We start from the raw sequence: 115,343 nt of genomic DNA on the forward strand, positions 1-115,343 counted from the left end.
TGCGGCGGACACTGTGGTTGAAAGCCCTAACGCCAGTGTAAGGCATTTTAGCCCCCTTGTGGGAATCATTTTAGCACTCAGCGATAGCGCGGATTAGCTTATGCGCACTACAGCCGCTCAAGATACTCATGTAGAATGCCTGCATGGAAAAGGGCCTTTCTGGTCTGCGCGAGCAGATGCAGTAGAGTCCAGACATTGATGAGATGACAAACAGTTAAGCTATGGCGAAGAATAAAACAGCATATGTGTGCAGCGAATGTGGTCAGGACTTTCCCCGCTGGCAGGGGCAGTGTAATGCCTGCGGCGAATGGAACACCATCTCTGAGGTGAGGCTGGCGCCGGCTAAGTCAAGCGTGGGTTCGGTGGCCGGTTATGCGGGGGCCGTCGGTGGCGGCTCGAAGAAGCTTAGCGAGGTGGAGGAGTTTGAGGCCAAGAAGCTGCTTACCGGCATTGGCGAGCTGGATCGGGTGCTCTGCGGCGGGCTCACCACGGGCTCGGTTAACATTATCTCGGGGGATCCCGGCGCCGGTAAGACGACCATTTTGTCGGATCTGGTGTCGCGTATGTCTCAACTGATGCCCTCGCTTTACTGCACCGCCGAAGAGTCGCTGTCGCAGTTTAAGAACCGGGTCAATCGCCTCAGGCTCGACTGCAACGAGGAAAACCTCTACCTGATGGCCGAGACCAATGTGGAGGCGATCATCGCCGAGCTGGAGGCCAAGCAGGTCAAGTTTGCGGTGATCGACTCGATTCAGGCCGTTGTGACGGACTTGGCCAACGGCAGCCCGGGGTCGCCATCTCAGGTCAAGGGCAGTGCCCAGGCACTGACCCAATACTGTAAGCAGAACAATGTCACCATGTTTTTGGTCGCCCACGTGAACAAAAACAACGAGACGGCAGGCCCGCAGACCCTGATCCATATCGTCGACTGCCTGACGCATCTCGAGTGTAACGACGGTCAGGTGCGTACCCTGAGGGCCAACAAGAACCGTTTCGGCGACGTGGATACCGTAGGCATCTTCAGGATGACGGAGCGGGGCATGATAAGTGTCGATAACCCCAGCGAGATCTTCCTCTCAGGCTCCACTACCGAGTCTCCCGGGGCGGCCATCACCTGTATCCGCAAGGGCAATCGCAACCTGCTGTTGGAGATCCAGTGCCTGACCACAGAGGCTGAGGGGGAGTTTCCCCAGCGGGTCTGTGTCGGCCTGAACATGAACCGCATCAAGATGCTGACGGGAATTTTGCGTAAACATACCCGCACCAAGATCTATCACGACACCTATTTCAATCTGGTGGGCGGACTCAAGATAGACGAGTCTGAGACCTGTATCGATCTGGCGCTGGTGGCCGCGCTGCTGAGCAGCCTCAACGAGTTTGTGGTGCCGCGCACCACCTGCATCATGGGCGAGCTGAGTCTCAACGGTGATGTGCGCCCCATCGACAGCGGCGTGCCCAGGGTGAAAGAGGCGGTGCAGCATGGCTTTACCGAGATCTTTATTCCCTATCGCAACTATCATAAGTCGATGGAGGGGTTGGGGGCCAAGATTAACCCCATCAAGACGATCCACGAGCTATTAGAGCTGATCTGTTAAGGTTTACTGTCAGCGAGAGGAAACCCATGCATATACGCAGTGAAGCCCCCGGCGATAGTGCAGACATAGCAGAGATCACCAGGGCAGCCTTTCTCGAGGCGCCTCACACAGACCATACCGAGCATCTTATCGTCAATGCCCTGCGAGATGCAGGCGCGCTGGCGATATCATTAGTGGCCGAGGTGCAGGGAAAACTAGTGGGGCATGTTGCCTTGTCCCGGGTGAGCATCTCTGATGGGAGTCCAGACTGGTATGGACTCGGCCCCATCTCGGTATTGCCCGGGCTTCAGGGAGAGGGGATCGGCAGCGCCTTGATGCGCGCCGCACTGGAGGCGCTCGATAACGCCGGTGCCCATGGCTGCGTCTTACTGGGAGAGCCTGAGTTTTATCGGCGTTTTGGCTTTGCGTCCAATGCCGGACTTACTCTACCCGGCGTGCCAGAGGCTTATTTTCTTGCGCGTAAACTGGGCGGCGAATGGCCTCAAGGAGTGGTGAGCTATCACGCTGCCTTTCAGGTAAAGGCTAACTAGATTGAACATTTTCTTGTTGTAAAAGATTAAAAAGCCTCCGGATATGGAGGCTTTTTGGCACTTAAGGCTGTTTAGCTACACTTGCCAAAAGTGGGGGTTGAATTGCCATCTTGGGATTCAACGGTCAGGTTTGAACAGACTGGCTGGTCACCGACTTTCACATCGGTGAAGTTAAACTTCACCTGTTGGCCTTCATGCAGGTTTGAATAAACGGTATCGCCGTTTTTCAGGTTGTACTGCACTGTAAAGAAGGTGGGGAACACGCCGCCTTCGTTAAGGATCTGTGGGCCATCGACCGTTGGCGCCATAACAGATTGTGGGATGGCTACCGCGCTGTGGAAGGCCAGTAGTTGCGCCGCCATGGTCTGCTGGTAGCTCATGTCTTTGAAGTCCTGGCTCTCTGCATGGTGCAGGCCGCGTACATAACGAGACAGTGATGAGTAATCCGCAGGCAGTTTAGTGCCCAGTGCACTGCGATCTACCGTCTTAGAGAACTTTTGGTGGTCTTGGAACAGAGGCTCGTTGGTGACGAAGCGCAGCTCGTCGTTGGTGCTGCCACGCCATACCTTCAGCTTGCCACCTGCGTTAAGTTGGATTAGAGCCACGTTACCCTCATTATCACGCAGGTTAAAATGCGCAGGTACTAAGTGATCCATGTCCATCAGGGGATCAGAGAAGGCTGGCTGCCATTCGCCTTTGTCCAGGCCGTCGATAGCCTCGGCAACGGTTTTGTAGTTTGAGGTGATGTAGGTCGCCAGCAGTCCGTTGTTGACCGCAGGTGCACCATCGTCATTGTCTTTATGCATCGCTAGAAACGGCGCGCTAGCTTCCTGGTATTGACCGTGGACAGACAGGCCTTGGTCGTTGATGGCGTCGTAGGCGGTGCCATGGAAGATAGGGTTATCAGACAGTGACATTGTCTTGTACTTGGTGGTCCAGGTGGCCTGAGTCTTGTAGCTAGGCGCATTGGAGCTCACTTCTATGCCAGCTGGAATGATCTTGGCGCGGGCTTCGACTGCGACTCCCCAATCTAGCGAGCGGGCGACTAGTGTGCCATAGTCTGTGGTGGCCGATACGCTAGAGCAAGCTGAAGCGGTTTGTACTGCACCTATAGTCATAAGAGCGGCGATGCTGGCTGCGACGATTGATGTTTTCATGGTGACTACCTCGTTTGGTTGAACCTAAAATGGGTTTATTTCACGGCTTAATTTTGCCTATGGAGCTAGAATAGGCTTAAAACCTAATAGTTAATAACTAATAACTATTCGATAATCGAATATATTGGGTTGCACTAGAGCCGAGCTTTTAGGTGAACTTGTAGGCAAACATTTAAATGAGTATTTAAGTGAGTTGTTAGGTGGGGCTTGAGGCGTGCTTGCGGTGCATGAGATAGGAAAACGTAGAGCGTTAACCTGTGACGCCGGCATCAGGAGTTAGCCCGATCGACCAGCGTTAGCGGCAGCGCCAGATCGAAAAAGAGGACCCTAGGTCCCCTTTGTGTTGCATTCATTGCTGCTCAGCTAACTCTAGCAAAGTCCATGGCTGGCAGGAGGGCGCATCACCCTTGATCATGCACCTCGATAAACATCTTGAGTTCACGGTCGAGCAATGAGGCATCGCCTATGTTGAGCTCTAGCATGCGCCTCAAGTGGCTGATGCTGTCGATATCGATATGCAGGCATTCGAGGCCGAGTTGGCCGTCTTGACGGTGGATCACCTGGGTCTCCATGGTGACCTCTACATCCGAGCCTTCCAGGGTGAAGCTCAGGAGTATTGGAGCCGGGCCTGGTGCAAACTCTTGGGGCAGCTCGACCAGGGCACCATTCAGGCTAAGATCGTGCAGCTTGGTCGACCACACCTTATCCTCTTGGGTGAGCGTCGCATCGACATCGAAGAAGATGCGCGAAAATTGCCGCCTTTCATTCATAACCTGTCCTAGCCTCAAGTGTGAGCGTAATGTTAATAAGGTAAGCATAAGCTAACATGACCCGGGTGTAAAAATCTTGATTTATATTTAGCTTTAGTGACTTGAGCCAAAATCTATTTGCATCGAACGCAAGATCTGATAGGCAGCATAGGCCTAAACAACACGGGCGCCCTAGCGGCTAAAAACCGCGCCAGATCTCATAATTGAGATAAAGCTGATATGCAATTATGAAAAATTGTGAATAATAGCCTTAACCTTTATTTAACGCGTCTGGGAGCGGGGTCATGGCCCTAACTTCATTACAACCTTGTGTTCTTGTGGTCGATGATGAGGCGGTGATCCGTGCTCGCCTGAAGGGCTATTTCGAGAAAGAGGGTTATCGTGTACTCGAAGCCGCCGATGGTGAAGAGATGTGGCAGCAGTTCAGCCAGCAGCATATCGATCTCGTGATGTTGGACATCAACCTACCCGGCGTCGATGGCCTCAGCCTGACTCGCGAACTGCGCAGCCGCTCCGAGGTAGGCATCATATTGGTAACCGGGCGTGACGAGGCGATCGATAAGATCATCGGCCTGGAGATGGGCGCCGACGATTATGTGACCAAGCCCTTCGAGCTGCGTGAACTCCTGGTGCGGGTGAAGAATCTGCTCTGGCGTATCTCTTTAGTGAAGAAGGCGCAGCAGCAGGCGATTGCCGAGCTGGAGCGCTGTGACGATCTCATCGAATTTGAAGATTACAGCCTGGCCCTCAACAGCCGCAAGCTCTCTCAGGGCGAGGCGGTGATCAAACTCACCAAGGCGGAGTTTGAGCTGCTTAGCGCCTTTGTGCTGCACCCACAGCAGGTGCTGAGCCGTGAACGCCTGATGCAGCTGACCAGCCATCGCAATCAAGACGTCAACGACAGAACCATAGATGTGATCATCCGCCGTCTGCGCAACAAGCTACATGCCGAGCTCTTCGTTACCGTCCACGGCGAGGGCTATCTGTTCTCGGCCAAAGTGGAAGACTAGTTGAGAGCATTAGCAGAGAGGTTTAGGGTAGAAGGCTAGGGTTGAGGAGTCGGCTTAGGCGCCTCGACCCGGTAGATGGGGTAAAAATCCGCCGGCGCCAGGCTGTCGGCTAGCTGCTTCATCTGAATATTATCTGGGGTGAGTCCCTTTATCCCGGGGCCGATATCGCCAAAGGGGGCGGCGCCCTCGAGTTCCCGCACCACCACATCTATCGCTAACTTACCCTGCAGCACCACCTGATCGTCACTACTAAAGGCCACCCTATGGCGGTACAGGCCGCGCAGGGTGGCGGGCGAGAGATAGCTGCTCACCAAGGCTATGTCTTGTGCCGTGTCCTGCTGCGCCAGGGCGCCGATGGCGGCCTCGATGGCCACGGCGCTGCCCAGTATATAGTCGGGCCTATGGTCTTTGAGTAGATGATGTAACTGATCCCGATAAAGATCGCGATTGTTATCGGCGTGGCGGTTGGAGGAGATGGTCACACTGCTGCCCTCAAGCGCAGCCATGATCCCTTGCTCAACCCAGGTGCTGCCGCCAAGTTTCTCGGGGCCGAGCAGCAGTGCCAGTTGCACAGCCTGGCCGGTATTAGTCTGGTCGGTGTTAGCCTGGCTTGTGTTAGCCTTGCCAGGCTGTTTGGCTGTGGTGCGATGAATATAATCGCCGGCATGCCAGCCCATCTGATACCAGTTGACGCCTATGCGTGTGCTCACCAGGGGGCTGTCCAAGCGGTTGACCAGGGCCAACATGGGCTTGCTTATCTGCCCCTGATACTGTTTGAGTAGCTCAGGATCTACAGTGCCCAGCAAGATGGCGTCGAAATCGGATTTCATGCAGTGTTCTAGCTGCTCGAGCTGCTTCACCTTGCCATAGTAACTACCAGCCTCAAACAGCTCCAGGGCGACCCCCAAAGTTTGCGCCCGGGTCACCAAGCCATAGTCTATGCCAATCCAGTAGGCGTCTTTGAGGTGGGGCACCAGGGCGCAGAGTCGCCAGGGCCGTTTCGCCGTACTCAAGGGGCGATAGCTGAGTGTCTCGACCTGCTGGAGCTTGGCGTTATAGGGAGTGCGCCGCTCAAGTGACCAGGTCTCACTGGCATTGGCCGTCACCGATATCGAGAAACCGGCGGCGATTGCCAGTCCATGGAGGCAAGCCCAGAGAGAAAAGGCGCGGAAAAAGGGAGATTTATTATGCTTCACCACAGGGCACTCAGTATAATGTAACCAGACGCATGTCATTGATTCATTGTAACAGTTAAACGGGAGCCATGTGGGCGCTTTATCACTCTCGGGGAAAAGTTTAGTCGGCCGTCTCATGCTGGCCTTTAGCCTGCTGGCGCTGCTCCTGCTCACGCTGGTAAGCCTGGGTAGCGTTTCCCTCTATTGGGTGAAGGCCGCCGACAAATACCTCTATGAGGAGGCACTACCCGCCTCAGAAGCCGCGCGCCAGTTGATGCAGTCGGTCAGCGCCCTGCAAGAAAACGCCCAGGCCTTAGAGCGGGCGCAGGAGGAGGCGGAGCGCGCCTTTCTCGGGCGCAAGCTATCCATCGAGAGCAGCAACCTGCTCGGCGCCATCGCCCGTCTTAAATCGCTTAACCTTCAGGGCGATAGCCACCTAGGTCCCAGAGCGGCGGAGATCATCCACGACCTGACTCTGCTAGGCCATCAGGTGGGTGAGCGTTTGGCCCTCGCCAAGCAACTCAGGGGCGATGGCCAGGCTTTGGTGGACGCCTCAGGACGGGCTATCGAGCTGCTAGAGGCCGAGCTGGCGGTCGTCGATTCCGCCGTGCTGGCCAAGCTGAGCCTGGCCTATCCCGAGGTTGCCGGCACCGCCCAGAGCGGCTATCTGCTCGATACCATCATAGAGAAAGATCTCGATATTCAGGCGCGTCTCAATCGCGCCCTGGCCCTGATCCATCACCTGGCGCTGGTGGGTCAACTGCTGCAATCGCCCGAGCAACATCTGGGGCTCAGTAAGGTGCTGGTGAGCATGTCGCGGGTGCTGGCCGAGCAGGGCGGCGGCGAGTATCGATTGCAGCCAACTGAGGCCCAGGGCGGCATGCCCGGCAATGAGCCAGCCAGTGCCACGAGCAATGTTATCTTTGACATCAATCAGCCTAATCTTATGCCATTAGAGCTACTCAAGGGGGTGGTGCGAGACCCTGTGAGAGCCACAGAGCTGACCCATGAGCTGGCGATACTGCGCGGCGTCGGCGATAAACTCACGCTGCAGCGCCGCTATGCCAGGGTGCTCGCTTCCCAGACGGCGCAGCTCCAGACACTGAGTGACAAGCTTAGCCAGCTTAATACTCAGGTTGATGGGGCCATGACGGCCCAGCAAACCCAGGCGGAGCAGGCCAGGGGAGATTTTCTACGTCAGCTCTTCTGGGCCAAGGCGGGGCTTTGGGGCACGGGGTTATTGATGCTGGTGTTGATCCTGATTGTGGTTTACCGGGTGATCTACAAGGGGATAGCACTTAGACTCCATGAGGCGACCGACGCCCTGTCACGGCTTAGCCGAGGGGATACTCAGGTGGCGCTGGACCCCCACGGGGATGATGAGCTGACCGCCATGGCCTCGGCCATCGATGCCTTCAAGCAGAAGACAGATCACAATCAGCGTCTGCAAACTGCGCTTCAGGAGACAGCCTCCGAGTTGTCGGCCCACAAGGCGTCGCTGGAGACGACGGTGCAGGAACGTACCCAGGAACTGGCTCAAACCAATCGCCGTCTCGATGCTGAGGTGCAGGGCCATGCCCAGGCGAGACTGATGGCCGAGGCGGCCGACAGGGCCAAGTCGCTATTTTTGGCGACCATGAGTCATGAGATCCGCACCCCCCTCAACGGTCTGCTCGGCACCCTGACCCTACTGGGGGAATCTGAGCTGCCCTCGGCCCAGAAGCAGATGCTGGCCCTGTCTCAGTACAGCGGCGCCCTGCTGCAGACTGTGCTGAACGACATCTTAGACTTCTCGCGCCTGGAGCAGGGCAAACTCAGCAATGAGCCGCGCCCTGTGGCCATCAATGAGCTGCTCGACGAGGTAGTCTCCATAATGCTTGCGGGGGCGGGCAACGCAGGTCTTTCGCTGCGCCTGGAGCGAGAGCGTCTCCCCGAGTGGATCAATATCGATGGCCCTAAGCTGCGCCAGGTGCTGTTTAACCTGCTAGGCAATGCCATCAAATTTACCCCGGCGGGGGAGATCTGTCTGCGGGTGAGCCAAGCAGGGGCGCGCCTTAAGTTTATCGTGAGCGATACTGGCCTTGGGATCCCCGAGGATGCCAAGGCGCGATTGTTTATCGCCTACAGCGCCCAGCCCAACCAGGGTCGCAGCCGTGGCACTGGCCTAGGGCTGGCGATCAGTAAGGAGCTGGTCACCCTGATGGGGGCTGGCGATGAGGGGCTCTGGGTCGAGACCGAAGTGAACAAGGGCAGCACCTTCGGCTTTAGCCTGCCCTTGGAGCCTTGTGAAGCGCCCATACTAAACACCACAGATATCATCCCTCAGGTCGCACCAAAGAGAGTGCTGGTGGTGGAAGATAATCAGGTCAATGCCATGGTGGCCCAGGGCTTCCTGGCGCATCTTGGCCACGAGGCAGTATTGGTGCCAAGCTGCGCCGAGGCCATAGCGGCTTTCGAGGGTAAAGACGCGGGGTTCGATGCCGTGATGTTGGATATTCAGCTCAGCGATGGTTCTGGCATAGACCTCCTGAGTCAGCTTAGGGAGCGCGCCGTGAGCGATCTGGTGTTTGCCGCCTTCACCGCCCAGCTACAGCCACAGGATCTCGAGGTCTATCGAGCGGTAGGATTCGATGAGATCTTGGCCAAGCCGCTCAACATGCAGGCCCTGATGCGCTGGTTGGGGCGGGCGTCAAAAACTTCGGCTCCAGTCGCCGAAGAAACAGAAGAGACTGAAGCAGTGGAACTTGTGGGATCTGATGAAACGTCGGCGGTGGATTTAGCGGAGGAAGATCCTCTACCGGATGCTCCTCTGCTGAATGCCTCTCTGCTGGATAGCGCTCAGTTTCAGGGGGATCTCGACTGTCTCGGCGAGGCGGCGATGGCGCAGATGTTGAGCCTCTATCTCTCCTCCAGCGAGGCGCAGCTGACCCAGTTGGAGCAGCTTGTCGAATCCACGCCTGAACAGAAAGCCGAACGGAAAGTCGAGCAGGCCGCCGAAGATAAGAATGAGGCGTGTCATAAGCTACTCCACGGCCTCAAGGGCAGCAGCGCCAACATGGGCATGGTCAGGCTGACAAGGCGCTGCCAGCAACTGGAACAGAGTGCGTTGCAGACGGAGAATATTCGTGAGCTCAGGCAGCTGTGGCGTGACTCGGTCGCCGCCTTCGAGGCACAGCTAGCATCAACGCAGTAGTGCAGCTAGCATCAACGCAATAGTGCAGCTAGCATCAATGCAATAGCGGAGCTAGCAAAGCGGCGCATTAGGCGTCTGAATCTGCTAGAGCCATGGGCGAAATCTGCTACACTTGCGCCCCATTGTTAACCATCTACTCACAACAGCAACTAAAGCGGGATCTTCACCTATGTTATTTTCTCAATTGTCTCTGCCTGCGCCGCTGCAACAGGCGCTGGAAGCCTTGGCATTTCGCGAGGCGACTCAGATCCAGGCCGAGGCGATCCCCTTGGTGCGAAGCGGTGTCGATCTCATGGCCTCGGCCCAGACGGGCACGGGCAAGACGGCCGCCTTCGCCCTGCCTATCCTGGCTAACTTGATGGGCCAGGCGCAGGTCGAGGTCTCAGATAAACAGCCAAGAGCCCTGGTGTTGGTGCCCACCCGCGAGCTGGCGCTGCAGGTTCATCAGGGGATCTCAGATCTCGCCCGCTTCACCTGTCTGTCGGCGGGGCTGGTCTATGGCGGCGTCAGCATCGAGGCACAGTGCCAGCAGCTTGCCGCAGGCGTCGACCTGATCGTCGCGACCCCGGGTCGCCTGCTGGACCTGCACAGACGCGGCGCCGCCAAGCTAGATGGCGTGGCGCACCTGGTGTTCGACGAGGCCGATCGCATGTTGGACATGGGCTTTGCCGACGAGATAGCCGAGCTGATGGCGCTGTTACCCAGCGAGCGTCAGACCCTGCTGTTTTCAGCAACCCTGGATGACAAGGTGCTTGCACTGAGCCATCGCTGGTTAAAGCAGCCCAAACGCATCGCCGTCAGCACGCAGAACAGCGCCAGCCAGGATGTCGAGCAGCGGGTCTATGCGGTGGACAGCGAGCGCAAGTTTGCCCTCTTGTCTCATCTGATCAACAAGGGGGATTGGCAGCGGGTATTGGTGTTTAGCCGTAAAAAGGTGGCCGCCGACAAGCTGGCCGCCCGCCTATGTGAGCAAGGCATCCAGGCCAAGGCGTTTCACGGGGATCTGGGCCAGGGCGCGCGTGAGCAGGTGCTGGCCGATTTCCGCCGTGGAGAGATAAAGGTGCTGGTGGCTACGGATGTGGCGGCGCGGGGGATAGATATCGAGTCTCTGGACTATGTGGTTAACTATGAGCTGCCCTATGTGGCCCAGGATTATGTGCATCGCATCGGCCGCACCGGCCGTGCGGGTAAGCAGGGCGTCGCCGTGACCCTTTACTGCGAGGAGGATGCACTGCTACTGGAGGAGGTCGAGGCGCTGCTGGATAAGCGTCTGCCCCAGCAGTGGTTGCCCGGTTTCGAGCCGGATCTCACCAAGGCTGACCCCAATCCCCGTCGCAATGGCAAGGCGGCGCAGAAACGCCGCGCCAAACGGCGCGGTCAGGGCGGTCGGCGTTAGCCCTGTTGGTAGTAGAGCATCTGCCCCTTAAAGCTGGAGGACATCTCGGCGGTCGGAGCGATTTTTTCCTGGTGGTGACGATAGCCCAGGCTGCACATCTTCTTGCTAAAGGCGGCATGGTTGCCACGGCCTGGGTCGACTAAGATCACCTCGCAGGCGGGCGCCGCATGGCGATGGATAAAGGCCGATAACAGCTCGATATGCTCTCGTTCGTAGAGCAAGTCTGCACCTATGATCAGGTCAAATAACCCTAGGCCATCGCTGTGGGAGTCCCAGCTGGTGCGCAGAAAGGGAATAGTCTCGCCTTGGTTAAGACGCACATTTTCCCGTAAGAAGTTGCCTGCCTCTGGGTGGTAATCTGTGGCGGTGATGTCAGCTTGACGGCTATTGAGCAACAGGCTGGCCAGTGCCATGCCACAACCCACCTCTAAGATGCGCTTGTTGTCGATATCGAAACTTACCATCTGATCTGCCAGCGCCTTACCCGAATCCCATAGCACGCCAAATAGTGACCACTGGGCGGATGAGATCCCTAACGCCTCGGCCTCGCCCAGAGGATCTGAGTATTCCTGTCTGTCTCTGAGACTGCGGATATGTATATCTGTGTGAGGGTATTCCAGGGTCTGGTAGCGGACACGTGGGGCGCTCATGGCGGTTAAACTCCTTGCGTTAACAGTAAACGCAACAAGCCTAGATCGATATCGATTCGCTACGTGTGGTGGGCCACTATAAGGGGGATCGGCGCAAATAGCTATCGGCATAAAAAAACGCCGACATTGAGCGGCGCTTTTACTGTGGTGATTGTTATTCAATCATATTGATACTTATTGATTTTTTTACGAATGCTCGCAAAGTGCCTCACAATCTAGACTGACCCAGGTCTGTGTGAGCCTGGCGAGGGCCTGGTAGAATCGGCCAGGGTCTCTGTCACTCACGCGTTTGGCAAACTCGGCTAGCCAGGTATCCAGATACTTGGTGATAAAGCGCTGCTGCGCCTTATCATCCAGGCTGGTGGCCTGCTGGGCGACATAGGCCAAGATCACCGAGATGTGATCGGCCGGCTCGGGAAAATCGCTCTGCACCCCCAGCTTGCTCTGCTTGAGCAGGGCAAGCATCTCCTGATGCTGAGGGCCGAAGAGCAGCGGCTGCTCCTCATCGCCTTCAGGCGTCAGATAGAGGCCTGCATAGGGATTGGCGCTCTGCTTGCCGCCTACCAGGAACAGGCCGCAATAATCTGCGGCCAGATTCAGCAGGGAGGGCTCGTCGCCCAGCCCTGCCAACACCGCCTGGATGGTGTTCACCTCAGGCGCCAGCCTAGGCTCGCCGGCCAGCAGGTCAAAGAAGGCCAGCGCCTCGCTGCTTTGCAGGCTTTGTAGGCGCTGATGATCTATCTCTTTGGCAAACAGATCCGACAGCAGACGGTAGACCCTGGCTCGCGCCTGGTTGGCTGGTGTTTGATAAATCGATGGCTTATTCATCTTAATTCTCCTTTGACCGCTAGCTTATTTTAGCGGCTGATCTCTATGGGGCCGCTGAAGGCGCTGACTTCTGGGACCTTACCGCTGAACTTCTCGAACTCCACCAGACAGGTGTAGGCGGCGCAGGCCTGTGCCAGCTTAGAGCTGCCGATATCCTGAGTCAGGGTGTTGGGGTCGCCGTAGCTGCACAGGGCGCCTATCTCGTTGCCGCCTTGCTTGCTGCCATCCTTGCCCACTGGACCATACCAGGCACCCTCGTGGATACGGATCACGCCCTGAGGGAAGCGGTTCGATACCCGGGCGCCCGCCAGTAGCTGGCCCCTGTCGTTGAACACCCGCACCAGATCGCCATCCTTGATGCCGCGAGCCTTAGCGTCCAGCGGATTGAGGTAGACAGGCTCGCGTCCCTGGACGGTATAGGTCTCGCGGTACTCCTGGGATTCACACATCTGTGAGTGCAGACGCTGATCCGGGTGGCAGGACTGCATCCAGATGGGGTACTTGTCTGAGCCAGGGCCGCCGTGGCTGCGCTCGCTCTTCTCCATCCAAGTTGGATGGCCGGGGCAATCGTCGTAGTTAAACTGGGCGATCTTACGGCTAAAGATCTCGATAAGGCCTGATGGCGTGCCCAGCGGGTTGATCTCAGGGTCATCCCTAAAATCGCTGTGGCGTGTCCAATTCTCTCCTTCACCGAAGTGCACATAGCCCTGCTGCCAGAAGGTGTCGAAATCTGGCATCTCGAACTTACCTGCGTTAGCGGCCTTACACTCGTCGTAGAGCTTTCTTAGCCAATCCATCTCGGTTAGGCCGCGGGTGTATTGCTTCTCTTTACCCATGAGCGCCGCAAAGCGAGTGAAGATCTCAAAGTCCGACAGACTCTCGTACAGGGGCTCGACCATCTTCTGCATCGCCAACACGCCGCGGTTGGCATAGCTGCCGTAGACGTCTATGTCGTTGCGCTCGAAGGTGGTACAGGCGGGCAGCACTATGTCTGAGAAGCGACAGGTGGCGGTCCAGTTCACGTCTATGGTGACCACACATTCCAGCTTGTGGAAGGCGCGCTTCATCTTGTTTCTGTCCTGGTGATGGTTCCAGGGGTTGTTGCCCGAGAACACCATCATCTTGATGTCGGGGTAGGTGACCTTGCTGCCGTTGGCATCTATCGTCTTGCCCGGCTCCAGGATGGCATCTATCCAGCGCGCCACTGGTATGGTGCTGCTGGCACCCTTGAAGTCTGTGCTGTCAAATAGTGGCTTTTGGCCCTCATCCAGGTTACGTGGGAAGGCGCCCGGCGCCGCTGCTCCCGACGATGGTACGCCTATGCTGGAGTAGTGGTGGCCGTAGCTGATGCCGCCGCCCGGCAGGCCGATTTGGCCTATCATGGTGGCCAGTACCGCCACCATCCAGTAAGGCTGCTCGCCATGTTGCTGACGCTGGATACACCAGCCCATCATGATCTGGGTGCGGCCCTTGGTCATTACCTTGGCCAGATCTTTAATGATCTCGACGCTCACGCCAGTGATCTGGCTGGCCCATTCTGGGGTCTTGGCGACGCCATCCTTCTCCCCAAGCAGGTAGGGGAGAAACTCCTCGAAGCCCAGGCTGTAGCCGTCGATGAAGGCTTTGTCGTGCAGATTCTGGCTCACCATCTCATGGGCGATACCCAGCATCAGGGCCACGTCTGTCTGTGGGTTGATGTAGAGCTGCTCGCAGCCCAGGTACTTTTGGGTCTTGGTGACCACGGGATCTATGCTGATCACCCGGATCTTGCCCTGGGCCACCTTCTCCTTGAGCTGCGCCAGATAGGCGTAAGACTCGTGAGTCTCGGCGTTCCAGCCCACCTGCAGGTTTTTATAGGGGTCGTTTGACCAGAGCACTATGGTGTCGCTGTGCTCTAAGATCAGCGGCCAGGAGGTGCCCTGGGCGTAGACCTCGGTGGAGCCGAGCACGTAGGGAAGAATCGTCTGTCCGGCGCCGGTGGAGTAGTCGCCGACCTTCTTGACGAAGTTGCCGTGCATTCCTACCGCGCGCTGCATATGGCTGGTGGAGGAGTGTAGCTGACCCGTGGCGCGCCAGCCGGTTTGGCCCGCATGCAGCCCCGAGGGGCCATACTTGGTCTGGATCTCATCGAGTGAGTCCTTAAACAGCGACAGTGCCTTGTCCCAGGTGACGCGTACGAAACGGTAGTCACCGCGCTCTAAGGTATTGCTCTTGTGCCCTTTGAGCAGGAAGTCGAGGCGCACCATAGGGTAGCGCACGCGGGATGGGTTATAGACCAGTCCCTTGACCCCATTGATCATATCGGTGGGGTATTTATCCAGGTCGAAGGGGATCACCTTATCGATGACGCCGTTCTTGCGAGTCATCTTAAAGGCGCCGAAGTGGGAGCCCGTGGTTTTCCACACTTCATCTGTCCCTGCGCTGGCCAGGGCGTTGAGCGGTGCCAACAGCGATGAGCCGCTTAGGGTGACATAGGAGCTGGCGGCGAGGCCTTTTAGAAAATCTCTTCTGTTCATGATGCTATCCTGTTAGTGCGCTGAGGTGGCAAAAGTCGATGAATGTTCTTGCAGGTATTTCTGTACCAGTGCCTGGGTGTCCTGATCCATGTTGACGAAGGCGATCATTCCCTGAAACATGCCGGGCCAGGTGTTGGCGTCGAAATGCGCCTCATCGGGCTGGGTATGACAGACGCTACAGCTACTGGAATAGGTGTCGCGGGCGTAGTCCCAGAGTGGTTGCAGGTCTTTCACCAGATAGTCGCCATCCACCCAGATCTGCGCCTCGACGCGCTGCCAGATCAGGCCGGTGAGTGGGTCTTGCTGCTCTTCGAACACTTGCATTACGCCAGGCTCCAGGGCGGCATCTTTCGACAGTTGTGCCGAGAGGATATTCATGCCGAAATCGAAGTAGATCACTCGGCCTGCGCCTATCTTCTTGCGCCAGCCGTCGATACCTACCTTGGCGCGTTGACCCTTGACCTCAAGCACCTTCACCTTAGTGGCGATGTTGAGTGTGCCCGCCTCGACGTCTGTCTTCTCGTTGAAGAACAGTGGCTTGGTCAGGGCGCTGAAGTAGCTTTCACCGACTAACAGACTGCTCTCGCCAGAACCCACCTGGGCGATAAGCTCAGGAGCGCGTGAGGTGCCCATGTCTGGCAACTTGTGGGCGATCCCCTTGTGGCAGTCGATGCAGCTTTGATCTAACTCGGCGGCGCGCTTCATCTGCTTCTGGGCCAGCTTTGACATCTCGTCCCACTTCATCGAGTCATAGTTGTGGCAGTTCTTACAGGCGAGTGAGTTGTCGCGATCGAATCGTTTCCACTCGCGGCTCGCCATCTCCAGACGTTTGGCCTCGAACTTCTCTTCGGTGTTGACGGTTTGTAGCAGCCAGCCCCACATGTCATGTGACGCCTCTATCTTGCGGCCTATCTTACGGCTCCAGTTGTGGGGCACGTGACAGTCGGGGCAGGTGGCCCGCACGCCTGAGTGATTCGACCAATGCACTGTGCTTTGCAGCTCCTGGTAGGGTTTACTCTCCATGCTGTGGCAGCTGATGCAGAAGGCTTCGGTGTTGGTCGCCTCCAGGGCGGTGTTGAAGCCACCCCAAAAGATGATGCCCATCAGGAAGGCTGATAGGCTAATGGCGCCAAGGGTGAGGGTTTTGGCGGGTTTGTTGAGGGTACGCCAAAGGGTGATAAACCACTTCATAGCAACATCCTTTCTCAAGTTGGTAATGGGGTTAATGGGCGACGACGCCGCCGAAGGCCTGGATCATCCAGATGATGAAGCCATAGGCGCTGATGCCTGTGACGGTCAGCATCGGGAAGAGCAGCACTATGATGAAGCCGAGGGCTTTGAGCTCTTTGGATTTATCCTGATCTCGTGTTTCGCTTATTGGGTGTGATGGCATGACAGACTCTCTTAGTTGATCTTTGTCCATGGCTGCATGGTAGAGGAGGGATGTGAATGGGGGTGCTGCCTGGCATGAACCAAGGGTGACAAGTTATGAAAAAATATGAATAAAACTGAGCCTGACGACTTGATGGCGAAGAATTTATTTATAACTGGCTGATATTTAATGAGTTAACTGAGTTTTCTCTTGAGTGGATGTCCCATGGTTGTCGCGGTATCTCAGGCTAAAAAGGCCTTCGCGCGAAAGTTGAACAAAAGTTTGGCGAATTGTTAGCTTGCTCTAGTTTATGTCACAGTCTTTGCTGTAGAATGCGCCGCCAACAAAGGCTGTGTTATGGGTAAGTGTTTGCTTACCTTAAAAGGTCGGTATCTCCTCGGTTACCGATCTGCAGGTCACGTAAGGTACACCAATAAGTACTCAGTGGATCTCTCACCCACAGACATCTGTCGTGGGGCTCTAACTTGCCACAGCCTTCCAAATTAAGAGATCAAAAAAGGTAACTACTATGAAGTCTGAACAGACTCTCGCTGCACCCGCTGTACCTGCAAGCTCCCTGCTTGACCGTTATTTTGCCATCACCGCTCGCGGCAGCACGCTGCGCCAAGAGGTGATTGCCGGCTTAACCACCTTCCTCGCCATGGTTTATTCGGTGATCGTGGTGCCAAACATGCTGGGCGCCGCCGGTTTCGATCCCGGCGCCGTCTTCGTGGCCACCTGTCTGATTGCCTCCTTCGGCTCGCTGCTGATGGGGCTGTGGGCTAATCTACCGATGGCGATTGGCTGCGCCATCTCACTGACCGCCTTCACCGCCTTTAGCATGGTGCTGGGCCAGGGGATCTCGATTCCCGTGACCCTGGGCGCCATCTTCCTTATGGGCGTGGTCTTCACCCTGGTGAGTGTCACAGGCGTGCGTCAGTGGGTACTGACCAACCTGCCTAAGGGGATCGCTCACGGTACCGGCATAGGCATAGGCCTGTTCCTGCTGTTGATCGCCACCAATAGTGTGCATCTGATCGTCGCCAACGACGCTGGCCTGCCGGTGAAGCTTGGCGATATTCATAGCCTGCCTGTCATCGCAACAGTGATTGGCCTGGCGGCCACCATAGGCCTGGAGCGCCGCGGCGTACCCGGCGGCATTCTGCTGGTGATCATCGCCCTGTCGGTATTTGGCCTGGCATTCGACCCGAGCGTGACCTACCAAGGCTTATTCGCCCTGCCTGATTTGATGTCAGACAAGTCGCTTATCGGTCAGCTGGATATCATGGGCGCCCTCAACCCTGTGGTGCTGCCTATTGTGCTGGCGCTGGTGATGACGGCGATCTTCGATGCCACAGGTACCATTCGCGCGGTGGCCGGTCAGGCCGAACTTTTGGATGAGAAAGACAATATCGTTGGCGGCGGTAAGGCGCTGACCTCAGATTCCATGAGCAGCATCTTCGCAGGCGCCGTGGGCGGCGCGCCGGCGGCCGTGTACATCGAGTCGGCGGCGGGTACCGCGGCCGGTGGTAAGACGGGCCTGACGGCGACAATCGTCGGCGTGCTCTTCCTGCTGATGGTATTCCTGGCGCCGCTTAGCTACCTGGTGCCGGCCTACGCCACGGCGCCGGCGCTCATGTATGTGGGCCTCTTGATGCTGAGCAACGTGACCAAGCTGAACTTCGACGACAAGGTCGATGCCATGGCGGGTCTGACTTGCGCCGTGTTCATCATCCTCAGCTGTAATATCGTTACCGGTATCATGCTGGGCTTCGTGACCCTAGTGGTTGGCCGTCTGGCCAGCGGTGAATGGCGCGCCCTGAAACCCGGTGTGTTAGCCATCACTATCGGCCTGGTGGTCTTCTATATGGGCGGCTGGGCTATCTAGAACGTATCGAATCAGCAGCTCAAATAACACAAACCCAGGTCAATTGACCTGGGTTTGTCGTTTAAGGCTGTCGATCGAGGCTGATAAGCAAGGCAATTGAGTAACTCATTTTTCAATACTTGTGAGCACTAGTCCTGTTCGGGGCACAGCTCATCATGGCAGAAGGCACCTAGCAGATCTTTCCAGGTGATGATGCCCACTATCTTGCTAAATGCCATCACGGGCAGGCAGCCGATGTCGTGGGCCAGCATGAGTTGCCCGGCAGTTTTGATGTCGGCCTCGGGGGCTATGGTGATGGGATCCCGGCTCATTACCTGATGGGCGCGGCGCTGCAGGGTGTCGCTATCACGCTCGGTCTCGCCTATGCTGCCGATATGGGGGCTGAGGGTGCGCAGATAGTCGCGTTCGGATAGTACGCCTTGCAAGCTGTCGTTCTCGATCACCAGCAGATGATGAAAGGGGGCGCTGTCAAAGATCTCTTTGACTATGGTAAGCCTGTCGTCCATCTCTATGGTGACGACCCTGGTGCTCATGATCTCCGATACCCGTGTTGCCATGGCAGACTCCTGAGACTTAGGGGGAGGTTAACTGAGTTTTGTAAGGTTCTCAGTGACTTTGGTGAATGTTCACCCTGTTTCCAGTTATAACAGATAAATGAATGTTCAACAAATGACCATCTAAATTTCACATAAATGTCATGGGTTTGCCCTTTAATGATTGGGTTTATCTTAGTATCAGGGCAAAAAGATGAAATCCATGCCATTGGCATCCCAGACCAGCCAGTCCGACCCTTTCTATGTTGATTCCAGTCATTTTCAGCTCTCACAAGGCAGGCATCATCAAGGCGAGCTAAGCCAGGAAGAGCTACGCCGGGAAGAGCTAAGCCTGGAAGATCTTAGCCAGCACAAGGCGGTGCGTTACTGCCGTGAGCTGATGCGCCGCCCGTCTATCACCCCGGAAGATGCCGGTTGCCAGCGGTGGCTGGGGGAAAGGCTTGCGGCAATAGGTTTTGACGTCAGTCACTATCAGGATCAAGGGGTGAGCAACCTGCTGGCCTCCTTCGATGAGCGCCCGGCGCAGCTGGCGCTGGCGGGGCATACGGATGTGGTGCCGCCCGGGGAACTGAGCCGCTGGCAGACGCCGCCGTTTGCCGCCACCTTAGTGGATGGCATGCTGATTGGCCGCGGCGCTGTGGACATGAAATCAGGCCTGGCGGTGATGCTGGCGGCGGTCGAGGATCATATTGCCTGTCATGGTCTGCCTAAGGCCAACTGGCAGTTTATCGTCACCAGCGACGAAGAGGGCGAGGCGGAACATGGAACCCGCATCTTGGTGGAGCGCCTTAAGGCTCAGGGCCGTCTGCCCAAGTACTGTGTGGTGGCCGAGCCGACCGCCGATAAGCAGGCGGGCGATGTGATTAAGATTGGCCGTCGCGGCGCCATCTCGGCCCGGCTAACGCTCAAAGGCAAGCAAGGGCATGTGGCCTATCCCAAGAACGCCGTCAACGCCCTGCATATGGCGGCGCGGGTGATGCAGGCGCTAGAAGCCCTTAGTTGGGATGAGGGCAGCGACGACTTTCCCGGCACCAGCCTGCAGGTGACCCATGTGGATTCGGGGGCGTTTACCGACAATATCGTCCCGGGTAGCTGTGAAATTTGCTTCAACATACGCTACAGCTATCGTTACAGCGAGGCGGGGATCATGGCGCGGATCCAGGCCTGTCTCGACGGGCTTTCTCTGGGGGAGGATGCCATCAGTCTGCGCTGGGAGCGTGGCTGTCAGCCCTATCATACCCAGGAAAACGATGGCCAGAGCCTGATCGCCCAGGTGGAGGCGGCGATCTTCGAGGTCACCGCCAGCTTTCCGCGCCTCTCCACCTCGGGGGGCACCTCAGACGGACGTTTTTTGTCATCAATCCAAACTCAGGTGATCGAGCTGGGGCTTCCCAATCGCACCATACATCAGGTCAACGAGCGGGTGGAGCTGGCGCAGATAGTGCGCTTGTATCGCATCTATCGCGCCCTGCTGACGCGCTTTCATGACTAGATAAATAGTTAAGTTTGGTGGCTTGGGCTGATGTTAATTGAGAGTCCGCCAAAGCTATTGGTAAAACTAACTCACCAGCCTTTGTCGCAAAACAAATTCACAAAAGCTTGTCGCAAAACCAATCCACAAAAGCTTGCAATAAAAAAGACGCTCTGGGGCGTCTTTTTATTGCTTGAAGATAGCCGCTAGCGCTATTACTAGTGCCATTGCTATTTCTATTTTAACGGGCTGTCTTCGCCGCCCGTGTTGAGCTCGGGCAGGTGGCAGTCTATGTAGCGGGCGCGCTTCTTGGCCTTGAGTTTGTGGGTGTCCACCAGCACCAGGCCATCGATGCAGTCGCCAAACTCGGCATCTATGCCGAAGTCGAGGAAACTCACCCCTAAACCGTCGCACAGCTCGCCATATTGTTTGTACAGGGCGGGCACGGCCGCGCCCATGCTGGCAAGCGCCTGCTTGAGCAACTTAAATTCCGCCTGATAGTCTTCCCCGGGGAAGAGGCTATCTAACTGTTCGTGCTGCTCTGGGGTGAAGCTGTAGCGGCTGTTGGCGTGCGCCAGCTCCTGCACCGGGCAGAAGTGGGTCTGGTAGAAGTAGACCAACATCGCCTTGGCCTGCTCCGGCAGGGCGTCGCTGATGGAGACGGGACCGAACAGGTAACGATATTGTGGGTGTTTGGCGAGGAAGGCGCCTATGCCGAACCAGAGGTAATCCAGGCTGCGTTTGCCCCAATACTTAGGCTGCACGAAGCTGCGCCCCAGCTCCAGCCCCTGCTCGAAGTAGGGGGAAAATTCGTCGCGGTACTGAAACAGCGACTGGCTGTAGAGGCCCTTGTGCTCATCCTGGTAGAGGCTCTTGGCGCTGGCGAAACGGTAGGCGCCGACTAATTCCAGCGCCTTGTGATCCCAGAGCACCAGATGCAGGTAGTCGGCGTCGTACTTGTCTGTGTCGCGGCGCTTGCCGCTGCCTTCACCCACGGCGCGAAAGGCGATCTCTCTCAGTCTGCCTATCTCACGCATGATGGGATTGCTCTGCTTGTGGCGGTAGAGATAGATGAGTTTCTCGTCATGGGTCTGGCCCAGCAGCTCGCACTGGGACAGGGCCTCGATCAGATCGCTGCGCGACTCAGGGTGGGCGATGGCATTCTGGGTCTTAAACAGGGGGCTGCGGTTCCTGCCGATGCGATAGAGATGATTCTTCAGCAGTTTCACCTGGGTCTTGAGCGGGAAGTCGCTGCTGGCCACCACCTCCTTGGGGATCAGCTGACCTATGCGCAGGGGCATGGTGCGCTTGGCCTGCTTGAACATCTCCTTGACCAGCAGCAGGCTGGCAAGGGGCTTGTAGATCATCGAGGCACCGTAGAAGGTGGCCGAATTCTTGGCATCGGCAAACATGGGCAGCAACGGTGCCTGACAGGCCTTGGCGATCTTCAGAAAACCGCTGTGCCAGTGCAGATCCCGCACGCCGTTGGGGCGCAGGCGTGACACCTCGCCGGAGGGGAAGATCAGCACGGCACCTTCGCTCTTGAGGTGCTGGTGGATCTTCTCAAGATGCTGTTTGGGGGTGCCGCCCGTCATGTTACGCACCGGCAGCAGGATGGAGTGCAGCGGCTCCAGGGCCATCAGCAGCTCGTTGGCCACCACCTTGATGTCCGGGCGCACCTTGCTGATCAGCTTGATCATCGCCAGGGCGTCCAGTGAGCCGATAGGGTGGTTGGCATAGATCACCACCCGGCCCTCGCTGGGGATATTCTCCACCTCTGTGCTGGGCACGCTGTAGGTGAAGTTGAAGCTGGCCAGGACCTGCTCGATAAAGTCTACCCCCTCCAGGTAATCGAACTCCTGGGTGATGGCATGGCACTCCTTTTCCATCAGGAAATAGCGCAGCAGCGCCTTGGTGGGGGTCGCCAGCCAGGGGCTCTGATTGAGCTTGGGCAGGTTGTTGGCAACCACATCGTCTACGGTGAAAATCATCTTTTGCATGGGGTCTGCTCGCTGTGTAAGGGATGGTGCCCGTGATGGAGACACCCTATCCATAGCGCCAGAGTAAGAGGGGAGTTTGACTAAGAGATGAACAAATTATTGCAGCCAGATGACGCCTAGCGGACGATCAGGCTGTCGGGCAAATGTATGATGAAGGTGCTGCCGCGCCCCTCCTGGGAGTCTATGCTGATCTCGCCCTTGAGGACCTGAGTGACTATGTTGGAGACGATGTTCATCCCCAGGCCGCTGCCGCCCTTGCCGCGCTTGGTGGTGAAGAAGGGCTGGAACACCTGGGCCTGAACCTCCTGGGACATGCCGCAACCATCGTCCTGATAGGTGATGCAGATCCCCTGGTCGGTTCGAGCGACGTCCAGGCTGAGCTTACCAGATTTGCCATCTGGGTAGGCGTGGATCACCGAGTTGTTGAACAGGTTGCTGACGATCTGGTAGAAAGCCCCCGGGGTGCTCTGGATGATCAGCTTCTCCGGACATTGATAGCTGTACTCATGGGGCGTGCGTGACAGCATGGGGTTGAGAGAGATGAAGATCTCATCCAGATAGGTATGCAGGTCGAACTCGCGTACATCCTCGTGGGACTGATCCACAGAGACCTGCTTGAAGCTGGCGATAAGCTTTGAGGCGCGTTCCAGATTGGCCAGGATCAGTCGGCAGCACTCGGCCACTTCATTCTGATACTGTTCGAAATCCTCTTCGGTGATCTCGCCGCGGCGATAGAGCTGATCGAAGTGTTTGACGCTCTCCTGCAGGTGGGAGGCGGCGGTGACGCTGATCCCTATGGGAGTATTGACCTCGTGGGTGATACTGGCCACCAGGCCGCCCAGCGCTGCCATCTTCTCCTTGTCCATCAGCTCGCCCTGGGTATGTTCCAGCTCGTCCAGGGTGTGTTTCAGCTCGTCGTTGCGTTGTTGCAGCTCAAGGGTGCGCTCGTTGACGCGCTGCTCCAGACGCTGATTGAGCTCGCGCAGGGCGTGCTCCGTCTCTTTTTGCTGCTGAATGTTCTTGATGGTTCCCGCGATACGTACCGCCTTGCCCGCCTCGTCACGCTCTACCACCTGACCACGATTGAGCACCCAGAGCCACTCGCCGTCGGGCGCCAGGCCGCGATAGGTGAGGGAGAACTTGTCTATCTGGTCGTTGATGCACTCCTTGGCGACCCGCGACACCTTGGGGATGTCGTCCGGGTGGACGCAGGTGGCTATGGTCTTCTTAAGCTCCTCTTCCTGCTCGGGATACTTGAGGAAGGTGTTGGTACGGGTGGCGTTGCCATGAACGATATTCCAGTCCCAAAACTCATCGCCGCTGCCCCACAGGGCTAGCTGCAGGCGCTGCTCGCTCTGGGCCACCTCGTGCAGCAGGGCAGCCTGTTGCTGATACTGGGACCACTTGCGATAAAAAATAAAGCTTACCAGCATCAGGGTCAGGGTGAAGTATAAGGTGTAGGCGAAGGGGGATTGCCATGGCGCGGGCTCCAGCATGATCTTGAGGCGCCTGATGGGGCTGTATTGCTGGTTGATATCCTTGGCGCGGATCTCAAACAGATAGTTGCCCGGGTTGAGGCCGGTGAAGTAGGCGACCTGCTCCGGCGAGCCAGCGATCCAGGTGTCGTTGAGCCCAAGCAGGCGGTACTGATAGCTGAGCCGGGAGGCATTGTGCAGATCCGGGCTGTGGTAGTGCAGCGAGAAGATATCGGCGGTATGGGGCAGCGCCAGCGAAGGGGGCAGTCTTGGCGTGCCCTTGTCCATGTCGGGTAGCCCTTGGGCCTGACCCAGCACAAAGAGATCTGTGATCACCGGTAGGGTCGGCGGCTGACGGCGGGGCAGCTGGGCCGGATTAAAGTGGTTAAAGCCGTTGACGCCGCCAAGATAGAGGGTGTTGTTACGCCCAAGCGCCGCGGCGCCGAAGTTGAACTCGTTATCCTGTATGCCGTCGATATCAGTGTAGTTGGTGGTCTTCAGGCTGCCCGGGTCGAGCTGAGTTAACCCCTTGGTGGTGCCTAGCCAGAGGTGACGGCGCTGATCGGCAAACAGTAGGTAGATGGTGTCGTCGATCAGGCCATCCGCCGTGGTAAGCAGTCGGCTGCTGAAGTCCTGGGTGTTGAAGTGCAGTAACCCCTCGTTACTGGCGATCCACAGGCTGTGGTTATCATCGGCGATAATGGAGAAGAGGTGTTGCTTGGGCAAGGCATGAGGTGTGTGGCTGGCGAAGTGAGTGATATCGCCATTGGCCGCGAGCCTCAGCAGGCCGTCGCTGGAGGAGGTGAGCCAGTAGTTGCCGTCGTCGTCTTGCAGCATGTCGGTGACCGTCTTGATGGGCAGGGGCACGGCAATGAAGCCTGTGGCTATGCCGGCGTATCTGGCGATGCCGCCATCGCTGCTGGTGATCCAGGGGGTCCCCTGCCTGTCGAAATAGAGCGAATAGAGCTGATTGCTGAGCAGGCTGTTGGGGCTCTTGGCATCGGCCAGATAGTGAATGTAGCTCTGCTTGTCTGCGGTATAGATGAAGAGGCCATCGCCCCGGGTGCCTATCCACAGCTGACCTAGCGCATCCTCCTTGATAAAGCTGATGAAGGCCTGACTCAGGCTGGGGTTTTGCACATGAAAGGGGGTGAAGCCCGTTAGCTCGCCCCTGGAATTTTTCAGCCCCTGGTAGACGCCGCTGGCGGTGCCGACCCAGAGGGTGCCTTGGCTGTCTTCCAGCAGGCTGCGAATATCCACGTTGAGCAGGTTGTTGTCGTTGAAGCTAAAACCATGGATATGGCCGAAATATTGGGCGTCGAGAAAGGTCTTACTCAGGCCGCCGCCCTTGCTGCCGATCCACAGCTGCTGCTCGTTGTCTATCCACAGCGAGGTGATGACTGGGCTGTTGATGCTGTAGCGGTTCTCTGCTGAGGCGTTGAGCCTGTGGATCTCGTTGCGGCTGGGGTTGTATCTGGCCAGCCCCTGGGCGCGAAAGCCTATCCAGAGGCTGCCGAACTTATCCCGCCTGAGGGCTGAGATGGAGAAGGCGGGACTGGCGGGCACGGCGGCGATCGCCATGGCCTGAGCATTGGTGATATCCAGCAGGAACAGGCCGCGGGTCTGGGTGCCGACCCAGAGGGTGTTGCTCTTACCCGCCTCGATGGCAGAGACGCCGCGCAGCACCTCTGGTGCGTATTGGGTGACGCTAATCTCATCTTCAGTCTGCTTGAGGCTGGCGAGCCCGTTGAGGGTGCCTATCCAGAGCCTCTCCTGTCGGTCACGATACAGGGTGTTGATGCGCCCGCTGGGTAGTCCCTGGGTCGTGCTGCTGTCCAGGGTCGCCAGCAGCTTGTTGCTGGCGGGGGAGAAGTAGAGCAGGCGATTGTCGGCGGTGGCGATCCACAGGTTACCCTGAGCGTCTTCATCGAGGTCTACGATATCATCGGGCAGCGGGCTGTTACTGGCGTTGAAGGGCTCGAAGATGCCGCTGTCGGCATGATAGCGGTTGATCCCTTCGTTGCGGGTGATGAGCCAAAGGGTGCTGCGGCTGAAATGCAGCTTCTTGATATATTTGGCCGAGGGGCCGCGGTTATCCCCCCGGGTGTCGAAGATCTTGAAACGCTTGCCATCGTAGCGGTTGAGCCCGGCCTGGGTGGCGATCCACAGATGTCCCTCCTTATCGTTGACGATATCTGTGACCGTATTCATCGACAGCCCCTCCTTGGCGCCGAAGGAATCAAACTGCGGCTGATAGCTGAAGGCTAGGCTGGGCTGGCTCACCAGTAGCAATAGCATGAGTGAGAGAATGAGTGTTCTCATCTAGGCGCGCCAACTCGTGTGTTTGCAAGTCATAACTTGGCCCTTGTGATCTAGGGGGCGATTTGGCGCTCAGTTTTTGGGGATGGGGGGCGAAAAACAGCCGCGTAAATCCCGATACAATGAGCGCTGCTTGAGTGTTTAAGTTTAGAAGTCTTTGGGGAAATTGCGAGTTGAATGAATAAGATAATGTGCCATTGCGGCCATAAGAAAGGGCAGCCTGAGCTGCCCTTTTTTAGCTAACGCCTCAGCCTTAGAAGATAAGGTGGGCAACACCTGCAATCACTGGCAGGGTGACCAGGGTTCTTAGGATAAAGATGACAAACAGCTCGACGATATTGACCGGGATTTTGCTGCCGATCAGCAGGGCGCCCACTTCACTCATGTAGATCAGCTGGGTCACCGACATGGCGGCGATGATGAAGCGGGTCATGTCAGACTCGATGGAGCTGGCCAGGATCGACGGGATGAACATGTCGGCAAAGCCCACCACTATGGTCTTTGAGGCCTCGGCGGCTTCCGGCACCTGCAGCAGCTCAAGCAGCGGAATGAATGGCATGCCGAGATAGTTAAAGATAGGCGTGTATTCCGCGATCATCAGGGCGACAGTACCTATGGCCATGACCACAGGGATCACGCCGAAGATCATGTCGATCACGTTCTTCAGGCCATCTTTCAGGGTATGACCCATGCCATCGGCCTTGGCCGCCTTGGTCAGCGCCTGCTCCAGGCCCCAGGCGAAGACGCCCTTACCATGTGGGATCACCTCGTCGTCGGGATGACGCGGGGTTTCGTCTATGTAGTGATCTTTCTTCCAAGAGAGCGGGGGCAGCTTAGGCACAACGATGGCCGCGACCACACCGGCCAGACAGACGGTCAGATAGAAGGGCACGAACAGGTGCTCGAGCTTAACCTGAGAGATCACCACCAGCGAGAAGGTGATAGAGACTGCCGAGAAGGTGGTGCCGATCACCGCCGCTTCTCTCTGGGTGTAGAAACGGGATTCATATTGCTTACTGGTCATCAGAATGCCGACGCTGCCATCGCCCAGCCAGGAGGCCATACAGTCGATGGCGCTGCGTCCCGGCAGGTTGAACACTGGGCGCATTACCTTGGTCAGCAGGGTGCCGAACAGCTCCAGCAGGCCGAAGTTAAGCAGCAGCGGCAGCAGCATGCCAGCAAAGATAAACACGCAAAATAGCACGGGCAGCAGGTCGTTGAGCACCAGTGCGCCTGTATTGCCCGAGTGAATCGCCTCGGGCCCAGTGCCGGTAAAGGTCAGTACGATGAAGATGGCACCCAGCACGCGCACCAGGGTCCACATGGGGCTGACATCGAGCAGGGCACGAAAGAAGGGATAGCGATTGAGTATCGCGGGTTTTGCCGCCTTGCTGATGAGAGTTGCGACAGCGGTGAGCACCACAATGGCGGTGACTATGGCGACAATGCTATCGCCCAATAGATTTTGCAGCCCCTTAGATACGATGGCGATGGGGATCGTGATGGCATCTTGATAGCTAATGGGGGTCATGAAGAGCAACAGTCCGATAATGGAAGGGACTAGAAACGTCAGCACGGTTTTAATGTTATGGGTTTGTTTTTCAGCCACTTTATTTAGCCTTTATTCTTTGCTTCCCAAGCATGGGTAGCCATCTACTCAAAGATCCGTTAATCAATACACTCTGAATATCCATTCATGAGATAAGCGGGGAAGGTTACCCCCTAAGTCCAGTGATGTAAAACGATTATAATGCTTGGTGAACCGTTTCACCGCCGCAGCATAGTTATTAGCACTTTATGACTATTTATATTGTACCTAAATTAACAAGGTCTAGGCTAGGTAAATATTGGTTAAACTCCTTTGAAAACAAGGTTGTGCAATTGTTGCTTGGGTGTTGCGTGGCGGCGCGCCGTTTAGTCTGAGAGATACCCCTTTAGTGAAGGTGAGCTATGATTCTCATGTATGATTTTTGTTGAGATTTTATTCAGTCCGTGTCAGAAATATGCGCTAGACCTCTGCAAAAAATTCTGATTCCATATATGGTTAATCGATGAGTGTGTTAAACGATAAAGGGCCTATGACTTCAAAAGAGCAGAAACTGTCTAAATTAGCATTTAGGTTTGGCTTGCTTGGACTTGTAGGACATCTTATCGGCTTGGTGGCGGCCAGCTTAGGGTTCAGCGATTACAGCGGCCAAGGCTTTAGCTTCTACAACTTCTCCCTGAGTGAGTTGGGTCAGTATGGCCACTCCGAGCTGGCGGTGGTGTTTAACGGCGGCCTCTTCTTCGGTAGCTTGAGTCTGGTGTTATTTGCCCTTTTTGCCCTGCAAAACAGCGACGGCCCCTGGGTGTTGACCAGCTTCTCTGTGTTGGTGGTATCGCTTCTGGCGCTGGCCTGTGTCGGCCTGTTTCCGGTTAACGTCTATCACCTGCATATCTTAGGCATAGAATATTTCTTCTACTTCGCGGCGATGAGCGTGGTGGCGTATCTTGTCTACCTGTTGAGTCGTAGAGACAGGCCCAAGCGCTTTGCCCTGCGCGGTAGTCTGTTGATCTCTGGCCTGACGCTGGGCTTGCTGTTGGTGTTTATCCTGATGGCTCATACGGATGATGGCGTGGTGGCGAGCGGAACCTGGTTTTATCATGATCTCGTGATGGTGGAGCCCAGACCTGATATTCGCTGCCCTGTGATCATGGAGTGGGCGGCGCTGTTCAGCTTTATGGGTTGGCTACTCTCGCTGGTGTGGACCCAGCGAGAGACGCGTCGACACGATTAACCTTCCTTGTTATCTAAGTCGACGTTTTATCTGCTTTTTTAAATTCCCTAATGAGTCCTGCTTTTTTCATCTAGCCTAGCTAAGGGTTAAACCCGGCAGCTGATGCCAGTAGCCATTACACTGCCGGTCGTGGCTGGCCGACTTGGCCGGTAACTCATCGGCCAGGGCGATGGATGCCAGGGACGAGGGCGAGATGCGGAAATAGTCGACCCCCAGAGCCTGCATCTGAGTCTGCTGGTCGCACAGATCCATATAGTTGGCCGACTGTGTCTGAATGCCGTTGAGGCGCAGCAGCGGCTGATCTTCCTGGGTCTGCACCAGTAATCCCTCGGGATTTTCGATACAGATGGTCTGGCACTTATCCTTGGTGAGTCCCTTATGGCGGGCGGTGAAGCAGCGGGCCGAATGGGCCAGCGGCATGAAGCCATGGCCAAACACCTCAACCTCGACCTGGCGCGGGGCGAGATCTTCAAGTACCTGGGTGAGCCAGGCCTTGGACAGCTCCAGCGGCATCACGAAACGTTGCATGCCCCAACTGGCAAACTTCTTTAGGGTCGCGGCATTATAGCTGTTGATGCTGGGCCCGCAGACGAAGGGTATCCCTTGCTCCTTGGCCAGATAGATGGCGCCGACATCGTTGGCCTCTATGGTGAACTCGCCGTTTTCCACCTGCTTCTTGAGTTCAGCAAATTCCGACTGTGCCTCGATAAGCGTCAGGGTGGAGAGTACCACCTCCTTGCCAGCGGCCTTTAGCATCTGGGCTAGGGCGAGGTAGTCGCTGAACTTAAGCTCCCGGCGGCGGCTACAGACGGTCTCGCCCAGATAGACCAGGGGCACGCTGCTCTGAGCCACGGTTTCATAAAATTCGACCACCTTCTCTTTGGGCCAGCAATATTGAATCGGTCCTAATGAGGTTTTCATCTTGTTATCCTTTTGTCTTTATTGCTTTGCTGTTATTGCCAGGTGCGCTCATAGGCGCCCAGTGTGGTGACCTGTCCCTCTGAGACCTTGGCCAGGGCTTGATCCCACTGGGCCTGAGTGGTGTAGGCCGCTGGATCGCTTAGGTAGGTGTCGATCGCCTGACGCCAGACCCGGGTTACCTGCTCCACATAGGCCGGGCTGCGTTGACGCCCTTCAATCTTGAGGGAGACCACGCGAGCCTTGGCGAGCTCTGGCAGCAGGCTGAGGGTGTTGAGGCTGGTGGGAGACTCCAGCAGGTGCGAGGCCTCCTGGCTGTCGCTGGTGGTGTAACGCCCCTTACAGACTACGGGATAACCCATCTGCTCATCCTTACCGGATTGGTCGATCAACACGTCGTTGAGGCGGGTCTGCTGGCTGTCGCCCACATCTTGCCAGCGCACATGCTTGGCCGGCGAGCAGGAGCCGCCCGTATTGGGGGACTGGCCCGTCACATAGGAGGAGAGGTGGCAGCGTCCCTCGGCCATGATGCAGAGGCTTCCGAAGGCGAACACCTCCAGATCCACTGGGGTCACCTTGGAGAGATCTCTCACCTGTTTCATCGACAACACTCGGGGGAGCACCACACGGTCGATGTTGAACTCTTGCTTATAGAGGCTGAGGGCCCCCAGGTTAGTGGCGCTGGCCTGCACCGACAGGTGCAGCGGCAGGTGAGGGTAACGGCTGTGGGCATAGTCCAGCAGGGAGAGGTCGGCCATGATTAGTGCATCGACCCCAGTGTCGGCGGCTAGGTCGATCGCCTGGTACCAGCGTTGCTCTTCACCGGGTTTGGGGAAGGTATTGATGGTCAGAAAAATCTTCTTTCCCGCCTGCTGGGTCAGCTTGACCGCCTGGGCCAATTTTTCCGGCGTAAAGTTAAGCCCGGCGAAGGAGCGGGCGTTGGTATCGTTTTTCAACCCAAGGTAGACGGCGTCGGCACCGGCGTTTAAGGCGACCTTGAGGGAGGCGAGGTTACCCGCCGGACAAAGAAGTTCCATGTGCTGTTCTCCCTTAAAAAGTGTGAAGTGTAAAAGGGAATGGCTGAACAATTCTTGATGTAAAACAGGTTTGTGATCATAAAATCTGGTTAAAATTGATTTCCTTATCACTCTCGACAGCGGTTGTCGGGAACCTCACTAAACATTGATCGAAGTCACGATTTCGGTCCTCCAATTTGGTAGGAGAACGTCAGTCATGCAGCGAAGTGTGTTGGCAAACATGGCCAAACATCTATTGCAATATGGGCCTAAAGTCATAGCTAAACCATTAAACCTAGTGCCTTTTTCAATTAAGGCTCAGCTTATTGAGCGTATTTTAAATCTGCTGATGGCGGCGCAGATCAAAGATGGCGAGCTGGATTTTTTGCAGGCTCGCTGGGTGAAGATTAGCGTGACCGATCTCGAGTTAAGCTTCGAGGTTAGCTTCGATGAGCGCCTCATCGTCCGTGAAAGCGGCGAGGCGGAGGTGAGCTTTAGCGGCTGTAGTCAGGCGCTGCTTTTGATCGCCGCCGGTAAGGAAGACCCAGATACCCTGTTTTTCCAGCGCCGTCTGGCGATTGAGGGGGATACAGAGTTGGGGCTAGAGGTGAAAAATCTGCTGCTCAGCATAGAGTTCGACACCATGCCGGTATTTATGCGCCAAAGCATTACTCAGGCCGCCGCCATGCTGACTCAGTTGCAGCGCCAAGCGAACATGCCATGGGCCTGAAATAGCCCATTAAGCTCACTCATCATGAGTCATCAAAAAGCGAAGCTAAGGCTTCGCTTTTTGCTTATTTATTTGGAGACGGTTAACGCTTGTTGGTCACTTAATCGATCGGCTTGCCGGTGATCAGGTGATACTTAACCAAAAGTTCATCCTGGGACTCCACATGGGCAGGGTCCGGGTCGATACAGTCGATGGGACAGACGGAGACGCAGGTAGGCTTGTCGTAGTGGCCGACGCATTCGGTGCACAGGTTAGGATCTATCTCATAGATCTCTTCCCCCATGGTGATCGCTTGGTTGGGACACTCAGGTTCACACATGTCACAGTTAATACAGCTGTCGTCGATCAGTAATGCCATTTTGTTTGTAAAACCTTTTTTTCTGCTTTTAATAACAATCACTTACATATGCGACGGATTGTTGTGGATACTTTACGATAGGCCGTATAAGGGCCCTTGTTTCACTTTGATTCTCCATTTTCAGTAACACAAAATAGCAACACAAACTTGGCCGAGTTTAATGTGATTCTTCTAAATCCAAATGAAGAATATTGCTACTTATTTAGTGGAGAAAATGGCTTGAAACCTATTGTATCACAGCGTTCGGACAGACCTAGCTTATCAGATTATAAATTAGCATTGGCCAAGTAGGAGTGACTAAAATTAGTCAGTTACATTAGGCGCGATTCAAATCACGATGGAATGGTCAAGTTCAATGTAAACTTATGGTGTTATGACTTAAGAAACTGGTGCCAAGCACGAGTTTCTTAAGTCATAGACATTTGTTTTGGGATTTTCTTGATGCTTATTTATATTAGCCAGTCGAATGAACGAGCTAAAAACTTACCTGTATTTTCTTTGACGATTTCACCGTGAGACATAATCAAAATGTCAGGCTCCCATGCTAAGACGCGCTTGATATGTTTACGAGCATGAGTTTTGCCGAACATAAAGCTTAAACGCCAGTCTAAAGGCATTTTTCCGTTTGGCGCTAGAATACCAACGCCTTTTGCGACGAGCCTTTGCCAATAGTTAAAGTTTCGACCAGAAAAGTTTTCAACTAAGTCGGTCACAATGAGAGTGTTAGAACCTTTATGATAAAACACACACTCTTCCATGAGAGGAGAACCCGTGAACATTTCTTGTTCAATATCAGCTCTCCAAGGCCAATCTTGCTGCTCATTAAACGAAGCATCAAAGGTAATGTCATTGCGTTTTTTGATCACCTCACTGGTGCCATATACTTCAGCACTAGGATAAGCGGCAATCCATTCAGGTAGGAATAGGTGGTGAAGATGATTAGGCGCTATCAAATATTTTACCTGACCTAGGGTGCCAATTTGCTCCTTGATGGTGTCTGATAGCTTGATCGGACTATGAACCCATAGGTCACCATTTGACAGGCGAACTAGCGTCATCCGCGTTGAAAAAGGGAGCCCCAAGAACTGCACAGGGTTCCCGTTAAATATCCATATCTCGTGCGCCAATTTTTCCATGTTTCCCCCAATCAAATAACGCCGCGTTAAGCAGAAAGCAAGGCCTCCATCTAACCGCTATCGGTACGCCATAAGTACAAGCCAACCTTGATCAAAAATGCTGAGCTTTGGAGCTCTGCGTTGTTATGCGCCTTTTTCCATAAACATTTGCTTGTAGGATTTAGTCTGCAATGCAGCTTCTGTTAAGCCAAATCTTAGCGCTAACGCTTCCAGTTGGTCCTTATAAACGGATAACTTCGACTCATCGTCGGTCATGATGGCAAACTCCGCAAAATCACCGATACCCTCTAATGAGTCAACCGTGATATGAAACTCTTCGACAAAGTAGATGCTACGGGTTTTCTGTGCTTTTAGGATAACTTCGAAGCCCATCGTTTTTAACATACTCATGGCGTTTGCAGCATCGGTAATGTTAGTGGCTTCACACCTGTCAGGTTCCGGTCCTTTTACTATCCATAACTTGATGCCAGACGGCTCCATTGTGCGGATGCAAACACTTTTATGTTCAGCTTCTAGCGTCTTGCCCGGACGATCAAAATACCAGTCATTTTCAGTGTTATTCTCAAGCATGACTTCATGAGGAATACGACTTAGTGTAGTGAGGAACTCTGATTTTGAGTGTAAGCAGAACTTGAGTTCCACTTCATATTTCCCTTGGAAGTGCTTGTGAGTCATATGCTATTTCAACTTAAAAACAATATATTATCACAGGTAACTTGCTGCAGAACATGAACTAGCGCATAACACTGGATACAGGGGGGAGAGTGGGATAGACAACTCTCATAATCGAGCATTAACTGCAGATTAAACCGTCTGCTGGCTGTTTATCAATAAAATACAAATTGACCGATTGTAGATACCAATCATCAAAATACTGAGAAGAACTTTGGAAAAGGGAGCCCGCAAATTATGCCGGCGTTACCATGATGATTGAGCAACAGAAGTATCTCTGCTGGTTGTCGTTTTAGGTCAGAGAGGGTAAAAAAGAGCCGATTACAAACGAACCGACTCTGGTTGCCAAAAACGCTAATTGCAGGGAGCTTATTTGGCTAACGCGTTGTCCGCTGCATTCTTACCTGCAATGCGACCGAAAATGACTGTATCGGCTACAGCGTTACCACCAAGTCGGTTGTAACCATGTACGCCACCAGTGACTTCGCCTGCTGCATACAGGCCTTTAATTGGCCAGCTTTGCAGGTTAAGCACTTCGCCTTTTTCATCAATGGCAACCCCGCCCATAGTATGGTGAATGCCTGGGGCGACTTTTACGGCATAGTAAGGTGCCTGAGTAAGATCAAGCGGCATATCTTCACGATTGAATTCGCTGTCTTTACCTGCTTTGAAAGAGTGGTTGTAACTCTTGATTGTTTGTTCCAGGGTTTTAGGCTGCATGCCTGTCAGCTTAGCTAAGTCTGCCACATTATCTGCTTTTTTCAGCATCTTGAGATGATCATAGCCGCGCACCATTTTGGCCTTTTTGTACAGTTGGTTGTCAAATACCAACCATGCAAATCGCTCAGGCTGTTTAAGAATGGCGTCTGAAGCTCGGTCACGGGTAGTCAGCTCATTGATGAAGCGTTTGCCATCCTTGTTGACCATGATTGCACCGACTCCGCGTACAGTTTCAGAGATCAAAATTCGGCTGTCTTTACCAATGGTTGGATGTGCCTGGATCCAGTCAATGTCTGTCATACTGGCACCAATGGACTTGGCCATTTCTATGCCATCACCAGTTGCCGTGATGTTGTTAGAGCTTGTCATGCCTTTAAAGGTAGGACGATAGTAGGCAATCATCTCTTTATTCATGCCGTAACCGCCGGTGGCTAGTACAACAGATTTGGCACCTAACATATTGTAACCTGAGTGCTTGCCGTGTACGACGACGCCGATGATACGCTGCTCATCGTCTACAACTAGTTTCACCGCCCGTGAATTGAGACGGGTGTCAACTTGGTTCTTTTCTGCGGCTTTGCGCAGTACGTCTATGATATGTGGGCCCACGCTCAAACCGCCAGATGGTCTGTGGGTTCTGTCTACCCGAGCACCGCCTGAGCGTTTCAGATCGTCCATATTGGCGCCGAGAGATTCTAGCCATTTGATGCCATCTGCTGACTGTTCAGCTAATATTTTTACTAGCTTGGGATCGTTGGCGTAGCGGCCGCCTTTCATTGTGTCTTCTATGTACCAGTCGACTTTGTCGTCAACCTTGTGAGCGGTTTGTTGCTTGGTGCCTACAGCATTATAACCGCCGGCAGCTAGCATAGAGTTACCGCCAGAGAAGGGGGCTTTTTCAAGCAAAATCACCTTGGCACCGGCGAGTTTTGCACTGATGGCGGCATTGTAGCCAGCACTACCTGCTCCGATAACTATCACATCAGTGCTTTCTTTAGGGCCTTTGGCGATGGCTTGTTTAATTTTTTCCTGATCCCATTCTTTATCCCAAGCCGGTTTGGCTTTTACATCGGCAAAAGGCATTGGCTCGTGGTCAAAAGAGTGACATTCGTTGCAGTAGAACTTAGGTTCTTCATGCCCTTTGTGGCAGCTGGTACAGGCAATGTCTCCTAGGTGAGAACCATGCGGATCAATTTCCAGAGCGGCATTTTTTAGCTCGTTGTAGTCACCGTGACAGCTGCGACATTGTTGATTTTCATGGCTTTCACTGTCGTCAATTTTTTTAGGTGACACGTGGCAGGTTTTGCAGCCGTCAAAGCTGTCACTGTGGAATTTACCGAGATCTTGTGTTGCTGCCTGCACTCCGGCTGTGCCGAAAAGACAGCAGGCTAGCAGGCCGCTTAAATAAGTGAGTTTCATATTGCTCCCAAAAATATTCGTTGTTGGTTTCACTTATTAGCATGCGTAAATAATTTTTAAAAAAAGGTGACAGGATTCAAGTTTGACACTTTGTTTTTAATTGTTTAAATGGCTTTAAATTTTTCTTAATTTACTGTTTCACCTTCCCTTAATTATCTTTCAAATTTATTTAAAATGGTGGTTTTGTTATAGCTGTGTGATCTGCCTAATACTCAAGCTTATAAAAAGGTTCTTATCATGATTGGGTGTTAAACCATTTTTCACTTAATAACATAAAGAGACGAGATGATGAATTTAAGCAAAATGATTATTGCCGGTGGGATTTGCACCCTCTTCCCCATGGTCTGCCAGGCTTCCCCCGAGTTCTATGGCCGAGCTTGGCTGGGCATGAGCCATTCAGATACGGGTGTGTTGTCGGATCGGAAAGATAACGGTGCGAACATTGAAAATTATGCATCATTTATCGGCATTAAGGGGAAAGAAAAGCTCAGCGGTGATATTAATATTATTTATGTGGTGGAGTTTGGTAATAACGGTGGTTATTTTAATTCTTCTTCGCTTTTTAAACCCCGAAATACGTACTTAGGTGTTGAAAGTCAATTTGGTACTTTAGTCGTTGGTCGAAATGATACTGTATTTAAAAAGACTGAAGGTAAAATCGATTTGTTTAATATCACTTCAAGCGACATGGCAAAACTTATCGCTGGGAATGATCGTCTGGGTGATACGGCAACCTATTATTCGCCAAAATGGTCAGGGGTACAGCTGGGCGTAAGTTATCAGTTTGCTGACAATCTGCCTGCTAAAAATGACTCAGCCGGTAATTATGCACTGAGTTTGACTGCCGGTGATGCCAAATTGAAACAGCAAGCCTGGTATCTAGCGTTGGCATATGCCGATAATCTCAATGCATTAGATGCGGTTAGAGCCGTTGTTGGTGCTCGCGTTGCTGGTGCTAAGTTGGGATTTATGTATCAGCACTCCGAGTCGCAAAAATATCAAAATCTCAAAGGCAACAGTATGCTCGCTAGTATGGAGATTCCTTGGCAGCAATACAGTTTTAAGGCGCAGTATCTATTTGACCAATCGGGTAATGGTAAGGTGGTCTCTAACTTAGCCAATAAGGCAAGTGTGACAGACACCTCTAGTTGGCAAGCGTCTTTAGGCTTTGATTTTAGAGCTTCCAAACAGACCACATTTAGCTTGATTACCACTTATCTGAATGGCGATTTCACCGATGCCGCCGGTTACACTGAGTATGACGATCAGCTAGTGACTCTGGCGATGAAACACTTATTCTAAATCACAGTATTTACGCCTGATACCCGAGTCTCAAGTAGACTCGGTTTGATCAAGTTTTTTCAGAAACAGGGTTGCTACAATAGAGCAATTCCATTCGAAGTGATTCCCTGATGAAGATAACTCTTAAACAATTGCAGGTATTCAAGAATATCCATGCCGAAGGGCAGATCTCTCGTGCGGCCAAAAAACTTCATATGTCGGTGCCTGCGGCCAGTATGGCACTCAAAGAGTTGGAGTCTGCGCTGGGGGGGCGTTTGTTTGAACGTAGTGCAAATGGCTTACAGCTCAATCCTCAGGGGGAGTTGTTGCTACCTTATGCCAATGGGATGTTGGCTTCTGAACAGCAGATAGAGCAGTTATTTCGAGCCAGCGCGAATGGGGTATGCGGCACCTTAACTGTTGGGGCAAGTAAAACAGCGGGAAACTATGTGTTGTCGCGGCGTTTACCCGTATTTCATCAGTGTTTTCCTGCCACTGGAATTCGCTTAATGATAAAAGACTCTAGCCACCTAGAAAGGATGGTATCGGAGCGTGAGCTGGATCTGGCTTTTGTTGATGCTAAGCCGTCGTCGGTTAATCTGCATTGCGAGCCATGGCTAAGAGATAGAATTTGCATTGTTTGTGGTGCCGACAATCCATTGGCAAGGGAGTTAGTTGATACTGAGCGCTTATCTCGAGAGGTCTGGTATTTGGATGAGAGTGCCACGGTTTCCAGAGTTAGGGCTATGCAGTTACTCAACAGCTCAGGTATTGTGCCCTCACAAACTATCACTATGGGAACCTTAGGGGCTATCAAAAGAGCGACTGCCACAGGGTACGGAGTGAGTATCTTGCCCTATATGGCGATCGATGCCGAATTAAGCCGTGGAGATTTAGTGGAGCTGGATCTGCAAGGTTGGGAGTTTGAGCGTAATTACTGGGTTATTCGTCGTGTCGAGGAGGCGCTTGCGCCGCTGCCTGCTAATTTCCTTGAGTTCATGCTGAATCAAAGTGAGCTCGGTGAGTAGCTGTCTATATGATTCAAACTGACTTTCAGCTATTTGGTATTTTGTGTCTTATCCTCGGGGTTATTTTCTATACCAGTGGTTTGCCCAGTCCTTTCTGGCGGCGTTGTTATAAGATTGTGCCCGTGATGGTGGCTTGTTATTTCGTTCCCTCCCTTCTTAACAGCTTAGACTTGATCGCGGTTGAAAATTCTCAGCTACCTAAGTTTGCCATCGATTATCTTATGCCTATGTGTCTGGTGTTGCTGCTGCTTGGATTAGATATTGGCAGCATTTGGCGCTGCGGCGGTAAGTTGCTGTTACTTTTCTTTATTGGCAGCTTAGGGATCTTTGTGGGTGGGCCATTCGCACTGTGGTTGGTAGGATATATGCAGCCTGAACTTTTGCTTACGCAGGGAGAGGATAGTCTTTGGCGTGGCATGGCGACCTTGGCTGGCAATTGGGTAGGTGGCACAGCCAATCAGATGGCAATGAAAGAGCTATTTAACGCCGGTGACGGAATTTTTGCGGTTTTCGTTACCGTGAATGTGGTGTTGTCGGGAATTTGGATGGCAGTGCTGTTGGCTCTGGCTCCCCATGAAGCGACGCTCAATCGCTGGCTTCGAAGTCGAGAACCGCAAGTGACTTTATTGACAAATTCCCTGCCAGAGAGACAGTTAGCACAAGGATATCACTGGACGTTAATCTTTTGCCTGCCACTAATACTCGGTGGCTTAGCTCACTGGGGGGCAGACTGGACCGCGCAGCAGATTGTCCATTACTGGCCTATGGCTAGTTCTTATCACCTACATACTCCGTTTATCTGGCTAGTTGTTTGGTTGACAACGGCTAGCGTTGTCTTGTCGCTTACACCTGCGCGTCGTTTAGCAGCCTATGGCGCTGACAGAGTTGGCAATGCCAGTCTCTATCTTATGCTGGCCATCATGGGGCTGAAGATGGATATTGGCATGCTTTGGTCATTGCCATGGTTTTTTGTTATTGGCGCGATTTGGTTGTTGGTACATGTCCTCTTGTTATTGCTGGCAACAAGAGTTATGAGATTACCCTTTGGTTATTTAGCCATTGCTAGTCAGTGTAATTTGGGCGGGGCGGCTTCGGCGCCAGTGGTGACCAGTGCCTATCGTCAGGCATTAGTGCCTTTGGCTGTGTTGATTGCTGTATTTGGGTACGCTTGGGCTAACTTTATTGCTTGGGCCTGTGGCCAGTGGTTGAAACAGATTTGATTTCGACGAATGCATCTCTATGGGCTGTGCAGTTATGAATACAGACGTGGCTGGAGATTGGATAAAACTGAAAGGTGTCTAGGAAATGGGTGGCGATTCATTTGGCTGTCAGACTCAGGCACACACCTCTTCTCCCTAAGGACCAGAGCCTCGACGGGAGTGTCTCTCCTTGCTTGGAGCTATCCTAATTGCGACAAACTAGCGTTTTGGGTTGTGTAAGGCCTTGTTTCGATAATTGCCCGGCGTGATGCCTATGACTTTCTTGAACTCTCGTATGAAGTGAGCCTGGTCGTAGAAGCCGGCGTGATAGCCGATGTCGGTAAGTGACTTGCCGGTGTCATGCCTGAGTAGCTCCTTGGCATAGGCGGTGCGCTGTATGATGCTGTAATTTTTCGGCGTCATGCCTACATCTTGCAGGAATAGACGCTCCAGCTGGCGCTGGCCGATATCTAGCTCGCTTAATAAGTGGCGCAGCTCTCCCTGGCCTTTCTGTCTGGTGATCCAGTTTAAGGCGTGCCTCATCCTAGATTCACTGGCATCAATCATTGACTCTCTGGCTACCAGATAGTGCAGCAATCTGTTTTCTAGCAGGGCAATTCGCGTCGGCGCCGTTGGCAGCGCGGCCAGGCGCTCGGTCAACTCATCGCCCAGTAGCGCAAGGGATAGATCGGCTGGCGTCAGGTTTTGCCCTAGCATCTCCGACAGGGGGGCATTTAGGAAGGCGCGTCCGCTACCGGGCCAGAAGCGCACCCCTAAGGCATCTACCTTGCCCGACAGTTCCAGTTTGGTGCTTTGCCTCGTGGGCCCCGTCACCAGGCAGTGGGCACCGTGTTGCTTGCCATCGAGGTGAATCGGCGCGCCGAAGTTGAAGATGATGCCACTACCGCCCTCAGGATGCATAAACTCTGTCGACAGCGACTCAGGTCCCGCAGCCCTAACAATGTGCCAGTAACACTGGATATAGGGCTGAAGCGCAACGCAGGGGAGAAAGCGCTGAAAACCAAGGTGTGCCAAGGTTGGCATATTAATCTGCTCCATTAACCTTTCTGTCCAGTTTATCTGTGCATGGATGGCGGTAAAAGCGAGTCGTTCCCTTCGAATCTTAATGAAATGTCGAAATTTTACAATTCGCATTTCCCAGATTTACATAAGATGCCTTTAGCCGCGATATCTGCCAAATCAACTTGAACTTGTGATCTTGTCAGGTTTAACCCTTTGGCCTGCGGCTTTCATTTAGCATCATCGAATATGGGAACCCAGCATGAAACTCCAAACAATTAACCCCTTCAAGTGGCTAACCGTCAGCCTGTCCACCCTGCTGCTGTCCACGGCGTTTTTGGGGCAGGCGTTGGCAGAAGATGATTATGCCGCCGAAGGGGAGAGAAGGGCCAAGCTTGCCGGCAGCGAACTGCTTGGTACGCCCGCGCCACGGCGCCAGCTGACCACCTTAGCCGGGGACAAGATTAACCTTGGCGAGCTGTATGGCAACAAGCCTGTATACATCAAGTTTTGGGCGACCTGGTGCGTCCCTTGCCGCCAGCAGATGCCCGGATTTGAAAAGATCTATCAAGAATATGGCGACAAGCTGCAGGTGATTGCCGTAAATACAGGGATCAGTGACGACAGTAATTCAGTCGGTGCCTTTGTAAAGAAGACAGGCCTCAAGATGCCGGTGACCATAGATGACGGCTCCCTGGCGCGGGCCTTTAAGTTACGGGTGACGCCGCAGCATTTCTTGATCGATAAGAATGGCCGCATCGCCTACGTTGGACATCAGGATGACGAGGCGTTTCATCAGGCATTGGAGCAGGTTATCGCCGGGACTCCTTCCAGTGGTTCTGCTGTCGCAGGAGAACTCGCAGAGCCAACCTCGGTTTCTGAGCCTGCATCCGGTTACGAGCTAGGTGCAGAGGTGACCTCTATGACATTGAGGGCGCTCGATAACAGTGACTACCCTTTGCCGTCGCCGGTGCGCCACGGCAAGGCAACCGGACTCGTGTTCTTCGCCCCTTGGTGTGAGTGGTACCTGGCAGAGTCCGAGCCCAAGACGGCCAAGTCTTGCCAGTTGGTGCGGGAGCGGGTCGAGCAGTTTACCGCCGATCTGGCTGCCGATGATACCACAGCAGAGAACGCCACAGCAGACAACGCCGTCCAGTGGCTGCATCTCTCCAGCAACCTCTGGTCCACCCAGGACGATCTGGTCGAGTATCAGAGCAACTATCACACTCGCTTACCCATAGTCTTCGACGAGGATGGCAGCCTGTTCGAGCGATTCGGCGTTACTCAGCTGCCGACTATCGTCTTTATCGATGAGACGGGCAAAATCACCGAAAAAGTTAGCCTGCGGGCTCCCGACTTTACCGAGCGCCTCGAGTCGCTGCTCGCCGACCTAGAACGCAAATAAATCACGCGCTTGGAGTATAGGTACATGTTTAAAAACAGAACCTTATTGGTGCAAGCTGCTGCCGGATTCTGGCTAATGTTGTGTTTGGCCATTCAGGCTCAGGTTTTGCCAGCGCAGGCCATGCCAGTGCAGGCCAGTAACGAGGGCGGCCGAAAGATAACGGCATCCCTAATGCTGGAGTCCGGCGCGCCTGCGCCCGGCGCCGAAACTACGCTGGCTATCACTATGTCTCCTGCAGCAGGTTGGCACGGCTACTGGATTAACCCAGGGGATGCCGGCTTTCCATTAAAGATGCAATGGCAGCTGCCTGACGGGGTGACGGTCGGCGAGCTGCAATATCCGGCGCCCGCGCAGTTGCTGACCAGCGGTCTGATGAATTACATCTACCACGGCGACTATGCCCTGTTGGCACCGCTGCACATAGACGAAGATCTGCCGCTCGGCAGCCTTATCACATTGACTGCGGATCTTAGTTATCTGGTATGCAGTCCCAAGCTGTGTCTTCCAGAGCAGCAGCGTCTTCATAAGCAGTTCAGCGTAGGGGATGGCGGCGCGACTCAAGAGGTTCGCGAGACCTTCGATGGCTGGCGCCAACAACTGCCAAGGCCGATTGTGGCCAGCGCCGAGTTTAGCATTCAAGATGGGCAATTTGCGTTGTCACTCCCTCTGCCCGAGTCTGTCCAGCTGACTGACACTGCCCAGCTGACTGACGTTGCCCATCTCTACCCAGAGGTGAACGGGGTGATTTCAAACACGGCGCCGCAGAACTTTATCAGAAAGGGCGATCGCCTCTTGATGACGACTGCAGCCGGTGATGGCGATGGCTATGGCTATGGCGAGGGAGATATCAGTGACTTTTATGGGGTGATCACCCTAAATGAGTCGCTGGCCGTCAGATTCAGGGCAGTTCGGCAGCCGGAAGGCGCCTTGGCGTTTCCAACCTCATCGGCCTTGACGGCTCAGGTCGCAGTGCCAACCCAAGAGGACTATTCAATTGCCGCTATACCGCCAGAGTCGCCCGGCAATCCGCTGGTCACAGCTGCGGTGGCGGTATTTGGCGCCGTGTTGGGCGGACTCTTGCTGAATCTGATGCCCTGTGTCTTTCCCATTCTCAGCTTGAAGGTGCTCAGCCTGACTAACTTGGGGGACGAGCGGACAGCCAAAACAGGCGCATTGGCCTATACCCTGGGAGCCGTGTTGGTGTGCGTCCTACTGGGCGCGCTTATCTTGATGCTTAGGGCGTTTGGCCATCAGGTGGGCTGGGCGTTTCAGCTGCAGCGTCCTGAGATCATAGTGGCACTCATCCTGCTGATGATGACCATAGGGCTCAATCTGGCCGGTTTGTTTGAGTTGGGTACCCTGAGCTCTGGAAGCAAGCTGCAACAAAAGCCCGGGCCTGCTGGAGATTTTTGGACCGGCGTACTGGCCGCCTTTGTGGCGACACCTTGCACCGGTCCCTTCATGGCGACGGCCCTAGGTGCAGCCATGTTGCTGCCGACCAGTGTCGGTCTTATGGTGTTCGCCGGTTTGGGATTGGGGATGGCCTTGCCTTTCTTGCTGGTGGGTTTCATTCCGGCGCTGCGCAAACGCATGCCAAGACCCGGCGCCTGGATGCTGACGGCAAAACGCTGCTTTGCCGTGCCCATGTTCTTGACGGCCTTGGGGTTGGTATGGGTATTGATGCAGCAAGCTGACAGCGGCTATCTGTTCATCGCCTTGCTGCTGGTGCTTTTGTTGAGCCTGGCACTATGGCTGATGGGGCTGTTGCAACGCTCGGGTCGCCACCGCCCCTGGTGGCCGCTGGTGCCGATCGTCATCCTTGTTGGCGGCACTCTGATGATTGCGGCGCCCGGAGGCAGCAATCATCTCGGAGCGAACTCGGCGACGAGTACTGAGATGAAGGCTGGTGCAGAGGCTGCGGCTGAGTCTGAGGCAGTACGCCCTCTGGCGTTCGATGAGGCTAGCCTATCGGCCCTGGTCAAGCAGCAGGATGTGTTTGTGTATTTCAGCGCCGACTGGTGTTTAACCTGTCAGGTTAATGAGAGGGTGGCCATCGAGCGTCAGGAGACCCAGGCGGCCTTCGCCCGCGCAAATACGGCTGTGATGCTAGGCGACTGGACCAAGGGCGATCCGGCGATCACCCGCTTTCTGGCAAAAAATTGGCGCTCAGGAGTGCCGCTGTATCTCTGGTACAGCAAGGGCAATCCAGCGCCACAGGTGTTGCCGCAACTTTTGACCCCTTCGCTGCTGATAGAGAAAGCCAGCGCAGGAGGCTGATGTCACCAGAGCTGGCTTAGAAGCTATAGGTGACGGCTAAGCCTGCGAAGTTGAAGCGGGCGTCGTTATAATATTCGTCGGTGTCCGAGGTCTGCTCTAGCTGACCGTAGAAGAGTGAGGCCGCCCAGCGCTCGTTGATCTGGTAGGTAACATCGCCCCAGAAGGCGCTGGAATCAAAATCGGAGAGACCGGTAATGCGATAGCCCAGGCTGGCTTTGACTGCCGGAGTAAAGCGATAACCCAGCTCAGCTGCGGCCGCGGGGACGATGAACAAGTCGTTAAACTCTCCAAGATTTCCGCCCTCCAGGTCATCGAGGCGGATCCATTGATCGATCAGGCTGATACCGGCGCCGACATTCACTATCCAGTCGCTCTTTGGCATCAGGTTAAACATATAGTCGGCGGAGAGGTTCCAGCTGCGATAGGCGGCGATAACCTCGCTACCGGCGGCGTAGCGCTTGCCGTTAAAGCCGATATCCTGGTTGAGTACGCTGGTGTCTCTGGCTTCCAACGGGGTGAACCTGAAGGAGAGATATTGCTGCTTGCCCATCCCCCAGTTGACCAGTGCCGAGGCGTAGGTGTTGGGTTCACTCTCTTTGCTGAAGCCGTTAAGGTCGAAGCCGGTTTCTTGCTTGTCGCGAATATAGTTGGTGTCGGTGTCGAAGCCACCGATCATAAGGGTGTAGCTGTTATTGAGCGGCTTGTCTTGCTGGCCCCAACTATCGCTATGTACACGCTCGGCCCGTGGGCCCTTGTTACCTGCCAGCCCCGGGGTGTAGCTCAACGCCAGGCCAATATGGTCTTCCCCCAGGCTTGGGGCGATCACCAGATCTGTCTGGGCATAGGGGTCGGTAAAATAGAGGCTGGTCATCACGGCGATGGAGCCGCCGGCCAGCACATCGTCCATGTAGTGGCGGTTAGCCCAGATGCGACTGCCGCCCACGAAGGCCGCCGCCGCATAAGCCGGAATGCCGTAGGCGTTACCGTATCTGTGATGAATAAAGGCGGCGCCGGAGAAGGCCGCCGAGGTGTGACCCGAGGGGAAGGAGTTGGACTCTGTGCCATCGGGTCGCAGGCGCTCAACGCCAAACTTCAGGGTATGTGTGATGGCCGCCGTGGCTGCGACACCCTTGGTGACCTGCCAGGCGCCTTCGGTATCGCCTATCCAGAGGGCGCCGATTAGGCCCGCGGCGGGCAGGGCGATCTGCACCACATCCCCCACCTCAGAGACAGTGCCTGACTGGCCTTCGAGGATCTCACTCTTGCCGTAGGCCGTCGGTGATGCCAGGCTAGCGGCCATTAGAGTTGGGAGTAGATATTTTACGGAAGCGCGGGGAGTCATCATTTTTATGCCTTGTATTTCATCAAGATAACTATGCGTTTCAGTGTAACAGCTAATGGCGGGCTTGCTACCCAGTTGTAGAAAAAATGTGAAGATGTAACGGACTCTGGTGTGGGCGTGGGACTTGAATGTTGGAGTCAGTTGTAAGACTTGGGTGTGGAGCGTGTGCGAGGCGTGGCTATGTCTAGGGTTAGAGCCAGATATAGGGAGGCGTTAGCGGAGCAGATGCTTGCCGAGTCTGGCACTCGGCCATAGTCGTTCAAGGTAAGTCGCTCAAGGTAAGTCGCTTAAGTTAAGTCGCTTAAGTTCAGTCGCTTAAGGTAAGTCGCTTAGTCAGAACGAGAGTAAGTCGTTGGGCTAGGTGTTGAGCTGGGTGTCGAGTTAGGCTTATTTTTTTGGGGATAAAAAAACAGCCCGAGGGATTCGGGCTGTTTAGAGGCTGTGTTTAAGTCGCTCGAGGTGAACCTTAAGGGTGTGGCTGGCGTGTGCTCTGCTCACCGGTGAGGTTACGCATCAGGATGGCGCGCTCTACCTCGACTTCGGCCGGTACCGGCAGATAGACGAAGTGACCGGAACCTAGCCCTGACTCGACGCTCTCGCCCTTGCGGTTTTCCAGGTGTTCTATGGTCAGGTTGATGTTGCCCTGGGGCGTCATCAGTTCGACGCTGTCGCCGACGGAGAACTTGTTCTTCACGTCGATCTCGGCCATCCCCATGGCGTTGCGCTTGCCGGTAAACTCGCCGACAAACTGCTGGGTATCGCTGATGGAGTAGCCATAGTCATAGTTCTGGTACTCGTCGTGCACGTGACGACGCAGGAAGCCCTCGGTGTAACCACGGTGCGCCAGCCCTTCGAGCTGATACATGAGCGCAGGGTTAAACTCGCGACCAGCCGCGGCATCTTCGATCGCCTGACGATAGAGCTGGGCGGTACGGGCCACATAGTAGAAGGACTTGGTACGGCCTTCGATTTTCAGCGAATCTACGCCCATCTTGGTCAGACGCTCGACGTGCTGGATGGCGCGTAGATCCTTGGAGTTCATGATATAGGTGCCATGCTCATCTTCGAAGGCTGGCATATATTCGCCCGGACGTCCCGCCTCTTGTAGCAAGACGATCTCGCTACTTGGCGCGCCTTCGCCCAGGGTAGGGTTGTGCATCTGCACTTCGGGGTTAACCGCCACTATGTCACCGGTCTCTGTCTGCACCGCCTCGTGGGCGTCGTACTTCCAGCGGCAGGCGTTGGTGCAGGTACCCTGGTTAGGATCGCGCTTGTTGATATAGCCAGAGAGCAGGCAACGGCCTGAATAAGCCATACACAGGGCGCCGTGTACGAAGACCTCGAGCTCTATGTCTGGGCAACGCTGACGTATCTCTTCGATCTCATCCAATGACAGCTCGCGAGAGAGGATCACACGCTTGATCCCTTGTTGCTGCCAGAACTTGACCGAGGCCCAGTTGATGGCGTTAGCCTGAACAGACAGATGCACCGTTTGATCCGGGAAAGCCTCGCGCACCATCATGATAAGACCCGGGTCTGACATGATCAGCGCATCGGGCTGCATGGCCACCACAGGTTCCATATCCTTGATGTAAGTTTTGAGCTTAGTGTTGTGAGGGGCGATGTTACTCACCACATAGAGTTTCTTACCCAGGCTGTGGGCCTCTTGGATACCCGTTGCGAGGTTTTCCATCTTGAAATCGTTGTTTCTGACACGCAGGCTATATCTCGGTTGGCCAGCGTAAACCGCATCGGCGCCATATGCGAAGGCATAACGCATATTTTTTAGGGTCCCGGCAGGAGACAGCAGCTCAGGTTTAAACATCATTTCTCTCAATTAACAGGTATCGAACAAACTTGGGGCGGGCATTTTACTCAATGGGACAAGGCTTATGCAAATCAGAAGTTGTTTATTTTATCGACAGGTGTCAATGACTGACGATAAAAGCGGGCAAACAGGAGAAATTTAAGCCAATTAATAACCTATAATCTTAAACTTAGCTAAAATTACACAAATTCTTAACTGGATGGATGATTTTTACCATCACGGTTAGCAAGAGTGCTGATATACTCTCTGGCAACATCAATATGGGCATAGTTTTTTAAGGAGTTTGCATGTCTAACGAGCATCAACTACTGGTTGGGTTACTGAAAAAGTTAAAGGCAGATGCTTTGGTCTTGCCGACTTTGCCCGAGGTAGCAATGCGCGTTCAGGAGGTGGTTTCCCGCCCCGACTCCAGCCCTAAGCAGGTGGCCGAAATTATCGGTCAGGATGCCGCCATCTCGGCCCGTATGATCAAGGTGGCCAACAGCGCCATGTATAGTCGTGGTATCAAGGCTGAAAACATCAACGCGGCGGTGACCCGCATCGGCCTGACGCAGATCAAGGCGATCGCGACTTCAGTGGCCATGGAGCAGCTGTTCATCTCCACCAACGAGATGGTCTGGGAGGTGATGGACGAGGTGTGGCGTGCCTCCATCGAGGTGACCTCGGCGGCCTGCGCCCTGCTGCTTAAGTATTCTAAGACCCATAAGGGCTGTGGACTCAATTACGACACCCTGACCCTGGCGAGCCTAGTGCACAATATCGGCGCCTTGCCGGTACTGACCGAGGCCGAGGCCAATCCTCATCTGTTTACCAGCATAGAGCAACTCAGGGCGCTGGTGAGAAAGATGCAGGGGCCACTAGGTCGCGCCGTGCTGAAGAGCTGGGACTTCTCGCCCGAGGTAACAGAGGTGGTCGAGCGTTGGGCGGATCTGCCCTATCTGCCGGAGCAGGTGACCTATCTGGATTTCGTGCGCGCCGCCGCCTTCTATACCGGCGAGCTGCGCGCCGGTCACGATCTGGAGGAGCGCCTGGACGTGTTCCTTCAGCGTGGCTTACCCGTGAGCCCAGAATATCTGGGATCGGATGAATTTCTCGACAACTACCATTCGATTAAATTAAGTTATGAATAGATAAGATCTGGTCGGCAGAGTGTGCCGATCCGTCTTGTCGTTTCTTTATTTATCAAAATATTAGGGATTGTGTGACGGCAACTGAGCTGATTTGGTTAATAGTCTATCTGATAGCAATCGGCATCGCTGGTATCATCTACTGGTACTGGCATAGGCGCACTGAGCTTAAGTTTCTTAAACGTCTGGTGACCCAGCTAAGTCAGCAACATAAGGTGCGCCAGCCCCTGAATATTGCCACCATTCCCTACCGTTTTATCCCCCTGTATGTGCAGCTGCAACACCTGCTGAAACAACTACCGCCCCCAAAGGGTCGCGACAAGCTAACCGGGCTGCTCAATCGCGTTGGCCTCAAGGCTAAGTTGACCCGCAAGATGCCTCTCACCCATGGGATGTTTGTGCTTATCGATATCCACCGCTTTCGCTATGTGAATGATCTCTTTGGCTTCTCCCTGGGGGATAAGCTGCTGCAGGCCTTGGCGGAGCGCTTGGAACGGCGCATCGGCGATAAGGACATGCTGGCGCGGATGAATGAAGATGAGTTTCTGATCTACTTTAATACTCCCATGAGCGAGGCCGAGCTTATGGGGTTTCAGCAGGGACTGGCGCAGCCCATCAGTATCAAGGGAACCGTGATCAATTTGCAGCTGCAACTTGGCTATCTTGAGCTGTCATTGCACCACGCCGACGTCAGTCAGATGCTGCGGCGCCTGGATCTGGCATTGGTGCGGGCCAAGTCGGCCAGCAACTATATCGCCGCCTATCAGGAAGGGGACGATCGCAGTCAGCACAGACAGTTGACCATAGTCAGCTGTTTCCCCAAGGCGCTGGAGCAAAACGAGCTCTATCTGGTGTTTCAGCCCAAATATAATCTGGCCACAGGAGATTGTACCCATGCCGAGGCCCTGATCCGCTGGGACAGCTCTGTGCTTGGGCCTGTCTCCCCGGGTGAGTTTATTCCGCTTTTAGAGTGTGCCGGGATGATCAGCCTGCTCAGCCAGTGGGTGGTCGATCAGGTGCTGTTGCAGCAGGTGCGCTGGCAGGAGAGTGATATTCGCCTGCAGCTGGCGATCAACCTGGCGATCGACGATCTGAGCGAGAAGCAGCTGAGTGAGCGGATCATTACCCGCCTGAAGCAACATGGCCTCAGTGCTCAGGTGCTTTCTATCGAGATCACCGAGAGCCAGTTGATGACAGACATGGTGCGCACCGTGGCCGTGCTCAATCGCCTCAAGCGCGCTGGCGTCAAGGTGGCGATAGATGATTTTGGTACCGGCCACTCTTCGCTGGCCTATCTCAAACACCTGCCGGTGGACGAAGTTAAGATAGACAGAGCTTTCCTGACCGGGCTGGAGTCGGATCCACGGGCGCAGCATATCGTTCGCAGCGCCGTCGACCTGGCCAAAGGACTAGACTTTTCGGTGACCGTCGAGGGCGTCGAGCAGATGCCGGTATTCAAGCTGTTGCAGCAGATGGGGGTCGATAAGGTGCAGGGGGATATTTACGCCAAGCCGATGCGGGCGCCAGAGCTTGAGATGCATTGGCGCAAGTTAAATCGGCCGCTCTGCTAGGATTTAAGAGCTAAAAGGCTTTATTACAGTCTGATGGCCTGGTTGAAGTGACGGCCGAGCTCCTCCAGGAGGGGCGGCGTCATGGGGCAGAGCTGCCTCGCCTTGTTCATGCATACCATCTCGATATGGGCGGTCACCGCCGGCTTGGTGCCCTTGGGGCGCCAGATCTCCTGCTGCCATACGGTGCGATACTTGCTCTCGAAAAAGAAGCGGGTACGCACATCCACCACGTCGGCAAATTCAACCCCTTCATGGCAGAGCATGTCGCTGCGATAGACGGCAAAACCCAGGCCGTGCTGCTGCCAGAGGGCTGCCAGTCGCTCGGCGCCGATCACATGCTCGCGGGCCCGTTCGAAATATTTCAAGAAGTTAGGATGGTACACCACGCCGGAAAAGTCGGTATCTTCGTAGTAGATCTGCACCGGAAAATGAAAGGTAGGGCTGAACTTATCGTCTGGCTTCATCTGGAGTCTGGGCTAAATAAGAGAGGCGACAGCATAGCATACTCTCGCTCTGTCATGGCACGACTTGTTGGCGAGTGGTGTGTTAAGGCTCTATTTGCTGGCGATCGCCTGTAGGCTGTTCATTATGCTCTGATAGCTGCCGTCTTGCTTAAGGGCCTTGAGGCCGAGATCTAGCTTGTCGGCAAACAGCTGGGCGTTGGGACGCTGCTTGGAGAAGGCCACATAGAGGTCGCCGGTATGATTATGCACGCTGCGGCTAATCACCTTGCCGACCCCCATCTGACCAAGATACTGATTGGCTACCTCGTCGTACATGATGGCGGCATCGATGCGGTTGAGCAGCAACAGGTTGATCAGCTGATTGTGATTGTCCACCTCGACTAATTTGAGCTGTTTAAGCTCAGACAGCTCATCACCATATTCATAGCCCTTGATGATGCCGACAAGCAACCCCAGGGGCAGATGCCATTTGTCCTCTGCCTGCAGCGGATGGGCATTATTCTGATAGAAGGAGGCCGATGTGGTGAACAGGGGGATCTGGCCGAAGACAAACTCCTCCTGGGTCTTACGCTCTTTGTGCAGATTAAAGACACCATCTACTATGCCTTGCTTGGTCATCACCACGCCGCGGGCATAGGAGACCACCAGACTGTCGACATCGACATTGACCCGGGCAAACGCCTGCTTGACCAGACGATGGGACAGGCCTTTGCCATAGGGATCGGCAAAAGGCGCCCAGTTATCTTCGGCGGCCAGCTTGACCTTGAGCGGCGCCGACGGGCTGCCGGCCGAGGCCATATTCAGCTCCTGGCCAGTGACGGTGAGGCTAAAAAGCGCCAACATGAGTGTCAGGCCTGAGGTGAGGTGATTGATTTGCCGAGATAAGCTGGGGTGCAACATTAGATTCCTTGCAGCGGTCGCGTCCTTATGTTGCCCATGATAAGGGGTTTTCGAGGGAGATCAACTGCATTGCTGCGGCTGACGGAGTGTTTTTTGTAGCATTCGAGCTACATCTGTGCGTAGCTTAGGCGATTTAGGCTATAGCGCGGTGCTTAGGCGGTGATTTGTATGGCTGACAAGGGGTTAGCGGGATAGGGGAGAGGCGTTCAAAATCATTAGCTTATTATGATTTAGTGGGTTTTTTTTTCGGGGCTTCTGCTACACTCTGAATGATGTTATCAGGTTGATAATAAAAAACTTAGCCTCGAGAAAATTTAAGCCTTGTATGAATCAAGATACATTATTTTCGCTCTCTCAAAATGCCGCGCTCTTGTTGATCATGGTATTTATCTACGACGCGGTGCCGCGGCACCATCGTAGCGAGTATTTTTTGTTGTGGCGCCTCATCATGGGGGCGGTGATAGGCGGCGTGACCGTGCTGACCATGATGACTTCCTGGGAATATCAGCCCGGGGTCTTTATCGATACCCGCTCTGTGGTGTTGGCCATCAGTGGTCTCTTCTTCGGCGGCCTGCCCACCTTCGTCGCCGCTGCTGTGGCCTGTGCCTATCGCCTGTTCCAGGGGGGCGATGGCATGCTGGTCGGGGTGACAGTGATTCTGGTCTCCGCCCTGTTTGGTAGCCTGTGGCGCTACTATCGCAAGACCACCATCGCCGATCTCGGCTTTATCGAGTTGTATCTGTTTGGTTTCCTGCTGCATTTCTCGACCCTGTCGCTGCTGTTTATTCTGCCCTTTTCCATGTTTGTCGATCTCCTGGTGCAGATCGCTCTGCCTGTGATGCTGATTTTTCCCATAGTGACGGCCCTGCTGGGCATGCTGCTGGCCAGGCGGCTGGAGGTGGAGCGGGACGCCAAGATCCAGCTACAGGATGACTTTATTTTTCGCTCGCAATTTAACGTCGGCAACATGGGGATCGCCATCACCTCAGTGGATCAGCATTGGATCAAGGTCAATCCTCGCCTGTGTAAGATGCTCAAATATTCCGAGACAGAGCTGCTCAACCGCACCTGGACCGAGCTGACCTATTTCGAAGATCTTAAGGCGGATATGACCCAGTTCCAGCGCATGTTAAAGGGGGAGATAGATGCCTATGAGATGGATAAGCGCTTCGTCGCCAAAGATGGGGAGATCGTCTATACCCACCTGACGGTGGCCTGTCGCCGCAACCATAACATGGTGGATATGGTGATCGCCGGCCTTATCGACATCACTGAGCATAAGCGGGCGGAGATGGCGATGCGCACCAGTCAGGAGCGCCTGGCCTTGGTGCTGGAGAGCAGCGATCTTGGCATGTGGGACTGGGATATCAAGAGTAACGAGACCAAGCGTAATCCCTGGTGTGCCAAGGTGCTTGCCTGCGACCTCGAAAGACTTAATCGCGACAGCCGTATCTGGATTGATGCCATCCATCCCCAGGACAGGATGGCGGTGCTTAACTCCATCGACCGTCACCTTAAAGGGGAGACCCAGAAACATTACATCGAATACCGGCTGATTAGCCTCAGCGGCGAAGAGCATTGGATCTTGGACACCGGCAAGGTGGTCAGCCGTGACCGTAATGGCCTGCCGACCCGCATGTGCGGTGTGCACTCGGACATTACCGAGCAGAAGAAGGTGCAGGAGTCGCTGGAGCTGGCGGCCTCTGTGTATAACAACTCCAGTGAAGCCATGAGCGTACAGGATCACAAGGGGCATATCATCACCATCAACGCTGCCTTTACCGCGATTACGGGGTATAGCCAGGAGGAGGCGCTGACGCAAAACATCCGCATATTGCAGAGTTCCCGCACCCCGAGAAGCCAATACGATGAGATGAACAATGCCATTCGCGATACCGGCTATTGGCAGGGGGAGCTGTGGATCAAGAACAAGAGTGGCGAGGAGTATATGGTCTGGTTGACCATCAATACCATCTTCGACCAGCACGGCCAGGTGTACCGTAGGGTGGCGCTCTTCTCCGACATCACCGAGAAGAAAGAGGCGGAGCATATCATCTGGAAACAGGCCAATTACGACCCCCTGACCGGCCTGCCCAATCGCCGCATGTTGCTTGAGTACCTCAATACCGAGATATTGCGTATCGATCGTAATCATAGCCACTTTGCCCTGATGTTCCTGGATCTGGACTTCTTCAAGGAGGTTAACGACACCCTGGGCCATGATATGGGAGATCTCTTGTTGCAGGAGACCGCCAAGCGGCTCAAGGGCTGCATCCGTGAGTCGGATGTTGTGGCGCGCCTGGGGGGCGACGAGTTTACCGTAGTGCTCTCGGGGATCGACTCCCCCAGCGGCGTCGAGCGGGTGGCCCAGAGCATACTGGAGCGCATCGCCGAGCCCTACAGCCTGGGGGATGAGACCGCCTACATCAGCGCCAGTATCGGCATTACCATCTATCCCGACGATGCCACCAGTATCGAGGGGCTGCTGAAACATGCGGATCAGGCGATGTACGCCGCCAAGGAGCAGGGACGCAACCGTTTCCATTACTTTACCCCCTCGATGCAGGAATACGCCCGCTATCGCATGGCGCTGATCAAAGATCTGCGTAACGCCATCAATCGCAAGGAGTTTGATCTCTTCTACCAGCCTATCGTCGACATGAACAAACAGGGGGTCTACAAGGCGGAGGCGCTGATCCGCTGGGTGCATCCCCAACGGGGACTGGTCTCGCCGGGTGAGTTTATTCCTGTGGCGGAAGAGACTGGGCTTATCAACGAGATAGGTAACTGGGTATTTGAGAAGGCCGCTCAGCAGAGCGCCCGCTGGCGAACTCAACATGGCGTCGAGATCCAGATCAGCATCAACAAGTCGCCGATCCAGTTCAGGGACGAGGGTGACACCTTCAGCGACTGGCTGGCGTTGCTACGGCATCTCGAGCTATCCAGCAACGCCATCTGTGTCGAGATCACCGAAGGTCTGCTGCTGGATGCCTCCATGGGGGTGACCGACAAGCTGCTGGCCTATCGTGACGCCGGTATTCAGGTGTCTCTGGATGATTTCGGTACCGGCTATTCGTCGCTGGCCTATCTGAAGAAATTCGACATAGATTATCTCAAGATCGATCAGTCCTTTACCCGTAATCTCGAATCCGACAGCGACGGTGTGGCCCTGTGTGAGGCGATCATAGTGATGGCCCACAAGCTGGGGATCAAGGTGATCGCCGAAGGGGTGGAGACCCAGTTCCAGCACGATATCCTGGCTAGCGCGGGATGTGATTTTGCCCAAGGCTATCTCTACTCCAAGCCTGTCTCCCTACCGGAGTTTGAGCGCCTCTATGTTAACCCCGAGGCGCGCTAGCCTTTGCAGTGAAGATAGCATTACCTTTATGGGGCGCTTTTTGCTAGACTCCGCGCTCACTTTTTGTCTGCTCGCAGGTTGCCCATGAATTTCGATGCCCTCCCGTTAGACCCCTTACTGGCCCAGGCGGCTAAGGCCTGCGGCTACGAGACCCTGACCCAAGTTCAGGCCAAGGTGATCCCCACGGCCCTTGCCGGGCGGGATCTGATGGCCTGCGCCCAGACCGGAACCGGTAAGACGGCGGCCTTTAGCTTTGTGTTGTTGCAGCGCCTGCTCAATCAGCCAAGAGATAATGGGCAGCTCAGCGCCCTGATCCTGACTCCAACGAGAGAGCTGGCGATCCAGGTGGCAGACAGCATCAGTCGCTACAGCCAGTTCACCGAGCTGACCACTCTGGCCGTCTATGGCGGCGCCAACATCAATCCCCAACGCAAGGCCTTGGCGAGAGGCGTCGATATTCTGGTGGCCACGCCGGGTAGGCTGTTCGATCTCTTGAGCCAACACGACTTGAGCCTGCAGACGGTTGATCAGCTCATTGTCGATGAGGCAGATCGCATGCTCGACATGGGATTTGTGAGGGATATCGAGCGCACCAAGCGGCTGTTGTGCGTGTCTCACTCGACCATGTTGTTCTCGGCCACCTTTACCCCAGAGGTGAAGACGTTGGCCACCAAGATGCTGGATAACCCTGAGTGGATCAATGTGACCAGCGCTAGTAGCGGGCCGCAGATCGAGCAGAAGGTCTACTCCCTAGATGCAAGGCGTAAGGCGGAGCTGCTGGCCGAGCTTATCGGTCGCAATAATTGGCAACAGGTGCTGGTGTTCGTCAACACCAAGGAGAGCGCCGAGCGCCTGCACCGCGAGTTGAAGCTCGATGGCATCAAGAATGCGGTGTTTCACGGGGATAAGACCCAGGGCGCGCGCAACCGGGCGCTGGAGCAGTTTAAGGCCGGCGAGCTGCGGGTGCTGGTGGCAACAGATGTGGCCGCCCGCGGCCTGGATATCACCGCGCTGCCCTTAGTGATCAACCTAGAATTGCCCGATGAGCCTCAGGATTATGTGCACCGCATCGGCCGTACCGGCCGCGCCGGTCTTAGCGGCGTCAGTATCTCCTTCGTCGCCAAGCAAGATGAAACAGCACTCGAGGCGATCGAGGCTCTTATCGGCAAGGCCTTGCCACGTGAGGTACAGCCCGGATATGAGCTGGGGGCGCCGCTACCGGCCAGGTATCGCGAGCTCGACACCAGAGTTACCTCTAAGGCGGCTCAGCCTAAGCATGGCAAAGGGCAGAAGTTCGGCGGTCAGGATAATCGAAGAGGCCAGAGTCGCACTAAGGCGCCCCAGCGCAAGGCTAGTAGTGACAAGGCTGGTAATAACAAGGCGAGACGCCCATCGAGTGATAAGGGCTTTCGGGGCAAGCGCTAGCAGGTTAAGCGAGGCCTGCTGAAAAGGATTGCAATCTCAGGCTCGCCCTCTACACTGGGGGCGATTTTTCAGTGCGGAGCCGCCAATGATCCTCAAGCCCATCCCTACCCATGTCGTGACAGGTTTTCTCGGTGTGGGAAAAACCAGTTTTATCCAATACCTGCTCGCCCATAAGCCAGCCGATGAGACTTGGGCCGTGCTGGTGAACGAATTTGGCGAGATAGGCATAGACGGTGAGCTGCTCAAGAGTGAGGGCGGTGATGTCGCCATCAAAGAGGTGGCGGGAGGCTGCTTATGCTGCGCCGCCGGGGTGCCAACTCAGGTGGCGGTCAATCAGCTTATCGCTAAGGCGAGGCCTGATCGTCTGTTTATCGAGCCCACTGGGCTGGGCCATCCCAAGGCTATCGTCGAGACCCTGAGCCAGGGGCATTTCAAGCCGGTGTTGTCGATGCGAGCCAGTCTCTGTCTGGTGGATCCCAGAAAACTCGAGGACCCGCGTTACCTCGAGAGCGAACTGTTTACCGAACAGCTGCGTATCGCCGATCTTATCCTGGCCAACAAGATGGATCTGGCAAGCCTGGCCGACTTGCAGCAGCTAGAGGCCTATTTGAAGCAGCAATCCATCACTGCCGAGGTGTTGCCGGTGCAAGTGGCGCAGCTTCTCTCGGAAAATGAAACCAGCCTGTATCAATATCTTGAGAAGCACTATTTTGCGCGGCATACCGCCTGGCGCGTTAGCAAGCCTGCAGCCTCGACAGGCTCCTCGCTATTAGGCAGTCGGCCCGCGATGCCCTTCGATGACGCGGATGATAGGCGTAAACTATCGATTGCAGAGCTGGCATTTGATGAGCAGGGGATCTACCGCGCCAGCAATCGGCATGAGGGCCGTTATACCCTGGGCTGGGTGTTCGACTGTCGCTATGAGTTTGACTTCGAGGCTCTGGTGGCCTGGGTAAAGGCGCAAGATTGTCTGCGCCTCAAGGCGGTGATGATAACGGGCGATGGGATCGCGGCCTTTAACTATGTGGACGGTCAACTCGGCGTGATGGAGCTGGATGATAGCTTGGATTCACGCCTGGAGATGATAGCCGATAAGCCGCTGCCCCAGGCCGAGATTGAGCTGGCGCTGCTCTGTCTAACTAAACGCCTGCCTATCTAAACGTCTCGCTATCTGATATCTTCGCTCTCCAATAGCCGTTTGTGTGTAGAATCAACACACTATCAACAACCATGATAGAGAACTTTTCCGAAAATCATGACCGAGCATCATGCCGCGCACCAAAGTGATGAGCACTCAGATCTAGCCACAGCCCCCATCCCTAAGCTGGTGTGGCGCTACGCCATTCCCACCATACTCTCCATGGTGGTGACCGGCGTCTATGTGGCCATCGACGGCATGTTTGTCGGTCATTACCTTGGCGAGGTGGGCTTGGCGGGCATGATGCTGGCCTATCCCGTGGGGGCGATCCTCTACGCCGTCGGCGCCTTGATAGGTATGGGCGCCGCCTCTCTGGTGTCGATAAACCTGGGGCTAAAAGATGTCGCTAGGGCAAGGCACCTGCTGGGTAACGCCTTCACCCTCTGCCTGCTGGCGGGAACAGGCCTGGCCCTGCTGGGTACCCATTGGAGCCAGACCATTCTCATCTGGCTCGGGGCCGAAGGGGAGGTGCTGGCCAGCGCCGAGCAATATCTGTTTTGGTATTTTGCCCTCGGGGTCTTTCCCGTGCTCGCCATCGCCTTTACCGCCTTGCTGCGTAACGATGGCCGCCCCGGCTTCGTCACCCTGGTGCTTATCTTCTCGGGTTGTTTGAACGTGTTATTGGATTGGCTGCTGATCGTCGTCTTTCCCTATGGCCTGGCGGGCGCCGCCATCGCCACCATGATCTGTCAGGCCTTCACCGCGCTCGCCTGCCTGCAGCATTTCTTCACCAAGCGCACGCGATTGGGGATCAACTGGCAGCAGATGCGTCTGAACCTGGACCATTGCAGCAACATCCTCAGGGTCGGCGTGCCAAGCTTCTTGATGAACCTCTACCTCTCCATCGTCCTGACCCTGCATAATATGGCGTTTCTCTGGGTAGGCGGCCCTATTCATGTGGCGGCCTATGGGGTGGTGAGCTACGCCGAGGCGCTGTTTTACCTGATTTTCGAGGGGATAGCTTTTGGTACCCAGCCCCTGTTTAGCTTCAACACCGGGGCGAAGCGTTTCGACAGGGTGTTCGAGACCCTGAGACTGGTCATCATCATGACCCTGGTGACCGCGCTTGCGGGCGTCGCCTTCATCTACTGGGCGCCAGAATATCTGGTTTATATCTTTGCCGGGGATAATCCTGAGCTGACGCCCGTGGCGATAGAGGGGATGCGTCTCTACTTCTGGGGACTGCCGTTCGAGGGGCTTATTCTGGTGGGCGCAGCCTTCTTCCAGGCGATCAACCGTCCTAAGGAGGCCTCGATATTGACAGGTAGCAAGCTGGTGCTGATCGCCATGGTGCTCTATCTGTTTGCCTGGCTGTTTGGGGTCACAGGTGTTTGGATCTCTCTGGCGAGCTGCTCCTTGTTGCTGACCATCTGGATGATTTACACTTTAACTAAGCTTTCCAAGAAGTTAACTGACCCTATGTTTTAAGTTAGTCAGGGATTTAAATTAGCCAGTGATTTAAGTTGGCCTGGATTCCTGTTACCCTAGTGGCGATTGTAGTTTCCGCGCCGCGAGTCGATACTCCGGGTGTGCCAAGGTGGGCGTATCCTGGCTGAGATTCGGTAAGGCTGTTCTGAATTACTCCTAGGAAACTAATCGCTGGACGCCATTCTCTACATGAGAATGTTGCAGGATCACAAATAAGGATATTTGTTTACTATGAAGAAGTCATTATCAGGCCTCGCCCTGGTGTTGTGCGCGCACTTCGCTGCGCCCCTAAGTATCGCATCGCCATTTAGCGAAAGCTACGCCGCCTATCAGCAGGCGCTGGCCGGGCAAGATAAAGCCCTGGTGGCGCTTACCGCTGCCAAGGCCTACGAGCTAGGTCAGGGCTATTTCGAATCAGACAGTATCGATCTGGTTAATCTCGAGCTTAATCTGGCCACTGCGCTGCAAGACAATGGCGAGAGCCAGGCCGCCCACGAGCATTTCAACAATGTCATTCAGGTCTATCGCAAGCACTTTGGCCGCGATGCCATAGAGCTAGTCGATCCCTTGATTGGCGCCGCCCAGACCATGGCCGCCTCGAGAGAGAAGGTGGATCTGTTCAAGCAGGCGATCGCCATCGCCGAGGACGCCGACAAGCCGCTGCTGCTGGCCGAGGTGAAGATGTTGACCTTCAATGGTCTGGCATCGACCCATTTCTATACCCGGGAGATACGTGACGAGGCGCTGGAAGCCTACGAGATCTATCGTCAAGAGATGCCGGCCGATGCCATGGCAAGGCTCAAGGCCACCTATTATGTTGGCATGATCAAGGCGGCGGAAAAGAAGTATGACAAGGCGGTTCCTCTGCTCGAAGAGGTGATCAAGCAGTTCTCCGTGCTCGACTTTAGCCATCCCTACAAGCTGGCCGCCCATGCGCGTCTGGTGGAGATCTATGAGGCCGAAGGCGAGAGCGACAAGTCGACCCAGCATTGTGTGGCGATCGGCAGCATGAAACCCTGGTCCGAGAAGCAGGAGCAGGCGCCCCTCTACCGGGAAGCGCCAAAGTACCCTATCTCCTATGCCAGAGACCGCCGGGAAGGCTGGACCCAGATGTCCTTTACCGTGGATGAGCAGGGGTTTGTGCGTGACCCTGTGGTGTTGGCCTCGGAAGGGGGGCAGCAGTTTACCCGCGAGTCGCTAAAGGCCATCAAGCGCTGGCGCTACGCCCCTAAGTTTGTCGATGGTAAACCCGTACCCGCCGAGGTGAGCGTGCAGCTCGAGTACAAGGTCAACTAATAAAAAGCCCGCGATAGATGCGGGCTTTTTAATGATACTTGTGGCCTAAAACAGCTTGCTGCCCCAACCCAGTTTGTTTCGAAGCACGTGAAAGTAGTTATAACCCTTGGGGTGGATCAGTCTGAGCCGCTCCTTACTGCGCCTGACGATGATCTCATCCCCCGGCAATACAGGTAGGGTGACGTGGCCATCACAGCTCACCTCCAGGGCATCGCCGTTGTCTGGCGACACGACCAGCTTGATGATGCTGCAGGCGTCCACCACGATCGGGCGGCAGGAGAGGGTATGGGGAAACATGGGCACCAGGATCAGGGCTTCCAGATTCGGCGTCAGTATGGCGCCACCGGCAGACAGCGAGTAGGCGGTCGAGCCCGTTGGGGTGGAGACTATCATGCCGTCGGCGCGTTGGCTGTACATGAACTTGTCGTCGATATAGACCTCGAACTCGATCATGTGGGCAATCTTGCCAGGGTGGAGCACCGCCTCGTTGACCGCTGTGTTGCTCGACTTCATCTCGCCGTGTCTGTGTACCTCAGATTCCAGCAGGAACCTGTGCTCAGTCTCATACTCGCCCTGGAGCACTTTGCCCAGGGCCTCTTCGAAGGTATCAGGGGGCAGGTCGGTGAGAAAGCCCAGATTGCCGCGGTTAACGCCAATCACGCCGATATCGAAGCGGGCCAACACCCGTGCGGCACCTAGCATGTTACCGTCACCGCCCACCACTATGGCCAGATCGCAATACTCGCCAATCTGCAGCAGATCCACGGATTTCACCTGTGGGCCTATCTCGGCGGCAACCCGCTCTTCGACATAAACATCGTAGGACTGCATGGTCAACCAGTGATGCAGACGTTTGAGGGTCTTATGGGTCCCTGAGTGATGGGGTTTGCCGATTAAGCCGATTGAGTGAAACGCTTTGCTCATATTTCTGTTTGATCCATGCCTTAGGGGCTGTTGAACTTTCCTGTTTGTTTTTGCAGCAATTTGTAGGCCATTTATCCCAGACAGAGCCCGTGTCATGTAGTTATTCTACATAAAAGGGCGATAACGCAGTAGAAATGGCCTACAAAAGCTGCCCGAAGGGTTCATCTAAACAGCCCTTGAGTCGTGTTGCGTACTATTACATAGAATAAGTATGCGACACAGAACGGACCTTGAGTAAAAAGCGTTTAGATAGAACAAAAATCAAATCTGAAAGATAAACAGACCCTAGGGCTTGAAACCTCAAATTTGATCCCCATAATATGCCCAGAGCATGCAGAAACAAAGCATTTTTAGCTGGAGTAACAATGAGCAAAGAGTCAAACAAAGCCCAAGAACCACAGATTGAAGAAACCGAAGCTGTAGCCGTTGAAACCGAGGTGGTTGAAGATGCAGCCAGTTTGATGGACGAACTTACCCAAGCTAATTTCCGAGTTGAAGAGCTAGAGCAAGCCCTGGCCGCTGCCGAAGCTAAGGTGGAAGAGCAGAAAGATTCTGTGATCCGCGCCGCCGCCGAGGTAGAGAACGTGCGTCGCCGTGCGGCGATCGACGTCGAGAAGGCCCATAAGTTTGCCCTGGAGAAGTTTGCCAACGAGCTGCTACCTGTTATCGATAACATGGAGCGCGCGCTGCAAGGCACCAGCAGTGAAGATGAGGCCACCAAGGCTATCTACGAAGGGGTTGAATTGACCCTGAAGACCTTCACCAGCGCCGTGGCCAAGTTTGGTCTGACCCAGGTCGATCCTCAGGGAGAAGCCTTTAATCCGGATCATCACCAGGCGATCGGTATGCAGCCTAGCGAGGAGTTCCCGGCCAATACCGTAATGATGGTGATGCAGAAAGGTTATATGTTAAACGAGCGTCTGTTGCGTCCAGCCATGGTGATGGTGTCTCAGGGCGGTGCCAGCGTCGATACTCAGGCTTAATAGCCAGAGGCTGATTTAAGTCAGCAATAGAAAGAGATTAAAAAAGGCCTCAAGATGAGGCCTTTTTTGTGGGCTAGGGAGCGGGCTTAGTCCGCCAGATAGGCGCGGATCTGCGCTTCGATGCCCGGGCCGTCCAGTTGTAGCTCGGCCAGGATCTCGCCGCACTCGCCATGCTTGATAAACTCATCGGGCAGGCCGATGTTGAGCACAGGCATAGGCAGCTTAAGCTGCTGCAGCAGTTCGAGTACCCCCGAGCCTGCGCCGCCCATGATGGCGTTCTCTTCCACAGTCACCAGCAGATCATGGCTGGCGGCCAGCTGTTTCACCAGCTCCACATCCAGCGGCTTAACGAAGCGCATGTCAGCCAGGGTGGCATCGAGCGCCTCGGCCGCCTGACTCGCCGACGCCAGTGTGGTACCGAAGTTGAGGATGGCGATCTTCTTGCCTTCGCGCTTGATCAGGCCCTTACCTATCTCAAATGCTGTCATTGTCTCGACCTGAGGCTCGCCGGTGGCGCTGCCTCTTGGGTAACGGATCGCCGTCGGTCCCTCGTTGTAGCAGTAGCCTGTGTAGAGCATCTGGCGACATTCGTTCTCATCCGATGGCGCCATGATCACCATGTTGGGAATGGCACGCATATAGCTGAGATCGAAGGCGCCCTGGTGGGTCGGGCCGTCTGGGCCGACGATACCGCCGCGGTCGATGGCGAAGATCACCGGCAGTTTCTGCAGCGCCACGTCGTGGATCAGCTGATCATAGCCGCGTTGCAGGAAGGTGGAGTAGATCGCCAGCACTGGCTTATACCCCTCACAGGCGAAGCCTGCGGCGAGCGTTACCGCATGCTGCTCGGCGATGGCCGCATCGAAATACTGTTTCGGGAAGCGCTGGGAGAACTCTACCATGCCTGAGCCTTCACGCATGGCAGGGGTGATCCCCAGTACCTTGTCATCTTTCTCGGCCATGTCACACAGCCAGCGACCAAACACCTGAGAGAAGGTGGGGTTAGCCGGTTTCGCAGCGGGCTTGGCAAAGGTTGAAGGATCGAATTTAGGCACGGCGTGCCAGCCGATGGGGTCTTTCTCCGCCGGCTCATAGCCGCGTCCCTTCTTGGTCATGATGTGTAGAATCTGCGGGCCCGAGAGGTTACGCATGTTGCGCAGAGTCTCGACCAGGGCGTCGACATCATGGCCATCGATAGGGCCGATATAGTTAAAGCCCAGCTCCTCAAACATGGTGCCGGGGACGACCATGCCCTTGAGATGCTCTTCGGTGCGCTTGGCCATCTCCTTGATGACAGGCATGCCTTTGAGCACTTTCTTGCTGTTCTCGCGAATGGTGGTGTAGAGACGGCCCGACATCAGCTGCGCCAGGTGGTTGTTCAGCGCACCGACGTTTTCGGAGATCGACATCTCGTTGTCGTTGAGCACGACCAGCATGTCGTTGTGCAGATCGCCGGCGTGGTTCATGGCCTCAAATACCATGCCGCCCGTCATGGCGCCGTCGCCGATGACCGCCACGACCTTGCGGCCCGCTTGTTCCTTCTCGGCAGCAACCGCCATAGCCAGCGCCGCACTAACAGAGGTGCCAGAGTGACCCACGCTGAAGGTGTCATATTCGCTCTCTTCCCGCCAAGGGAAGGGGTGAATGCCGCCTTTTTGGCGTATGGTAGGCATCTTGTCCCGGCGACCCGTGAGTATCTTATGGGGATAGGCCTGGTGGCCCACGTCCCAGATCAGGCGATCGAACGGGGTGTTGTAGACATAGTGCAGGGCAACCGTCAGCTCGACCGTGCCCAGGCCAGAAGCAAAGTGGCCACTGGAGATGCCTACCGACTGTAGGAGATAACTTCTGAGTTCGTCAGCAAGTTTTGGTAGCACACCCTGGGGAAGCTGTCTTAATTCATCTGGGGTGTCGGCCTGTGCCAGCACAGGGTATTTCGTAATATCCAAACTCATAGCGAGATTCTTTGGCTCTTTATTATACTCTTCGCTCTATGATGAAACGGGCGAATTCGGCAATTAACTGGCTATTGTATGGTAATTTAGCCAGCGCTGATAGGGCGTCTTCGATCAAACTTTTCGCAGTCGCTTGGGCCCCGGATAAACCGAGTAGTTTCGGATAGGTACTCTTGTTCGATTCGCAGTCCGAGCCCTGGGGCTTACCCAGCTCTTCTGTGCTGGCGATGATGTCCAGCACGTCGTCTTGTACCTGAAAGGCGAGGCCGATGGCTTCGGCAAATGTTAACAGATGGCTCGCTTGCTCATCTGTGACCTTGGCTGCAATGATAGGTAATTCTACTGCACAGCGAATCAAGGCGCCGGTTTTTAATCTGTGTAACCGCTTTAGGGTCTCGAGATCTATCTGCCTGTCGGTGGCGTTAAGATCCATCGCCTGCCCTCCACACATGCCGCTGTAGCCAGATGCCTTGGCGAGGGCGCGCACCATGGCCAGTTGTTGGTTGGCGCTCAGCTCGCTGCCTTCCTGGCTGATGATCTCGAAGGCCAAGGTTTGCAGGGCATCGCCAGCCAGGATGGCGGTGGCCTCGTTGAAGGCGATATGCACAGTGGGTTGGCCGCGGCGCAGGGCGTCGTCGTCCATGGCCGGGAGATCGTCGTGGATCAGCGAGTAGGCATGAATACATTCGATGGCGGCGGCGCAGGCATCTAGCCTTTCCAGTGGCACACCCAGCATCTCGCCTACGGCGTAGACCAGAAAGGGGCGGATACGTTTACCGCCAATTAGGGCGCCGTGTTCCATGGCGGCCTTCAGCTGTGGCTCGGTATCGTCTTGTGCATTGATAAAATGGCGCAGCTGGCCGTCGACGCGCTGCTGGTATCGCGTTATCGCTTCATTTAGCAATTATTCGCCCTCTGGCAGATAGGGTTGCAAGCTGGGTTGATCTTGTTCCTGGGTCAAGATAGAGACTTTCTGTTGGGCCTGTTCGAGTTTGCCTTGGCTGTTTCTGACCAGATTGATGCCGCGCTCAAATTGTTTGAGGGCGTCATCCAGAGAGACATCGCCCTGCTCCAGGCTGGTGACGATGTTTTCTAATTCTGTGAGTGACTCTTCGAAGGTCAGGTTTTCAGGTTTTTTGGCCACGGTGATTTTCCCAAGAATTTAGCGACAGACAAAGTATCTCAGTCGACCCTAGGGGTCAAATTGCGCTGTCGTATATTTGTGCAATAGCACGCTTTAAGGAGGTTTTTTTATAAAAAATTGAATTTGTAGCTAAACTTGCGTGTAAGCTGTCCGATAATTGAATTAGAACAATACTCAATTTTGTCAGATATTATATCGTAAACTCCCGTATGCGGTTAGGCGAATTCCCGTCTAATTGACGACTTTTGTGTCGTCGTCCAGGTCCTGGGAGATGCCTTTCATTGCAAGAGTGAGTAGAGTAGAGACCTGTCTCGAGATGATTATGGTGTTGACTGAGAGCTTGATCCCGAGATCAAGGTATTAGCAACGGCCGATACTGTAAATGAGGAAGAGTTGTGGATTTAGCGACCCTGATAGGCCTGATAGGTGCATTTGGTTTTATTATCGGAGCTATGGTCAGCAGTGGCGGTATCGCCATCTTTGTTGACGTGCCCTCTGTGCTTATCGTGATGATAGGCTCTCTGTTTGTGGTGATGATGAAATTTAACCTCAAACAGTTCCTCGGTGCGGTCAAGATCGCCGCAAAAGCCTTTATGTTCAAGATAGATAAGCCGGACGAGTTGATCGAACAATCGGTCACCATGGCCGATGCTGCCCGTAAGGGGGGCTTTCTGGCCTTGGAAGAGGCGGAGATCAGCAACAGTTTCATGCAGAAAGCGGTCGACATGCTGGTGGATGGCCATGACGGCGAGGTGGTGCGTGAAGCCTTGGAGAAGGATATCGCCCTTACCGAAGAGCGCCATAAGACGGGGATTAGCATCTTCAAGGCGCTGGGCGATGTGGCGCCCGCCATGGGGATGATAGGTACCCTTATCGGTTTGGTGGCTATGCTGTCGAACATGGATGACCCTAAGTCTATCGGCCCCGCCATGGCGGTGGCCTTGTTGACCACACTCTATGGTGCGATTATCGCCAACATGATTGCCCTGCCGATCGCCGATAAACTCTCGCTGCGCATGGGCGAGGAGATGCTCAACCGCAACCTGATCATGGATGCAGTACTCGCCATTCAAGACGGTCAAAACCCAAGGGTCATCGAGGGATTCTTGAAGAATTACCTCTCAGAAAAGCAGCGAGAGATAGACACGACGGACGGGGAATAGCCAGATGGCTAAGAAGGTCAAATGCGATTGCCCTCCTGCCGGGGCGCCCATGTGGTTGGCAACCTTTGCTGATCTCATGTCGCTATTGATGTGTTTCTTCGTCTTGCTGCTCGCCTTCTCCGAGATGGACGTGATGAAGTTCAAGCAGATCGCCGGGTCGATGAAGTATGCCTTCGGTGTGCAGAACAAGGTTGAAGTCAAAGATATTCCCAAGGGCACCTCGGTGATCGCACTGGAGTTTCGCCCAGGCAAGCCTGAACCCACCCCCATCGAGATCATCAATCAGCAGACCAATGAGATGACCGAGCCCACCATTGAGGTGCAGGCCGGTGAAGACGACAGCGCCGGTGGCGTGCAGCAGCAGCGCGGTGAGCAGCGCGGTGGCGAAGCATCATCGACGGCTCAGGAAGAGGCTGACTCTGAAGCTCAGGCGAAGCAACAGCAGCAGGAGGCCGCATCACAGGATCAGATCAATGATCAGGTGAAGAAGATGGCGCAGGAGCTCAACAAGGAGATCATCGACGGGGCGATCGAGATTGAGTCCTTGGGGCAGCAGATTATCATTAGGATTCGTGAGAAGGGCGCCTTCTCATCGGGCTCGGGTTTCCTGCAGCCCAGGTTTAAGCCTGTCGTTCGCCGAGTGGGCGAGCTGCTCAAGGATGTGCCGGGGATCATTACCGTCTCAGGTCACACGGATGATATGAATATCAGCAACGAACTCTACAGCTCCAATTGGGATCTCTCCAGCAAGCGCGCCGTGGCCGTGGCCCATGAGCTGGTGCGGGTGCCGGGCTTCGACCAGCAGCGGATGAAGGTGGTGGGCATGGCCAGCACGGCGCCGCTGGTGCCGAACGATTCGGCAGCCAACCGCGCCCGAAATCGCCGGGTCGAAATTGCCATCGAGCAGGGTAAGCCGAAAGAGTCAGATGAGATTCAAGTCGAGCAGTAGCCTGTCGCTCTAGTCATTACGGCAGGCAAACACCCTCTGCTAAGGCGTCCACACCGGTGGACGCTTTCCATTTCTACTAGCCTATCCTCAGCCACTCTCTTCGGAGCGGATTATCCTAAGCTGAATAAATATTGCGCACATTAAGGGGGCAAGGGCAGAAAATCCCTGCCGAGTCGCTGATTTATGGGCATTTGTGCACCGGGCTTGGTATAATGGCAAGATTGCTGTTTAAAATTATTCCCGCGGAACGCCCATGAAATTTATCGTAAAACTCTTTCCTGAAATCATGATGAAAAGCAAACCGGTAAGAATGCGTTTTACCAAGATGCTTGAAACCAATATCCGAAACGTGCTGCGCAAGGTCGATGAAGAGGCCAGAGTACAGCGCCAGTGGGATAAGATCATGGTCAGGGTGCCTGAAGACAAGCCAGAGATGATTGAGCGTTATGCCGAGCGTCTCGCCTGTATTCCGGGTATCGCCCATGTGCTGCAGGTGCGTGAGAGCACCTTCGAGTCGGTGGACGATATCTACCAGCAGACGTTGGCGCTCTATAAAGAGGAACTGGCCGGTAAGACCTTCTGTGTGCGGGTAAAGCGTAGCGGTAAGCATGAGTTTAACTCAATCGAGGTAGAGCGTTACGTGGGCGGTGGACTCAACCAGTTTACCGAGGCAGCCGGTGTCAGGTTGAAGAACCCCGACATGACGGTGAACCTTGAGATAGACAACGAGCATCTCTATCTGGTGGAGAAACGCATCGACGGCTTGGGCGGTTTCCCTATGGCGACCCAGGAAGATGTGCTGTCGCTGATCTCAGGAGGTTTCGACTCAGGTGTCTCCAGCTTCCAGTTTATCAAGCGCGGCTCTAGAACCCATTACTGCTTCTTTAACCTGGGCGGTGACCAGCACGAGATCGGTGTGAAGCAGGTGGCCTATCATCTGTGGCAGAAGTATGGCGAGTCTCACAAGGTGAAATTTATCTCTGTGCCGTTCGACCCTGTGGTGCAGGAGATCCTGGAGAAGATAGATAACGGCCAGATGGGCGTTATCCTCAAGCGCATGATGATGCGCGCCGCCAGCCGTATCGCCGAGAAGATGGGCATTCAGGCGTTGGTGACGGGGGAGGCCATGGGGCAGGTGTCCAGCCAGACCCTGACTAACCTGAATGTGATCGACCGCAGCACAGATATGCTGATTCTGCGTCCACTGATCGTGATGGATAAGCAAGATATTATCAACATGAGCCGCGAGATCGGCACCGAAGACTTTGCCAAATCGATCCCTGAATATTGCGGCGTGATCTCACAGAAGCCGACAGTGAAGGCTGTGATGGGTAAGATCCTCGCCGAGGAGGAGAAGTTCTCCGAAGACTTGATCGACCGCGTGGTGGAAGCCGCCGAGGTGATCGATATTCGCGATATCGCCGTCAGCATGGATACCAAGATCACCGAGACTGAAACCGTCGATGCGGTATCCGGTGGTGAGGTTGTGGTTGACATCCGCTCGCCAGAAGAGGAGGAGCAGAGCCCGCTCAGCCTCAACGGCATCGAGGTGAAGTGTATTCCTTTCTTCAAGTTGGCGACCCAGTTTGCCGATCTCGATAAAGAGAAGACTTATCTGCTCTACTGCGACAGAGGCGTCATGAGCAAGCTACAGGCGCTCTACCTGCAGGAGCAGGGCTATCACAACGTGAAGGTCTATCGTCCCGCATAAGCGCTTTAAGCGGCTGTCTATAGACAGCTAAGTATTTAGAAAGCTAAGTATTTAGAAAGCTAAGTATTAGAAAGCCAAGCATTCGAGATAAAGGCTGCCTTCGGGCGGCCTTTTTTATGAGCTGTTTTTATGGAGAGCTTTCACCCATAGTGGTATAAAACCTTGGATCTGTTTAGTTTCTGACGTAACTTATCTGGCGGGTCGGTCTCGCCTTTACTGCCAGAGATGGGTTAGCTGTGTTGGTGGGCTTAAAGCTGGCGGGCATAAAAAAGCCGCATCATAAGACGCGGCTTGTTGCTTATCGTTTGCAGCTGGCTATTGTTAACAGCTGGCTATCGTTAACTGCCGGCTGGCGATTACTCGGCGCGCTGGGCGCTAACGCTGGTGTCCGCCTGCTCGTCTTTCTGAGCAACCAAAATGGCGTTGAGGTCTTCATTCAGATCTTGTTGCATCTGCTCTAAGCCTTCGGCCAGTTGCGCGCTGATGGCGGCATGCAGGTCTGTGGTATCGATAACGATTTCATCGGCAGTGGCAGCGGTTGAGGCTGAGAGCAGTGCGATGGCAAATACAGTTTTAAAGTTAATCATAGTGGTCGCCTCCGGGCGGCATATCTTGGGGTGTCAGACACTCCCCAAATACGTCGTAGAGGCTGTCTAACTTCAATCATTTCGTTGGCGCAAAATTTAACCAAAACCCCTTCCCTTTACAAACGATAAAATGTAACAATACGGATTAGAAAAACTAATTAAAATGTGAGACAAGGATCACTATGTCGAGACGTTTACCTCCATTGAATGCGGTGAAGGCTTTCGAGGCTGCAGCCCGTCACTTAAGCTTTACGCGCGCCGCGGAAGAACTTTTTGTGACACAGGCCGCAGTAAGTCATCAGATTAAGGCATTAGAAGAATATTTAGGGCTAAAGCTCTTTCGTCGTAAGAACCGATCTTTGCTGTTGACCGAAGAGGGGCAGGGCTACTTTCTCGACATTAAAGATATCTTTGTGCAATTGGCCGATGCGACAGATAGATTGCTGGCCCGAAGTGCCATAGGCTCGCTCACGGTAAGCACTTCGCCCAGTTTTGCCATTCAGTGGCTGGTGCCCCGCTTGGCGAATTTCAGCGAGAATAATCCCGACATCGACGTGCGGATCAAGGCGGTGGACGATGAGACCAGCAGCCTGACCGACGACGTGGATGTGGCCATCTATTACGGCATGGGCAACTGGCCAGGGCTGCGTGCCGACAAGCTGAGAAACGAGGTGTTGATCCCTGTCTGTTCGCCCATGTTGCTTAGCGGCCCCAAGCCGTTATCCCAGCCGAGCGACCTGAAACATCACACCCTGCTGCATGACTCTAGCCGTCATGATTGGCAGGCTTGGTTTAGACAATGTGGAATTAATGACATTAATGTGAACCAGGGTCCTATCTTCAGTCACTCCTCCTTGGTGTTGCAGGCTGCCGCTCACGGTCAGGGAGTCGCATTGGGTTACAGCGTATTGGCCCGTCCCGACATCAAGGCCGGGCGCTTGGTGTGTCCTTTCCCCGAGGTGTTGGTGAGTAAGAACGCCTATTACCTGGTGTGTCAGCAAAACCACGCCGAGATAGGTAAGATAGTCGCCTTCAGAAAGTGGATGCTGGACATGTTCGAAGAGGAGTCTCGCAGCGAGCTGCTGCCGGGCTAACCCGATTGAATTACCTGGCTACGCCCTTTATGGGTGGTGAGCCAAAGATAAAGAGGCAAGATGAGTTTTACCCAAAGATTGAATGCGCGGCTCGAGGCGGCCGAGTTGCCCGCGAGCCAGTGCCTGTTCTCGGGCCCGCTGGATGACAATGCGCTGGCCTGCGATACCTTAGTGTTGCTGGCCCATGGTGCGGGCGCCAACATGGCACACGATTTCATGACCCAGATGGCAGAGCGTCTCGCAGCCCAGGGGCTTGGGGTGATCCGCTTTAATTTTCCCTACATGCGCAGTAACGCCATAGATGGTAAGCGCAGGCCGCCGGATAGGGCACCTAAGCTGATTAAAGATTTTAGCCTGCTGATAGAGACGGTGCGTGAGGTCTATAAGCCCAAGCACCTAATAGTGATGGGCAAGTCCATGGGCGGACGCATGGCGGCAATACTCGCTGGCGAGCAAGCGGTCGATGGTGTTATCTGTTTGGGTTATCCCTTCGTGCCGCCTAAAGGGGGCGAGCCAAGACTAGAGCCTATCGCCGAGTGTCAGGCGCCGCTCTTGGTGATACAGGGGGAGCGTGATAAATTTGGCGCCAAAGGGCAGGTAGAACCTTGGCTTGCACCTTTTAACGCCAAACTCCAGTGGTTAACCGATGGGGATCATAGTTTTTTACCAAGAAAGTCGTCAGGCACGACCCAAAGCGCTAATCTGGATTTGGCAGTCTCACATAGTATTAAATTTATTAGGGGGTTAGATGCGTAAAGGGTTTTTATTGCTGGCGGCCTTGAGTGGTTTTCTAGCCGTGGCCCTGGGAGCCTTCGGCGCCCATGGACTCAAGCAGGTGACTACGCCAGAGATGATCGACATCTTTAATCTTGGGGTCGAGTATCAGTTCTATCACACCTTTGCCCTGATCGCCGTGGCCTTTAGTGGCCACTGGCTCAAGTCGCGCCTGATCGACTGGGCAGGTTATCTGTTTCTCTTGGGCATAGTGATGTTTTCCGGTTCCCTCTACCTCTACGTGCTGGTGGGCAGTAAGTGGACTGGCCCTGTGACCCCCATGGGCGGCGTCTGCTTCCTGCTGGGGTGGTTGTTCATTGCGGTGGCCGTGTGGCGTAATCGCGTGGTGGAGCTGGACGATTAGCCAGCCGCTAAGATAATCGTATTCATTTTCGAGAAAGTGTAGAATGGCGCCCCAATGATATGGGTCGCCATTTTTTATTCAGGATCTTCCTATGATAAACCTATTTTTATATTGCCGTGCCGGCTACGAGAAAGACTGCGCAGCCGAGATCCAGCAGCGAGCCGCGGAGCTGAATGTTGGCGGCTTTGTAAAGACCAATCGTAACGATGGTTACGTGATTTTTCAGTGCTTTCAGGCGGGCGATGCCGATCTGTTGGCCGAGCAGATCGAGCTGGACTCGCTTATCTTCACTCGTCAGATGTTTGCCGCCAATGAGCTGCTCAAAGATCTGCCTGAAGGCGATCGCGTCACGCCCATCGTCGATGCCCTGGCTAAGGTGAGCAAGGCAGGCGAACTCAGAGTCGAGACGCCAGATACCAATGAGGCCAAGGAGCTGTCGACCTTCTGTCGTAAGTTAACCGTGCCCCTGAGACAGGCGCTGAAACGTAGTGGTGCCCTGCTTGAGAAGGAAAATCCTAAGCGTCCTATCATACATGTTTGTTTCGTCGGGTCGGGTACTGCCTACGTGGGCTACTCGCTGAGTCACAACAGTTCTCCCTATTTCATGGGGATCCCCAGACTCAAGATGGCCAGCGATGCGCCGAGCCGCTCGACCCTCAAGCTGGACGAGGCTTTCATCCACTTCATCCCTAAGTCGGAGCAGGAGCAGCGTCTGCGCAGCGGCATGAACTCTGTGGATCTCGGCGCCTGCCCAGGAGGCTGGACCTATCAGCTGGTGCGTCGCGGCATGTTTGTGGCGGCGGTGGACAACGGCCCTATGGCGCAAAATCTGATGGACACCGGACAGGTGAGACACTATCAGGCCGACGGTTTCCGTTTCGAACCGCCTAAGAAGAATATCTACTGGCTGGTATGCGATATGGTTGAGAAGCCTTCGCGAGTGGCCGAGCTAATGGAGGCCTGGGCGATTAACGGTTGGTTTAAGGAAGCGATCTTTAACCTTAAGCTACCGATGAAGAGCCGCTACAAAGAGGTATCGACGATTCTGGCGACCATGCAAGAGGTGCTAAAAGAAAATGGTATCGACGACTTTCATCTGGCCTGTAAGCATCTGTACCACGATAGAGATGAGGTGACTGTGCATCTCTGGCTAAAACCTAGCGTCGGATTTAACTTTGGTTAAGGAGAGCGTTAGGCTCGGATGGCGGATCAACAATAAGCCGCCATCGCAGAGGCTATAGGCAGTGGTTGCAGAGACTGGATAAAAAAAAGCCCCGCGATTGCGGGGCTTTTTGTTTTTTAGCTTACGGCTACTTGGTCTATTACAGACGCTCGAGTACCGCCTGAGTGAAGTCAGAGGTACCGTGAGTACCGCCAAGGTCGCGAGTCGTGCGATCGCCTTCTTCGATCACGGCAGAAACCGCCGCGCGAATGGCTTGCGCCTTGTCTGACATGCCCAGGTATTCCAGCATCTGGATTGATGCCAGGATCACCGAAGTTGGGTTAGCCAGGTTCTTACCTGCGATATCTGGCGCGCTGCCGTGTACCGCTTCGAAGATCGCCGCGTTCTTGCCGATGTTGGCGCCAGGTGCCATCCCCAGGCCGCCCACAAGACCGGCACACAGATCCGATAGGATGTCGCCGAACAGGTTGGTGGTGACGATCACGTCGAAGTTTTCTGGGTTCATCACCAGCTTCATACAGGTCGCGTCGACAATCATCTCTTCAGTGGTGATGTCTGGGTAACGCTGGCTCACTTCACGAGCTACCTTCAGGAACAGGCCTGAGGTCGACTTCATGATGTTAGCCTTGTGTACGATAGTCACCTTCTTACGACCCTCTTTGCGCGCTAGCTCGTAGGCGAAGGTAGTGATCTGCTCGGCACCCTGACGGGTAATGATACTGGTGGCTTCAGCCGTCGTACCATCTTCTGAAACGGTTTGACCTAGGCCTGAGTACATGCCTTCGGTGTTTTCACGTACCGTGATGATGTCGATGTTGTCATAACGTGCCTGAGTGCCTTTAAAAGACAATACAGGACGTACGTTGGCATATAAGCCGAATTTTTTACGTAAAGTGACGTTGATTGAGGTGAAACCTTCGCCGACAGGGGTCGTTAGTGGCCCTTTCAGCGTGATACGGTTCTTCTCGATCATATCCAGTGTACGTTGAGGTAGAAGTTCACCTTGCTTCTCAAGTGCGGCTAGGCCAGCATCGGCAAATTCGTATTCGAAATCACATCCAGCTTTATCTAAGATCTTGATTGCTGAGTCGATTATGCTTGGGCCAATCCCATCACCCGGGATAACGGTAATAGTTCTTTTTGACATGGAGAGTCCTTCCACGGTTGGTCGTTACTGCTATTGTCTGACCATGTCGAAAGACACGGTGTTATGACTATGAATTTTTAGAATCTTATCGGTCTTATTTTAACTACTTTTGCGCAAATTTCACAGGAAATAGTGAGCAATCTCACGTTTTTTTGTGTAGGCTAACTTGCAATAACAAAGGCTAATGACGATGATTGATCCTTAAGCGTTAAAAAAGTCTACTTTAGTCTAATAACCCAGGCTACATCCGTTAATGACAAGCTGCATCCGTTAATAATAAGTTAAAAACGAGGAAGACCTTGAAGCCATTACCGACCCTATCCCTCTTGTGTGCCAGTCTCTTTTCTTGCGCCGCCTTCAGCGCCGATGTGACACCCGATGTCATCATGAAATTCGAATCTCTCAATAAGCCAGTGCTCGCCGCCAATGGCAGTGCCTTTGCCGTCGAGGTCAGTCCCGACAGGGGAGACAGTCACGGCATGGTAAAGCGTTTAGACAGCGAGCAAAGTTTTACCGTGGCGGGGGGCAGCAAGCCGCTGATCAGCCATGATGGCCGTTTCGCCGCCTTTGCTATCGCGCCAGCCTTGCTTGAGCAGGAAAAAGCCAGCCCCAAGGCCCGCAAGAAACTTAAGGCCGGTCTGGCGCTGTTGGATACTCAATCTGGCAAAGAGACCCGCTATGACAAGGTGAAGGAGTTTGCCTTTAACGATGCCGGGACCCATCTGGCCATCTGGTATGAGGCCGGTGAAGAGGCCGATAGTGATAAGAAGGATGAGCCGGAAGCCAACGACAAGAATAACGAGGCTAAGCCTGCGCCCGCTGCCAAGAAGCCCAAAGTCGATAAGTATGACAAGGGACGTACCTTAGAGGTGGTGAACCTCAAGGCGGGTAAGAGTGAGAAGCTCGCTCATGTGACCGCCTTTTATTTCGATAAGGCGGGTCGCCAGCTGGTGGTGGCACAGAATGATATCGCTAACAATCTGCACCGAGTGCAGCGCATGGACCTTGCGAGCGGTGAGCTAGAGGTGATTGCCGGTTTTGTGGATCAACAAGTAGGCGCCGTGTCGGCCAGCGAAGATGGTAAATATGTTGCCTTTACCTATGGCAAGGCCAGTGATGCCCCCTGGGGTCGCGAATATCATCTCGCCCTGCATCAAGCGGGTAGCGACAAGCTGCATCAGGTGGCCAACACCAAGGAGTGGACCCTTAACCGTTACAGTGAGCTGATCTTCTCCGATGACAGTAAGCGTTTGTTCTTCGGCCGTGTGCCCGAGGTGAGTCAGCAGCTAGAGCTGCCTAAGGTGGCCAATGCGGACGATCTCTATGATCCTGAGGTGATCACTGGCCAGCGCGAACTCAGGGTTTGGCATGGTGACGACCCACGCATCAAGCCAAACGAGGTCAAACAGTACAAGAAAGAATTAAAACGCACCTATCTGGCGGTGTTGCACCTGGGCTCTAAGCAGGTGGTGCAGCTGGCCGATCAGGCGGTGCCGGATATTGAGCTTGGTCAGCAGCAGCGTTTCATGCTCGCCAGCACAGATGTGCCTTACCTTAAGATGATCACCTGGGCCGGTTTCTACCGCGACTATTATCTGGTGGATCTCAACACTGGGCGCAAGCAGTCGTTTCTCGTTCAGCAACCTGTTTCCGAGAAGCCTTCGCTGTCGCCTAACGAGCGCTTCGTGGCCTATTATCAGCAGGGCAATATCTTCCTGTATCAGATCGCCCAGGATAGCCGGGTCAAGCTGACCAAAGATTTCAAGACGCCGTTTGCCGACGAAGATCACGACTATCCGTCTGTAGCGCCAGGCTACGGACTAGGCCCTTGGGTCGAAGATGGCTCGGCCTTCCTGGCCTACGATAAGTATGATATCTGGCAGTTCAATACCGATTCTCGCGATGCGTTTCGTCTCACGGCCGCCAAGGGACGTAAGGCGCAGATCCAGTATCGCGTCACGGGCTTGCTAGACAAGGCGGACAAGCCGGATCTGCTTAAGGCGGACCAGAGTCTGCTGCTGCATGGCTATAACGAGCGCACCAAGGGCGATGGTTTCTACAGCGCCAAGGTGGGCGTCTCTGGCGTCAAGCCGCTGATGGAGGGCGACTATAAGCTCAAGCTGCTGGCCCGCGCCGAAGAGAGTGATAAGGTGCTGTTTTCTAAGGAGCGTTATGATCTCTACCCGGATCTCTATGCCAGCGATCTGCAAAGCCCTGAGCAGGCGATCCGCCAGACCCGTCTCGACGACCAGAAGCGTCAGCTCGATTGGGGTAAGGCCGAGTTGGTGCACTGGACCAATGGCGATGGCAAGCCGCTCGATGGCGTGCTGATCAAGCCATCTAACTATGTGGCCGGTAAGCGCTACCCTGTGCTGGTCTATTTCTACCGTTTCATGAGCGACAGGCTGCATGCCTTCCCAGACATGAAGCTGAACCACAGACCTAACTTTGCCTGGTATGCCGATAACGGCTATGCCATCTTCCTGCCGGATATCCGTTTCGAGGTGGGCTATCCTGGCGCGAGCTCGGTTCAGGCGCTGACCTCTGGGGTGCAGAAGCTTATCGATATGGGCATCGCCGATCCCGATGGTGTGGGCATTCAGGGTCACTCCTGGGGCGGTTACCAGACCGCCTTTGCCGTGACGCAGACCTCTATCTTCAAGGCGGCGGTCACCGGCGCACCCGTGTCTAACATGACCAGCGCCTATAGCGGCATTCGTCACGGCACTGGGCTTGCGCGACAGTTCCAGTATGAGACGGGGCAGAGCCGTATTGGTGAGAGCCTGTTTAAGGCGCCGCAGAAATATATCGAAAACTCGCCCGTCTTCTATGTCGAGCGGATCAAGACGCCTATGATGATCATGTTTGGTGATAAAGACGATGCAGTGCCTTGGGAGCAAGGGGTTGAGCTGTATCTGGCGATGCGCCGTGCGGGTAAGGATGTGGTGTTCCTCCAGTATCAGGATGAGCCACACCATCTGAAGAAATACCCTAATAAGGTCGACTATAGCCTGCGCATGATGCAATACTTCGATCACTACCTTAAGGGCAAGCCTGCGCCTAAGTGGCTGTCTGAGGGAGAGGCCTATCAAGAGTATAAGAAGGCGGGCTAAGCCCAACTTGTCTACCTTAAGCCGGGCCTAGCCCGGCTTTTTAATGGCGTGTCTTAATAGTGTGCGCACGCTAAGATAATTAAGCGTCTGGGTGTTTGAGGAATTAAAGGATTTAGGAGGGCGAAACAATATGGAGCAGGGCATGACAGATACCGACAGCAAGGGGGCCAGTGTCAGGGTGCCGCCGCCCTTGATCTTTATCTTCGCCATGGGCCTGGCTTTGGCCTTAGAGTGGCGTTTTCCCTTAGGCTTGTCGACTCACCCCATAGGTCAGATAGCCGGTGCTGCCTTGCTGCTGGCAACTAGCTTAGTCTTGCTACATATAATGCTCATCTTCAGGCGACGTCAGACCGCCATCGAGCCCTGGAAGCCTACCTCCACCATTATCACCTCTGGCTACTATCGCTTTAGCCGAAATCCTATCTATGTGGCTTTCTGCGGCTTTCCCATTGGATTAGGGCTCTTGTTAGCCTCCCCCTGGTTATTGCTCAGCACCTTGCCTGCCTGTTTAGGGGTCTATTGGCTTGCGATCCGCCGCGAGGAGGCCTACCTGCTGGCAAAGTTTCCTAAGGAATATGGGGCGTATCTAAAGAGTGTCAGGCGCTGGTTGTAACAGCGCCTGTTCTATCTTGGCGGTTAGCCGCCGATGGGAGAGTCGAGATATTGCTGATAGGTGTCCTGGCCCCAGGCGATCAGCTTGTTGTTCTTAAACAGTAGTGGGGTACATTCGTCGCGGGTGGTCTCGCCGTCCGACTTGCTGTGATGGGTGCGATAGAAGAGCACCTGTAGGGTATCTTGATTGCTGCTCTTGGCCTCGGAAAAATCGGCCTTACCCATGAGTGTCCTGATCTGTTCTATCGGTTGTCCTATGGACAGTTCGGTTAACTTGGCGTTGTTGTAGGCCTGCCTGTCTTCCCAGTCCATATCGTCTGGCGTGGGTTCATAAACCAGGACGACGACGGCGACAAAGGCCAGATAGGCCGCGAAGATTGAGCCTATTATCACTGGAACTTTAGATTTCATCTTACCTTGGGATCCTTCCATGCTGCGGGTGTATCTGCAGTGGATTAAGCCACTGCAACATATTGGTTACAATATAAAGCAGATGAAAACGGTATGGTAGTACCGTTTTTGCTTACAGGTGCGACAAAGCCAACAAATAAGTAAGCGAATGTTTACGCCTTGGCTGTCAGCTCAACCCTGAAGTTCGCCAGACGGGTGTTAAGGGGGATGTCGGTCTGCAGTTGCACCAGTTTATAGCTCAACCTCGCTAGCGCCCGTCCCTCTTCGAGTTTCTTGGCCTGTTTGGCGCCTATCTTATCCAGGGAGGCGTAGACGTTGGCCAGGGTGCGGAAGGTTTTCAGCAACTCACAGGCCGACTTAGGGCCGATACCTGGGATGCCGGGGATCTTGTTGCCGCTGTCGCCCGCCATGGCGAGAAAATCGATGAACTGACTCCTATCGACGCCGAGCTGACGCTCGCGATCTTCTATGGTGATCGCCTGCTGATTGAAGTGATCCCACAGCTGTATCTGGGGGGAAAGCAGCTGGGTAAAGCCCTTGTCGGTGGAGACGATGATCGCCTCTCCCTTGGCCTGTACCATCTTGCTGGCCAGGGTGGCGATAACATCGTCGGCTTCGGCTATGGCGTCGATGGAGTGAAAGCCGCGCTCGGCGAGGTGCTGCTTAAGGGCAGGCAGCGCCTGACTCAAGGCCTCGGGCATGGGCTTGCGCCCTTTCTTATAGTCGTCGTAGAGCTTCTTGCGCCAGGAGATGGCATCGCCATCCCACACCAGGGTGACATGGCTGGGGTTGTGTTTGCTCAGCAGCTTACGGCAGGCGGAGGTGACCCGTTCCGGCAGGCCGTTAACATCGTTCTCGTTTGGCTGGGCGGCGTGGATGCGCCGCACCAGGTTGAGTCCATCTATGATTAAAAATCGGTTCATCTTGTCTCTAACATAGGGTTAAGTGGCGATCCGATAACAGGGGACATAGGCGCTGCCGGGCAGCTTCATGCGCTGCTGATCCACAAAAGCCTGCAGCAGGGTGTCCATCAATTTCATCAGCTGCTTATCGCCCCTGAGCTCGAAGGGGCCGGAGCGCTCTATCTCTCGCATCGTGTCCATCTTGACGTTGCCCGCCACTATACCAGAAAAGGCGCGTCTCAGGTTGGCCGCCAGATCCGCCTTGTTGGGCTGGTAGTAGAGGTTGAGGTTGTTCATGATCTCATGATCCGGCACGAAGGGCAGCTGAAACTCGGGCTCTATCTTCAACGACCAGTTGTACTGGTAGGAGTCGCCCGTGTCTCTGCGGTGCTGCTTGATGACCGTCATGCCGTGGCTCATGATCCGCGCGACCCGCACAGGGTCATCGATGACGATCTCATACTTGCTCTGGGCCTCTTCGCCCAGGGTGGCGGCGACAAACTCATCTATCTTGGTAAAGTAATCGGCGCTCTCCCTCGGGCCTGTGAGCACCAAGGGGAAGGGGATGTTGGCATTTTCCTTGTTAAGCAAGATCCCCAGCAGGTAGAGCAGCTCCTCTGCGGTGCCGGCGCCACCGGGGAAGATCACTATGCCGTGTCCCAGGCGGACGAAGGCCTCGAGTCGCTTCTCGATATCGGGCAAGATCACCAGCTCGTTGACTATCTGGTTGGGGGGCTCGGCGGCGATGATACTGGGTTCGGTCAGACCGACATAGCGGGCGGTGCGCACCCGCTGCTTGGCATGGCCGATGGCGGCGCCCTTCATGGGTCCCTCCATGGCACCCGGGCCGCAGCCGGTACAGATATCCATGCTCCGCAGGCCCAGCTCGTAACCTACCTCTCGGGTGTATTGGTATTCGTTTTCATTTATGCTGTGGCCGCCCCAGCAGACCACTAGGTTGGGATCCTGACGGGGGATCACCTGGGCGTTTCTCAGTATGTCGAACACCACGTTGGTGATATGGCTGGAGTTGGTCAGGTTGATATGTTTCAGGTTGTCGTAGCGATCGCTGAGGTAGACGATATCCCTGAGTACGGCAAACAGATGCTCCTGGATCCCGGCGATGATGTTGCCATCGACGAAGGCGGCTTCGGGGGGATTGACCAGCTCTATCTTGATGCCGCGCTCGCGCCTGAGCACGTTGATATTGAAGTTACTGTACTGCTCAAACAGGGTGCAGGCATTGTCGCTCTTTAATCCTGAGGCGAGCACCGCCAGGGAGCAGTTGCGAAAGAGTTGATAGAGTTCACTGCTAGCATTTTGCTTGAGGCGATCAACTTCCAGCTGGGAAAGTTGATCCATACTGCCTCTGGGACTGATATTGACGATCATGGCGACTCCTTAGCAGTAGACCCAAAGCCATGACACCGGGGAAAAGGGTGGAAACTCCTGAGATAGCCCCCAGGATTAGGCGTCAATAATCACTCTGTCTCTGCTTTCATGTTTGGCCTTGTAGAGTGCTGCGTCGGCGCGTTCGAAGGTTTCGCTTATCTGCTCGTTTTCAAGAATTTGTGCAGCACCTATTGATACTGTAACTGTAATTCTCTGATTTTTAAACTTAAAGGGAATATTTTTTACTTTCTCCCTCACGCGATTCAACAGCTGCTCTATGTCGTTGGCCGACACATCCGGAATGAGGAGGACAAATTCTTCACCGCCGTAACGGGCCACAAACTCAGACTCACGCAGGGAGTTTTTCAGTGCCATGGCGATCACCTGTAGCGTCTTATCCCCAGTGCTGTGGCCGAAATTATCGTTGATGGATTTGAAGTGATCTATGTCGGCAACCGCCACCCATAGCGGATGACGATGGCGTTGATAGTTGCGGAACTCCTGCTCCATACGCTCTTCCAGCGCCGCGCGGTTGGGCAGCTGGGTCAGGGTGTCGAGCAGGTTAAGTTTCTGCTGCTCAAACAGACGCTCTTTATAGGCGTTGGCCTCTTTACTCAGCTCGTTGAGCTCATCGCGCATCGTCTCCATCGACTTGCGCAGCATCGCCTGTTCGCGCTGCTCCAGCGCCTCCTTGCGCCCGAGGGCGGTGCGGATAGAGGCGAGTTGTTCAGTGACCTGCAGCTTGAGGTGGTCTATGTCATCGATGTCTATGATGGCATCGCCTACATTGTCGACCCGCGAGTTGATCTCACGGTTGAGTTGTTTCTTCAGCTGATAGCTGCGCTGGTTGCTGTTGTAGGAGTCATTCACCACCTCACGCACCGCTGAGAGGGCATCGTTGAGGGCGTAAAGGAACTCCTGAGAGGCGCTCTTCTCCAGCGCAATATTTTCCAGCAGCAGGGAGAGTATGGTCTGATAGGCGTCGATAAGACCGTCGACATCAATTTCGGCGGCCAGGTAATCCTTGATCACCAGTACCTGATCGCGCTGATCTTTACGAAACTCGATCTCAGAGATCATCTGCGCCAGCTCGTGAGCCAGCTGCCGGTGTTTCGGCAGAACCTCTAGCTTGTCGCCCTGACTGAGCTGCTCATGCATGATGGCTTCGAAGAAGCCCACCAGACGCTCAACCTTAGGAAAGTAGTCCCAGTAAGTATGAAACGGCTTGCCGAGATCTTGCTTGTAGTAGGCGATCTCTTTCTTGAGTTTGTCCGGTACCGAGTCCACGCGCTGTAGCTGACGGATCACCTTGGCGAGACTGGCGCGGCCATCTTCGAGCTGCCCCATCACATGGTGGTACTGCTGCTTGAGTAGCTGCTCGACCTCGAGCAGGTCCGGCAAGACCTCGTCGATATGTTCGACGTTGATTAGGTTGTGGCGCAGCTTGGCCAGCTTGTTGTCCAGCTCTATGCTCTGACCCTTACAGGCGAGGCTGAGGTGACCGATAAATTGCAGCAATGAACTTTGGCTCTGGGCCTTCTGATCGTTGAGTTCGGCCAAGGCGATTTTGGCAGAATGGAGTTTCTGCTGAAGGAGCGATACCTGGGAGAGGCTTGTCATAGCGTCTTTCATTCTAGACCTTATCAATAAGCTTCAGCGTCAGTTGATGGAAGAAACTTCTATATTGTAAAGCGGTTAGAAGTTGCCGAACAATTTTACCATTGGCTAATGGAGAGCTATTTGAGGCCAATGGTATCCGATCTAGTAGGTTATGCAAATGTACCGTCGAGGGTATGTGACCCAAGCAGGATACTTTTGTGAAATTATGTGGGGTCTGCATCGTTTGCTCCCTGCCATTTGGGCCATTGGATGAGTGCCTTATTCTCATTGCATTCGACCTTAACCAATCCTCGGCTGATCCCTTTTTCCAAGTGTAAGTATAGCGGGTTAGACAAAATTGCTGCCGGCGCAAAATTCAGTGGTGTGATACTGACATAACAATCTTTTTGCGTCCCCAGACTCATGGCGCCCGCCACTAGCATCTGCAGCACATTGAAGTAGGTATCCGGGGTCACCTTGATGTCTGGATTGCCAAGCAGCGGCACCTTGATGCAGCCCAGCTTGAAATGAGTGCCCTGACTCTGTGGCTGGTCATCGAGCAGGCTGCGGATCCGCTCCAGCAGTGCTTGATGGGCGTTTAGCTCGTTAAGCGTCAGTAGGATGAGGCCAGGACGAATAAGATAGGCCTCTCCGGCCAGGCCCCGGCTCAGGGTGTCCATCAGACGCGCGGTGGCCTCGAGATAGGTATCGTTGCCCAGGTTGAGATCCAGCGTGTGGCCGTCATCGACAGAGAGCAGCGCCAGCTGGGCAATCTCATTTTTCTGTCCCATGCGGGCGATGAAGCCGTGATAGCCAGGCAGCTGGGTGATGGGTTCTTGATTTACCTTCTGTTTAAGGCTGGTCAGCTGTTGTTTCAGCTTGGCCTTGCCGCGCCATTGGTTGATACCGACCAGGGCCAACAGCAGACTCACGATAAAGATGATGCTGGCGGCCAGCCTGAACTGATGGGCTTGCTTCTCTTGGGTCTTGTTTGATGCCTGTAGCTGACTGAGCTGCAGCTTGAGCTGCTGCTCGGCCAATACACTTGGGCTATAGTCTGAGGGCTTCTGGCTTTCATGCTCGAGATCCTGACTCAGGGTGATCAGCTGCTCCAGCGCTGCCAGGGCCTTGTCGATGTCGCCCAGTTCCTTCAAGGCGCGGGTCTTATATTGCAGCGCCTCAAACATCTGCTCCGGCAGTTTCTTCTCCCGGGCTAATACGAAGGCCTTGGCGGCATAGGCGTTGACCATGCTCCAGTCACCGAGCTGGCTGGCCACCTGAGCGATCAGTAGGTCGTTATAAATCAGGTAGTGCTTGCTCTTCTTCTGCAGGAACAAGCCGTTAGCCTTGATGAGGTTAGTCAGGGCGCGCTTGGGTTCCTTGTTGTTGAAATAGGCTTCGCCCAGGTTGTGCAGGTTGAGAGCCTGGGCGGTCAGGTTGCCGCGTCTGACATCTATCTGCTGGGCATTGAGGTAGTAATCGATCGCTTGATTCCAGCGCTCCTGCTCGCCATATACCATGGCGATCACTGTCATGGCGCTGGACAGATAATTGTCTTTGCCCACCTTGGTAAAACCATCGGCGGCTTTGTGGGCATAGGTCAGGGCTTCATTCCAAGACTTGAGATCCCGATAGACGCGGGCGAGGCGCAGCGACAAGATGGCGTTGAGGAAAGGCTTGTCCAGTCCCTCGGCCAGGCGGATCGCCTCGGTATAATGTTGCAGCGCCTTGGCAAACTGCTCATCGCCGCTGTAGTAGTGTCCCAGCGTCGACTCGGCCTTGGCGATCAGATAGTCGTCTCTGAGCTGATAGGCCAGCTCGCGATACTGATTGAGGTGGGTGAGGGCGGCGTTCTTCTGTAGCGTGATGCGATAGAGGTCGCCAAGCTGATAATGAATGTTGTGTAGCAGCAGCTGAGTCGGCAGATCTTCGCTGGCCTTGAGTTGGGCCAGCGCCTGCTGATAGTAAGTGATCGCCAGCTGGTAATCTTGCTTATCCCTACCTGTCTTACGCCCCTGGAGCATCAGCAAGTAAGCCCTGTCGTAGGGGGTATCGGCGATGATCTCAAGCTGGGTCATCACCTGCTGCGCCTTCTCCAAGGCGTCATCGACCCCTATGCCCGGTTCCAGGTAGACACGCGCCAACCACTGTAGCTGCTGCTCCAGCTCCTGGCTACTGAAGCCCTGGGTATCGGCGAGGTGATTGAATTCCACTTCGCTGGCAAATTCGATGGGAAAGGAGAGGCTGGCGATGGCGTCTTGGTAAAACTCGGGGGCCGACTCTTTAAACTTAACCTCTTTGCTGATCAATTGGCTGAAGGCTGCATTGACCGAGGTCGCACAGCAAAAGAACAGCAGCAGACTGTAGAGAAATACGCGCATTTTCGTAGCATCACCGAGCCGCAGGCGGGCATATTATGTTTTTAGAATTCTGTCCGCAGTGAGAGGGATAAATCGGGTTATACTGACGAACTTCACATTACAACTATGATAACAGAAGGAAGCCAGAGTGAAACTAGCTGTACCCTTGATTTTGATTTTTAGTCCTTTTTTCCTGTCTCAAGCTCACGCAGATGTTAATTACCGGATCGATCTCACCCAGCCTCAGCATCACCTGGCCAAGGTGGAGGTCGACTTTCCCCGCAGCGAGGCCAAGCAGCTTAGTGTGAATCTACCCGTGTGGCGCACCGGCAAGTATCAGGTGTTGCCCCTGGGGGATGCGATTCGTCATTTCAGGGCCGAAGATGAGTCGGGCAAGGCGCTAGCGTGGCAGCGCAGCGCCAGCGGCGAATGGCAGGTGAAACTGAGCCAGCCGACTCAGGTCAAGGTTACCTATCAGCTCTATGCCAACAGCCTGGGGCAGAGAGTGAGCCATATCGACGCCTCCCATGCCTATTTGGATGCCAGCGGCGTATTTGTCTATAGCCCAGAATTTCGCGATCAAAAGGTAAATGTCTCGCTAAAAGTGCCTGAGGCCTGGCGCAGCTACTCGGGCATGGAATCAAAGGATGCTCATCTGTTTATCGCCGACAATTATGATGTGCTGGTGGACTCGCCCATAGAGACGGGGATCAGCCAGCACAGAACCTTCTCGGCAGACGGTCGTGACTACGAGCTGGTGGTCTGGGGCGAGGGTAACTATGATCTCGATAAGATGGTGGAAGACCTTACCAAGCTCAGCGGGCAGGCCAAGGCGATTTGGGATGGTTATCCTTTTAAGCGCTATGTCTATATGGTGCACGCCACCAGTGGTGCCAGCGGCGCGACCGAGCACCTGAACTCTACCGTTATCCAACGCCCACGCTTTACCTTTCGTGAGCGCAAAGATTACCTTGGCTTTATCAAGACGGCTTCCCACGAATTTATTCATACCTGGAACGTGAAGGCCTACCGCCCTCAGGGGCTGGTGCCCTACGATTATCAGCAGGAGGGGATCACCGAGCTCTTGTGGATCGCCGAAGGCTCGACCAGCTATTTTCAGAGTCAGCTTTTGTTGCGCGCCGGTGTGATCACTCCTAAGGAGTTTCTGGAAGATCTGGCGCGGCGTATCACGCGCAACGAGCAGACACCGGGGCGGGAGGTGCAGTCTGTCGCCGAGGCCAGCGCCGGTCAGTGGGTGGCCGGTGGTGGCGACTATGCCCAGAACCACAGCAGTAACATCTATGCCGAAGGCTACCTGACCTCGCTGGCATTGGATTTTAGCCTGCTGAGCGACACTCGCCTCAAGGCCTCCTATCGGGATCTGCATGCCAAACTATATCAAGATTATAAGCTTCCGGTGGGATACCAAGTCAGCGATGTGCAGCAGATTCTGCGTGAGCTGTCGGGCAAAGATTATGGCGACTGGTGGCAGCGTCATGTCAACAGCCCGCTGGTGCTGGACTATGAGGCCTTGCTGGCCAAGGCGGGACTGAAGAAAGATTATGGCAGTGATAATAAGGCGATCGCCTATGCCGGCATGCTGACCCGCGAGGGCAGCCTGAAGCTAAGTCATGTTAAACGTGAGGGACCTGCTTGGCGGGCAGGCATAGTAGCGGGCGATGAGCTGGTGGCGATAAATGGCCTTAAGGTCACCGCCAAGGGCTTTGCGGCGCGCATCAAAGACTTTACCCCGGGCGATACCATCAAGGTGATGCTCTTTAGTAACGATACCCTAAAAGAGGTGTCGCTGACGTTGGCGGAGCAGCCCAGTGAGAAGCTTAAGCTCGTTAGCGTCGATAAGCCGAGCCGGAAACAGAAAGCCTTCTTCGAGGCCTGGCTGGGAATTGATTGGCCCTTCGATGGCGAAGGTAAGCTGAAAGGCTAATTCACGCCTATAGCATTTGTGGTGTCGAGCCAGTTGCATCGCCTGAACGCGAGAACATACCAATAAAAAAACCACCCGCTTGGGTGGTTTTTTGTTCCTTGAGCACTTAAAAGTTAGTCTCTCAAGCCGGCAAGAATCTAGCTTATAGGCTGGCTTACAAGCCATCTTCCTGGCTAGCTTATAGACTATCTTCCAGGCCGCCTAATACTTCGACTAGCGAGTTCATCAGGGCGATCAGCTCGCTGCCCATCAGGGCGAAGTCGGCGTCCAGACGCGCCAGTGGATCTTCTGTGCCCACCTCGTCGTTGTGCGCCCTAAACTCTTCAGAGAACTTCAGGCGTTTGATGCCGGCATCGGATTGCAGCACGAAGGCGATAGACTGGCCGAAATGCAGCGCCAGCTTATGCACCTGCTTACCCACCTCTAGATGCGCCAGCACCTCGTTTTCGGTCAGGTCTTGCTGTTTGAAGCGTACTATGCCGCCTTCATCAGAATCTGACTTAAGCTCGGCCTCATCCTGCATCTCAAACGGTGCAGGCGCGCTGTTGCTCTTGAGCCACTCGGTTAGCTGGGCTTCGATTGGCGTCTTGAAGCTCATTGGGATCACCGGCAGTGAGCCCAGCGCCTTACGCAGCAGGGCCAGTAACTCTTCTGCCTTAGTGGCGCTTGATGAGTCTACCAAGATCATCTCAATCTCAGGCAATATCAACGCATGGATCTGGCTGCGACGAGAGAAGGCGCGTGGCAATAGCGTGGTGGTGATCTCCTCTTTAAGCGCATCTTTCTCTTTCTTGGCCAGCTTGCGGTTTTCTTCGGCTTCTATCTGCGCCACTTTCTCTTCGAGGGCTTCTTTTACCACCTGAGAAGGCAGGATCTTCTCCTCTTTGGTGGCACAGATAAGGTGTCTGTTCTCGGCGCTGTGTACTAAGGTGTGGCCGAGTTTACCCAGTGCTTTAGAGAAGCCGAACTTGCTGATGTCCTGGCTGGAGCAGGGAGAAAAGGTAAAGTCTTCCAGTGACTTCTCTAGCGCTTCGGTATCGACAGAGAAAGGTTTATTAAAACGATATACGGTAAGATTCTTAAACCACATGATAGGCGCTCAATCAAAAATAAAGCCGCAGTGTAAGCCATTGTTGGGCGCGGGTAAACCGCTAACAATCTTCCTCAAAATGTCACAAATATTGCTCAAGTGACATAATTCATCAAACTGTAATATTTCATTTTATCGCCTCGAAGCGCCCATATCGCCTGGGTTTGTGGCCAGCGGGCGTAGTTCACATTATCAAATTTATCCAGTTGCTAAATCGATGAAATAAAACTGCAACATAAAAGTTGCACACTTTCGGCCGTCCAAACCAATAACCAAGACGAACAAACGTCGAAAGGATTAAATGATGAACGTTTTTTGTAAAACACTACTCGCTTCTGCGCTAGCAACTGCCACTCTCGCTTCTGCACACGCTGCAGAGCCATTGACTGTTTACGGCAAACTAAACGTAACGGCTCAATCTAACGATGTAGATGGTGATGCAACGACGACTATTCAGAGCAACGCTTCTCGTTTTGGCGTGAAGGGTGCTTTCGAGCTGAGCAGCTCACTTGAAGCTTTCTACACTGTTGAGTATGAAGTGGACACAGGTGATGCGGCTAAGGAAAACTTCTTGGCTCGTAACCAGTTCGTTGGTTTAAAAGGTAACTTTGGTGCTTTCTCTGTGGGTCGTAACGACACCATGCTGAAGCAATCTCAAGGTAAAGTTGACCAGTTCAACGACCTGTCTGGTGACCTGAAGCACCTGTTCAAAGGTGAAAACCGTATCGAGCAGACTGCGACTTACATGACGCCTTCTTTCAGCGGTTTCAAAGTAGGTGTGACTTATGCTGCTGAAGGCGCTAGCTCACAGTATGGCCAAGACGGTTTCAGCGTTGCCGCTATGTACGGTGATGCTAAGCTGAAGAAGTCTCCTATCTTCGCTTCTATCGCTTACGACTCAGACGTTAAAGGTTACGAAGTGGTTCGCGCTACTGTTCAAGGTAAGATCGCTGGCCTGAAGATTGGTGGTATGTACCAGCAGCAGGAAGAGACTTACAAGAAAGACGGTACTGCCGTTGTTGGTGCTGACAGCAAGACTGGTTACCTGGTAAGCGCTGCTTACACTATCGATGCCGTAGTACTGAAGGCTCAGTACCAAGACATGGAAGACAAAGGTGATTCTTGGTCAGTGGGTGGTGACTACAAGCTAGGCAAGCCAACTAAACTGTTTGCCTTCTACACCAACCGTGATTTCGAAGGTGTTGACACTACCGATAAATTCTTCGGTCTGGGTCTAGAACACAAGTTCTAAGTTATTGATAAATAACTTTCACTCGCCAGTCGAGTGCTGACAAAAGGGAGGCTTATGCCTCCCTTTTTGATGTAAGATTTATGACAAAATAAGCTGTTTTATGACAAACTAGCCCTGCGGTTTCATAATTTTGTAATAAAAAAGACCAATAATGGACACGTGGGAATTCACAGATAGAAGATCGCATATGACTGCTAGGATTTTGATAGTTGAAGATGAGCTGGCCATCCGAGAGATGTTAGCTTTTGTTTTAGAACAACATGGATTTACGACAACTACAGCAGAGGATTTCGACTCAGCATTGGATATGTTGTCAGAACCTTATCCAGATTTGGTGTTGCTCGATTGGATGTTCCCGGGCGGCAGTGGTATCCAGCTGGCCAAGAAACTGCGCCAGGATGAGTTTACCCGTCACATTCCCGTCATCATGCTGACGGCCCGTGGCGAAGAGGAAGACAAGGTGAAGGGGCTCGAAGTGGGCGCCGATGACTATATTACCAAGCCTTTCTCGCCCAAAGAGCTGGTGGCACGCATCAAGGCGGTAATGCGCCGCGCGGCACCGACGGCACTGGAAGAGCCGATAGACGTACAAGGATTGGTACTCGACCCTGTGAGCCACCGCGTGACAGTGGGCGATCAGGTACTGGAGATGGGCCCGACCGAGTTCAGGTTGCTCCATTTCTTCATGACCCATCCAGAGCGCGTTTACAGCCGTGAGCAGCTGCTAGACAATGTCTGGGGGACCAATGTGTATGTCGAAGACAGAACCGTCGATGTGCATATTCGTCGCCTACGTAAGGCCGTCGAACCATCGAATCACGACCGTTTGATTCAAACCGTTCGTGGTGCCGGCTACCGTTTCTCGACCCGTCTCTAGGGCCAAATTTTCTTTGTGGTTTAAGATTCATCTAAACAGGTTTTGATTGCATGGCTTGGGGTTTGTAACGATAGACTGCTAGCCGGCAAGAAAGCACAGACGCTGTTTAGATGAACCCTAGGGGCCGCGCCTCTTGTGTCTTATTTATCAGCCATCCCATGCCTGTGTACATCATTGCTTCAGACATGGACTGCTGGGGAAAAACACGAAAGATCGCCGCAGAAACAAACAGCAAGGGTCGATAGATCCAAGCAAATTGATAGGCACAAGCGGCAATTTAAGCTATCTTGTGCCCATTCGCTTACTATGGCTTATCTATGTTTGATTCATATTCAGGGTATCAACTACTCACTCGATTAGTGATATATCTACTGCTCTGTCTTGCCGTTGGATTACTCATAAATCAGGTGCTGTGGATCATGTTGCTGGGCAGTATCGCCCTGCTCATTTGGCACTATAAACAGATCTCAAGACTCAACTATTGGCTGTGGCGCGATAAGCGGCTGACGCCCCCCAACGGCAGTGGCAGTTGGGAAGGGGTGTTCAACGGTATCTACCGTTTGCAAGGTAAAAACCGTAAACGTGTCAGCCAACTTGCCTATCTTCTCGCCCGCTTCAGACAAGGAGCTGAGGCGCTACCCGATGCGGCCGTGGTGCTCGATTCAGAGAACAACATCGCCTGGTGTAACAAGCTGGCTCAGCTGATGTTAGGCCTGGTGTGGCCCCAGGATAACGGTCAGCGGATCGACAACCTTATCCGTCACCCCGACTTCTCCAAATACCTCAAGCAGGCCGATTTCGACGAGCCGTTCGAACTTATCGACACCCAGAGTGATAGCCGGATCCTGGAGATACGTATCATGGGCTATGGTTCGGGGCAGCGACTATTGATTGCCCGTGACATCACACGTATTCGCCAGCTCGAGGGGATGCGTAAGGAGTTTGTGGCCAACGTTTCTCACGAGCTTAAGACGCCGCTGACGGTATTGCAGGGTTACCTGGAGATGATGCAGGGGATGGCCGAGCCAGACTCGCCCAATGCCAAGGCGATGTCGCAGATGCAGCAGCAGACCAACCGCATGCGTTCCATGGTCGAACAGCTGCTGGTGCTGTCGCGCATCGAAGATGGCAGCGCGGTTAACCTTGAGACCAAGGTGAACATGACAGTGCTCATGGAGACGCTCAAAGAGGAGGCGCAGGCGCTGGCCATGGGGCAGTATGAACTGTCTATCGAGGCGGATCCCGGGCTGAATCTTTATGGCAGCGAGGTGCAGCTTCGCAGTGCCTGCTCTAACCTGGTGTCGAACGCCATTCGTTATACCGAGCCCGGCGGTAAGATCAGCATTCGCTGGAAACGTGTGCCTATGGGGGCCGAGTTTAGCGTGACAGATACCGGCGAGGGCATAGCGCCGCAGCATCTTACCCGTCTGACCGAGCGCTTCTACCGGGTTGATAGTGCGCGTTCTCGTCAGAGTGGTGGCTCGGGATTGGGCCTGGCCATCACCAAGCACGCTTTGCATCATCACCAGAGCGATCTCACCATAGAGAGTAAGCTCGGGGTAGGTAGTCGCTTTAGCTTCATCATCCCTAATCATCTGCTTGACCTTTAGCGGTTTGATGTGAGGTATTAGATGGCTGAAGTTTGGTATTAGTTGGATTAAATAGATTAAACGCCGTCGATAATGACGGCGTTTTTTTATGGGGTTTATTTTATGGCGTTTAGGTTATGGCACTCGCCGTCACCCATGACGCAAACTTGACGATTTGATGTCAAACTTAATATGGCGACGCTAAAAAGCGCATTTGCGGCAATTTAATTTGTCATTGTCATCTAAGTGTCACATCACAGTCATAGACTTGTCACCGTTGCGATTGATACTGGCTGCAACTTAAATGAAACGAGTAAGCAAGTCCGCTTAACACTGGAGCATAGAATGAAACTTAAACAGCTTGTCGGTGCGGTGAGTTTAACAGCCGCTAGTGTATTCTCAGCAGCCTCAATGGCCGCTCTTGATCCATCACTGCCAACTTATGAAAAAACAAGTGGTGTATCAGGTAACCTATCTTCTGTAGGTTCAGACACTTTAGCCAACATGATGACCCTATGGGCGGAAGAGTACAAAGAGATGTACCCTAACGTTAACATTCAGATTCAAGCAGCGGGTTCATCTACTGCGCCACCAGCACTGACTGAAGGTACTTCACAGTTCGGTCCAATGAGCCGTAAGATGAAGCCTAACGAAATCGAAGCATTCGAAAAGCACTACGGTTACCAGCCAACTGCTATCCGTGTAGCAATCGATGCTCTTGCAGTATTCGTACACAAAGATAACCCAATCAAGGGTCTAAGCATCGAGCAGATCGACGGCATCTTCTCTGCAACACACAAGTGTGGCGGTAGCGATGTTCAACGTTGGGGCGATGTAGGCCTGGACGGTTCTTGGGCTGCTAAAGACGTACAGCTATATGGCCGTAACTCAGTATCTGGTACTTACGGTTACTTCAAGAAGAAAGCACTTTGTAAGGGCGACTTCAAGGCTAACGTAAACGAGCAACCTGGTTCTGCATCAGTGGTTCAGTCTGTATCTCAATCACTTAACGCTATCGGTTACTCAGGTATCGGTTACAAGACGGCAGGCGTGAAAGCGGTTGCTATCGCTAAGAAAGGTACCAACTACATCGAAGCATCGGCTGCTAACGCTGCTGACGGTAGCTACCCACTATCACGTTACCTATACGTTTACGTGAACAAGCACCCTAACAAAGAGTTGGCACCACTAGAGCGTGAATTCCTACGCTTCGTACTGTCAAAGCAGGGTCAGCAAATCGTAATGAAAGACGGTTATGTGCCACTACCACGTAGTGTGACTGCGAAAGACCTAGAAAAAGCGGGTATCCGTCTGTAAGACGACAGCTTGAACTGAAAAGGCCTCCTAGTGAGGCCTTTTTTGTCTTCCAAATAAGACGGTATTTTTGTTTGAGTCTTGGTTACATTGTTATTTATTGAATGTGTTTGAAGAGCCTACCTTCATGGCAAGTTAACGCTTGCCCGGCGGGGGAATGTGGGAATGCTTTCGGGTTGTAGCGTCTACCAGTTTGGGCATTTGATGGGATTTTGAAGGTAATGCCTTCATGGCAATCTAACGCCTGCCCGGCGAGGGAATGTGGGAATGCTTTCAGGTCGTAGCGTTTGGCTGCTTGGGTATTTGCTATGGACTTGAAGGTCACACCTTCATGGCTATCTAACGCCTGCCCGGCGAGGGTTGTGCAGATACGCCTGTGACACGCTGTACGCCATCCCTGGCCGCTCTGCGGTTTCATCCCTGAAACCGAAGGTCACCGGCGTATCTACACTTGGTATCCAACGTCTCTTCGATTTAACTTCATCTGTCAGTGCTATGGATTTTGGCTTTGGTCGATTTGGAATCAATGAGTAGATTGAAGATTGTACCTTCATGGCAAGCTAACGCCTGCCCGACGAGGGAATGCCAAAAAATGTAGGGAACATTTTTGGCCCAGCCATCGACGTCCGCAGATGCATCTACACTTGGTATCTAACGTTTCTTCGATTTGGCCGTGTTTGGGTGAAAAGGGAATGAAAAAGCTGATTTGGTTTTGCCCCGAAGTGAGTTGTTGGTCTGCCAGTAAATCGCAAACTTACTACTCAACAATTTCTTATCTAAGTCCTGTTTGTGCGATTCACCACAAGACGTAGAAACTGGACAGATATACAGTCATGTTTAAATTATGTGACTTTTGGGTGATTTTAAGTCTAAATCCGTGCGCGTATTGCCGTTATTGATAATATAACTCCTTTCAAAAACAACTGATTGCAATCCTTGTTAAGTAAATAATAGGTTTGGAAAACGCGCATGCGCGTTTTTCCAGATGGATTACTTATATGAAAAGCGGCAAAATGCTGATAAGTTCATTATATACAGATAGTTAACTGTGCGCGTTTTCACTGGTCCAACGAGGTAAACGCGCATGCGCACTAATAAAATGTTATGCCTCAAGAGTGAATCATGGAATATAGTGAAGTTATAGAAAACTGGAAGGCCTTCGCTGATGCCGTCAAAGCTATTGGAGGTGATCTTCAGGCTTTTACTATAGAAGAGCCGGCAACTGAAAACGAAGTACTAGCATTAGAAGAAAAGCTTGGATTTTCATTACCCGCATCGTTGAGAGAGGTGTTGATTAACTTCTCAAGAAAAGTCGAGTTCCGCTGGTTTTTCCCGGACAAGTTCGAACTTGAAGGAGAGTTGTCGGAGATTTTTTCGGGTGATAGACATTGGTCACTAGATTGGATCTATGATTTCAATGAATCTAAAAATGGTTGGGTTGAGGAGTGTTTCCCAAACGAAGAAGATCCATACGATGTTGTCTGGCACAACAAACTTGCGTTTCATGAGGTGGGTAACGGCGACTATTTAGCTATTGATTTGTCTTCCTCCGGTTCGGAGTCAGTAGTTTATTTGAGCCATGATGACGGTGATGGGCATGGAGTCGAGTTAGCTAAAAACTTCAAAGATTTCGTTTGTGAGAGTAGTCTCATTGGCTGTGTTGGTGGTGAAGACTGGCAGCAACTGCCATTTATTGAAAATGGCAAAAAACATATAGATGGTAATTGCGTAAATGCTATTAGGCTCAGAGAAGTCCTTGGAATCAAGGCATAACAAACGGTTGCACCGGACAAATTTCCGCTGTCATCTTTTTTGCAAAGACACGCAAAAAAGCCGCCATCAAAAATTTGCTCGGTGAGCCGGGCGTTAGAAAGTTTAGGAAAATATGGTGTTAGAATTAAGAAAGTCGGTGATATCAGAAGCCAGGGCTTTTGTTGAAATGGAGTGTTCTCATGATACAAAAGGCTTTGTTATTCCTTATTCACTAGAAAAGCACGCAAGTCTAATAGAGAGCAATGACGTAATTTATCTGTCTTTGTACTACGAAAACGAGTTGTCAGGTTTCATAATTTTGTCGCAAGAAAGCCAAGAAGTCGTTGAGTTCAGGAGAATTGTTGTTGCTTCCAAAGGAAAGGGTCTTGGTCAACTCGCAATTAAAGAGATGGAACAGTATTGTGCGGAAAACTTAAACTGTTCAAAAGTCTGGTTAGATGTATTCGAATCAAACTCAAGAGGAATATATATTTATAAAAAGCTGGGCTATACGCAATTTAAAGAAGCGTTCTATGAAGGTAAGAAATTGTTATTCATGGAAAAAACGTTCTAACAAGTGACTGTGGTGTTTAGTCAATATATTTATCCGTTTTCTGCGCACCACAGCTCCTCGCTTTTAAGCATGGTATTCAAGATCACGATGAGCTTTCGCATGCAGGCGATCAGTGCTACTTTCGGCATTTTTCCAGCCGCTTTGAGACGCTGGTAATAGCGCTTAAAAACAGGATTACACTGTATGGCAGACATCATCGCCATAAACATGACTGTACGTATTCTGTGGCGACCACCACGGATCCTGTGTTTACCCTTGTAAGAACCACTTTCGCGGTTCATGGGAGCGACACCAACTAGGGCGGCAATTTCTTTTCGGTTTAGTTTTCCTAACTCTGGCATTTCACTAAGCAGAGTGTAGGAAAGCACTTTCCCCACCCCAGGAACACTCGTCAATATTTCCGATTTGACGCGCCATTCTTTGACCTGGGCTACGAGCTTATCGAGTTTTTCCGTAAGTTTATCTATTTGCTGGTTAAGTGATTTAAGCAAAGTATTAATTGATTTATGAAGCTCTTTGGGCATGATTTGGAGACGATTTTTTTCCATCGTTGCCATTTCAAGTAGCTGAGTTCGTCTGATTAGTAAGTCTTTGATTATTTTTGACTGTTCATCCGGAAGTTGCTTTATCTCAGGTTTAATGATTGCCGAAAATTGAGCGATGACTGAAGCATCAATTCTGTCTGTTTTCGCCATGACACCGATAGCTTGGGCAAAGCGACGAACTTTGATTGGATTGACGATAACAACGGGTAAATTAGCTTTATCGCAGGCAAAGACAAAGGCATGCTCATAACGACCCGTCGCCTCAGTGACGATACGTTTTACCGGATGCTTCTTAAGTACCTGAATGACTTTCTGGATATGTTCAGGGTCATTTGGGATAGATAAATGTAGGTCGAGTGGATGTAGAACGATATCGAGCTGTGACTTACCGACATCAACGCCGACATTGATTTCAGTTTGGTTTTTATGGTTGTTCATTATAAGCTTACTCTGCCTTGCTATACGGGCTCGAGGCCCCAATGACTGTTCGAGTTATTGCTAGGAGTTATGCAGCGCTACCCACTTGTTACCGGTCTCTCGTAAGAGGAGCCGCCATTCAATCGAGCTACTGCATAAAGACCCTCAACGGCCATTGAGGGTGGGCCTCCAATTTACCCTAAAATGGAACAGGATTAACCATACAAGTTGCTCAAGTTTGTTCGTAAACTCACTGGGACAATTAACAGTTGGCTTGGCGCTTCGCGCAAGTATAGCCAACAGTCAATTACCCCTTAGCAAAGCGTTAACTCATAGAAATTTTTATCTGAAACTCACAAGTTAGAGTTAAGACTTTAACTCGAAAATGTCCAAGAATGTTTTTAAAGCTTGGCAGTGCAATAACGTTAAATCGAAGAGACTATAGATACTGGTGTAAACACATTTGTGACCTTCCGAGGCATGGATGCCGAGGCAGAGCTCACATGGATGTGCTCGTAGCGTGTCACAAATGTGTTTGCACATAAAGCTTGCCGCAGGCAATTCAAAACCATGAAGGTCAACGCATCTATCTGCGAAGTAAAATCTATACGGCAAGATGCTGTAAGCCTTAATGTCAGGCCCTTCATGAGAAGGTAAACGTCGGCAAATTCAGGATAAAAAAAAGCGACCCTGATGAGGTCGCTTAAGTTCCAAATTCGGAATCTAAGGATAGTTGCGCTAGAAACTATCTAAAGGGAATGATGATGAACGGTAAACACACTGATGATTAATTAAGACCTGTCACTGGGATAACTAATCGATGCAAATTCTGTTCATATTATCAGAGTGCTTTCATCGGGATTAGTTCAGAAAAATTCTGAAATATTTTCATCTTTTTTAAAAAACCTTATTAAATCAATAAAAAGCTTCATGTTTAGCACCGGCTAAAGTAGTCTGTTGCCTGACTCACTACTCATCTTTCGTCATCAATAAGGACATTGCGCCGACATGAAGTTCCCCCATCTGGTCACATCGCTGGCTATCTTCTTAATTTTCTCTATGGCCACTCAGGCGTCCACTCCGGTAGCGGTATCCGAGCAAGCGGCGCCCGGCTCTCTGGAGCTTAATTCAACGTCGCAAGCGCCTAAGGTAGAGATCCCCCGTACCGCTGTGTTCGAGCTGACCGATCCCGTGAGTAAGCGCATCTATCCGCTCTGGGTCAAGCTGCCGCGCTCTTATCAAGCCGATAGTACGAGACATTACCCTGTGGTCTATGTCTCCGATGCGCCCTATGCCTTTCAGATTGTCTCGGGTATGACCCGCTTTCCCATGAATAGCGGCAAGATGCGTGAGGCCATCATAGTCGGGCTCTCCTATGCTAAGGGGGACAAGGGGCCGCAGAGCCGGGTGCGGGACTATACCCCCTTTAACGATTCGAGCTGGAAGCTAACAACCGGCGGCGCCAGTCGCTACGCCGATTATCTAGAGACTCAGGTGTTACCCTTCATGGCTGAGCATTATCGGGTAGATGACAAGGAGCGCACCTTCGTCGGCAACTCACTCGGCGGTCTGCTTGGGGCCTATCTGCTACTGGAGAAGCCGAATCTGTTTGATAACTATGTGCTGGGCAGTCCGTCGGTGTGGTTTAATGGCGAGCAGCTGTTATCCCTAACGGCGAAGCCGAGAGCCGATGATAAACAGGCGCGGCGAGTGTTCCTGGCGGTCGGCGCGCTGGAGACGCCTGCTAAGGCGGGGATGCAACACGACATGGTGGCCGGGGCGGATAAACTCGGTCGCCACCTAAGGCGCCAGCTGGGGGATAACTTGGTACTCGAGAGCCTCACCATAGCGGGGGCGCGCCACGAAACCGCTTTTCCCACCACGGCAAGCCAAGGCCTTTATTGGCTCCTGGCGCGCGATGGAGAAGGCAGTACTCAGTAGTAAGCTCGGCTTTAAGAGGCTTGTTTAGCGGTGTTGTTGGCATTCAGCGCCTTAAGCCAGGCCTGAAACTCTGCATCCATGCTGGTGCCCCACTGCTTTACCAATGCCTGATATCTCGGGTAGTCGCCCTTGCGGGTAAAGCCCAGCATGGTGTCTATCTTGTCTTTGTGACGCTCCATCATGAAGCGCACCGCCAGATAGCCCCAGCGATAGACGCGATCCGTGCCGCCGTTGTGCTCGTAACTGGTGTTAAACAATTCACTCAGCTCGAATTGCTGTTTGGCGATGATGGCGATGGCCGCCGGGTTGTCGTCTCCCTGAGAGATATATTCCCCCAGCCCTTCGCTCCACCACACTAGGTGAGGCAGCAGCGGCGCCGGCTCAGGGCAATATTCGGGGGCGCTGTGGGAGTCGTGCAGCGAGGCGCAAAAGTCGCCATAGAGATTGAAGTGACCATCCAGGTAATGCACATACTCGTGGGCCAGGTTCCAGATCTGTCCGCCGCGCTCATAGGCGACAAACTCTGCCTGATTCCCTGCCAGGTGGGGGAGTCCCTCCAGGAACATGCCGCCGTTGTCGCTTGGCACGTCGAAATGCGCCGTGACATAGCGGGTATAGTCGTCGCGGCTGTGATAGACGTTGGCGCGCATACGCTGATTGTTGTCATTGGCGACCGGCTTGCCCTGGGTGCCAAATAGCTGGTGGAACTTGGCCTCCTGCTTCTGCATCAGGGCGCAGGCCTGGGTTATCTGCTCCTGGGTGAGCGCCTGAGAGCGAATGGTGATCGTGGGGCTGCAGTCGTGATTCTGGCTTAAGATTTGTTGTAATGGTGCAACCGGCGAGGTTTCACCTGCCTGCAGGGGGAAGCTGGTCAGCAGGGGCAGGACCGCCACAAAACCCATGAGAGATGATTGAGACACAGAGGTTTCCTTATTGTTATTTTTGTATAAAATATCCCAATTGTTTCACCTTCATTCGTCGAAGTCAATTTCTACGCAGATTGTATAAGCGGTCCGTATTGCCCGTTTGCTTAGCCCGTTTGTAATGGCCATTTGTTTAAGCCAATCGCCTTAGGCTTTATTTAGTCAGGTCGCTCTATCGGGTGGCCATGACATTCTTGGCCTGCGGGACTAAAATGGCACCAGCCCAACATCATAAAAAAGGAATCCTTGTGGTCACTCAGTGGGATAATCAACAAGATCATCATTCATTTGCCAATGTGGACGCCCTGCGGGTCACGCATTTGAGCCTAGCCCTCGAGGTCGATTTTGCGGCGCAGCAACTCATAGGTAGCGCCAAGCTTAACTTAGATTATCGCGAGCAAGATTGCCGTGTCCTCTACTTAGATACCCGTGAGCTCACCATCATCGGCGTGCAGGACGAGGCCGGCAATGCCTTGGTCTATCGACTGGATGAGCAAGATGCGGTGCGCGGGCAGCGCCTGGCGATCGAACTGAGCTCGCCAAGTAAACAGATCACTGTGCAGTATCATACCTCGCCCTCGGCTCAGGGGCTGCAGTGGCTGTCGCCGGAGCAGACCAGTGGTAAGCAGTTGCCGTTTCTCTTCAGTCAGTCGCAGCCGATCAACGCTCGCAGCTGGATCCCTCTGCAAGACAGCCCCAAGGCGAGAATCACCTTCGACGCCAAGATCACAGTGCCGCCAGGCATGCGCGCCGTGATGAGCGCCATGAACTGCGGCGATGCGCCGTTAACGGGTGAGTTTAGCTTCGAGATGGAAAAGCCTATCCCGACCCATCTGCTGGCGATTGCCGTTGGAGACCTACACTTTGGCGCTATCGGCCCGCGCACCGGCGTTTATGCCGAGCCCGAGGTGCTATCTGCGGCGGTGAAGGAGTTTGAAGATACCGAGAAGATGGTGGAGATCGCCGAGTCCCTGCTAGGCCCCTATGCCTGGGATCGCTACGACATGCTAATCCTACCGCCAAGCTTTCCCTTCGGCGGCATGGAAAATCCAAGGCTCGCCTTCATGACCCCCACACTCATCGCCGGCGATAAGAGCCTGGTCTCTACCGTCGCCCACGAACTGGCCCACTCCTGGACGGGCAATCTGGTGAGCAACGCCACCTGGCGTGATCTCTGGTTAAACGAAGGCTTTACCACCTATTTCACTAACCGCATCGTCGAGGCCGTGTATGGCAAGGAGCTGGCCGAGCTGGAGGTAGTGCTGGAATATGGCCGGCTCAAGGAGGAGCTGGTGAGCATGCCACTCGAGGCGCAGACCCTGCCGGCCAATGTGCAGGCGGGTGACCCTAACGATGCCTTTAACCGCTTCACCTATGATAAGGCGTCCATGTTTGTTCACGAGCTGGAGCATCGTCTGGGGCGTGACGCCTTCGACCGTTTCCTGTTCGAGTATGTGAATCATTTTGCCTTCGAGGCGATCACCACTGAAACCTTCGTCGATTACGCCAGACAGACACTGCTTATCCAGCACGGCAATAAGATAACCGAGGCCGAGTTACTCGAGTGGGTCTATGGCGAGGGGATGCCCGCCTGGTTCGTGCCGCCTAGCTCAGACAGCCTGGAGAAGGTCGATGCCCTACGCGCCGCCTGGCTCGCTGGAGAGCCGATCAATAAGGCCAACACGGCGGGTTGGCGAGTGCACCACTGGCAGTACTTCCTGAACAGCCTGCCCGAGGTGCTAGAGCAAGCGGCGTTGATTGACTTAGACACCAGCTTCGATTTTAGCCGCAGCACCAATGCCGAGATCGCCTGTGACTGGTATCGGGTCGCCATACGTAATCATTACGATCCCGTACTGCCTTTCGTCGAGGCTTATCTGATGAAGATAGGGCGGGGTAAGTTTGTGCGTCCCCTGTACAACGAGTTGCTGCTGGCCGGCTATGGCGAGGAGCTGCGTCGCATCTATCAGAAGGCGAGGGCGGGCTACCATCCTTCGTTGTCGGTGCAGCTGGATAAACAGCTATTGCAGTAAGACAGATCGCTTGCAGTAGAACGAAAGAAGCAGGATAAAAAAATGGCAACCCAAGGGGTTGCCACAACTATCTATTTGGAGAAAGAAATCTGTGCGCTAGCGAAATTTCTTGCCTCCTGAGACCAATTCAGTCTCGAAGGGAGATGATGAACAAACAATGATGAAAAATCTGTTACATCTCTTCAGAGTCACCAATATCGAGTTAGTTCCCCACGTCGCGATAATTAGTTAAAAAATTTTCGAAAAAGGCCGATTTTTTCCCGTTAGCTGGGAAGCTAGGCACCAAAGTGTCTAAACAGGCAAAAAAAATGGCAACCAAAGGTTGCCATGAATCAAATAAGTGTCGAGTCATAAACCTCAATGCGCTAGCGAGGTAGATGCTCTTGGGACCTAGAGGGTCACCAAAGGGAGATGATGATGAACAATGTAACTTGAGCCAGGTAAGCCTACCGAATCATTCGTTAGCTAAATTACCCAACCCGCTAATCCGTTCACTTATTCAGAGTCTCCCTTAGCAGATAAGTTCAATAAAGCTTGTAAAAAATTCAAATTTTTTCCTATCCGTCGCCAAAGGGGCTATTTTAACCTTTTAGTATAGATGTCAGATCGTCATCTTGCCGTTGGTAATTGGCATAAATCGCTCTTGTTGTAGGGCTGCCAGCAGTGCAAGTTTAAATCCTAATAGATTGATATGGATGATTTTTATAAAAAAAGACAACCAAGGAGGTTGCCTGTCGATCCATCTAGATCTAGGGGGACTGCGCTAGAAGTCCCAGGGAGAATGATGAACATGAAAAAGCAAATCTTCGCGTTCAATAATTGGAGTTTTCAAACATTGAAAAGTTCAAAAAATAACCAAAAATGTTTGAAAATATTTCCAACATTCTCCTATCTATTTGGATTGGCTCACTAAAGCAGCAATTTTTTCTGACAAAGATTCAGGTTTTGTGGTGGGAGCGAAGCGTTCCAGCACACATCCGTGTCCGTCGACCAGGAACTTGGTGAAGTTCCATTTGATCGATTCGCTGCCAAGCACCCCCTTGGCCTCACGCTTGAGGTAACGATACAGAGGATGAGCCTTGTCGCCGTTCACCTCTATCTTGGCAAAGAGCGGGAAGCTGACGCCAAAGTTAAGTTCGCAGAACTGACTGATCTCGCTCTCATCTCCTTGCTCCTGCTGACCAAATTGGTTGCAGGGGAAGCCGAGCACGGCAAAACGCTCAGGGCCGAACTGCTCATACAGCGCCTGTAGCGCCTGATATTGAGGGGTGAAGCCACATTTACTGGCCGTGTTGACGATAAGCAGTACCTTACCTTTGTAATCCGCCATCGGCTGGGTGCTGCCATCGATGCGGGTGAGTGAAAAATCGTAAATCGACATAATAGGCTCCTCCTGATGATGCTATAAGCCTAGCAATAAAATACATTGCGCGCAATTTAAATTGCGGTTTCGAGGGAAGGAATTCTCAGGAGTCCTAACATGCTGCGGGCCGGCATCGAGCAGGCTTAGGTGACCTTTGTGTCTGACTCAATGAGCTTGTAATGCCTATGGGGTGAATATGCAGCGAGCTTGTTAATAATGCCTTTAAAAACAATTTAATGAAGCATATTTAATGGTGAACAAAAATACAGTCTGATACCCTCTTGGCCGAATAAAAACCGCATTTTAAGGGGTGAAGATGAAAACCAAATTTGCGCTACTGCTCTTAGGCACCCTGAGCCTCACGGCCCAGGCCAACGACTTTAATCTTGGAATAAACGATGATGTGATCTCTACGGATCTGCAGATGGATCTTAATCCGTCGGCCAATCTGGTGATGGGGTATCTATATTCCAATCACGAGGGGCACACTGTGTCGGCCGCGGCCCATATGAGTCACGATGCCGGGGCGCATCACTTCGAGATAGGGCCAAAGTTTTCCCATTACTGGGCGAAAAATAGCAGTAACGGCAGCGTGGTGGCGATCGGCGGACGTTACTCGTTGGATCTGGGCTCAAACATTGCTCTTAGGACCTCGGCCTACTATGCGCCTTCCGTGCTGAGTTTCGGCAGCGTCGATGGCCAGTACGAGCTGGATGGCAAGATCCAGTTTCAGGTCAACCCCAGCCTGGGACTGTTTGCCGGCTACCGTAATATACGCCTGCAGTACGATAATCGCCCCGATAACACCTTCGACAGTGGCTTCTATATCGGCGCCAGCGCCCACTTCTAATCGGCGACTAGCCGTTTGGCACACTGGGTGAGCACGGTTTTACGTTCACCCAAGCTTTCACTTAAGTTAGGTATTTACTCAAGAATGGCTAGCGCCAGATCTCTTCGTCAAACTCGTCATCATGGTCATAACGCTTTGGCTGGTTTGCCTGATGGCGACGTCTCTGCTTGCTACGCTTGTTGCGTAGTTTATCCTGGGCATCAAATTCCCAAGTGGGTGTCTGCTCCGATGCCATCTCAAATTCATCATAGTGTGACATGATCTCACCTGTCTCTCGTTACCGATCTTTACTGACCTATTTTGTGCTATCTAGGCCTAGCCGAAACCGCATGGTAAGAAGCTAAGATGACGCTTAGGTGACAGAGATGAGACGAACAGGTGACACGTGCGCCGCCAGTGCACGGAGCAAGAGCACGGAGCAAGAGCCCTGAGCCAGTGCACTGAGCCAGAGTCAGAGTACTGAGTCAGAGCACGGAGAAAGCGCACGCCGCAAGAGTGCGGCGCTGCGTGTTGAGAGATGGGAAGACTACTCGCCCTGGCGGATCATCTTAGCGACAAACATACCGTCGCTATCAGCCTGATAGGGCAGTACCGTCAGCATCTGTGTCGCCTCATTGGTGAAAGGATGGGTCAGTGTCTGCAGGCTGAAGTCGGGACGTTTAGCCAGGAAGGCCTCGACCACCTCTTGGTTTTCGACTGGACTAATCGAGCAGGTGGCATAGACCAGGACGCCGCCGGGTCTTACCGCCTCACAGGCGCGGCTTAATATATCCAGCTGCAGGCTCGCCTTGTCTGTGATGGCACTGGCATCATCGAGCCAGCGCATATCTGGATTGCGTCGCCAGGTGCCGGTGCAGCTACAGGGGGCATCGACCAGCACGCCATCGAAATGACCGGCGGCAACCGGCAGGGCATCTGACTGCCAGGGCTGGGTGCTGATCTGACTAAAACCGGCGCGCTTGGCGCGCTTAGTGAGTTCTTCGAGCGGTTTACGGCGAATGTCAGAGGCGACCACGCTGCCGCTGGCCTCGCTATCTTGCTGCAACATGAGCGAGCGCAGCTGCAGACTCTTACCACCGGCGCCACTACAGGCGTCCCACCAAGTTTCATCGGCCTTGGGCGCGCAGATGTTGCCTATCACCTGAGAGCCGAGATCCTGGATCTCCAGCTTGCCTTCGCTATAGAGTGCCACGCCATTGAGGTTGATGCTCTTATGGCCAAGGTTGATAGCATCTTTGAAGTAGTCGCTGCCGCTTGCCTCTATCTCTTGCTCTGCCAACTTGGCCTTGGCCTTAGCCAGGGAGATCCCCTGCAGACGACCCCAGATGGGCGGGCGGCTGCACAGGCTGAATACTAAGCGCTCTTGCATCTCGAGGTCTTGATCGAAATGGGCCCAGAACCAGTCCGGCGCCAGTGCGGTCAAGGGGAAGACTTGAGCTGGGAAAGCGGCTTCTAGCGTGGCCTGCTTGATCTTAAGAGCGTCAGTGTCTGCTTGAGCATTTATTACTGGCTCATCGAGTTCAGCAAACCCGCGCCAGGCCGAGACGATATCCTGCCAGGGATGAGCCTCCAGGGCGGCGGTCATGGTCAGCTGGGCAAACCACTGCTGGGCGATCGCCTGCTGGCTATCATCCTTTAACGGGATTAACTTGAGCCAGCCATGCCAGCGAAACAGGCCAAACAGGGTTTCGCGGATCACTCGCCTGTCTTTGGAGCCATGTTTCTTATGGGCGCGAAAATAATCCGCCAGAATGCGGTCCCCCGGCAGCTTACTCTGCAGCGTCTGACAAAATAGCTGATGTATGGTCAGACTGTAACTCAGGGCGCGTTTCTCGGCGCCGCTCTGGGCGTTTAGCGCCTGATGAAGCTGCTCGCTGTCGATGCTGGCGACCGCCAGAGGAGCCTTGCTAGAGGTGGTTGCCGAAGTTGTGGAGTCGCCCATGAGTGTACGCCTAAGCTGAGATCTGTTTCTGAGGGCGCAAGTGTACCAGATGTCGGCATATTTGCTACCGCCGGGGCACGCGAAACGACCCATGAAACCTTGAATCTAGTCGCCACTCTCGCCTCATTCACACCGGCAGGTTATACCAATCACAGTAAGTATGTGATCAGAAATAGCGCAGTAAAAACGCTTGAGAACAAAGCAGGATTTTTAGATAAGTAGCTACTCTACAATTAAAAATGCTAATACAGTTATCGAGCGTTTTAACAAGCTAGAATGATCAATTACTTATTACGATTGGTATTAAGTTCGCCAGATGTCGAAAATCTGCAATAGCGCGAATCAGATGCTGGGTATCCTGATGCTACTCGACTATCGGAGGAACCCAAATGAGTACAAGTATCGATTACATGACGCTAGCGCCAGAGGCCCTGGGCATCTTATACAACCAAGAAAACTATCTAAAGCAGGTGTTTAGTGACCATGAGAAGTTGGGGCTGGCGGAGATTGAGCTGTTGAAACTGCATGTCTCTCAGGCGAATGGCTGCGCCTTTTGTATTGAGATGCATACCAAGCTCGCCTTGGAGCTGGGCGTAAGCCTAGAGAAGATTGTCGGCCTCAGTGCCTGGCGTGGTCTACCCTATTACAGCGAGGCGGAGCGTGAGGCGCTCACCTGGGCCGAGCAACTGGCATTGCCGCACATTTCTATCGAGGCCCGTGAACAAGCGCGGCGCTATTTTGGCGACAAGCTGTTGGTCGATTTGACCTTGGGGATCAACGCGATCAATAGTTGGAATCGTCTCTGTAAGGCGCTCAAGTCTGGCCTTATCTAGACAGACAGGTTTTGAGACCAGAATTTAAAGGGAGCAAACGTGAGCAGCGACTTAGACTTTCACCTCTTCTGCCCTAAGGGCGCGCTGTCTGACTTAGTTCAGGGGATCTGGTCAGTTTCGTGCCCGGCAGAGGCCGATGAGTTGCATGCCTGGCTCCATAGCGATGCGGCCAGCGGCCTGCTGATTAATCTCGGTGCGCCGCTGGGTTATGACGAGCAGGAGGTGCCCGCCGGAGTCTATCTCCTGCCCGTCAACAAGCAGACCACCAGGGTGACGCTGCCGCCGGGGGCCTTGGCCGTTGGCGTGCGTTTCCTGCCCGGCGCCGGTCGGGCCTGGATGATGGAGCGTTTCGCCTTCGAGCAGGGGAGGGAGGCCATTACGCCGCTCACCTCTCATGCGGAACTCATGGCCTTGGCGGCATCGCTGCGCGCATGTTGTGGCCATCGTCAGCGGTTAAGCCTGACCTATCGCTGGCTGCGAGCCAATCAGACGCTAAACCAGCCATTGCCACGAGTGATCAACGAGGTATTGCAGGCGCTAGACAGGCCCGATGCCGACATGACGGCCTTTGAGAATGGGGCCATGAGTCAGCGGCAGATAGAGAGGTATTTTCGCCGTTATCTCGAGATGACCCCCAAATATTATCAGCGGCTGATGCGGGCGAGACAGACCCTGCTGGCCTTGAAACTCTTACCTCTGGCGCCCCTTGCCGATATCGCCTTAGCGCTTGGCTTTGCCGATCAGGCCCATATGACCCGGGAGCTGAAACAGCTGATTAAGATCACCCCCAAGCGTTATCGCCAGTGTCTGGCTCAAGATGCCGGCTAAGGGCAAATACCTAATGCCCAATATCTAGCGCACAATACCTAGTGCCTCAAGCCTTCGTCGGCTTGCAAGCGTTCTGCTAACCCCATATTTCTCGATATTAAAAAAACCTCAGCATAGATAAGCCCTTGGCATTAGTGCAAAAGCAGAGCAAGTGATAAGCTTGTATTGCTTTTTTGCTAATAGAGCATGAGTCTGGAAAATATTTCTGGTATGGTGCGGCTGAAACGAGAGGAGATTATGGAAAAGTACGAACAACTACTGATTTCGCTGCGCCGTGTGATCCGCGCCATCGACATACATTCTCGCCAGCTGAATAAGCAGTCTGGCCTAACGGGCCCTCAGTTAATGGTGATGCAGACCATTGCCGCCTACGACCGTCCGCTGGCCAAGGAGATCGCTCAGGAAGTGGCCCTCAGCCCCGCCACGGTTGCCACCATTATCGATCGCCTCGAGGCGCGTGATCTGGTGGTGAGAACCCGTAGCGTGTCAGACAAGCGCAAGTGGCACCTGTCTCTCAGCGAGGCGGGGATCGAGATCTTAAAGGCCGCGCCTAAGCCGCTGCAGGATCACTTTATCAAGCGTTATCAAAACCTTGAAGACTGGGAACAGAGCCAGTTGCTCTCGGCCGTCGAGCGTATTGCCTCCATGATGGATGCCCAGGAGCTGGATGCGGCCCCTGTACTCCTGGTGGGACAGATCCAGGCGGAAGAGTAACTCGTGTTGGGCGCGCCGCTACAAGACTCAGCATTACCGGGAGCAGGAATGCCAGGTTCACCCTTGCCAGGCTCTGAAACGTCAGCAGCGGCCGAGTTTAAGGTGGATAACTGCGCCTTGGTACTCGAAGGCGGTGGCCTGCGCGCCATCTATACTGCGGGCGTGCTCGATGCCTTCTTGGCTGCGGGGATCCATTTTCAGTATCTGGTGGGCGTATCCGCCGGCGCCATCTATCCAGCCTCCTATCTGTCGCGCCAGATGGGGCGTAACCTCACCATTCAACAGAGTTTTCTTGCCGATAAGCGCTACATGGGGCTCAAGCACCTGCTGCGCACCGGCAACTATGTCAACACCGACTTTACCTATCGCCGCATGGCCCACGAGCTGGTGCCCTATGATTTCGACGCCTTCGCCAATAGCGAGGCCGAGTTTAAAGTGGGGGCCTTTAACTGCCTGACAGGTGAGACCGACTTCTTCGGCATGGCGGACTTTGCCGATCACGATTCCTTTCTCGAGGTGCTTATTGCTTCGAGCAGCCTGCCGTTTATCTCAAAACCTACCGTCATCGACGGCACGCCCTATCTCGATGGCGGCATAGGCGCGCCGATCCCTCTGGCAAAGGCCCGTGAAGATGGCTTTAAGCGCCAGGTGGTGATACTGACCCAGGAGCAGGACTACCGTAAATCGGCTTTCAAGGCCAAATGGCTGGCGAAACGTCTCTATCGCCGCTATCCCAAGGTGGCCAGCGCCTTGCTTGCCCGCCACCAAGTCTACAATCAGGCGCTCGATGACTTGGCCAAGGCTCAGGTCGATGGCAGTGCCCTGGTGCTGCAGCCCGCCACGCCGCTGGGACTGTCGCGTCTGGAACGGGACGTGAGTAAGGTCGAAGCCGTCTATCGTCGCGGCCTTGAGGAGGGCAAGGCCTTTATCCCAAGCCTGTTGGCCTTTATCGAAAACTGCTAACTCTTCGTCGTCTGTTGCGATTCGTGTTCACTAGGTGAACCCTAATCTGTCTTAACCTTGCAGTCTTAACCTTGTTCCTTTTGCTGTTTAACCTTTCTCTTTAATCCGCACAGCTCTTTAGTCTCATGACGCATGTTTCAGGTTCATGGTTATGATTGATGGTTCATGCCCCTTAGCTCAGGTTCATGATTATGGTTGATGGCTGATGCTTCTTAGCTCTGGCTGATGGCTCAGGAATGGGGTTGACCTTTGGCGGTTTTACAAGCACTTTAAACGAGTGTTTATAATCATGATGTTAAAGGAGTCTCTATGGATAAGGCCAAGTATGCTCAAGGGTTAGCCATCAGGCGCGAGGTGATGGGCGATGAGTTTGTCGACAGGGCGCTGTCGTCCGCCAGCGATTTTACCCAGCCGCTGCAGGAGCTGGTGACCCGCAACGCCTGGGGCGAGGTGTGGGCCAGAGAGGGACTCGACAGACGCACCCGCAGCCTAATCACCATAGCGACCTTGGCCGCACTCAAGGCCTCCACCGAACTCAAGGGCCATGTGCGCGGCGCCCTGCGTAACGGCTGCACCGTCGAGGAGATCCAGGAGGTGCTGCTGCACTCCACCGTCTACTGCGGCATGCCAGCTGGGGTTGAGGCGTTTCGCGCCGCCAATGAGGTGATTAGCGAGTGGCAGCAAGGGGAGTCATAAGGGGACTCTCGCTCTTTTGTTTCTGTTGTTGTGATGACCGGGATTGTTATTGGAAGGGGCGTTGAAGGTCGTACCTTCATGGATATTTATCGCCTGCCCGGCGGGGGCTGTAAATGGATGTACCAATGTCGCGATCACATGGATGTGAATAAGCGACCTTATGTGCAGATACTGCTGTGACACGCAGTGCGCCATCTGACCTCCAAGGATGGAGGGAATGCCGAAAAATGTCGGGAACATTTTCGGCCCTGTTTCGGAAGCTCTCCGGCGTATCTACACCGAGCATCTAACGTCTCTTCGATTCATCGCCGATTGTTTTCGATTAGGAGGCAGCATTTGGCCACATTTGTATTTGTGAGGGATTTGAAGGTCGTACCTTCATGGCAATCTATCGCCTGCCCGGCGGGGGCTGTGCAAGCACTCTTTTGGCACGCCGACTTTTTGTCAAAGAGAGTCGCCCCTGGAGGCTTCACGGCGGTACTGACCTACATGGATGTAGGGAATGCCCAAAAAATGTAGGGAACATATTTGGCCATGCCGCCGAGAGCCAAAAGTGTGCTTAAACTCGGTATCTAACATTTCTTCGGTTTGGCTTCCTCTGGTGTCCTGGGACTCTCGGTTTGTTCCAAGTTGCGGCGTTTACCTGAATGCTTTTTGGGAAGGGGTTTGAAGGTCGCACCTTCACTGTGACTTATCACCTGCGGTGGGCTTATGTGCAGATACTGCTGTGACACGCTGTGCGCCATCCTTGGCCGCTCTGCGGTTTCATCCCTGAAACCGAAGGTCACAGCCGTATCTACACTTGGTATTTAACGCTTCTTCGATTGGACCTGATCCGGGCAAGTGGGCTCAAGCCACTATTCTTGTTAGTAAAGCTCTTTAATTAAATGTGACCTTGCATGTTGTATAGCCCTGACGAGATAGTTTAAAGTATCACCAATTAAGGACAGAGCTAGGCCAACTCGAATCAAACATCGACTACGCCATTCAGGGAATGAAAAAGCCAACCAGCATGCGCCGATCACCTCTTTTAGAAGATGACTCTGACCCCACTTATTTACATGCTTGGTCTCCTACCTTACAAGGTAGCGTACCTTGCAAGGTCTCACTAATAAGTTGTTATGCATCTCAAGGGTAACCCATACCATGACTACAACCATCTCTGAATACATCGACGTTCGTCAGCGGATTAACGACTTAGGTTGCCTCAATCCAACGGGGTTGGCTTTGCTTCCGTCTAACTTTGAAGCGGCGTCTGATATTTCCACATTTCGCCAGGTCTCTGAAAGCGCGACTGTCAAGACGCTATTGAGAACATCTAATGTCCCACTAGACGAATTGTTCTCCAAGGAGCAACGTTTTCCCTATATTCAAAATAATGCTTTCGAGTGGGTGGCTCCAACACTGTTTGTGTCTGTTGGTTTGCTCTCACAGAATTCCTCCTACTTGTCCCTTGCGCTTAGTGTAATTGCAAACTATGCCACCGACTTTTTTAAGGGGATGAGCGGCGAAAATGAGGTAAAAATGGATATTGTGGTAGAACGAACAAAAAGCAAAGTCTGCAAGAAAGTAACTTACAAAGGCCCACCGGAGGGCTTGAAGGATTTGCCGGAAGTTATTAGGGCCGCTTCAGATGAATAACGATATATCTCCTTTCATTTCCACATTTAATGCCAAGGTAAAAGAAGCTGAAATATTTCTATCTATTGCCCGAGATAGCACCTTGCAGCTGGGGGCCATTGAAATCCTCGAGGCATTTAGGGAGTCGATTGCCGCCGAAATGGCGACTGCCATCGAAAATAAGAGTGAAGATTATGCGAACCTATTGCTTGGCTGTACTTGTGTCACTACAGCTCTGGTTGCGGAACTAAGGATGTGGCTGTTGCTGAAAGAGAACAAGCCAGATGCAGCATGGGAAGAATTGGTTACGGCTCAAATGGCCACGGTTGATGCAGTTCGTGCACACTCTGGATTTGAACACCTCGCGGAACACAACCGGAAGCTAGAGGCGATAGAGCGTCTTGTTTTTCCGCCTCAAGTCTTTATCAGTTCTGGAATGATTGTGGGAAAGCAAGAATGCTCAATATGCGGTGCTGAATATGGTGACTGTGATCACTTAGTCAGAAAGCCATATATGGGGCAATTTTGCTACATCATTGCCAAAGATCTTTCGCTGGATCACGTGGCTATCGTAGAGCATCCAGCAGACAAGCGGTGTAGAGTCCAACACTTTGATGTGGAAGGTGGGGTACGTAATCGCATGACATGGAAGGTTGAGCCAAAAAGCGATGCATAACAAGGCGCTGCTGTCGGACAAATTTTTCGCTGCGCTTCAAATTCGCTGTAGAGCGCGGCGTTATACATATTTGCAAACTGCATGATCGTGCTTTTTATTAAAACAAAGGATATATCACGTGCGCTCAAGGATTAAGATTCACATATTTGCTTCAATGCTATCACTTATCGTTTCTAATGCCATTGCGGAAACTTTTCCTACAATATCCGGCAATGTATCTAGTCAAGAATGTTCAGATGCTTTAACACTCGCCAGATCCATGTTTAACTCAAAATCAACACAACTATATGCCCCACTCGACATTCCTGAAAATCTAAATAGTAATTTAATTTTAGGTTCATCAGCACTTGATATTTCTGGTGGCGCCGCATTAGAAGCAGATCAAGACCAGTTTGAAAAAGTTCCTCAATTTGGAGAAGAATCTATACGCAGTGTTTACTGGGAAAAGAATATTACGGGTGGTGTACGTATTGCAGTAAAAGAAACTAGTTTTGGCTGGCGTGGAGATATGTATTCACTTTTTTTAATTGACTCGGAAGCCCAGAAAAATGAGTTTCTGCAAGATTTACAAGAAAGCTATGGTCACTCCAAATACACAGCACTAATTGGAGATGTTTGGAGACCGCCACTTATCTTTCTTTCAAAGCAAACAAAAAGAAAATGGTTCATGTCTGTTGGCCAGCCTTATGATTTTCTAGCACCATGGGCTATATATATAAATTCTTCTGAAGCATTCGACCAATCCTGCACAATCAAATTTCGTCCGGACGTCAAACTCTCTCAGTCATTATTACCAAACCCAGTTCAATACTTCGCCCATCTTTTGGATGAAACAATGGGGCCAGGAAATGATGAAGGTACGTTACAACCAACTGCTCGCCTAAGAAACCATGTTCAGGATGTATGGGCAAATGCAGCTCTCAGACCATGGGCTCTTTCTGACTCCGATACCTATAACTCAACGGAAGAAGTTAATATGGCTTTAGCAGCATGGTCTAAAACTGGTTCTTCATATAAAAAGGTTTATGCAGAAATCATCAAATCATATCCGGTCGCAGAGAAATCACTCTCATACTTCTATATAAACAATTTTAATTTATCAAAAAATCAGGCTGAAAAGATTGCTAAATGGGTACTAGATATAGCGTATCGTGCGCATTATAGTTTTCCAAATGGTTCAGACTATTTCCGCTATGACAACGTTAATACAAATCCATGGGATGTTAAAAATTAAAAATATGTATAAAAAGACACTGCAGGCGTATTTCATGATCGTGCCTCGTAAATTTTAGCCGGGAATTCTGTTCCCACTACGTGAAGCGTTACTAGTCAAATATGGATAAAATTGATTACACAAAGTATAGCGTCGAGGAATTAGAAGACGCATATAGGCACATTGATCGGGATAGATGGCCTGATCGCGTAAAAGAAATAGAGCTGATTCTTAATGATCCGGTTAAGCGGCGAGCACAGGTTAATACTGATAAATATCGTAAGAAAATAAAAGAAGAACGTGCTCAGAAGTCAAGGAAGCGAAGGGAGCCTCTAGGTTATGCACTAATGTATATAGTGCTAGGTGTTTTAGTCTCATTTTTTGGATTACTAGCTTCGCGGACAGGACAAGGAACAACCGTTGATTCCATGGGGGAAAGAGTCTTAATTGGAATAGTTTTTTTTGCTATTGCATATTTGTATTTTAATAAATGGCGAAAAAGCGCCGGTAAACGCAGGCACAAGTAAATCTAACCGAGCCAGTACTGCTTCCGTTGTTTGCTGGGTTTTGTTTTACTCGGTCGAAGCTGGTGACGTTGAGCTAGTATTCCTAACCTTCACTATTTTTGTCCTTGGCCATTTGGCAGGCGAGCTTCAGCATTTGAACTCGCCACCTTAGATTCTTCTATCTCAAATTTAGCCGTTGACGGCTATGATGGCGGGGCGTTGTTCCATCTTGGCGAGCCAGGCGGTGAGGTGGGGCTGGTCGTCGTTTGGGGTGATCTCTAGGTGTTTGATGAAGCTCATCATCACGTAGGCGGTGATGTCGGCGATGGAGAACTTCTGGCCGGCCACAAAAGGCTGCTCGGTGAGTTGTTTCTCAAGCGTTGGCAGAAACTCTATCACGCGCTGGCGGGACTCTTGGCCCCAGGCCTCGACGCAGCGCTCTCTGTCTTCATACACCTTGGTGATGTTTCTAAAGGCCTGGAAGGCGACGAACAGGCCTTGCAGCTCGCAGATCCTCTGCCACATCTCAACCTGAGCCTTCTCCAGCGGCGTGTCGCCAAACAGCGAGTGTGCTGGCGCAGTGATTTCATCGAAATAGCGGCAGATGGCCACAGATTCACATAGGGTCTGACCGTCGTCGAGTTCGAGTACCGGAATGCGGCCGTTGACGCTGATGGCCTTAAACTCATCACTCAGATTGTCACCGGCGCGCAGGTTGAGGCTCTCACGCTCAAGACCTATCTCTTGTTCGTTTAGACCAAGTTCCTTAAGGAAGATATTGACGCGTCTGGCGCTGGGGGTCATGGCTAATTCGTAGAGTTTCATCTATCCCTCTCTGAGTCTTGTGGAAGTTGTTGTGGTGGCCTCAGTTGAAGGTTTTTGCTTTAACTGAACGCTCGTTTAGAATAGAATCTAAATCATAACTGAACGTTCGGTCAAGAAACTTGTTGCGAACACTTTTGACTAATATTGAGCAAAATCATCTATGGCGAGAAGTTGTAATTTTGATAGGCAGGAGAAGCTGGTAGAGGCGATGGAGCTCTTCTGGCAGAAGGGCTATGCCGACACCTCGGTGGCGGATCTGGTGGATCACCTTAAGATCAACCGCTTTAGTCTGTATAACAGCTTCGGTGACAAGCTGAGTCTGTATCGTGAGGCGCTGGGCTACTACTTCGATAACCATGCCATGCCCAATCTCACGCCCCTGTTTGCCGAGACGGCTGGCCTAGATGAGTTGGTGACCTATCTGGAGGAGTTTATCGTCAGGCAGTCTAACCAGCCCTTCGGCTGCTTCTTGCAAAATGCCGTGCTGGAAAAATACCTAAGCGATGAGGTGGTGCAGGGGATCTGTACTCGCCTGTTTGACGAGCTGCATCAGACCTTCGAGCGGGTGCTGCAAGGGGCGCAGCAACGCGGTGAGTTGTCGGCAGGTGTCCAATGTGCGCAGCTGGCAAGCTTTCTGGTGATGCAGATGCAGGGAATACGTGTGCTGGGCAAGGCGAGACAGCAGGCGCGTATCGCTCAGGCCCGTGAGGTGCTTATGGGTTATCTTAAATCGCTAGCTGCTTAAGTTGCTCGCTAACTAGTTTGTTTAAGGCGCTCGAATCAAGGCCTTACTAATGCTTTATCTCTGACGCTTCTAGTGCCTGTCGCCTAAAGGACGACAGGCTTTTTGGGTTCCGTTACTGCTATTTGGCGCCCTTTATCAGAGGGATGCCGTTAGTGCCGACCGGAATGTAGACGGTAGTGTGGTTGGGCGAGTCGGCCATCTTCAGCTGGGCGTTAATCGCCTCGTGCTGTAGGTAGTTGGGGGTCAGGGTCTCATTGATGATCTTCTGCGCCTGGGCGATACCCTTGGCCTCTTCGATGCGGATCTCCGCATCCTTCTGGGCGATCTCCTTCTGGGTCTCTTTTTCCGACAACAGCTGCTGGGCAGCGAGTTTCTTCTCGACCGCGATAGCGACTATGTCGGGATAGTTGATGTTACCCACGATCACATTGTTGAGCTGAAAAGGTGATGTCTTGAGGTAATCCTTGAGCTTGACCGACACCGCCTGGGCGATCTCCGAGCGGTTCTCTTTGAGCGCCACGCTGTCGTAGCGCTGCACTTCGTCGCGCACATAGGTGCGGAAGGTCTCGCGCACGAAGCGCACATACCAGTTCTCGGCGCCATATTGTTCGACTACCTCTTTCACCGTGCCCGACTTGATGGCGATCACCGCGTGGAAGTTGAAGCTGATGTTGAGATCGTCCTTGGCGAGGATCTTAAAGTTTTCCGTGTAGGTGTTGGGACGCATATCGATGTTGATCACCTCGTTGCGCCACAGGGAGACACCATAGTTGCTGGGGCCTATGAGGGTGCCGCGATAGCCGCCCGCGCCGAAGATGCGTGGCTTCTCAAACACATAACCCTCTTCCCCCGCCGGGGTGTTGGGGTTGGTGCAACCCGTTAGGCCAGTGGCCAGCGGCAGTACGACCAAGAGTGGTGCGATAAATTTCAGACGGCCGAGTCCGCTTAGGCGTGGGCCGAAAGTCTTGTTGGTTTTACGATTAAACATCAAAAATCCTTTTTAATAATCAAGATCCAGGGCGAAGCAGAGGTAGCCCATGAGTTTGTTGACCTGGTTAAACTGTGCGGCGCACCAGGTGTCGAAATCTTTGGCAAACAGCTGCTGAGTGTCGAGCGGCTTGATGGCGATAAAGTCTTTACGCTTGAGCTCGTCTAACA

At 53.4% G+C, this 115,343-nt stretch carries 94 protein-coding genes (1 of these 94 cut by a window edge); 51 read left to right on the forward strand and 43 right to left on the reverse strand.

All coding sequences use genetic code 11. From position 1 onward, the window contains the following. The first annotated feature begins 221 nt into the window (after positions 1-221). A complete protein-coding gene (radA, locus tag K0H81_RS05600) occupies positions 222-1,595 on the forward strand; it encodes a DNA repair protein RadA (protein WP_220060180.1) in 1,374 nt (457 codons plus the stop codon). 26 nt (positions 1,596-1,621) lie between these two features. Next, on the forward strand, positions 1,622-2,125 hold the full coding sequence (locus tag K0H81_RS05605; protein WP_220060181.1) for a GNAT family N-acetyltransferase: 504 nt from the start codon (positions 1,622-1,624) through the stop codon (positions 2,123-2,125). Between the two features lie 71 nt (positions 2,126-2,196). Here K0H81_RS05605 and K0H81_RS05610 read toward each other — a convergent pair whose 3' ends face one another. Both K0H81_RS05610 and K0H81_RS05615 read right to left on the reverse strand, forming a co-directional pair. Further along, positions 2,197-3,282, reverse strand: a complete 1,086-nt coding sequence (locus K0H81_RS05610; protein WP_144203795.1) for a linear amide C-N hydrolase — start codon at positions 3,280-3,282, stop codon at positions 2,197-2,199. A gap of 401 nt (positions 3,283-3,683) precedes the next feature. Further along, positions 3,684-4,052, reverse strand: coding sequence for a PilZ domain-containing protein (locus K0H81_RS05615; protein WP_144203794.1), 369 nt, complete (start codon positions 4,050-4,052; stop codon positions 3,684-3,686). 284 nt (positions 4,053-4,336) lie between these two features. Here K0H81_RS05615 and torR point away from each other — a divergent pair, with 284 nt between their 5' ends. Further along, complete coding sequence (torR, locus tag K0H81_RS05620; protein WP_220060182.1) at positions 4,337-5,062, forward strand: two-component system response regulator TorR; 726 nt, start codon at positions 4,337-4,339, stop codon at positions 5,060-5,062. Positions 5,063-5,097: 35 nt separating this feature from the next. Here the strand turns inward: torR and torT are convergent, their stop codons facing one another. Continuing rightward, positions 5,098-6,261, reverse strand: a complete 1,164-nt coding sequence (torT, locus tag K0H81_RS05625; RefSeq protein ID WP_220060183.1) for a TMAO reductase system periplasmic protein TorT — start codon at positions 6,259-6,261, stop codon at positions 5,098-5,100. A 67-nt stretch (positions 6,262-6,328) separates the two neighbouring features. Between torT and torS the strand changes: the two genes are divergently transcribed. Continuing rightward, positions 6,329-9,430, forward strand: coding sequence for a TMAO reductase system sensor histidine kinase/response regulator TorS (gene torS, locus K0H81_RS05630; RefSeq protein WP_220060184.1), 3,102 nt, complete (start codon positions 6,329-6,331; stop codon positions 9,428-9,430). A 169-nt stretch (positions 9,431-9,599) separates the two neighbouring features. Continuing rightward, the gene (locus K0H81_RS05635; protein ID WP_220060185.1) at positions 9,600-10,826 is read left to right on the forward strand and encodes a DEAD/DEAH box helicase; all 1,227 of its coding nucleotides are present in this window, start codon (positions 9,600-9,602) and stop codon (positions 10,824-10,826) included. Here the strand turns inward: K0H81_RS05635 and K0H81_RS05640 are convergent. The 5 genes from K0H81_RS05640 to torE all read right to left on the reverse strand — a co-directional run bounded on the left by K0H81_RS05640 (position 10,823) and on the right by torE (position 16,213). Next, on the reverse strand, positions 10,823-11,476 hold the full coding sequence (locus tag K0H81_RS05640; RefSeq protein WP_144203790.1) for a class I SAM-dependent methyltransferase: 654 nt from the start codon (positions 11,474-11,476) through the stop codon (positions 10,823-10,825). The genes K0H81_RS05635 and K0H81_RS05640 overlap by 4 nt on opposite strands. 186 nt (positions 11,477-11,662) lie before the next feature. Then, positions 11,663-12,304 (reverse strand): molecular chaperone TorD, encoded by a 642-nt coding sequence (torD, locus tag K0H81_RS05645; protein WP_220060186.1) that lies wholly within the window; start codon positions 12,302-12,304, stop codon positions 11,663-11,665. Positions 12,305-12,333: 29 nt separating this feature from the next. Continuing rightward, positions 12,334-14,820: a trimethylamine-N-oxide reductase TorA gene (gene torA, locus K0H81_RS05650; RefSeq protein ID WP_220060187.1), complete on the reverse strand. Its 2,487-nt coding sequence runs from the start codon at positions 14,818-14,820 to the stop codon at positions 12,334-12,336. Between the two features lie 12 nt (positions 14,821-14,832). After that, on the reverse strand, positions 14,833-16,011 hold the full coding sequence (torC, locus tag K0H81_RS05655; protein ID WP_220043057.1) for a pentaheme c-type cytochrome TorC: 1,179 nt from the start codon (positions 16,009-16,011) through the stop codon (positions 14,833-14,835). A 31-nt stretch (positions 16,012-16,042) separates the two neighbouring features. Continuing rightward, positions 16,043-16,213, reverse strand: coding sequence for a trimethylamine N-oxide reductase system protein TorE (gene torE, locus K0H81_RS05660; protein WP_144203786.1), 171 nt, complete (start codon positions 16,211-16,213; stop codon positions 16,043-16,045). A 508-nt stretch (positions 16,214-16,721) separates the two neighbouring features. On the opposite strand from torE, the gene K0H81_RS05665 reads away from it, so the two are divergent. Beyond that, on the forward strand, positions 16,722-18,080 hold the full coding sequence (locus tag K0H81_RS05665; protein ID WP_144203785.1) for an NCS2 family permease: 1,359 nt from the start codon (positions 16,722-16,724) through the stop codon (positions 18,078-18,080). 128 nt (positions 18,081-18,208) lie between these two features. Here K0H81_RS05665 and K0H81_RS05670 read toward each other — a convergent pair whose 3' ends face one another. Further along, positions 18,209-18,637 (reverse strand): CBS domain-containing protein, encoded by a 429-nt coding sequence (locus K0H81_RS05670; RefSeq protein ID WP_144203784.1) that lies wholly within the window; start codon positions 18,635-18,637, stop codon positions 18,209-18,211. A 199-nt stretch (positions 18,638-18,836) separates the two neighbouring features. Between K0H81_RS05670 and dapE the strand changes: the two genes are divergently transcribed. After that, entirely contained in the window at positions 18,837-20,126 is a 1,290-nt protein-coding gene (gene dapE, locus K0H81_RS05675) for a succinyl-diaminopimelate desuccinylase (RefSeq protein WP_220060188.1), read from the forward strand. A gap of 215 nt (positions 20,127-20,341) precedes the next feature. Here the strand turns inward: dapE and olsF are convergent, their stop codons facing one another. From olsF to K0H81_RS05690, 3 genes are all read right to left on the reverse strand, one after another. Next, positions 20,342-22,096: a bifunctional ornithine lipid synthase OlsF gene (gene olsF, locus K0H81_RS05680; RefSeq protein ID WP_491573768.1), complete on the reverse strand. Its 1,755-nt coding sequence runs from the start codon at positions 22,094-22,096 to the stop codon at positions 20,342-20,344. Between the two features lie 125 nt (positions 22,097-22,221). Beyond that, positions 22,222-25,902, reverse strand: a complete 3,681-nt coding sequence (locus K0H81_RS05685) for a two-component regulator propeller domain-containing protein (RefSeq protein ID WP_220060190.1) — start codon at positions 25,900-25,902, stop codon at positions 22,222-22,224. Between the two features lie 250 nt (positions 25,903-26,152). Then, a complete protein-coding gene (locus K0H81_RS05690) occupies positions 26,153-27,508 on the reverse strand; it encodes a YjiH family protein (protein WP_220060191.1) in 1,356 nt (451 codons plus the stop codon). 517 nt (positions 27,509-28,025) lie between these two features. Here K0H81_RS05690 and K0H81_RS05695 point away from each other — a divergent pair. Then, the gene (locus K0H81_RS05695) at positions 28,026-28,676 is read left to right on the forward strand and encodes a DUF998 domain-containing protein (RefSeq protein ID WP_258406395.1); all 651 of its coding nucleotides are present in this window, start codon (positions 28,026-28,028) and stop codon (positions 28,674-28,676) included. 75 nt (positions 28,677-28,751) lie between these two features. Here the strand turns inward: K0H81_RS05695 and K0H81_RS05700 are convergent, their stop codons facing one another. Both K0H81_RS05700 and ubiU read right to left on the reverse strand, forming a co-directional pair. Beyond that, on the reverse strand, positions 28,752-29,597 hold the full coding sequence (locus K0H81_RS05700; RefSeq protein ID WP_220060193.1) for a U32 family peptidase: 846 nt from the start codon (positions 29,595-29,597) through the stop codon (positions 28,752-28,754). 32 nt (positions 29,598-29,629) lie between these two features. After that, positions 29,630-30,631 (reverse strand): ubiquinone anaerobic biosynthesis protein UbiU, encoded by a 1,002-nt coding sequence (gene ubiU / locus K0H81_RS05705; RefSeq protein WP_220060194.1) that lies wholly within the window; start codon positions 30,629-30,631, stop codon positions 29,630-29,632. 196 nt (positions 30,632-30,827) lie between these two features. Here ubiU and ubiT point away from each other — a divergent pair, with 196 nt between their 5' ends. Then, positions 30,828-31,340 (forward strand): ubiquinone anaerobic biosynthesis accessory factor UbiT, encoded by a 513-nt coding sequence (gene ubiT, locus K0H81_RS05710; RefSeq protein ID WP_220060195.1) that lies wholly within the window; start codon positions 30,828-30,830, stop codon positions 31,338-31,340. A gap of 100 nt (positions 31,341-31,440) precedes the next feature. On the opposite strand, the gene K0H81_RS05715 is transcribed toward ubiT, so the two are convergent. The 4 genes from K0H81_RS05715 to K0H81_RS05730 form a co-directional block, all read right to left on the reverse strand. Next, complete coding sequence (locus K0H81_RS05715; protein ID WP_011866582.1) at positions 31,441-31,698, reverse strand: YfhL family 4Fe-4S dicluster ferredoxin; 258 nt, start codon at positions 31,696-31,698, stop codon at positions 31,441-31,443. Between the two features lie 449 nt (positions 31,699-32,147). Continuing rightward, on the reverse strand, positions 32,148-32,834 hold the full coding sequence (locus K0H81_RS05720; RefSeq protein ID WP_220060196.1) for a DUF4336 domain-containing protein: 687 nt from the start codon (positions 32,832-32,834) through the stop codon (positions 32,148-32,150). Between the two features lie 123 nt (positions 32,835-32,957). After that, entirely contained in the window at positions 32,958-33,509 is a 552-nt protein-coding gene (cyaB, locus tag K0H81_RS05725; RefSeq protein ID WP_220060197.1) for a class IV adenylate cyclase, read from the reverse strand. Positions 33,510-33,875: 366 nt separating this feature from the next. Next, entirely contained in the window at positions 33,876-35,645 is a 1,770-nt protein-coding gene (locus K0H81_RS05730) for a flavocytochrome c (RefSeq protein WP_286670529.1), read from the reverse strand. 285 nt (positions 35,646-35,930) lie between these two features. Between K0H81_RS05730 and K0H81_RS05735 the strand changes: the two genes are divergently transcribed. The 3 genes from K0H81_RS05735 (at position 35,931) to K0H81_RS05745 (ending at position 39,174) form a co-directional block, all read left to right on the forward strand. Continuing rightward, on the forward strand, positions 35,931-36,947 hold the full coding sequence (locus tag K0H81_RS05735) for a porin (protein WP_258406396.1): 1,017 nt from the start codon (positions 35,931-35,933) through the stop codon (positions 36,945-36,947). A gap of 110 nt (positions 36,948-37,057) precedes the next feature. Next, the gene (locus K0H81_RS05740) at positions 37,058-37,954 is read left to right on the forward strand and encodes a LysR family transcriptional regulator (RefSeq protein ID WP_220060198.1); all 897 of its coding nucleotides are present in this window, start codon (positions 37,058-37,060) and stop codon (positions 37,952-37,954) included. Positions 37,955-37,962: 8 nt separating this feature from the next. After that, positions 37,963-39,174 (forward strand): DUF819 family protein, encoded by a 1,212-nt coding sequence (locus K0H81_RS05745; protein WP_220060199.1) that lies wholly within the window; start codon positions 37,963-37,965, stop codon positions 39,172-39,174. A 198-nt stretch (positions 39,175-39,372) separates the two neighbouring features. Here K0H81_RS05745 and K0H81_RS05750 read toward each other — a convergent pair whose 3' ends face one another. Then, positions 39,373-40,212, reverse strand: a complete 840-nt coding sequence (locus K0H81_RS05750; protein WP_220060200.1) for an AraC family transcriptional regulator — start codon at positions 40,210-40,212, stop codon at positions 39,373-39,375. 223 nt (positions 40,213-40,435) lie between these two features. Between K0H81_RS05750 and K0H81_RS05755 the strand changes: the two genes are divergently transcribed. Further along, positions 40,436-41,578, forward strand: coding sequence for a redoxin family protein (locus tag K0H81_RS05755; RefSeq protein ID WP_220060201.1), 1,143 nt, complete (start codon positions 40,436-40,438; stop codon positions 41,576-41,578). Between the two features lie 24 nt (positions 41,579-41,602). Continuing rightward, positions 41,603-43,855, forward strand: coding sequence for a protein-disulfide reductase DsbD family protein (locus K0H81_RS05760; protein ID WP_258406397.1), 2,253 nt, complete (start codon positions 41,603-41,605; stop codon positions 43,853-43,855). A gap of 16 nt (positions 43,856-43,871) precedes the next feature. Here the strand turns inward: K0H81_RS05760 and K0H81_RS05765 are convergent, their stop codons facing one another. Both K0H81_RS05765 and trhP read right to left on the reverse strand, forming a co-directional pair. Beyond that, entirely contained in the window at positions 43,872-45,200 is a 1,329-nt protein-coding gene (locus K0H81_RS05765) for a phosphatase PAP2 family protein (RefSeq protein WP_220060202.1), read from the reverse strand. A gap of 463 nt (positions 45,201-45,663) precedes the next feature. Continuing rightward, complete coding sequence (gene trhP / locus K0H81_RS05770) at positions 45,664-47,022, reverse strand: prephenate-dependent tRNA uridine(34) hydroxylase TrhP (RefSeq protein WP_220060203.1); 1,359 nt, start codon at positions 47,020-47,022, stop codon at positions 45,664-45,666. Between the two features lie 290 nt (positions 47,023-47,312). On the opposite strand from trhP, the gene K0H81_RS05775 reads away from it, so the two are divergent. Together K0H81_RS05775 and K0H81_RS05780 are read left to right on the forward strand one after the other, a co-directional pair. Continuing rightward, positions 47,313-48,155 carry an HDOD domain-containing protein gene (locus tag K0H81_RS05775; protein ID WP_144203771.1) on the forward strand — a complete coding sequence of 281 codons (843 nt, stop codon included), beginning with the start codon at positions 47,313-47,315 and terminating at the stop codon, positions 48,153-48,155. A gap of 71 nt (positions 48,156-48,226) precedes the next feature. Further along, positions 48,227-49,723, forward strand: a complete 1,497-nt coding sequence (locus K0H81_RS05780; protein WP_144203770.1) for a putative bifunctional diguanylate cyclase/phosphodiesterase — start codon at positions 48,227-48,229, stop codon at positions 49,721-49,723. A 23-nt stretch (positions 49,724-49,746) separates the two neighbouring features. Here the strand turns inward: K0H81_RS05780 and K0H81_RS05785 are convergent, their stop codons facing one another. Continuing rightward, positions 49,747-50,187, reverse strand: coding sequence for a thioesterase family protein (locus K0H81_RS05785; RefSeq protein WP_220060204.1), 441 nt, complete (start codon positions 50,185-50,187; stop codon positions 49,747-49,749). A 90-nt stretch (positions 50,188-50,277) separates the two neighbouring features. Continuing rightward, entirely contained in the window at positions 50,278-51,087 is an 810-nt protein-coding gene (locus tag K0H81_RS05790; RefSeq protein WP_220060205.1) for a substrate-binding periplasmic protein, read from the reverse strand. A 325-nt stretch (positions 51,088-51,412) separates the two neighbouring features. On the opposite strand from K0H81_RS05790, the gene K0H81_RS05795 reads away from it, so the two are divergent. From K0H81_RS05795 to K0H81_RS05815, 5 genes are all read left to right on the forward strand, one after another. Further along, positions 51,413-54,445 (forward strand): EAL domain-containing protein, encoded by a 3,033-nt coding sequence (locus tag K0H81_RS05795; protein WP_220060206.1) that lies wholly within the window; start codon positions 51,413-51,415, stop codon positions 54,443-54,445. Between the two features lie 84 nt (positions 54,446-54,529). Then, the gene (locus K0H81_RS05800) at positions 54,530-55,870 is read left to right on the forward strand and encodes a DEAD/DEAH box helicase (protein ID WP_220060207.1); all 1,341 of its coding nucleotides are present in this window, start codon (positions 54,530-54,532) and stop codon (positions 55,868-55,870) included. A gap of 85 nt (positions 55,871-55,955) precedes the next feature. Further along, a complete protein-coding gene (locus tag K0H81_RS05805) occupies positions 55,956-57,029 on the forward strand; it encodes a CobW family GTP-binding protein (RefSeq protein WP_220060208.1) in 1,074 nt (357 codons plus the stop codon). 96 nt (positions 57,030-57,125) lie between these two features. Continuing rightward, positions 57,126-58,496 carry an MATE family efflux transporter gene (locus K0H81_RS05810; RefSeq protein ID WP_220060209.1) on the forward strand — a complete coding sequence of 457 codons (1,371 nt, stop codon included), beginning with the start codon at positions 57,126-57,128 and terminating at the stop codon, positions 58,494-58,496. Between the two features lie 231 nt (positions 58,497-58,727). Then, positions 58,728-59,792 carry a TonB family protein gene (locus K0H81_RS05815; RefSeq protein ID WP_220060210.1) on the forward strand — a complete coding sequence of 355 codons (1,065 nt, stop codon included), beginning with the start codon at positions 58,728-58,730 and terminating at the stop codon, positions 59,790-59,792. Positions 59,793-59,837: 45 nt separating this feature from the next. Here K0H81_RS05815 and nadK read toward each other — a convergent pair whose 3' ends face one another. Beyond that, positions 59,838-60,716 carry an NAD(+) kinase gene (gene nadK / locus K0H81_RS05820; RefSeq protein ID WP_011866570.1) on the reverse strand — a complete coding sequence of 293 codons (879 nt, stop codon included), beginning with the start codon at positions 60,714-60,716 and terminating at the stop codon, positions 59,838-59,840. 365 nt (positions 60,717-61,081) lie between these two features. Between nadK and grpE the strand changes: the two genes are divergently transcribed. Next, on the forward strand, positions 61,082-61,699 hold the full coding sequence (gene grpE / locus K0H81_RS05825; RefSeq protein WP_011866569.1) for a nucleotide exchange factor GrpE: 618 nt from the start codon (positions 61,082-61,084) through the stop codon (positions 61,697-61,699). An 86-nt stretch (positions 61,700-61,785) separates the two neighbouring features. Here the strand turns inward: grpE and dxs are convergent, their stop codons facing one another. Genes dxs through xseB form a run of 3 tightly spaced genes read right to left on the reverse strand, consistent with a single transcriptional unit; the run spans position 61,786 to position 64,798 of the window. After that, positions 61,786-63,654, reverse strand: coding sequence for a 1-deoxy-D-xylulose-5-phosphate synthase (gene dxs / locus K0H81_RS05830; protein WP_144203761.1), 1,869 nt, complete (start codon positions 63,652-63,654; stop codon positions 61,786-61,788). A 22-nt stretch (positions 63,655-63,676) separates the two neighbouring features. Continuing rightward, positions 63,677-64,558 (reverse strand): (2E,6E)-farnesyl diphosphate synthase, encoded by an 882-nt coding sequence (gene ispA / locus K0H81_RS05835; protein ID WP_220060211.1) that lies wholly within the window; start codon positions 64,556-64,558, stop codon positions 63,677-63,679. Then, positions 64,559-64,798: an exodeoxyribonuclease VII small subunit gene (gene xseB / locus K0H81_RS05840; protein ID WP_011866566.1), complete on the reverse strand. Its 240-nt coding sequence runs from the start codon at positions 64,796-64,798 to the stop codon at positions 64,559-64,561. A 395-nt stretch (positions 64,799-65,193) separates the two neighbouring features. Between xseB and pomA the strand changes: the two genes are divergently transcribed. The 3 genes from pomA to thiI all read left to right on the forward strand — a co-directional run bounded on the left by pomA (position 65,194) and on the right by thiI (position 68,621). Continuing rightward, positions 65,194-65,961, forward strand: a complete 768-nt coding sequence (gene pomA / locus K0H81_RS05845; protein WP_011866565.1) for a flagellar motor protein PomA — start codon at positions 65,194-65,196, stop codon at positions 65,959-65,961. 4 nt (positions 65,962-65,965) lie between these two features. Then, a complete protein-coding gene (locus K0H81_RS05850; protein ID WP_220060212.1) occupies positions 65,966-66,910 on the forward strand; it encodes a flagellar motor protein MotB in 945 nt (314 codons plus the stop codon). 253 nt (positions 66,911-67,163) lie between these two features. Then, positions 67,164-68,621: a tRNA uracil 4-sulfurtransferase ThiI gene (gene thiI, locus K0H81_RS05855; RefSeq protein ID WP_011866563.1), complete on the forward strand. Its 1,458-nt coding sequence runs from the start codon at positions 67,164-67,166 to the stop codon at positions 68,619-68,621. A 356-nt stretch (positions 68,622-68,977) separates the two neighbouring features. Here the strand turns inward: thiI and K0H81_RS05860 are convergent, their stop codons facing one another. Continuing rightward, complete coding sequence (locus K0H81_RS05860; RefSeq protein WP_011866562.1) at positions 68,978-69,208, reverse strand: hypothetical protein; 231 nt, start codon at positions 69,206-69,208, stop codon at positions 68,978-68,980. 182 nt (positions 69,209-69,390) lie between these two features. On the opposite strand from K0H81_RS05860, the gene K0H81_RS05865 reads away from it, so the two are divergent. The 4 genes from K0H81_RS05865 to rlmM all read left to right on the forward strand — a co-directional run bounded on the left by K0H81_RS05865 (position 69,391) and on the right by rlmM (position 72,623). Further along, positions 69,391-70,302: a transcriptional regulator GcvA gene (locus tag K0H81_RS05865; protein ID WP_011866561.1), complete on the forward strand. Its 912-nt coding sequence runs from the start codon at positions 69,391-69,393 to the stop codon at positions 70,300-70,302. A 60-nt stretch (positions 70,303-70,362) separates the two neighbouring features. Continuing rightward, positions 70,363-71,058 carry an alpha/beta fold hydrolase gene (locus K0H81_RS05870; protein ID WP_220060213.1) on the forward strand — a complete coding sequence of 232 codons (696 nt, stop codon included), beginning with the start codon at positions 70,363-70,365 and terminating at the stop codon, positions 71,056-71,058. Further along, positions 71,051-71,440 (forward strand): DUF423 domain-containing protein, encoded by a 390-nt coding sequence (locus tag K0H81_RS05875; protein ID WP_041509171.1) that lies wholly within the window; start codon positions 71,051-71,053, stop codon positions 71,438-71,440. Before K0H81_RS05870 ends, K0H81_RS05875 begins: the two co-directional genes overlap by 8 nt. A gap of 91 nt (positions 71,441-71,531) precedes the next feature. Then, complete coding sequence (rlmM, locus tag K0H81_RS05880) at positions 71,532-72,623, forward strand: 23S rRNA (cytidine(2498)-2'-O)-methyltransferase RlmM (protein ID WP_220060214.1); 1,092 nt, start codon at positions 71,532-71,534, stop codon at positions 72,621-72,623. Between the two features lie 139 nt (positions 72,624-72,762). Here rlmM and K0H81_RS05885 read toward each other — a convergent pair whose 3' ends face one another. After that, entirely contained in the window at positions 72,763-73,770 is a 1,008-nt protein-coding gene (locus K0H81_RS05885) for an isocitrate dehydrogenase (RefSeq protein WP_220060215.1), read from the reverse strand. 299 nt (positions 73,771-74,069) lie between these two features. On the opposite strand from K0H81_RS05885, the gene K0H81_RS05890 reads away from it, so the two are divergent. Both K0H81_RS05890 and K0H81_RS05895 read left to right on the forward strand, forming a co-directional pair. After that, complete coding sequence (locus K0H81_RS05890) at positions 74,070-76,883, forward strand: alpha/beta hydrolase family protein (protein ID WP_220060216.1); 2,814 nt, start codon at positions 74,070-74,072, stop codon at positions 76,881-76,883. A gap of 142 nt (positions 76,884-77,025) precedes the next feature. Continuing rightward, positions 77,026-77,496: a methyltransferase family protein gene (locus K0H81_RS05895; protein WP_258406398.1), complete on the forward strand. Its 471-nt coding sequence runs from the start codon at positions 77,026-77,028 to the stop codon at positions 77,494-77,496. Positions 77,497-77,519: 23 nt separating this feature from the next. Here K0H81_RS05895 and K0H81_RS05900 read toward each other — a convergent pair whose 3' ends face one another. From K0H81_RS05900 to K0H81_RS05920, 5 genes are all read right to left on the reverse strand, one after another. Then, a complete protein-coding gene (locus tag K0H81_RS05900; RefSeq protein ID WP_041509176.1) occupies positions 77,520-77,906 on the reverse strand; it encodes a DUF3192 domain-containing protein in 387 nt (128 codons plus the stop codon). Between the two features lie 152 nt (positions 77,907-78,058). Next, the gene (gene xni, locus K0H81_RS05905; protein WP_011866553.1) at positions 78,059-78,829 is read right to left on the reverse strand and encodes a flap endonuclease Xni; all 771 of its coding nucleotides are present in this window, start codon (positions 78,827-78,829) and stop codon (positions 78,059-78,061) included. An 18-nt stretch (positions 78,830-78,847) separates the two neighbouring features. After that, positions 78,848-80,200, reverse strand: coding sequence for a nucleotide 5'-monophosphate nucleosidase PpnN (gene ppnN, locus K0H81_RS05910; protein WP_220060218.1), 1,353 nt, complete (start codon positions 80,198-80,200; stop codon positions 78,848-78,850). A 75-nt stretch (positions 80,201-80,275) separates the two neighbouring features. Continuing rightward, a complete protein-coding gene (locus K0H81_RS05915; protein WP_011866551.1) occupies positions 80,276-81,832 on the reverse strand; it encodes a GGDEF domain-containing protein in 1,557 nt (518 codons plus the stop codon). A gap of 191 nt (positions 81,833-82,023) precedes the next feature. Then, a complete protein-coding gene (locus tag K0H81_RS05920; protein ID WP_220060219.1) occupies positions 82,024-84,180 on the reverse strand; it encodes a tetratricopeptide repeat protein in 2,157 nt (718 codons plus the stop codon). A 127-nt stretch (positions 84,181-84,307) separates the two neighbouring features. On the opposite strand from K0H81_RS05920, the gene K0H81_RS05925 reads away from it, so the two are divergent. Continuing rightward, positions 84,308-86,104 (forward strand): M61 family metallopeptidase, encoded by a 1,797-nt coding sequence (locus tag K0H81_RS05925; protein ID WP_220060220.1) that lies wholly within the window; start codon positions 84,308-84,310, stop codon positions 86,102-86,104. A gap of 178 nt (positions 86,105-86,282) precedes the next feature. Here the strand turns inward: K0H81_RS05925 and rdgC are convergent, their stop codons facing one another. Then, a complete protein-coding gene (gene rdgC, locus K0H81_RS05930) occupies positions 86,283-87,194 on the reverse strand; it encodes a recombination-associated protein RdgC (protein WP_220060221.1) in 912 nt (303 codons plus the stop codon). 301 nt (positions 87,195-87,495) lie between these two features. Between rdgC and K0H81_RS05935 the strand changes: the two genes are divergently transcribed. The 6 genes from K0H81_RS05935 to K0H81_RS05960 all read left to right on the forward strand — a co-directional run bounded on the left by K0H81_RS05935 (position 87,496) and on the right by K0H81_RS05960 (position 94,552). Further along, the gene (locus K0H81_RS05935) at positions 87,496-88,446 is read left to right on the forward strand and encodes a porin (RefSeq protein WP_011866547.1); all 951 of its coding nucleotides are present in this window, start codon (positions 87,496-87,498) and stop codon (positions 88,444-88,446) included. 187 nt (positions 88,447-88,633) lie between these two features. Continuing rightward, positions 88,634-89,323: a phosphate regulon transcriptional regulator PhoB gene (gene phoB / locus K0H81_RS05940; RefSeq protein ID WP_041406681.1), complete on the forward strand. Its 690-nt coding sequence runs from the start codon at positions 88,634-88,636 to the stop codon at positions 89,321-89,323. A gap of 317 nt (positions 89,324-89,640) precedes the next feature. Then, positions 89,641-90,933 carry a phosphate regulon sensor histidine kinase PhoR gene (gene phoR, locus K0H81_RS05945; protein ID WP_220060222.1) on the forward strand — a complete coding sequence of 431 codons (1,293 nt, stop codon included), beginning with the start codon at positions 89,641-89,643 and terminating at the stop codon, positions 90,931-90,933. Positions 90,934-91,257: 324 nt separating this feature from the next. Beyond that, positions 91,258-92,229 (forward strand): PstS family phosphate ABC transporter substrate-binding protein, encoded by a 972-nt coding sequence (locus K0H81_RS05950; protein ID WP_011866544.1) that lies wholly within the window; start codon positions 91,258-91,260, stop codon positions 92,227-92,229. Between the two features lie 1,119 nt (positions 92,230-93,348). Then, a complete protein-coding gene (locus K0H81_RS05955; RefSeq protein ID WP_220060223.1) occupies positions 93,349-93,999 on the forward strand; it encodes an SMI1/KNR4 family protein in 651 nt (216 codons plus the stop codon). Positions 94,000-94,114: 115 nt separating this feature from the next. Next, positions 94,115-94,552 (forward strand): GNAT family N-acetyltransferase, encoded by a 438-nt coding sequence (locus K0H81_RS05960; protein WP_220060224.1) that lies wholly within the window; start codon positions 94,115-94,117, stop codon positions 94,550-94,552. A 29-nt stretch (positions 94,553-94,581) separates the two neighbouring features. Here K0H81_RS05960 and K0H81_RS05965 read toward each other — a convergent pair whose 3' ends face one another. Beyond that, positions 94,582-95,535, reverse strand: a complete 954-nt coding sequence (locus tag K0H81_RS05965; protein WP_220060225.1) for an IS110 family RNA-guided transposase — start codon at positions 95,533-95,535, stop codon at positions 94,582-94,584. 987 nt (positions 95,536-96,522) lie between these two features. Here K0H81_RS05965 and K0H81_RS05970 point away from each other — a divergent pair. Then, on the forward strand, positions 96,523-97,455 hold the full coding sequence (locus K0H81_RS05970) for an alpha/beta hydrolase (protein WP_220060226.1): 933 nt from the start codon (positions 96,523-96,525) through the stop codon (positions 97,453-97,455). An 11-nt stretch (positions 97,456-97,466) separates the two neighbouring features. On the opposite strand, the gene K0H81_RS05975 is transcribed toward K0H81_RS05970, so the two are convergent. Next, entirely contained in the window at positions 97,467-98,375 is a 909-nt protein-coding gene (locus K0H81_RS05975) for a collagenase (protein ID WP_258406399.1), read from the reverse strand. A 215-nt stretch (positions 98,376-98,590) separates the two neighbouring features. Between K0H81_RS05975 and K0H81_RS05980 the strand changes: the two genes are divergently transcribed. Next, positions 98,591-100,411 carry a M1 family metallopeptidase gene (locus tag K0H81_RS05980; RefSeq protein ID WP_220060227.1) on the forward strand — a complete coding sequence of 607 codons (1,821 nt, stop codon included), beginning with the start codon at positions 98,591-98,593 and terminating at the stop codon, positions 100,409-100,411. 892 nt (positions 100,412-101,303) lie between these two features. On the opposite strand, the gene K0H81_RS05985 is transcribed toward K0H81_RS05980, so the two are convergent. Beyond that, positions 101,304-101,792, reverse strand: coding sequence for a glutathione peroxidase (locus K0H81_RS05985; protein ID WP_220060228.1), 489 nt, complete (start codon positions 101,790-101,792; stop codon positions 101,304-101,306). Between the two features lie 298 nt (positions 101,793-102,090). Between K0H81_RS05985 and K0H81_RS05990 the strand changes: the two genes are divergently transcribed. Continuing rightward, on the forward strand, positions 102,091-102,624 hold the full coding sequence (locus K0H81_RS05990) for a YfaZ family outer membrane protein (protein ID WP_220060229.1): 534 nt from the start codon (positions 102,091-102,093) through the stop codon (positions 102,622-102,624). An 88-nt stretch (positions 102,625-102,712) separates the two neighbouring features. Here K0H81_RS05990 and K0H81_RS05995 read toward each other — a convergent pair whose 3' ends face one another. Together K0H81_RS05995 and K0H81_RS06000 are read right to left on the reverse strand one after the other, a co-directional pair. Beyond that, entirely contained in the window at positions 102,713-102,883 is a 171-nt protein-coding gene (locus tag K0H81_RS05995; protein ID WP_190272391.1) for a hypothetical protein, read from the reverse strand. A 267-nt stretch (positions 102,884-103,150) separates the two neighbouring features. Beyond that, positions 103,151-104,566 carry an RsmB/NOP family class I SAM-dependent RNA methyltransferase gene (locus K0H81_RS06000; RefSeq protein WP_220060230.1) on the reverse strand — a complete coding sequence of 472 codons (1,416 nt, stop codon included), beginning with the start codon at positions 104,564-104,566 and terminating at the stop codon, positions 103,151-103,153. A gap of 389 nt (positions 104,567-104,955) precedes the next feature. Between K0H81_RS06000 and K0H81_RS06005 the strand changes: the two genes are divergently transcribed. The 9 genes from K0H81_RS06005 (at position 104,956) to K0H81_RS06045 (ending at position 112,636) form a co-directional block, all read left to right on the forward strand. Beyond that, positions 104,956-105,399 (forward strand): carboxymuconolactone decarboxylase family protein, encoded by a 444-nt coding sequence (locus K0H81_RS06005; protein WP_220060231.1) that lies wholly within the window; start codon positions 104,956-104,958, stop codon positions 105,397-105,399. Between the two features lie 39 nt (positions 105,400-105,438). Then, positions 105,439-106,227 (forward strand): AraC family transcriptional regulator, encoded by a 789-nt coding sequence (locus K0H81_RS06010; RefSeq protein WP_220060232.1) that lies wholly within the window; start codon positions 105,439-105,441, stop codon positions 106,225-106,227. 237 nt (positions 106,228-106,464) lie between these two features. Further along, complete coding sequence (locus tag K0H81_RS06015) at positions 106,465-106,941, forward strand: MarR family winged helix-turn-helix transcriptional regulator (protein ID WP_144200176.1); 477 nt, start codon at positions 106,465-106,467, stop codon at positions 106,939-106,941. Positions 106,942-107,043: 102 nt separating this feature from the next. Further along, positions 107,044-107,904 (forward strand): patatin-like phospholipase family protein, encoded by an 861-nt coding sequence (locus K0H81_RS06020; protein WP_220060796.1) that lies wholly within the window; start codon positions 107,044-107,046, stop codon positions 107,902-107,904. 309 nt (positions 107,905-108,213) lie between these two features. After that, positions 108,214-108,600: a 4-carboxymuconolactone decarboxylase gene (gene pcaC, locus K0H81_RS06025; protein WP_220060233.1), complete on the forward strand. Its 387-nt coding sequence runs from the start codon at positions 108,214-108,216 to the stop codon at positions 108,598-108,600. A 1,146-nt stretch (positions 108,601-109,746) separates the two neighbouring features. Then, positions 109,747-110,241, forward strand: coding sequence for a hypothetical protein (locus K0H81_RS06030; protein ID WP_220060234.1), 495 nt, complete (start codon positions 109,747-109,749; stop codon positions 110,239-110,241). Further along, the gene (locus K0H81_RS06035; protein WP_220060235.1) at positions 110,234-110,896 is read left to right on the forward strand and encodes a hypothetical protein; all 663 of its coding nucleotides are present in this window, start codon (positions 110,234-110,236) and stop codon (positions 110,894-110,896) included. The genes K0H81_RS06030 and K0H81_RS06035 overlap by 8 nt, the downstream gene beginning before the upstream one ends. 118 nt (positions 110,897-111,014) lie before the next feature. Beyond that, entirely contained in the window at positions 111,015-112,130 is a 1,116-nt protein-coding gene (locus K0H81_RS06040) for a hypothetical protein (RefSeq protein WP_220060236.1), read from the forward strand. A gap of 101 nt (positions 112,131-112,231) precedes the next feature. Further along, a complete protein-coding gene (locus K0H81_RS06045) occupies positions 112,232-112,636 on the forward strand; it encodes a DUF3169 family protein (RefSeq protein WP_220060237.1) in 405 nt (134 codons plus the stop codon). 168 nt (positions 112,637-112,804) lie between these two features. On the opposite strand, the gene K0H81_RS06050 is transcribed toward K0H81_RS06045, so the two are convergent. Beyond that, a complete protein-coding gene (locus K0H81_RS06050; RefSeq protein ID WP_220060238.1) occupies positions 112,805-113,440 on the reverse strand; it encodes a glutathione S-transferase in 636 nt (211 codons plus the stop codon). Positions 113,441-113,600: 160 nt separating this feature from the next. On the opposite strand from K0H81_RS06050, the gene K0H81_RS06055 reads away from it, so the two are divergent. Continuing rightward, positions 113,601-114,185 carry a TetR/AcrR family transcriptional regulator gene (locus K0H81_RS06055; protein ID WP_220060239.1) on the forward strand — a complete coding sequence of 195 codons (585 nt, stop codon included), beginning with the start codon at positions 113,601-113,603 and terminating at the stop codon, positions 114,183-114,185. A 118-nt stretch (positions 114,186-114,303) separates the two neighbouring features. Here the strand turns inward: K0H81_RS06055 and K0H81_RS06060 are convergent, their stop codons facing one another. Next, on the reverse strand, positions 114,304-115,173 hold the full coding sequence (locus K0H81_RS06060; protein ID WP_258406400.1) for an SPFH domain-containing protein: 870 nt from the start codon (positions 115,171-115,173) through the stop codon (positions 114,304-114,306). 12 nt (positions 115,174-115,185) lie between these two features. After that, positions 115,186-115,343, reverse strand: the end of a protein-coding gene (locus K0H81_RS06065) for a DUF2461 domain-containing protein (RefSeq protein ID WP_220060240.1). Its footprint extends 541 nt past the window's final position; the window shows 158 of its 699 coding nt (coding positions 542-699); its start codon lies beyond the right edge, outside the window — the gene reads right to left on this strand; the stop codon is at positions 115,186-115,188.

This window comes from Shewanella halotolerans (genome assembly GCF_019457535.1).
Classification (GTDB): domain Bacteria; phylum Pseudomonadota; class Gammaproteobacteria; order Enterobacterales; family Shewanellaceae; genus Shewanella; species Shewanella halotolerans.

What these genes read in the sequence shown, in the direction of transcription:
- radA (WP_220060180.1), top strand. Translation starts at nt 222, where the DNA reads ATGGCGAAGAATAAAACAGCATATGTGTGCAGCGAATGTGGTCAGGAC.
- K0H81_RS05605 (WP_220060181.1), top strand. Translation starts at nt 1,622, where the DNA reads ATGCATATACGCAGTGAAGCCCCCGGCGATAGTGCAGACATAGCAGAG.
- K0H81_RS05610 (WP_144203795.1), bottom strand. Translation starts at nt 3,282, where the DNA reads ATGAAAACATCAATCGTCGCAGCCAGCATCGCCGCTCTTATGACTATA.
- K0H81_RS05615 (WP_144203794.1), bottom strand. Translation starts at nt 4,052, where the DNA reads ATGAATGAAAGGCGGCAATTTTCGCGCATCTTCTTCGATGTCGATGCG.
- torR (WP_220060182.1), top strand. Translation starts at nt 4,337, where the DNA reads ATGGCCCTAACTTCATTACAACCTTGTGTTCTTGTGGTCGATGATGAG.
- K0H81_RS05635 (WP_220060185.1), top strand. Translation starts at nt 9,600, where the DNA reads ATGTTATTTTCTCAATTGTCTCTGCCTGCGCCGCTGCAACAGGCGCTG.
- K0H81_RS05640 (WP_144203790.1), bottom strand. Translation starts at nt 11,476, where the DNA reads ATGAGCGCCCCACGTGTCCGCTACCAGACCCTGGAATACCCTCACACA.
- torD (WP_220060186.1), bottom strand. Translation starts at nt 12,304, where the DNA reads ATGAATAAGCCATCGATTTATCAAACACCAGCCAACCAGGCGCGAGCC.
- torA (WP_220060187.1), bottom strand. Translation starts at nt 14,820, where the DNA reads ATGAACAGAAGAGATTTTCTAAAAGGCCTCGCCGCCAGCTCCTATGTC.
- torC (WP_220043057.1), bottom strand. Translation starts at nt 16,011, where the DNA reads ATGAAGTGGTTTATCACCCTTTGGCGTACCCTCAACAAACCCGCCAAA.
- torE (WP_144203786.1), bottom strand. Translation starts at nt 16,213, where the DNA reads ATGCCATCACACCCAATAAGCGAAACACGAGATCAGGATAAATCCAAA.
- K0H81_RS05665 (WP_144203785.1), top strand. Translation starts at nt 16,722, where the DNA reads ATGAAGTCTGAACAGACTCTCGCTGCACCCGCTGTACCTGCAAGCTCC.
- K0H81_RS05670 (WP_144203784.1), bottom strand. Translation starts at nt 18,637, where the DNA reads ATGGCAACACGGGTATCGGAGATCATGAGCACCAGGGTCGTCACCATA.
- dapE (WP_220060188.1), top strand. Translation starts at nt 18,837, where the DNA reads ATGCCATTGGCATCCCAGACCAGCCAGTCCGACCCTTTCTATGTTGAT.
- olsF (WP_491573768.1), bottom strand. Translation starts at nt 22,096, where the DNA reads ATGATTTTCACCGTAGACGATGTGGTTGCCAACAACCTGCCCAAGCTC.
- K0H81_RS05685 (WP_220060190.1), bottom strand. Translation starts at nt 25,902, where the DNA reads ATGAGAACACTCATTCTCTCACTCATGCTATTGCTACTGGTGAGCCAG.
- K0H81_RS05700 (WP_220060193.1), bottom strand. Translation starts at nt 29,597, where the DNA reads ATGAAAACCTCATTAGGACCGATTCAATATTGCTGGCCCAAAGAGAAG.
- ubiU (WP_220060194.1), bottom strand. Translation starts at nt 30,631, where the DNA reads ATGGAACTTCTTTGTCCGGCGGGTAACCTCGCCTCCCTCAAGGTCGCC.
- ubiT (WP_220060195.1), top strand. Translation starts at nt 30,828, where the DNA reads ATGCAGCGAAGTGTGTTGGCAAACATGGCCAAACATCTATTGCAATAT.
- K0H81_RS05715 (WP_011866582.1), bottom strand. Translation starts at nt 31,698, where the DNA reads ATGGCATTACTGATCGACGACAGCTGTATTAACTGTGACATGTGTGAA.
- K0H81_RS05720 (WP_220060196.1), bottom strand. Translation starts at nt 32,834, where the DNA reads ATGGAAAAATTGGCGCACGAGATATGGATATTTAACGGGAACCCTGTG.
- cyaB (WP_220060197.1), bottom strand. Translation starts at nt 33,509, where the DNA reads ATGACTCACAAGCACTTCCAAGGGAAATATGAAGTGGAACTCAAGTTC.
- K0H81_RS05730 (WP_286670529.1), bottom strand. Translation starts at nt 35,645, where the DNA reads ATGAAACTCACTTATTTAAGCGGCCTGCTAGCCTGCTGTCTTTTCGGC.
- K0H81_RS05735 (WP_258406396.1), top strand. Translation starts at nt 35,931, where the DNA reads ATGATGAATTTAAGCAAAATGATTATTGCCGGTGGGATTTGCACCCTC.
- K0H81_RS05740 (WP_220060198.1), top strand. Translation starts at nt 37,058, where the DNA reads ATGAAGATAACTCTTAAACAATTGCAGGTATTCAAGAATATCCATGCC.
- K0H81_RS05745 (WP_220060199.1), top strand. Translation starts at nt 37,963, where the DNA reads ATGATTCAAACTGACTTTCAGCTATTTGGTATTTTGTGTCTTATCCTC.
- K0H81_RS05750 (WP_220060200.1), bottom strand. Translation starts at nt 40,212, where the DNA reads ATGGAGCAGATTAATATGCCAACCTTGGCACACCTTGGTTTTCAGCGC.
- K0H81_RS05755 (WP_220060201.1), top strand. Translation starts at nt 40,436, where the DNA reads ATGAAACTCCAAACAATTAACCCCTTCAAGTGGCTAACCGTCAGCCTG.
- K0H81_RS05760 (WP_258406397.1), top strand. Translation starts at nt 41,603, where the DNA reads ATGTTTAAAAACAGAACCTTATTGGTGCAAGCTGCTGCCGGATTCTGG.
- K0H81_RS05765 (WP_220060202.1), bottom strand. Translation starts at nt 45,200, where the DNA reads ATGATGACTCCCCGCGCTTCCGTAAAATATCTACTCCCAACTCTAATG.
- trhP (WP_220060203.1), bottom strand. Translation starts at nt 47,022, where the DNA reads ATGTTTAAACCTGAGCTGCTGTCTCCTGCCGGGACCCTAAAAAATATG.
- K0H81_RS05775 (WP_144203771.1), top strand. Translation starts at nt 47,313, where the DNA reads ATGTCTAACGAGCATCAACTACTGGTTGGGTTACTGAAAAAGTTAAAG.
- K0H81_RS05785 (WP_220060204.1), bottom strand. Translation starts at nt 50,187, where the DNA reads ATGAAGCCAGACGATAAGTTCAGCCCTACCTTTCATTTTCCGGTGCAG.
- K0H81_RS05790 (WP_220060205.1), bottom strand. Translation starts at nt 51,087, where the DNA reads ATGTTGCACCCCAGCTTATCTCGGCAAATCAATCACCTCACCTCAGGC.
- K0H81_RS05795 (WP_220060206.1), top strand. Translation starts at nt 51,413, where the DNA reads ATGAATCAAGATACATTATTTTCGCTCTCTCAAAATGCCGCGCTCTTG.
- K0H81_RS05800 (WP_220060207.1), top strand. Translation starts at nt 54,530, where the DNA reads ATGAATTTCGATGCCCTCCCGTTAGACCCCTTACTGGCCCAGGCGGCT.
- K0H81_RS05805 (WP_220060208.1), top strand. Translation starts at nt 55,956, where the DNA reads ATGATCCTCAAGCCCATCCCTACCCATGTCGTGACAGGTTTTCTCGGT.
- K0H81_RS05810 (WP_220060209.1), top strand. Translation starts at nt 57,126, where the DNA reads ATGACCGAGCATCATGCCGCGCACCAAAGTGATGAGCACTCAGATCTA.
- K0H81_RS05815 (WP_220060210.1), top strand. Translation starts at nt 58,728, where the DNA reads ATGAAGAAGTCATTATCAGGCCTCGCCCTGGTGTTGTGCGCGCACTTC.
- nadK (WP_011866570.1), bottom strand. Translation starts at nt 60,716, where the DNA reads ATGAGCAAAGCGTTTCACTCAATCGGCTTAATCGGCAAACCCCATCAC.
- grpE (WP_011866569.1), top strand. Translation starts at nt 61,082, where the DNA reads ATGAGCAAAGAGTCAAACAAAGCCCAAGAACCACAGATTGAAGAAACC.
- dxs (WP_144203761.1), bottom strand. Translation starts at nt 63,654, where the DNA reads ATGAGTTTGGATATTACGAAATACCCTGTGCTGGCACAGGCCGACACC.
- K0H81_RS05850 (WP_220060212.1), top strand. Translation starts at nt 65,966, where the DNA reads ATGGCTAAGAAGGTCAAATGCGATTGCCCTCCTGCCGGGGCGCCCATG.
- thiI (WP_011866563.1), top strand. Translation starts at nt 67,164, where the DNA reads ATGAAATTTATCGTAAAACTCTTTCCTGAAATCATGATGAAAAGCAAA.
- K0H81_RS05860 (WP_011866562.1), bottom strand. Translation starts at nt 69,208, where the DNA reads ATGATTAACTTTAAAACTGTATTTGCCATCGCACTGCTCTCAGCCTCA.
- K0H81_RS05865 (WP_011866561.1), top strand. Translation starts at nt 69,391, where the DNA reads ATGTCGAGACGTTTACCTCCATTGAATGCGGTGAAGGCTTTCGAGGCT.
- K0H81_RS05870 (WP_220060213.1), top strand. Translation starts at nt 70,363, where the DNA reads ATGAGTTTTACCCAAAGATTGAATGCGCGGCTCGAGGCGGCCGAGTTG.
- K0H81_RS05875 (WP_041509171.1), top strand. Translation starts at nt 71,051, where the DNA reads ATGCGTAAAGGGTTTTTATTGCTGGCGGCCTTGAGTGGTTTTCTAGCC.
- rlmM (WP_220060214.1), top strand. Translation starts at nt 71,532, where the DNA reads ATGATAAACCTATTTTTATATTGCCGTGCCGGCTACGAGAAAGACTGC.
- K0H81_RS05885 (WP_220060215.1), bottom strand. Translation starts at nt 73,770, where the DNA reads ATGTCAAAAAGAACTATTACCGTTATCCCGGGTGATGGGATTGGCCCA.
- K0H81_RS05895 (WP_258406398.1), top strand. Translation starts at nt 77,026, where the DNA reads ATGACAGATACCGACAGCAAGGGGGCCAGTGTCAGGGTGCCGCCGCCC.
- K0H81_RS05900 (WP_041509176.1), bottom strand. Translation starts at nt 77,906, where the DNA reads ATGAAATCTAAAGTTCCAGTGATAATAGGCTCAATCTTCGCGGCCTAT.
- xni (WP_011866553.1), bottom strand. Translation starts at nt 78,829, where the DNA reads ATGAACCGATTTTTAATCATAGATGGACTCAACCTGGTGCGGCGCATC.
- ppnN (WP_220060218.1), bottom strand. Translation starts at nt 80,200, where the DNA reads ATGATCGTCAATATCAGTCCCAGAGGCAGTATGGATCAACTTTCCCAG.
- K0H81_RS05915 (WP_011866551.1), bottom strand. Translation starts at nt 81,832, where the DNA reads ATGAAAGACGCTATGACAAGCCTCTCCCAGGTATCGCTCCTTCAGCAG.
- K0H81_RS05920 (WP_220060219.1), bottom strand. Translation starts at nt 84,180, where the DNA reads ATGCGCGTATTTCTCTACAGTCTGCTGCTGTTCTTTTGCTGTGCGACC.
- rdgC (WP_220060221.1), bottom strand. Translation starts at nt 87,194, where the DNA reads ATGTGGTTTAAGAATCTTACCGTATATCGTTTTAATAAACCTTTCTCT.
- K0H81_RS05935 (WP_011866547.1), top strand. Translation starts at nt 87,496, where the DNA reads ATGATGAACGTTTTTTGTAAAACACTACTCGCTTCTGCGCTAGCAACT.
- phoB (WP_041406681.1), top strand. Translation starts at nt 88,634, where the DNA reads ATGACTGCTAGGATTTTGATAGTTGAAGATGAGCTGGCCATCCGAGAG.
- phoR (WP_220060222.1), top strand. Translation starts at nt 89,641, where the DNA reads ATGTTTGATTCATATTCAGGGTATCAACTACTCACTCGATTAGTGATA.
- K0H81_RS05950 (WP_011866544.1), top strand. Translation starts at nt 91,258, where the DNA reads ATGAAACTTAAACAGCTTGTCGGTGCGGTGAGTTTAACAGCCGCTAGT.
- K0H81_RS05955 (WP_220060223.1), top strand. Translation starts at nt 93,349, where the DNA reads ATGGAATATAGTGAAGTTATAGAAAACTGGAAGGCCTTCGCTGATGCC.
- K0H81_RS05965 (WP_220060225.1), bottom strand. Translation starts at nt 95,535, where the DNA reads ATGAACAACCATAAAAACCAAACTGAAATCAATGTCGGCGTTGATGTC.
- K0H81_RS05970 (WP_220060226.1), top strand. Translation starts at nt 96,523, where the DNA reads ATGAAGTTCCCCCATCTGGTCACATCGCTGGCTATCTTCTTAATTTTC.
- K0H81_RS05980 (WP_220060227.1), top strand. Translation starts at nt 98,591, where the DNA reads ATGGCACCAGCCCAACATCATAAAAAAGGAATCCTTGTGGTCACTCAG.
- K0H81_RS05985 (WP_220060228.1), bottom strand. Translation starts at nt 101,792, where the DNA reads ATGTCGATTTACGATTTTTCACTCACCCGCATCGATGGCAGCACCCAG.
- K0H81_RS05990 (WP_220060229.1), top strand. Translation starts at nt 102,091, where the DNA reads ATGAAAACCAAATTTGCGCTACTGCTCTTAGGCACCCTGAGCCTCACG.
- K0H81_RS05995 (WP_190272391.1), bottom strand. Translation starts at nt 102,883, where the DNA reads ATGTCACACTATGATGAATTTGAGATGGCATCGGAGCAGACACCCACT.
- K0H81_RS06000 (WP_220060230.1), bottom strand. Translation starts at nt 104,566, where the DNA reads ATGGGCGACTCCACAACTTCGGCAACCACCTCTAGCAAGGCTCCTCTG.
- K0H81_RS06005 (WP_220060231.1), top strand. Translation starts at nt 104,956, where the DNA reads ATGAGTACAAGTATCGATTACATGACGCTAGCGCCAGAGGCCCTGGGC.
- K0H81_RS06015 (WP_144200176.1), top strand. Translation starts at nt 106,465, where the DNA reads ATGGAAAAGTACGAACAACTACTGATTTCGCTGCGCCGTGTGATCCGC.
- pcaC (WP_220060233.1), top strand. Translation starts at nt 108,214, where the DNA reads ATGGATAAGGCCAAGTATGCTCAAGGGTTAGCCATCAGGCGCGAGGTG.
- K0H81_RS06030 (WP_220060234.1), top strand. Translation starts at nt 109,747, where the DNA reads ATGACTACAACCATCTCTGAATACATCGACGTTCGTCAGCGGATTAAC.
- K0H81_RS06035 (WP_220060235.1), top strand. Translation starts at nt 110,234, where the DNA reads ATGAATAACGATATATCTCCTTTCATTTCCACATTTAATGCCAAGGTA.
- K0H81_RS06045 (WP_220060237.1), top strand. Translation starts at nt 112,232, where the DNA reads ATGGATAAAATTGATTACACAAAGTATAGCGTCGAGGAATTAGAAGAC.
- K0H81_RS06050 (WP_220060238.1), bottom strand. Translation starts at nt 113,440, where the DNA reads ATGAAACTCTACGAATTAGCCATGACCCCCAGCGCCAGACGCGTCAAT.
- K0H81_RS06055 (WP_220060239.1), top strand. Translation starts at nt 113,601, where the DNA reads ATGGCGAGAAGTTGTAATTTTGATAGGCAGGAGAAGCTGGTAGAGGCG.
- K0H81_RS06060 (WP_258406400.1), bottom strand. Translation starts at nt 115,173, where the DNA reads ATGTTTAATCGTAAAACCAACAAGACTTTCGGCCCACGCCTAAGCGGA.